The sequence below is a fragment of the Aeromicrobium sp. JP4 genome, assembly GCF_054957925.1.
The window spans coordinates 2,249,755-2,363,131 of record NZ_CM143290.1 but is presented as its reverse complement, the minus strand read 5'-3'; the positions used below and the strand labels follow the sequence as shown (position 1 = coordinate 2,363,131).

108 protein-coding genes and 1 tRNA gene (1 of these 109 cut by a window edge) are annotated in these 113,377 nt (G+C 71.6%); 42 read left to right on the top strand and 67 right to left on the bottom strand.

Features of this window, described 5'->3' with window-relative positions:
* Both ACY1JX_RS11545 and ACY1JX_RS11540 read right to left on the bottom strand, forming a co-directional pair.
* Positions 1-350, bottom strand: partial view of a hypothetical protein gene (locus ACY1JX_RS11545; RefSeq protein WP_462564056.1) — the start only. The gene continues 553 nt to the left of window position 1, outside the view; 350 of the gene's 903 nt are visible here — the first part of the coding sequence; the start codon lies at positions 348-350; its stop codon lies off the left edge, out of view.
* Complete coding sequence (locus ACY1JX_RS11540; protein ID WP_181753106.1) at positions 347-730, bottom strand: helix-turn-helix domain-containing protein; 384 nt, start codon at positions 728-730, stop codon at positions 347-349. Before ACY1JX_RS11540 ends, ACY1JX_RS11545 begins: the two co-directional genes overlap by 4 nt.
* 104 nt (positions 731-834) lie before the next feature.
* Between ACY1JX_RS11540 and ACY1JX_RS11535 the strand changes: the two genes are divergently transcribed.
* The 3 genes from ACY1JX_RS11535 to ACY1JX_RS11525 all read left to right on the top strand — a co-directional run bounded on the left by ACY1JX_RS11535 (position 835) and on the right by ACY1JX_RS11525 (position 5,216).
* Entirely contained in the window at positions 835-2,352 is a 1,518-nt protein-coding gene (locus ACY1JX_RS11535; RefSeq protein WP_286931022.1) for an exonuclease/endonuclease/phosphatase family protein, read from the top strand.
* A gap of 9 nt (positions 2,353-2,361) precedes the next feature.
* Positions 2,362-3,870: an endonuclease/exonuclease/phosphatase family protein gene (locus ACY1JX_RS11530; protein WP_462564055.1), complete on the top strand. Its 1,509-nt coding sequence runs from the start codon at positions 2,362-2,364 to the stop codon at positions 3,868-3,870.
* A 68-nt stretch (positions 3,871-3,938) separates the two neighbouring features.
* Entirely contained in the window at positions 3,939-5,216 is a 1,278-nt protein-coding gene (locus ACY1JX_RS11525; RefSeq protein ID WP_462564054.1) for an endonuclease/exonuclease/phosphatase family protein, read from the top strand.
* Between the two features lie 16 nt (positions 5,217-5,232).
* On the opposite strand, the gene ACY1JX_RS11520 is transcribed toward ACY1JX_RS11525, so the two are convergent.
* From ACY1JX_RS11520 to ACY1JX_RS11510, 3 genes are read right to left on the bottom strand one after another with little or no spacing between them, the layout of a single operon-like run.
* Complete coding sequence (locus ACY1JX_RS11520; protein WP_462564053.1) at positions 5,233-6,957, bottom strand: DEAD/DEAH box helicase; 1,725 nt, start codon at positions 6,955-6,957, stop codon at positions 5,233-5,235.
* Positions 6,957-7,883, bottom strand: a complete 927-nt coding sequence (gene ygfZ / locus ACY1JX_RS11515; RefSeq protein WP_462564052.1) for a CAF17-like 4Fe-4S cluster assembly/insertion protein YgfZ — start codon at positions 7,881-7,883, stop codon at positions 6,957-6,959. Before ygfZ ends, ACY1JX_RS11520 begins: the two co-directional genes overlap by 1 nt.
* Positions 7,876-8,370 (bottom strand): heme-binding beta-barrel domain-containing protein, encoded by a 495-nt coding sequence (locus ACY1JX_RS11510; protein ID WP_462564051.1) that lies wholly within the window; start codon positions 8,368-8,370, stop codon positions 7,876-7,878. The genes ygfZ and ACY1JX_RS11510 overlap by 8 nt, the downstream gene beginning before the upstream one ends.
* Positions 8,371-8,418: 48 nt before the next feature.
* Here ACY1JX_RS11510 and dtd point away from each other — a divergent pair, with 48 nt between their 5' ends.
* The gene (dtd, locus tag ACY1JX_RS11505) at positions 8,419-8,844 is read left to right on the top strand and encodes a D-aminoacyl-tRNA deacylase (RefSeq protein ID WP_462564050.1); all 426 of its coding nucleotides are present in this window, start codon (positions 8,419-8,421) and stop codon (positions 8,842-8,844) included.
* 61 nt (positions 8,845-8,905) lie between these two features.
* A complete protein-coding gene (locus ACY1JX_RS11500; RefSeq protein WP_462564049.1) occupies positions 8,906-10,009 on the top strand; it encodes an LCP family protein in 1,104 nt (367 codons plus the stop codon).
* A 1-nt stretch (position 10,010) separates the two neighbouring features.
* On the opposite strand, the gene ACY1JX_RS11495 is transcribed toward ACY1JX_RS11500, so the two are convergent.
* On the bottom strand, positions 10,011-10,424 hold the full coding sequence (locus ACY1JX_RS11495; RefSeq protein ID WP_462564048.1) for a CoA-binding protein: 414 nt from the start codon (positions 10,422-10,424) through the stop codon (positions 10,011-10,013).
* Between the two features lie 72 nt (positions 10,425-10,496).
* Between ACY1JX_RS11495 and ACY1JX_RS11490 the strand changes: the two genes are divergently transcribed.
* On the top strand, positions 10,497-10,964 hold the full coding sequence (locus ACY1JX_RS11490; RefSeq protein ID WP_181753125.1) for an adenylyltransferase/cytidyltransferase family protein: 468 nt from the start codon (positions 10,497-10,499) through the stop codon (positions 10,962-10,964).
* Here ACY1JX_RS11490 and ACY1JX_RS11485 read toward each other — a convergent pair.
* From ACY1JX_RS11485 to ACY1JX_RS11440, 10 genes are all read right to left on the bottom strand, one after another.
* Positions 10,929-12,200: an ATP-binding protein gene (locus ACY1JX_RS11485; RefSeq protein ID WP_462564047.1), complete on the bottom strand. Its 1,272-nt coding sequence runs from the start codon at positions 12,198-12,200 to the stop codon at positions 10,929-10,931. The two genes, ACY1JX_RS11490 and ACY1JX_RS11485, sit on opposite strands and share 36 nt — an antisense overlap.
* Positions 12,193-12,897, bottom strand: coding sequence for a response regulator transcription factor (locus ACY1JX_RS11480; protein ID WP_462564046.1), 705 nt, complete (start codon positions 12,895-12,897; stop codon positions 12,193-12,195). The genes ACY1JX_RS11485 and ACY1JX_RS11480 overlap by 8 nt, the downstream gene beginning before the upstream one ends.
* 2 nt (positions 12,898-12,899) lie before the next feature.
* Positions 12,900-13,292, bottom strand: coding sequence for a hypothetical protein (locus tag ACY1JX_RS11475; RefSeq protein WP_462564045.1), 393 nt, complete (start codon positions 13,290-13,292; stop codon positions 12,900-12,902).
* Positions 13,292-15,148 (bottom strand): Ig-like domain-containing protein, encoded by a 1,857-nt coding sequence (locus ACY1JX_RS11470; protein WP_462564044.1) that lies wholly within the window; start codon positions 15,146-15,148, stop codon positions 13,292-13,294. Before ACY1JX_RS11470 ends, ACY1JX_RS11475 begins: the two co-directional genes overlap by 1 nt.
* A 114-nt stretch (positions 15,149-15,262) precedes the next feature.
* Positions 15,263-15,901: a signal peptidase I gene (locus ACY1JX_RS11465; protein WP_462564043.1), complete on the bottom strand. Its 639-nt coding sequence runs from the start codon at positions 15,899-15,901 to the stop codon at positions 15,263-15,265.
* A gap of 107 nt (positions 15,902-16,008) precedes the next feature.
* Positions 16,009-16,545 (bottom strand): TasA family protein, encoded by a 537-nt coding sequence (locus ACY1JX_RS11460; protein ID WP_181753136.1) that lies wholly within the window; start codon positions 16,543-16,545, stop codon positions 16,009-16,011.
* Between the two features lie 212 nt (positions 16,546-16,757).
* Complete coding sequence (locus ACY1JX_RS11455; protein WP_154595992.1) at positions 16,758-17,054, bottom strand: DUF1416 domain-containing protein; 297 nt, start codon at positions 17,052-17,054, stop codon at positions 16,758-16,760.
* Between the two features lie 2 nt (positions 17,055-17,056).
* Positions 17,057-17,905, bottom strand: a complete 849-nt coding sequence (locus ACY1JX_RS11450) for a sulfurtransferase (RefSeq protein ID WP_462564041.1) — start codon at positions 17,903-17,905, stop codon at positions 17,057-17,059.
* Positions 17,906-17,957: 52 nt separating this feature from the next.
* Complete coding sequence (locus tag ACY1JX_RS11445) at positions 17,958-18,398, bottom strand: DUF4395 domain-containing protein (protein ID WP_462564040.1); 441 nt, start codon at positions 18,396-18,398, stop codon at positions 17,958-17,960.
* Between the two features lie 209 nt (positions 18,399-18,607).
* Positions 18,608-19,027, bottom strand: coding sequence for a TlpA family protein disulfide reductase (locus ACY1JX_RS11440; protein ID WP_462564039.1), 420 nt, complete (start codon positions 19,025-19,027; stop codon positions 18,608-18,610).
* 171 nt (positions 19,028-19,198) lie between these two features.
* Here ACY1JX_RS11440 and ACY1JX_RS11435 point away from each other — a divergent pair, with 171 nt between their 5' ends.
* Positions 19,199-19,954 carry a winged helix-turn-helix transcriptional regulator gene (locus tag ACY1JX_RS11435; protein WP_181753144.1) on the top strand — a complete coding sequence of 252 codons (756 nt, stop codon included), beginning with the start codon at positions 19,199-19,201 and terminating at the stop codon, positions 19,952-19,954.
* Between the two features lie 27 nt (positions 19,955-19,981).
* On the opposite strand, the gene ACY1JX_RS11430 is transcribed toward ACY1JX_RS11435, so the two are convergent.
* Positions 19,982-20,740, bottom strand: coding sequence for an HAD-IIB family hydrolase (locus ACY1JX_RS11430; RefSeq protein ID WP_462564038.1), 759 nt, complete (start codon positions 20,738-20,740; stop codon positions 19,982-19,984).
* A gap of 24 nt (positions 20,741-20,764) precedes the next feature.
* Here ACY1JX_RS11430 and manA point away from each other — a divergent pair, with 24 nt between their 5' ends.
* Positions 20,765-21,976, top strand: a complete 1,212-nt coding sequence (gene manA / locus ACY1JX_RS11425; protein ID WP_241732804.1) for a mannose-6-phosphate isomerase, class I — start codon at positions 20,765-20,767, stop codon at positions 21,974-21,976.
* A gap of 3 nt (positions 21,977-21,979) precedes the next feature.
* Here the strand turns inward: manA and ACY1JX_RS11420 are convergent, their stop codons facing one another.
* On the bottom strand, positions 21,980-23,032 hold the full coding sequence (locus ACY1JX_RS11420) for a mannose-1-phosphate guanylyltransferase (RefSeq protein ID WP_462564037.1): 1,053 nt from the start codon (positions 23,030-23,032) through the stop codon (positions 21,980-21,982).
* Positions 23,033-23,105: 73 nt separating this feature from the next.
* On the opposite strand from ACY1JX_RS11420, the gene ACY1JX_RS11415 reads away from it, so the two are divergent.
* Both ACY1JX_RS11415 and mshD read left to right on the top strand, forming a co-directional pair.
* Positions 23,106-24,533 (top strand): carboxyl transferase domain-containing protein, encoded by a 1,428-nt coding sequence (locus ACY1JX_RS11415; RefSeq protein ID WP_462564036.1) that lies wholly within the window; start codon positions 23,106-23,108, stop codon positions 24,531-24,533.
* Positions 24,530-25,324 carry a mycothiol synthase gene (gene mshD / locus ACY1JX_RS11410; RefSeq protein WP_462564035.1) on the top strand — a complete coding sequence of 265 codons (795 nt, stop codon included), beginning with the start codon at positions 24,530-24,532 and terminating at the stop codon, positions 25,322-25,324. Before ACY1JX_RS11415 ends, mshD begins: the two co-directional genes overlap by 4 nt.
* 1 nt (position 25,325) lies before the next feature.
* On the opposite strand, the gene ACY1JX_RS11405 is transcribed toward mshD, so the two are convergent.
* Complete coding sequence (locus ACY1JX_RS11405; RefSeq protein ID WP_462564034.1) at positions 25,326-26,357, bottom strand: alpha/beta hydrolase; 1,032 nt, start codon at positions 26,355-26,357, stop codon at positions 25,326-25,328.
* 131 nt (positions 26,358-26,488) lie between these two features.
* On the opposite strand from ACY1JX_RS11405, the gene ACY1JX_RS11400 reads away from it, so the two are divergent.
* From ACY1JX_RS11400 to pstB, 7 genes are all read left to right on the top strand, one after another.
* Positions 26,489-26,677, top strand: a complete 189-nt coding sequence (locus ACY1JX_RS11400; protein ID WP_181753158.1) for a hypothetical protein — start codon at positions 26,489-26,491, stop codon at positions 26,675-26,677.
* A gap of 39 nt (positions 26,678-26,716) precedes the next feature.
* Positions 26,717-28,849 (top strand): RNA degradosome polyphosphate kinase, encoded by a 2,133-nt coding sequence (locus ACY1JX_RS11395; protein ID WP_462564033.1) that lies wholly within the window; start codon positions 26,717-26,719, stop codon positions 28,847-28,849.
* Between the two features lie 17 nt (positions 28,850-28,866).
* On the top strand, positions 28,867-29,739 hold the full coding sequence (locus tag ACY1JX_RS11390) for an NUDIX hydrolase (protein WP_462564032.1): 873 nt from the start codon (positions 28,867-28,869) through the stop codon (positions 29,737-29,739).
* Positions 29,740-29,887: 148 nt separating this feature from the next.
* Positions 29,888-30,979: a phosphate ABC transporter substrate-binding protein PstS gene (gene pstS / locus ACY1JX_RS11385; protein ID WP_462564031.1), complete on the top strand. Its 1,092-nt coding sequence runs from the start codon at positions 29,888-29,890 to the stop codon at positions 30,977-30,979.
* 75 nt (positions 30,980-31,054) lie between these two features.
* Positions 31,055-31,987, top strand: coding sequence for a phosphate ABC transporter permease subunit PstC (gene pstC, locus ACY1JX_RS11380; RefSeq protein WP_462564030.1), 933 nt, complete (start codon positions 31,055-31,057; stop codon positions 31,985-31,987).
* A 1-nt stretch (position 31,988) separates the two neighbouring features.
* A complete protein-coding gene (gene pstA, locus ACY1JX_RS11375) occupies positions 31,989-33,056 on the top strand; it encodes a phosphate ABC transporter permease PstA (protein ID WP_181753165.1) in 1,068 nt (355 codons plus the stop codon).
* A 20-nt stretch (positions 33,057-33,076) separates the two neighbouring features.
* Positions 33,077-33,856 carry a phosphate ABC transporter ATP-binding protein PstB gene (pstB, locus tag ACY1JX_RS11370; protein ID WP_078699403.1) on the top strand — a complete coding sequence of 260 codons (780 nt, stop codon included), beginning with the start codon at positions 33,077-33,079 and terminating at the stop codon, positions 33,854-33,856.
* A 180-nt stretch (positions 33,857-34,036) separates the two neighbouring features.
* On the opposite strand, the gene ACY1JX_RS11365 is transcribed toward pstB, so the two are convergent.
* From ACY1JX_RS11365 to ACY1JX_RS11345, 5 genes are all read right to left on the bottom strand, one after another.
* The gene (locus tag ACY1JX_RS11365) at positions 34,037-35,053 is read right to left on the bottom strand and encodes an inorganic phosphate transporter (protein WP_276568744.1); all 1,017 of its coding nucleotides are present in this window, start codon (positions 35,051-35,053) and stop codon (positions 34,037-34,039) included.
* Between the two features lie 6 nt (positions 35,054-35,059).
* Positions 35,060-35,677, bottom strand: coding sequence for a DUF47 domain-containing protein (locus ACY1JX_RS11360; protein ID WP_181753167.1), 618 nt, complete (start codon positions 35,675-35,677; stop codon positions 35,060-35,062).
* A gap of 79 nt (positions 35,678-35,756) precedes the next feature.
* Positions 35,757-35,936: a hypothetical protein gene (locus ACY1JX_RS11355; RefSeq protein ID WP_181756300.1), complete on the bottom strand. Its 180-nt coding sequence runs from the start codon at positions 35,934-35,936 to the stop codon at positions 35,757-35,759.
* Between the two features lie 94 nt (positions 35,937-36,030).
* Positions 36,031-39,885 (bottom strand): phosphoribosylformylglycinamidine synthase, encoded by a 3,855-nt coding sequence (gene purL / locus ACY1JX_RS11350; protein WP_462564029.1) that lies wholly within the window; start codon positions 39,883-39,885, stop codon positions 36,031-36,033.
* Between the two features lie 140 nt (positions 39,886-40,025).
* Positions 40,026-40,649 carry a hypothetical protein gene (locus ACY1JX_RS11345; protein WP_462564028.1) on the bottom strand — a complete coding sequence of 208 codons (624 nt, stop codon included), beginning with the start codon at positions 40,647-40,649 and terminating at the stop codon, positions 40,026-40,028.
* Between the two features lie 188 nt (positions 40,650-40,837).
* Between ACY1JX_RS11345 and ACY1JX_RS11340 the strand changes: the two genes are divergently transcribed.
* Positions 40,838-41,734, top strand: a complete 897-nt coding sequence (locus tag ACY1JX_RS11340) for a DUF6801 domain-containing protein (RefSeq protein ID WP_181753171.1) — start codon at positions 40,838-40,840, stop codon at positions 41,732-41,734.
* Positions 41,735-41,800: 66 nt separating this feature from the next.
* Here the strand turns inward: ACY1JX_RS11340 and ACY1JX_RS11335 are convergent, their stop codons facing one another.
* Genes ACY1JX_RS11335 through ACY1JX_RS11325 form a run of 3 tightly spaced genes read right to left on the bottom strand, consistent with a single transcriptional unit; the run spans position 41,801 to position 44,169 of the window.
* Positions 41,801-42,658, bottom strand: coding sequence for an Fpg/Nei family DNA glycosylase (locus ACY1JX_RS11335; RefSeq protein ID WP_462564027.1), 858 nt, complete (start codon positions 42,656-42,658; stop codon positions 41,801-41,803).
* Between the two features lie 18 nt (positions 42,659-42,676).
* Positions 42,677-43,891, bottom strand: coding sequence for an Nramp family divalent metal transporter (locus ACY1JX_RS11330; protein ID WP_462564026.1), 1,215 nt, complete (start codon positions 43,889-43,891; stop codon positions 42,677-42,679).
* Positions 43,891-44,169, bottom strand: coding sequence for a GNAT family N-acetyltransferase (locus ACY1JX_RS11325; RefSeq protein WP_241732805.1), 279 nt, complete (start codon positions 44,167-44,169; stop codon positions 43,891-43,893). The genes ACY1JX_RS11330 and ACY1JX_RS11325 overlap by 1 nt, the downstream gene beginning before the upstream one ends.
* Positions 44,170-44,294: 125 nt before the next feature.
* On the opposite strand from ACY1JX_RS11325, the gene ACY1JX_RS11320 reads away from it, so the two are divergent.
* The gene (locus tag ACY1JX_RS11320) at positions 44,295-45,608 is read left to right on the top strand and encodes a UDP-glucose dehydrogenase family protein (RefSeq protein ID WP_462564025.1); all 1,314 of its coding nucleotides are present in this window, start codon (positions 44,295-44,297) and stop codon (positions 45,606-45,608) included.
* Positions 45,609-45,617: 9 nt separating this feature from the next.
* On the opposite strand, the gene ACY1JX_RS11315 is transcribed toward ACY1JX_RS11320, so the two are convergent.
* From ACY1JX_RS11315 to ACY1JX_RS11305, 3 genes are all read right to left on the bottom strand, one after another.
* Positions 45,618-46,577 (bottom strand): glycosyltransferase family 2 protein, encoded by a 960-nt coding sequence (locus tag ACY1JX_RS11315; RefSeq protein ID WP_462564024.1) that lies wholly within the window; start codon positions 46,575-46,577, stop codon positions 45,618-45,620.
* Between the two features lie 106 nt (positions 46,578-46,683).
* Positions 46,684-47,430 (bottom strand): class I SAM-dependent methyltransferase, encoded by a 747-nt coding sequence (locus tag ACY1JX_RS11310; RefSeq protein ID WP_286930974.1) that lies wholly within the window; start codon positions 47,428-47,430, stop codon positions 46,684-46,686.
* A gap of 2 nt (positions 47,431-47,432) precedes the next feature.
* Entirely contained in the window at positions 47,433-48,563 is a 1,131-nt protein-coding gene (locus ACY1JX_RS11305; RefSeq protein WP_286930972.1) for a glycosyltransferase family protein, read from the bottom strand.
* Between the two features lie 60 nt (positions 48,564-48,623).
* Between ACY1JX_RS11305 and ACY1JX_RS11300 the strand changes: the two genes are divergently transcribed.
* A complete protein-coding gene (locus ACY1JX_RS11300) occupies positions 48,624-49,565 on the top strand; it encodes a lysylphosphatidylglycerol synthase transmembrane domain-containing protein (protein WP_286930970.1) in 942 nt (313 codons plus the stop codon).
* On the opposite strand, the gene ACY1JX_RS11295 is transcribed toward ACY1JX_RS11300, so the two are convergent.
* On the bottom strand, positions 49,518-52,304 hold the full coding sequence (locus ACY1JX_RS11295) for a YfhO family protein (protein ID WP_462564023.1): 2,787 nt from the start codon (positions 52,302-52,304) through the stop codon (positions 49,518-49,520). The genes ACY1JX_RS11300 and ACY1JX_RS11295 overlap by 48 nt on opposite strands.
* Before the next feature lie 113 nt (positions 52,305-52,417).
* On the opposite strand from ACY1JX_RS11295, the gene ACY1JX_RS11290 reads away from it, so the two are divergent.
* The 4 genes from ACY1JX_RS11290 to ACY1JX_RS11275 are packed head-to-tail and all read left to right on the top strand — an operon-like array spanning position 52,418 to position 58,938.
* Positions 52,418-52,909: a hypothetical protein gene (locus tag ACY1JX_RS11290; protein ID WP_286930966.1), complete on the top strand. Its 492-nt coding sequence runs from the start codon at positions 52,418-52,420 to the stop codon at positions 52,907-52,909.
* Positions 52,906-55,371: a rhamnan synthesis F family protein gene (locus ACY1JX_RS11285; RefSeq protein WP_462564022.1), complete on the top strand. Its 2,466-nt coding sequence runs from the start codon at positions 52,906-52,908 to the stop codon at positions 55,369-55,371. The genes ACY1JX_RS11290 and ACY1JX_RS11285 overlap by 4 nt, the downstream gene beginning before the upstream one ends.
* Positions 55,368-57,923, top strand: a complete 2,556-nt coding sequence (locus ACY1JX_RS11280) for a CDP-glycerol glycerophosphotransferase family protein (protein ID WP_462564021.1) — start codon at positions 55,368-55,370, stop codon at positions 57,921-57,923. Before ACY1JX_RS11285 ends, ACY1JX_RS11280 begins: the two co-directional genes overlap by 4 nt.
* A gap of 34 nt (positions 57,924-57,957) precedes the next feature.
* A complete protein-coding gene (locus tag ACY1JX_RS11275) occupies positions 57,958-58,938 on the top strand; it encodes a class I SAM-dependent methyltransferase (RefSeq protein ID WP_462564020.1) in 981 nt (326 codons plus the stop codon).
* A 6-nt stretch (positions 58,939-58,944) separates the two neighbouring features.
* Here ACY1JX_RS11275 and ACY1JX_RS11270 read toward each other — a convergent pair whose 3' ends face one another.
* The 3 genes from ACY1JX_RS11270 to ACY1JX_RS11260 form a co-directional block, all read right to left on the bottom strand.
* Complete coding sequence (locus tag ACY1JX_RS11270) at positions 58,945-60,492, bottom strand: glycosyltransferase family 2 protein (RefSeq protein ID WP_462564019.1); 1,548 nt, start codon at positions 60,490-60,492, stop codon at positions 58,945-58,947.
* Positions 60,493-60,534: 42 nt separating this feature from the next.
* A complete protein-coding gene (locus ACY1JX_RS11265) occupies positions 60,535-62,097 on the bottom strand; it encodes a long-chain-fatty-acid--CoA ligase (RefSeq protein ID WP_462564018.1) in 1,563 nt (520 codons plus the stop codon).
* A gap of 85 nt (positions 62,098-62,182) precedes the next feature.
* The gene (locus ACY1JX_RS11260; protein ID WP_462564017.1) at positions 62,183-63,043 is read right to left on the bottom strand and encodes a phosphoribosylaminoimidazolesuccinocarboxamide synthase; all 861 of its coding nucleotides are present in this window, start codon (positions 63,041-63,043) and stop codon (positions 62,183-62,185) included.
* Positions 63,044-63,114: 71 nt separating this feature from the next.
* On the opposite strand from ACY1JX_RS11260, the gene ACY1JX_RS11255 reads away from it, so the two are divergent.
* Together ACY1JX_RS11255 and ACY1JX_RS11250 are read left to right on the top strand one after the other, a co-directional pair.
* A complete protein-coding gene (locus ACY1JX_RS11255) occupies positions 63,115-64,284 on the top strand; it encodes an MFS transporter (RefSeq protein ID WP_462564016.1) in 1,170 nt (389 codons plus the stop codon).
* Between the two features lie 4 nt (positions 64,285-64,288).
* Positions 64,289-64,837: a maltokinase N-terminal cap-like domain-containing protein gene (locus tag ACY1JX_RS11250; RefSeq protein WP_462564015.1), complete on the top strand. Its 549-nt coding sequence runs from the start codon at positions 64,289-64,291 to the stop codon at positions 64,835-64,837.
* Positions 64,838-65,009: 172 nt separating this feature from the next.
* Here ACY1JX_RS11250 and purB read toward each other — a convergent pair whose 3' ends face one another.
* The 8 genes from purB to ACY1JX_RS11210 all read right to left on the bottom strand — a co-directional run bounded on the left by purB (position 65,010) and on the right by ACY1JX_RS11210 (position 72,927).
* On the bottom strand, positions 65,010-66,431 hold the full coding sequence (purB, locus tag ACY1JX_RS11245) for an adenylosuccinate lyase (protein ID WP_286930950.1): 1,422 nt from the start codon (positions 66,429-66,431) through the stop codon (positions 65,010-65,012).
* Positions 66,432-66,448: 17 nt separating this feature from the next.
* Positions 66,449-67,456 (bottom strand): Lrp/AsnC family transcriptional regulator, encoded by a 1,008-nt coding sequence (locus ACY1JX_RS11240; protein ID WP_181753206.1) that lies wholly within the window; start codon positions 67,454-67,456, stop codon positions 66,449-66,451.
* 101 nt (positions 67,457-67,557) lie between these two features.
* A complete protein-coding gene (gene purD / locus ACY1JX_RS11235; protein WP_462564014.1) occupies positions 67,558-68,802 on the bottom strand; it encodes a phosphoribosylamine--glycine ligase in 1,245 nt (414 codons plus the stop codon).
* 35 nt (positions 68,803-68,837) lie between these two features.
* Positions 68,838-69,383 carry a hypothetical protein gene (locus tag ACY1JX_RS11230; RefSeq protein WP_181753212.1) on the bottom strand — a complete coding sequence of 182 codons (546 nt, stop codon included), beginning with the start codon at positions 69,381-69,383 and terminating at the stop codon, positions 68,838-68,840.
* Positions 69,376-70,122 carry a hypothetical protein gene (locus tag ACY1JX_RS11225; protein ID WP_181753213.1) on the bottom strand — a complete coding sequence of 249 codons (747 nt, stop codon included), beginning with the start codon at positions 70,120-70,122 and terminating at the stop codon, positions 69,376-69,378. The genes ACY1JX_RS11230 and ACY1JX_RS11225 overlap by 8 nt, the downstream gene beginning before the upstream one ends.
* A 7-nt stretch (positions 70,123-70,129) precedes the next feature.
* A complete protein-coding gene (locus ACY1JX_RS11220; protein ID WP_181753215.1) occupies positions 70,130-71,086 on the bottom strand; it encodes a hypothetical protein in 957 nt (318 codons plus the stop codon).
* Positions 71,083-71,613, bottom strand: coding sequence for a hypothetical protein (locus tag ACY1JX_RS11215; RefSeq protein WP_462564013.1), 531 nt, complete (start codon positions 71,611-71,613; stop codon positions 71,083-71,085). Before ACY1JX_RS11215 ends, ACY1JX_RS11220 begins: the two co-directional genes overlap by 4 nt.
* Before the next feature lie 30 nt (positions 71,614-71,643).
* Positions 71,644-72,927: an adenylosuccinate synthase gene (locus tag ACY1JX_RS11210; protein ID WP_286930941.1), complete on the bottom strand. Its 1,284-nt coding sequence runs from the start codon at positions 72,925-72,927 to the stop codon at positions 71,644-71,646.
* 258 nt (positions 72,928-73,185) lie between these two features.
* Here ACY1JX_RS11210 and ACY1JX_RS11205 point away from each other — a divergent pair, with 258 nt between their 5' ends.
* Genes ACY1JX_RS11205 through ACY1JX_RS11195 form a run of 3 tightly spaced genes read left to right on the top strand, consistent with a single transcriptional unit; the run spans position 73,186 to position 76,860 of the window.
* Positions 73,186-74,577, top strand: a complete 1,392-nt coding sequence (locus ACY1JX_RS11205; protein WP_462564012.1) for a condensation domain-containing protein — start codon at positions 73,186-73,188, stop codon at positions 74,575-74,577.
* A complete protein-coding gene (locus ACY1JX_RS11200) occupies positions 74,574-75,974 on the top strand; it encodes a condensation domain-containing protein (protein ID WP_462564011.1) in 1,401 nt (466 codons plus the stop codon). Before ACY1JX_RS11205 ends, ACY1JX_RS11200 begins: the two co-directional genes overlap by 4 nt.
* A 10-nt stretch (positions 75,975-75,984) precedes the next feature.
* The gene (locus ACY1JX_RS11195) at positions 75,985-76,860 is read left to right on the top strand and encodes a diacylglycerol/lipid kinase family protein (RefSeq protein WP_462564010.1); all 876 of its coding nucleotides are present in this window, start codon (positions 75,985-75,987) and stop codon (positions 76,858-76,860) included.
* Between the two features lies 1 nt (position 76,861).
* Here the strand turns inward: ACY1JX_RS11195 and ACY1JX_RS11190 are convergent, their stop codons facing one another.
* The 6 genes from ACY1JX_RS11190 to ACY1JX_RS11165 all read right to left on the bottom strand — a co-directional run bounded on the left by ACY1JX_RS11190 (position 76,862) and on the right by ACY1JX_RS11165 (position 80,861).
* Complete coding sequence (locus ACY1JX_RS11190) at positions 76,862-77,266, bottom strand: DUF3151 domain-containing protein (RefSeq protein WP_462564009.1); 405 nt, start codon at positions 77,264-77,266, stop codon at positions 76,862-76,864.
* A 28-nt stretch (positions 77,267-77,294) separates the two neighbouring features.
* Positions 77,295-77,732 carry a universal stress protein gene (locus ACY1JX_RS11185; protein ID WP_181753230.1) on the bottom strand — a complete coding sequence of 146 codons (438 nt, stop codon included), beginning with the start codon at positions 77,730-77,732 and terminating at the stop codon, positions 77,295-77,297.
* Between the two features lie 166 nt (positions 77,733-77,898).
* Entirely contained in the window at positions 77,899-78,915 is a 1,017-nt protein-coding gene (fbaA, locus tag ACY1JX_RS11180; protein ID WP_462564008.1) for a class II fructose-bisphosphate aldolase, read from the bottom strand.
* A gap of 30 nt (positions 78,916-78,945) precedes the next feature.
* A complete protein-coding gene (locus tag ACY1JX_RS11175) occupies positions 78,946-79,554 on the bottom strand; it encodes a TrmH family RNA methyltransferase (RefSeq protein WP_462564007.1) in 609 nt (202 codons plus the stop codon).
* On the bottom strand, positions 79,551-80,195 hold the full coding sequence (gene pyrE, locus ACY1JX_RS11170) for an orotate phosphoribosyltransferase (protein WP_462564006.1): 645 nt from the start codon (positions 80,193-80,195) through the stop codon (positions 79,551-79,553). Before pyrE ends, ACY1JX_RS11175 begins: the two co-directional genes overlap by 4 nt.
* Positions 80,196-80,213: 18 nt before the next feature.
* Positions 80,214-80,861 (bottom strand): sortase domain-containing protein, encoded by a 648-nt coding sequence (locus tag ACY1JX_RS11165; RefSeq protein WP_286930929.1) that lies wholly within the window; start codon positions 80,859-80,861, stop codon positions 80,214-80,216.
* A 242-nt stretch (positions 80,862-81,103) separates the two neighbouring features.
* Here ACY1JX_RS11165 and ACY1JX_RS11160 point away from each other — a divergent pair, with 242 nt between their 5' ends.
* Together ACY1JX_RS11160 and ACY1JX_RS11155 are read left to right on the top strand one after the other, a co-directional pair.
* The gene (locus ACY1JX_RS11160; protein WP_286930926.1) at positions 81,104-82,273 is read left to right on the top strand and encodes a pyridoxal phosphate-dependent aminotransferase; all 1,170 of its coding nucleotides are present in this window, start codon (positions 81,104-81,106) and stop codon (positions 82,271-82,273) included.
* Positions 82,274-82,353: 80 nt separating this feature from the next.
* Positions 82,354-84,402, top strand: coding sequence for a discoidin domain-containing protein (locus tag ACY1JX_RS11155; protein ID WP_286930925.1), 2,049 nt, complete (start codon positions 82,354-82,356; stop codon positions 84,400-84,402).
* A 257-nt stretch (positions 84,403-84,659) separates the two neighbouring features.
* Here the strand turns inward: ACY1JX_RS11155 and ACY1JX_RS11150 are convergent.
* Positions 84,660-84,735 (bottom strand) — tRNA-Thr (locus ACY1JX_RS11150).
* An 84-nt stretch (positions 84,736-84,819) separates the two neighbouring features.
* Here ACY1JX_RS11150 and ACY1JX_RS11145 point away from each other — a divergent pair.
* On the top strand, positions 84,820-85,119 hold the full coding sequence (locus ACY1JX_RS11145; protein ID WP_078699451.1) for a chorismate mutase: 300 nt from the start codon (positions 84,820-84,822) through the stop codon (positions 85,117-85,119).
* Positions 85,120-85,239: 120 nt separating this feature from the next.
* On the opposite strand, the gene ACY1JX_RS11140 is transcribed toward ACY1JX_RS11145, so the two are convergent.
* From ACY1JX_RS11140 to topA, 5 genes are all read right to left on the bottom strand, one after another.
* A complete protein-coding gene (locus ACY1JX_RS11140) occupies positions 85,240-86,757 on the bottom strand; it encodes an alpha/beta hydrolase (RefSeq protein WP_462564005.1) in 1,518 nt (505 codons plus the stop codon).
* The gene (locus tag ACY1JX_RS11135) at positions 86,754-87,884 is read right to left on the bottom strand and encodes a DNA polymerase III subunit delta' (protein ID WP_462564004.1); all 1,131 of its coding nucleotides are present in this window, start codon (positions 87,882-87,884) and stop codon (positions 86,754-86,756) included. Before ACY1JX_RS11135 ends, ACY1JX_RS11140 begins: the two co-directional genes overlap by 4 nt.
* Positions 87,881-88,543 (bottom strand): dTMP kinase, encoded by a 663-nt coding sequence (tmk, locus tag ACY1JX_RS11130; protein ID WP_462564003.1) that lies wholly within the window; start codon positions 88,541-88,543, stop codon positions 87,881-87,883. The genes ACY1JX_RS11135 and tmk overlap by 4 nt, the downstream gene beginning before the upstream one ends.
* A 56-nt stretch (positions 88,544-88,599) precedes the next feature.
* Positions 88,600-89,352, bottom strand: a complete 753-nt coding sequence (gene aqpZ / locus ACY1JX_RS11125) for an aquaporin Z (protein ID WP_462564002.1) — start codon at positions 89,350-89,352, stop codon at positions 88,600-88,602.
* Between the two features lie 80 nt (positions 89,353-89,432).
* Positions 89,433-92,129, bottom strand: a complete 2,697-nt coding sequence (topA, locus tag ACY1JX_RS11120; RefSeq protein ID WP_462564001.1) for a type I DNA topoisomerase — start codon at positions 92,127-92,129, stop codon at positions 89,433-89,435.
* Positions 92,130-92,241: 112 nt separating this feature from the next.
* Between topA and ACY1JX_RS11115 the strand changes: the two genes are divergently transcribed.
* Positions 92,242-93,417 (top strand): MFS transporter, encoded by a 1,176-nt coding sequence (locus ACY1JX_RS11115; protein ID WP_181753251.1) that lies wholly within the window; start codon positions 92,242-92,244, stop codon positions 93,415-93,417.
* A 3-nt stretch (positions 93,418-93,420) separates the two neighbouring features.
* Here ACY1JX_RS11115 and ACY1JX_RS11110 read toward each other — a convergent pair whose 3' ends face one another.
* Positions 93,421-94,875, bottom strand: coding sequence for a DUF7059 domain-containing protein (locus ACY1JX_RS11110; RefSeq protein ID WP_462564000.1), 1,455 nt, complete (start codon positions 94,873-94,875; stop codon positions 93,421-93,423).
* 2 nt (positions 94,876-94,877) lie between these two features.
* A complete protein-coding gene (locus ACY1JX_RS11105; RefSeq protein ID WP_181756133.1) occupies positions 94,878-95,210 on the bottom strand; it encodes an STAS domain-containing protein in 333 nt (110 codons plus the stop codon).
* Positions 95,211-95,295: 85 nt separating this feature from the next.
* On the opposite strand from ACY1JX_RS11105, the gene ACY1JX_RS11100 reads away from it, so the two are divergent.
* Both ACY1JX_RS11100 and ACY1JX_RS11095 read left to right on the top strand, forming a co-directional pair.
* A complete protein-coding gene (locus ACY1JX_RS11100; protein WP_462563999.1) occupies positions 95,296-97,587 on the top strand; it encodes a DEAD/DEAH box helicase in 2,292 nt (763 codons plus the stop codon).
* A gap of 90 nt (positions 97,588-97,677) precedes the next feature.
* Positions 97,678-99,417: a BCCT family transporter gene (locus ACY1JX_RS11095; RefSeq protein ID WP_462563998.1), complete on the top strand. Its 1,740-nt coding sequence runs from the start codon at positions 97,678-97,680 to the stop codon at positions 99,415-99,417.
* A gap of 23 nt (positions 99,418-99,440) precedes the next feature.
* Here ACY1JX_RS11095 and ACY1JX_RS11090 read toward each other — a convergent pair whose 3' ends face one another.
* The 8 genes from ACY1JX_RS11090 to ssd form a co-directional block, all read right to left on the bottom strand.
* Positions 99,441-99,791, bottom strand: coding sequence for an Rv3654c family TadE-like protein (locus ACY1JX_RS11090; protein ID WP_462563997.1), 351 nt, complete (start codon positions 99,789-99,791; stop codon positions 99,441-99,443).
* A complete protein-coding gene (locus ACY1JX_RS11085) occupies positions 99,788-100,123 on the bottom strand; it encodes a TadE family type IV pilus minor pilin (protein WP_462563996.1) in 336 nt (111 codons plus the stop codon). The genes ACY1JX_RS11090 and ACY1JX_RS11085 overlap by 4 nt, the downstream gene beginning before the upstream one ends.
* Complete coding sequence (locus ACY1JX_RS11080; protein ID WP_462563995.1) at positions 100,120-100,329, bottom strand: DUF4244 domain-containing protein; 210 nt, start codon at positions 100,327-100,329, stop codon at positions 100,120-100,122. Before ACY1JX_RS11080 ends, ACY1JX_RS11085 begins: the two co-directional genes overlap by 4 nt.
* A 58-nt stretch (positions 100,330-100,387) precedes the next feature.
* On the bottom strand, positions 100,388-100,582 hold the full coding sequence (locus ACY1JX_RS11075; protein ID WP_286930907.1) for a DUF4244 domain-containing protein: 195 nt from the start codon (positions 100,580-100,582) through the stop codon (positions 100,388-100,390).
* A gap of 117 nt (positions 100,583-100,699) precedes the next feature.
* Positions 100,700-101,389 carry a type II secretion system F family protein gene (locus ACY1JX_RS11070; RefSeq protein ID WP_462563994.1) on the bottom strand — a complete coding sequence of 230 codons (690 nt, stop codon included), beginning with the start codon at positions 101,387-101,389 and terminating at the stop codon, positions 100,700-100,702.
* On the bottom strand, positions 101,386-102,174 hold the full coding sequence (locus tag ACY1JX_RS11065) for a type II secretion system F family protein (protein ID WP_462563993.1): 789 nt from the start codon (positions 102,172-102,174) through the stop codon (positions 101,386-101,388). The genes ACY1JX_RS11070 and ACY1JX_RS11065 overlap by 4 nt, the downstream gene beginning before the upstream one ends.
* Positions 102,171-103,289, bottom strand: a complete 1,119-nt coding sequence (locus ACY1JX_RS11060) for a TadA family conjugal transfer-associated ATPase (RefSeq protein WP_462563992.1) — start codon at positions 103,287-103,289, stop codon at positions 102,171-102,173. Before ACY1JX_RS11060 ends, ACY1JX_RS11065 begins: the two co-directional genes overlap by 4 nt.
* Positions 103,286-104,323, bottom strand: coding sequence for a septum site-determining protein Ssd (ssd, locus tag ACY1JX_RS11055; RefSeq protein WP_462563991.1), 1,038 nt, complete (start codon positions 104,321-104,323; stop codon positions 103,286-103,288). The genes ACY1JX_RS11060 and ssd overlap by 4 nt, the downstream gene beginning before the upstream one ends.
* Before the next feature lie 131 nt (positions 104,324-104,454).
* On the opposite strand from ssd, the gene ACY1JX_RS11050 reads away from it, so the two are divergent.
* Complete coding sequence (locus ACY1JX_RS11050) at positions 104,455-105,270, top strand: HAD family hydrolase (protein WP_286930902.1); 816 nt, start codon at positions 104,455-104,457, stop codon at positions 105,268-105,270.
* Between the two features lie 266 nt (positions 105,271-105,536).
* Here the strand turns inward: ACY1JX_RS11050 and ACY1JX_RS11045 are convergent, their stop codons facing one another.
* Positions 105,537-106,253, bottom strand: coding sequence for a Fic family protein (locus ACY1JX_RS11045; RefSeq protein WP_181753273.1), 717 nt, complete (start codon positions 106,251-106,253; stop codon positions 105,537-105,539).
* Between the two features lie 60 nt (positions 106,254-106,313).
* Between ACY1JX_RS11045 and ACY1JX_RS11040 the strand changes: the two genes are divergently transcribed.
* Genes ACY1JX_RS11040 through ACY1JX_RS11030 form a run of 3 tightly spaced genes read left to right on the top strand, consistent with a single transcriptional unit; the run spans position 106,314 to position 109,627 of the window.
* Positions 106,314-106,994: a methyltransferase domain-containing protein gene (locus ACY1JX_RS11040; RefSeq protein ID WP_462563990.1), complete on the top strand. Its 681-nt coding sequence runs from the start codon at positions 106,314-106,316 to the stop codon at positions 106,992-106,994.
* A gap of 1 nt (position 106,995) precedes the next feature.
* A complete protein-coding gene (locus ACY1JX_RS11035; RefSeq protein WP_462563989.1) occupies positions 106,996-108,135 on the top strand; it encodes a sensor histidine kinase in 1,140 nt (379 codons plus the stop codon).
* Between the two features lie 19 nt (positions 108,136-108,154).
* Positions 108,155-109,627, top strand: coding sequence for a GuaB1 family IMP dehydrogenase-related protein (locus tag ACY1JX_RS11030; RefSeq protein WP_462563988.1), 1,473 nt, complete (start codon positions 108,155-108,157; stop codon positions 109,625-109,627).
* A 22-nt stretch (positions 109,628-109,649) separates the two neighbouring features.
* Here the strand turns inward: ACY1JX_RS11030 and ACY1JX_RS11025 are convergent, their stop codons facing one another.
* Together ACY1JX_RS11025 and ACY1JX_RS11020 are read right to left on the bottom strand one after the other, a co-directional pair.
* A complete protein-coding gene (locus tag ACY1JX_RS11025; protein WP_462563987.1) occupies positions 109,650-110,861 on the bottom strand; it encodes a hypothetical protein in 1,212 nt (403 codons plus the stop codon).
* An 84-nt stretch (positions 110,862-110,945) separates the two neighbouring features.
* A complete protein-coding gene (locus ACY1JX_RS11020) occupies positions 110,946-111,428 on the bottom strand; it encodes a TetR/AcrR family transcriptional regulator (protein ID WP_181753280.1) in 483 nt (160 codons plus the stop codon).
* A 59-nt stretch (positions 111,429-111,487) separates the two neighbouring features.
* On the opposite strand from ACY1JX_RS11020, the gene ACY1JX_RS11015 reads away from it, so the two are divergent.
* From ACY1JX_RS11015 to ACY1JX_RS11005, 3 genes are read left to right on the top strand one after another with little or no spacing between them, the layout of a single operon-like run.
* Positions 111,488-112,081 (top strand): biotin transporter BioY, encoded by a 594-nt coding sequence (locus ACY1JX_RS11015; protein WP_181753282.1) that lies wholly within the window; start codon positions 111,488-111,490, stop codon positions 112,079-112,081.
* Positions 112,078-112,740: an energy-coupling factor ABC transporter ATP-binding protein gene (locus tag ACY1JX_RS11010; protein WP_462563986.1), complete on the top strand. Its 663-nt coding sequence runs from the start codon at positions 112,078-112,080 to the stop codon at positions 112,738-112,740. The genes ACY1JX_RS11015 and ACY1JX_RS11010 overlap by 4 nt, the downstream gene beginning before the upstream one ends.
* Positions 112,737-113,342 carry an energy-coupling factor transporter transmembrane component T family protein gene (locus tag ACY1JX_RS11005; RefSeq protein WP_462563985.1) on the top strand — a complete coding sequence of 202 codons (606 nt, stop codon included), beginning with the start codon at positions 112,737-112,739 and terminating at the stop codon, positions 113,340-113,342. The genes ACY1JX_RS11010 and ACY1JX_RS11005 overlap by 4 nt, the downstream gene beginning before the upstream one ends.
* The last annotated feature ends 35 nt before the right edge of the window (positions 113,343-113,377 follow it).

Here is a 113,377-nt window from a genome sequence, read left to right as displayed (position 1 = left end):
TCGTCGGCCTTCTCGCGGAAGTCGTCGACGGCGCTCTTGAGGTCGTCGACCTTGACGTCCTCGACCTTGCCGCGCAGCTCGGCGACGAAGGCCTCGGCGCGGGCCGAGAAGTCCTCGGCAGCCGTGCGGACGTCGTCGACGGTCAGGCTCTTGGCCAGGACGCGGAAGTCGTCGCTCTTCTTCACGAGGTCGGAGTAGGCGGCCGTGGCCGAGCCGAGCGCGGTCTGCGCGAGGGTCTCGGCCTTCTTCTGCAGGGTGCTCACGTCGAAGCCCTTGACCGTGGACGGCAGGGCGGCGATGTCGTCCAGGATGGACTTGATCTGGGCGTTGATGGTGTCGGTGATGCTCATGGGTTCTCCTCGAGGTCTGCGGTTCCGACGAACGAACGGTAGATGTCCCGCAGCGCCGTCTTCTGGCGTGCGGTCAACCGCGGATCGCGGTCGATGGCGTCCTCGACCAGGGGCGCTCCCGACTGCTCGGCATCGAGGATGCCGGCGCGGACGTAGAGCGACTCGGCCGAGATCCTCAGTGCCTTCGCGATCTGCTGCAGCACCTCGGCGGACGGTTTGCGCAGACCTCGCTCGATCTGGCTGAGGTACGGATTCGAGACGTCCGCGAGCTCGGCCAGCTGTCGCAGCGACATCTGCGCCTGGGTGCGCTGGTCGCGCAGGTACTCGCCGAGCGACCCCACGGCCGACCCGACGCTTCCCGACACGTTCAGCTTTCCCATGTCTCCAGCGTGCTTGCAAAAGTTAGCATTTGCAAGCAAGTGTGATGCAACGGACACGACGGGGTGAAAAGACGTGAAACGGGTGGGGCTCGCGTTAGCCTGTGGTGGCCGATGTGCTCTCGGGCGGCCGCACCTTCGACCCAGCCCGCTTCTCCATGACCTCCTTGCTCCACCGGGCCCTGCTCGCGTTCGCCCTCACCGGCACCTTCCTCATCGCCCCCGCCGCCGCTGCGGACGCCGCCCCGAAGAAGCCCGCCAAGGTCACGAAGATCCGAGCGAAGACCAGCACGTCGACGCTCACGATCCACTGGGCGCGTCCTGCCCGCGCCAAGAAGGTCGCGATCTGCGTCAAGACGGCTCCACGCGCGAGGTCCTGCATCCGCAAGGTCAAGACGCGCCGGAACTCCATCACGTTCCGGGCGCTGCGGCCCAACTCCGGCACCGACTTCTACTACCGCCTCACCTCCTACCGCGGGAAGTACAAGGCCGCCACGCGCTGGAAGAAGGCGAACCTGCGCGTCGGCAAGGGCACCGCGAACCGCGTCGTGGGCGGCCGTGGGCACTACCTGTCGTACCACTGGTCGAAGGTCAGGAGCGCCTCGAGCTATGAGATCCAGCTGTCGACCAACCATCGCTTCAGCGGCCGGGTCGTCCAGGCGGGCCGCAAGGGCCTCGGCGCCAGAATCGACGACCTCAACGGCGGCATGACCTACCACGCCCGGGTCCGTGGCGTGAACGGGAAGGTCAAGGGCGCGTGGGGTCCCGTCACGCGCACCAAGCTGGCCGCCGTCCCCTCGCGGGTCACCGTCGCGACGTACAACCTGTGCGGCGAGGACAAGTGCCGCAGCGCCGACAGCGGCGCGTGGTTCCTGCGCAACGTGCCGACCTGGGCCGTGCGCAAGCCGCTGGCCGGCGCGGTCGTCCGGTCGGGCTCCCCCGACGTCGTGGTGACGCAGGAGTCGGCGACCCGGACCGCCTTCCACACGCAGCTGCCCGGCTTCACCCGCGGCGCCTACAAGAGCGCCAAGACGATCTACTTCCGGTCGTCGCGGTTCACCGCCCTCGGCGGTGGCGGCCTCACGCTGGACTCCGCCACCGGCCGGTACGCCACGTGGAACCTGCTGCGCGACCGGAAGACGGGGACCGCCTTCATCGTCACCAACGCCCACCTCGAGCCGCACAAGGGCGCCGCTCGTGACGAGCTACGCCTCAAGCAGACCGCGCGGCTGATCTCCAAGGTCAACGCCCTCAACCCGCACCGCCTCCCGGTGGTGTGGGGCGGGGACTTCAACTCGAACGAGTCGAACGCGAACCAGGACAACTACCCCGGTGGCTTCGACGCCCCCACCCAGCGCTTCGCGCGCCACGGCATCGTGAACTCGCTCGGCCTCGCCGGCTCGGCGATCAACGCCGAGCTGAACAGCGCGAACGCCGGTGTGCCGGTGCCGAAGTCGAACGGTCACCACGTCGACGCGATCTTCGTCCCGAGCTCGGGAATCACGGTGGAGGCTTGGTCGATGCCGGCGAACTTCATCCAGACCGAGACCGGCCGCGAGTACTCCACGCCGTTCCCGTCCGACCACAATCCCGTCGTCGCGAGGCTGGTCGTCGCGACCCCGTAGGATGCCCACGTGGCCGGTCTTTTTCGCTCAGTGTGCCTGGTGGGCGCGGGCGTCGCGCTGACCGGGTTCGCCGGCCTGCTGGCCGCCACCACCGACTCCGAGGGCCGCGGCCCGGTCGTCGAGCTGGCGGGGCTCGAGGAGCCCTATCTCAAGGTCACCTCGGTCGACGTCGATCCCCGCGAGGTGTCGCTCGCGTGGGCGGGCAACGGCAGCGAGTACCGGGTCAGCCTCGGCGAGGACCTGACCAAGCCCACGCGCACCCTCATCACCACCCAGCCGCAGGCGGTCCTGCCCGCGCCGGACGCCGCCGACCCCAAGGGCCGCGTGAGCTACCGCGTCGAGGCCGTCGACGAGGGAGACACCGAGATGGCGGTCGAGGGCACCGTCACGCTGCTGCCCCACGTGCCGGCGAAGCCTAAGGTGAAGCTCACGGCGCCCGACGGCGCGGTGCTGAAGTGGAAGCGCGCCGCCTACGCCACCACCTACGACGTCGCGGTGTCCCACTCCAAGCGCGAGCTGCCGCGCAAGGTCCGGCGCCTGAAGGAGGGCGGCACCGCCTTCGCCACCACCTCGCTCAAGCCCGAGAAGACCTACTACGTGCGCGTCCGGGCCGTCGGCGAGGCCGGCGTCAGTGAGTTCGGGCCGCCGATCAAGCTCACCACTCCCCCGGAGGCGTCGGAGTTCACGATCGGCTCGTGGAACATCTGCGCCGAGGCGTGCTCCGGCTTCGGCGGCCGCCGCGGCCCGCAGGCCGCGCAGGTCCACGCGGCCGAGGTCGACATCATGGCCGTCCAGGAGGCGGGCGGGAAGCGGGTCGGCCCCACCACGAACGCCGCCTTCAGCGGAGGCCCGCGGGGCCTCGTGATGGCCCAGGGCGGCGGCAACTCGCGCTACCTCTTCTACTCACCGGAGAAGTTCGAGCAGCTCGCCGGCGGGCGCTGGTCGCTGGGCCACGGCCGCTGGGCCACGTGGGCGCGCCTGGAGGACAAGGAGACCGAGCGACCGTTCGTCGTCGTCAGCGTCCATCTGCTCAGCGGCCACAACAAGACCGGTCAGCGCGCCTCCGAGATGCGCACCCTGATGGGTGGCCTCGCCTCGGTCAATCCCGCGGGCGATCCCGTCGTGCTGGCCGGCGACTTCAACTCGGGAACGCACCGCAACGGCGACACCGTCGGCCCGATCGTGCGCGCGAACGGGTACCGCGACACCGTCGAGGTCGCCGAGGAGACCGAGAACGCCCAGGTCAACACCGGCAGCCGCCGCGGCGACTCGGCGATCATGTCCGCCGACCACGTCGACCACATCTACGTGTCCGACCAGTGGGCCGTCCCGGCCTGGAAGCAGTGGGCGAGCCTGAGCGGCACCACCTACGTCGGACCGTGGCTGTCCGACCACAACATGATCGGCGCCACCGTGGCCCTCGAGCGCGACGACGAGGAGCTCGTGAAGGAGCCCAGCGAGGTCGTCACCGTGCCCGCGGAGATCGACGAGGACGTCGCACCGGGCACGCTCAACTGACGTCCGGCCCTGTCCTCATGCTGAAAACGATGTGACTGAAGTGACATCCGGCGGTTAGGCTCTCGACCATGCGTCTTCGCCTGCTCGCCTGTTCCGTGATCGCCGTCCTCACCGCGGCCACGCTCGGCACTCCCGCGGAGGCGGCCTCCAAGAAGCCCGGCGGGGTCGGCCTGGTGTCGGTCACCGGCGCCGCCACCTACGAGTCCGGGGGCAAGAAGTACGCCAAGGTCTCGATCACCTGGCCGAAGGCCACGCGAGCCAAGAAGTACCAGGTCTTCGCCGCGGGCTCCCGCGCCGGAGTCCTGAAGGCCAAGAAGGCGCGCGTCACCACGAAGTCCCGGCGCGCGACGATCACGAAGCTGCGCCGCAACCGCACCGTCTGGATCCAGGTGCGCGCCGTGAACGGCTCCAAGGCCGGCAAGCGGTCGGCCCGCATCGCCCGCGTGACGCCCGCCGCGACGAAGTCCCTCAGCACCAAGCGGTACCCCGCGTACAAGCTGATGAGCTACAACGTCTGCTCGAACGCGTGCAGCGGCTGGAGCTCGCGGATGCCCCTCGTGATCCGGGAGGTCCAGCGGATCAGGCCCGACGTCCTGGCCGTCCAGGAGGCCAGCCAGTGGAAGGGCGCCCAGATCCCCGGCTACACCGAGACCCTCGGCGGCAAGGACAACCGGATCTTCTACCGCACCGCCGCCTTCGAGCAGGTGACGCAGCAGCTGTCAGCCACCCAGCAGTCTGCCGAGTGCGAGACCACGTGGGACCCGGTCGCGAGGAAGGACGTGCGGGTCGAGCCGTGCATCCTGCCGCTCGACGGCGTCGCCGAGCCCGAGGGCAAGGACGCGCCCTGGACGGTCCTGCGCCACCGGGCCAGCGGCCAGGCCGCCGTCTTCGTGGGCGTCCACCTCAAGGTCGACGAGGCCCGCTCCAACGCCGGCGTCCGCGCCTCCCAGACCTCGAAGATCTTCGCCGACCTGAACAGCCAGCTCGCCTGGTGGGGCAAGCGGATGCACAACCTCCCGGTCGTCCTGATCGGCGACTTCAACACCAACCGCAGCCGTGCCGGCAACAGCCGGCTCGAGTCCGTGATGCACGCGAACGGCTTCTACGACGCCTACGAGCAGGCCCGCTCGGTGTCACGCCAGCACTTCAACACCGCCAACCCGCGCTGGTCCACCCAGCCCGTCGTCGGTGTGACGTGGGGCGACCACGTGGACAAGGTCTGGGTGCGCCCCGGGCGGTCGCGCGTGGTGCAGTGGGCCAACGTCGGCCTGATGTCCGGCGGCCGCTTCGTGGCCCCGCTGCCCTCGGACCACCACCCGCTGCTGGTGCGCGCCCAGATCTCCTGACCCGGGCGCGCCCGCCTCAGCCCTTCTTGTGGCGGGGCTTCTTGTCCTTCGCGTCGGGCTTGGAGTACGGCTTTCCCGCGCCCTTGGCATAGGGCTTCGACGGCGGCCGCTTGCGCTCGCCGCCGGGACGGCCCGCGTCGGGCTGGATGTCGATCTTCCGGCCCGAGATGCGGGTGCCGGCCAGCTGGTCGAACACCGCGTCGGGCAGGTCGGCCGGCAGCTCCACGATCGTGTGCTCGAGCCCGATCGTGATCTTGCCGAAGTCCGAGCGCTTCAGGCCGCCCTCGTTGGCGAGCGCGCCGACGACCATCGCGGGCCGGATCTTGTGGCGCTTGCCGACCGCCAGCCGGTAGGTGGCCATGCCGTCGGAGGTGGGACGCGGGGCGCGCTCACTGCGCTCGCGCGGGGCCCGCTTCTCCTGCGGCGGGTCGGGACGCAGGAAGAACTCCTTGTCGTCCTGGCCCATCACGGCGAGCGCGGCCGCGATGTCGGTCATGTCGACGTCGTGCTCCTGCGCGTACTGCTCCACGAGGCCGCGGTAGACGCTGAACTGTGGGTCGCCCATGGCGTTGGTGATCGAGCTGGCGAACCGGTCGGCGCGGCGGGCGTTGACCTCGTCGGGCGTCGGCACCGGCATCTGCTCCACCGGCCGGCCCGAGACCCGCTCGAGGGACTCGAGCATCCGGCGCTCGCGCGGGGTGACGAACACGATGGCGTCGCCCGAGCGGCCGGCGCGACCCGTGCGGCCGATGCGGTGCACGTACGCCTCGGGGTCGTGCGGGATGTCGTAGTTGACCACGTGGGTGATGCGGTCGACGTCGAGGCCGCGGGCGGCCACGTCCGTGGCCACGACGATGTCGATCGCGCCGCTCTTGAGCTGGCCGACGGTGCGCTCGCGCTGGGCCTGGGCGAGGTCGCCGTTGAGCGCGGCCACGGTGTAGCCGCGGCTGCGGAGCTTCTCGGCGAGCTCCTCGGTGGCCGACTTCGTGCGCACGAAGATCAGCATCGCGTCGCCCTGCTCGACCTCGAGCACGCGCGTCAGCGCGTCGAGCTTGTTGTGGTGCGAGACCGGCATCCAGCGCTGGCGCACGCTGGTGGTGCTGCGCTTCGCCTCCGGCGTCGAGATGTCCTGCGGGTCGTGCAGGTACCGCTTCGCGAGCCGGCGGATGCCCGGGGGCATCGTCGCGGAGAACAGCGCGACCTGCTTGTACTCGGGGGTGTCGGCCAGGATGCGCTCGACGTCCTCGGCGAAGCCCATGTTGAGCATCTCGTCGGCCTCGTCGAGGACGAGCATCTCCAGGTGCGACAGGTCGAGCGAGCCGCGGTCGAGGTGGTCGATCACGCGACCGGGCGTGCCGACGACGACCTGCGCACCGCGCTTGAGGCCCTGCAGCTGGGCGCCGTAGCTCTGGCCGCCGTAGACCGGCAGCACCTTCAGACCCGTGCCCGCGGAGTAGCTCTGGATCGCCTCGCTGACCTGGAGCGCGAGCTCGCGCGTGGGCGCCAGGACGAGCGCCTGCGTGCGCGGCGAGCCGGGGTCCAGGCGCTGGACCATCGGCAGCGCGAACGCGGCGGTCTTGCCGGTGCCGGTCTGGGCCAGGCCCACGACGTCGCCGCCCTTGAGCAGCGCGGGGATCGCCTGCGCCTGGATCGGGCTGGGCGTCTCGTAGCCGAGCCCGCGCACCACGGCGACGAGCGAGTCGTCCAGGCCGAGGTCGTCGAAAGAGGTCTCTTCGGTCATCACAGGTTCAATCCGGCCCGCACGTGCAGGCCTGCGTCGGGGTCGACGATCGGTTCCTGCGCGGCGGCGACGCCGTCGGCGAGGAGCGTGGCGTCGACCGGGGTGTTCCGCTTGATCAGCGCGAGCGCGATGGGCCCGAGCTCGTGGTGGCGTGCGGCACTGCCGACCTGCCCGACGACCTTGTCGCCGAGGAGGACGTCGGCACCGTGCGCCGGGAGGTGGTCGACGGAGCCGTCGACGTGGAGCAGGGTCAGCCGGCGGGGCGGGCGGCCGAGGTTGTAGACGCGGGCCACCGTCTCCTGGCCCCGGTAGCAGCCCTTGTCGAGGTGAACGGCCGAGCCGAGCAGCCCGACCTCGTTGGGGATCGTGCGCTCGTCGGTGTCGAGGCCGAAGCGGGGCCGCCCCGCCTCGATCCGCAGCGCCTCCCAGGCCAGCACGCCCACGGGCGTGCCCGGCACGGAGGTCAGGTCGTCCGTGAGCTCGGTGACGAGGCCACCGGCGTACCGGCCGACCACGAAGCGGTCGTCGACCGCCGCGACCTCGACGCGCGACATGAAGCGCATCCGGTCGAGGAACTGCACCAGCGCCGCGCCCGCGCCGGGCTCGGTGTGGGCCCAGAAGGTCTCGCCGTCGTCGACGCCGCTGAAGTCGTGCTCGATCCGGCCCTGCGGCGAGAGCAGCAGCACGTCGGTCCAGCGACCGGCGGCCAGGCCCTCGAGGTACTGCGTGGTGAGCGAGTGCAACCACGTCAGCCGGTCGGGACCGGTGATCCGCAGGACGTCGCGGTTCGAGAGGTCGACGAAGCCCTCGCCCGACAGCAGCGTGCGCTGCTCGGCGGCGAAGGTGGAGCCGTAGTGCGCCGCGACGCCCGCGTCGAGACCCTCGGAGTCGACGGCGCCCTGGCGGTCCAGCAGCGGGCTACGCACGCTCGAGCTTTCCCCAGAGGTGCGACTGCATGGGCTGACCCTCGGCGGCCATGTCGTAGGCGTACATCAGCGCGCCCTCGACGAGTCCGTACATCCGCTGTCCCGCGGTGTACTCCTTGGCGGTCACGGTGCGGGCCACGACGTCGGTGGCCAGGGTGATCCGGGCGCCGTCCCCCTCGCCGTACCAGATCTCGGCGTAACCGGTGGGGTGCGCCAGGACCAGCTCGACCCTGCCCTCCTCCGAGGGACGCAGGAAGCCGGTCTCGAGGGCGCCGGGGCGAACGCGCTCCCCCGCCTCGTCGGTGATCCAGGTGCGGCTGAAGTAGTGCAGGAACGGCCGGCCGTCATGGGCGAAGGCCACCTCCTGCTCGTAGCCGAACGCCTCGATGGTGGGGTAGTCGCCGCGGCCGTTGCCGTGCCAGGTCCCGAGGAGCCACGCCACGGGCATCAGCTCGGGGTGCAGGTCGGTGGGAATCTGGAAGGCCATGGGTTCCATGCTATCGGCCGCCGGAGAAGGCGCCGCTACGCTCCTGCCATGCGTGCGGTGGTGCAGCGGGTGAGCCGGGCCGAAGTCCGTGTCGACGGCGAGGCCGTGGGCCGCCTCGACGGGCCGGGGCTCGTGGTGCTGCTGGGCGTCACCCACGAGGACACCGCCGAGGACGCACGGCAGCTGGCCGCCAAGATCGCCCGGCTCCGCATCATGGCCGGAGAGCGGTCGGTGGACGAGATCGGTGGCGGGGTCCTGGCGATCAGCCAGTTCACGCTGTACGCCGACACCCGCAAGGGACGCCGGCCCTCGTGGGGCGCAGCGGCTCCCGGCTCCGTGGCCGAGCCGCTCTACGACGCGTTCTGTGCCGCCGTCGAGAGCGCCGGCGTGCCCGTGGAGCGCGGCGTCTTCGGCGCCGACATGGCGGTCGAGCTGGTCAATGACGGCCCCGTGACGATCGTGTTGGATTCCTGAAAGCTCCTCTCAGCAACGGCCGTCATACTGGAAAGGTTGTGACAACCATGAGGAGTGAGCGGTGACAGACGCACCCGAAGCGGTCCGGCGACCCGGATCGCGCGCGTCGAACCGTCGTTCCTTCCGCCAGCGCCACCCTGCCATCGTCTGGGCGGCCGTGCTGATCGTGCTGCTGCCGCTCGTGGGAGGTTCGGCCTACGCCTGGAACCTCAAGCGCAAGCTCGACGACGTCGACAAGGTGAAGGTCATCGAGGAGCAGCCCGACCCCGACGAGGGCCGCGCGCTCAACATCCTGCTGCTGGGCTCTGACAAGGGCGAGCCCCAGGAGGGCCAGTCCAAGAAGACCACCATCGCCGAGGACGCCGCCTCGGGCGACTGGCCCACCGGCAAGTACCGCAGCGACACGCTCATGGTGGTGCACATCCCGGCGGACCGGAAGAAGGTCTACCTCGTCTCGCTGCCCCGCGACTCGTTCGTCCCGATCTACGACGAGAAGGGCGAGACCGACCACTCCGAGAAGATCAACGCCGCGTTCAGCGCCGGCGGCCCGCGCGCGGCGATCAACACGGTGGAGAACCTCACCGGCCTGAAGATGGACCACCTGACGATCATCGACTGGGAGGGCTTCAAGGACCTGTCGTCCGCCGTCGGCGGCGTCGAGGTGACGATCCCGGAGTCGTTCTACGACCCCCAGCAGAAGATCCAGTGGGACGCGGGCACGCAGACGCTGGAGGGCAAGAAGGCGCTCGACTACGTCCGCACGCGGTACGGACTCGCCGGTGGCGACCTCGACCGGATCAAGCGCCAGCAGAACTTCATGCGCTCCCTCATGGGCAAGATGCTCAGCTCGGGCGTCACCACGAGCCCGACGAAGCTCACCAAGACGGTCTCGGCGCTGACCAAGAACCTCACGGTCGACGAGGGCTGGTCGGGCACGGCGATGGCCAAGCTGGCCCTGTCGCTGCGCGGCATCCGCACTGATGACGTCACCTTCATGACGGCCCCGGTGCAGGGCACCCAGACCGACCCCACCTACGGCAGCGTCGTGGTGCTCCAGCCGGACAAGATGGAGGAGCTGTTCACCGCGCTGAGCAAGGACCGCATGGCGGAGTACCTGCAGAAGTACCCCGACGACGTCCTGCCCGACCCCGAAGAGGTCTCCTGACCTAGGCGCCCCGGCGGTTCCACTCGATCGCCGGGCACGTGTCCATCACCATGGCCAGACCGGCGTCGATCGTGCGCTCGAAGGCGGCCTCGTCGATGACCCCCAGCTGGAACCAGACCGCCTGCGCGCCGATATCCACGGCCTGGTCGGCGAAGGGCCCGGCCTCCTCGGAGCGGCGGAACACGTCGACGACGTCGATCGGGAACGGCACGTCGGCCAGCGTCGCGTAGCCCTGCTCCCCCAGCACCACCGGCGCGTCGGGATGGATGGGCACGATGCGCTTGCCGCGCCGCTGGAGCAGCTGCGCGATCGAGTAGGCGGTGCGCGAGGTGTTGTTCGACAACCCCACGACGGCCCACGTGTCGAGGTCGTCGAGCATGAGGGAAACGGCGGCGGGATCCTGCCAGTCGGTCATGCTCCGACCGTAACCTCGACCGCCCGTGCGCGCCGGTCGGGAGGGCCCCTGCTCCGTCCGTATCCTGAACGCGTGACGACCGTCCTGACCTACGGAACCTTCGACCTCTTCCACATCGGCCACCTGCGCCTGCTGGAGCGCCTGTCCTCGATGGGCGACCGGCTCGTCGTCGGGGTCTCCACCGACGACTTCAACGCCGGGAAGGGCAAGAGCACGGTGGTCCCCTACGCCGATCGCGCCGCCATCGTGGGCGCGATCAAGGGCGTCGACCTGGTCCTGCCGGAGGAGTCGTGGGAGCAGAAGCGCCGCGACATCGTCGAGCAGGAGGTCGACGTGTTCGTCATGGGAGACGACTGGACGGGCAAGTTCGACGACCTGTCCGACCTGTGCCGCGTCGAGTACCTCCCCCGCACGAAGGGCATCTCCACCACGGGACTCAAGGAGATGCTGCGGGTGCTGGACCCCGCGCACATCGAGGAGATGCAGGACGCGCTGGGCGTCCTCTCACGCCTCCTCGACCACTACCGCGACCTCACCTGAGTCGCCGAGGCCCGGCAGCAGCAGCCGGAAGGTGGTGTGCTCGGTTCCGACGAGCTCGAGGTAGCCGCCCATCGTGCTCGCGAGGTCGGCGGCAATCGTCAGTCCGAGACCGCCCACGTCGCCCTGCTTGCGGCTGGCCCCGCGGTTGAAGATCTCGTTCCCGAACGTGCGGCGCCCGCGGTCGGCCACCACGATCTCCACGTAGGAGCCAGTGTCCTTCGCCTCGACGGTGACCGGGCTGACGCCGTGGCTCGACGCGTTCTCGATGAGCACGTCGAGGATCTGCACCACCGGCCCCGGGACGACGCGAGCGAAGACCTGGCCCCGCTCGATCTGGTGCACCATGTAGTTGTCGGGCGCGACGATGGGCTTCCAGCGAGCGACCACGTCGCTCACCAGCTCGCTCAGGTCGACGTCGGAGGCGTCGCCGAGTCGTTGACCCCGGGCCAGGCCCAGCAGCTCGTCGATCGCGCTGCTCAGCCGGTCGAGCTCAGGCAGGTAGCGATTGAGCTCCTCGGCGACCTCGGGCGGCGTCTGCGGCCACATCGAGAGGTCCTCCAGCTCGAGGCGCAGCGCCGTGATCGGCGTTCGCAGCTGGTGCGAGGCGTTGGCCGCGAACTCGCGCTCCCGTCGCACGAGCTCGCCCAGCCGGGCGGAGCTCGTCCGCAGAGCGGCGCCGATCGCCTCGGCCTCGGGGATCGAGTAGTGCGGGGGATCCACGTCGAAGCGTCCGAGGCCCAACCGGTCGGCCGCCTCGGCGAGCTCGTCGAAGGGCCGCGACAGCCGCCGCGCCAGGACGTAGCCGAAGGCCGCGGCGATCGCCACGAGGCTGAGGCCGATGAGGATCAGCGGCACGAGCGCGTCGGAGATCCGCTCCTCGATGAGGTCGCGCGACCGCGACAGCGTGAGTGTCCCGCCGTCCTCCAGGTCGCGCGTCTCCACGATGTCGTCCGCGGGGTCGGGCTCGGGCCCGGCGACGACGGAAGCCCCGGTCTCGGGCTCGTAGGTCAGTGTCTCGGCCTCGCTGAGGAAGCCGCTGAGGAACTCCACGTCCACCGCGGAGTCGTTCTTGCGCCGCTCGTCGACGACGGCGGCCAGCTGGTCGGCGGCCCGCTCGATCTTGCGCTCCTCGTACGAGGTGACGAGGTCGGCGAGCATGTAGGCGCGCGGGATGCCGTAGAGGGCGAGCATCGCCGCGGTCATGCCCACGAGGGCCACGACCAGCCGCTCACGCATCGGCCTGGTCTTCCAGCCGGAAGCCCACGCCGCGGACGTTCGCGATCTGCACCGGCGCCCCGGCGTCGTCGAGCTTCTGACGCAGGCGGCCCACCGTGGCGTCGACCATCTTGGTCGGGCCGAACCAGTTCTCGTCCCAGACCTCGTTGGTGAGGCGCTCCCGGGTGACCACGGCGCCGCGCACCTCGTCGAGCAGGACGAGGACGTCGAACTCCTTCGACGTCACGGCCACCTCCGTGATGCCCACCCAGATCCGGCGCGACGCCGGGTCCACGCGCAGGCCGGAGGAGGCGGGTGCCGCGGCCACCGCGGGCTCGACGGGCTCGACCGCCGCGCTGCGGCGCAGCAGCGCCCGTGCCCGCGCGAGGAGCTCGGCCAGGGCGAAGGGCTTGGAGAGATAGTCGTCGGCCCCCACGTCGAGGCCGACCACGCGATCGAGCTCACCGCCGCGCGCCGTCAGGATGATGATGCCGCCGAGGTAGCCGCCCTCGCGGACCTGGCGGCAGACCTCGAGCCCGTCGATGTCCGGCAGGCCCAGGTCGAGCAGCACGAGGTCGACACCTCCGGCCCTGATCCGCTCGACGGCCGTGAGGCCCTCCGCCACCCGCTCGACGGTGTAGCCCTCACGCTCGAGCGTGCGGACCAGGGGCGGGGCGATCTTGTCGTCGTCCTCGACGACGAGCACGTGAGTGGCCACGGTCACCGAGCATAGGGCCGGCGGGTGCGGAGAGCGTGCTCCCGTCTCACTCGCCCGTCCTGCACCAGCAGCACCACGACCGCCGCGCTGAGCGCGATCAGCGCCAGGCGGGTGGCCGAGAAGTCTCCCCCACCGTCGCCGGGGAGGCCCACCGTCATGGCCAGCAGGCTGCTGCCCGCCGACGCGGCCACGAGCGCGCCGGCGCCCAGGTGCGACTCGAAGCAGTTGTGCATCCACATCTTCACGGCGGTGAGACCGGCGACCACGGCGATCACGATCTCCATCACGACATAGACGCGCGACGGCGCCGCCGGGATCAGCGTCAGGTAGACCAGGCCGATCGCGAGGCAGGCAGCCGCGGCCCAGCGGGAGGCCTTCGTGCGCAGTCGTCGCATCAGAAGTCCCGGTCCAGGGCGCCGGACTCGGTGACGTTGGCGGTGGACGAGCGGATGCCCGACAGATCGGTGGCCGCACTGCTCGGCGTCCACACCATCGCGGCGGCGGTGGTGTTCGTCCGCAGGTCGCTGGCCTTGCCGCTGGCGAAGGTGCCGAGCTTGAGCGTGACGACGGTGCGCTCCAGGCCGTTCACCGTGGTGGTGCTGGCGGTCATCGTCGCGTTCAGGCTGACGGTGCGCAGCAGGCGGACGTAGTCGCCCTTGAGGTTGACCGAGCCCAGGCCCAGCACGGTGCTGCCGTTGAGGACGTCGAGCGTGTCGCCCTTGCTGCCGCGGAGCAGCGTCGGCAGGTTGCCGTCGCGGAGCCGGACCTGCACGTTCGTGGCCGAACCGTTCCAGCCCGCCATGATCGAGGCCGGGTTGACCTGCGCGGTGTAGGTGAAGGTGATCGTGTCGTTCGCACCCGGCAGGCCGGCGGTGCTGCCCGAGCCGTTCGTGGTCTGGACGTCGGCTCCGGCAAGGGGGCTGTTGTCCACCGGTACCGTCTCGAGCGCGGAGATCGTGGAGCGGCCGGAGCCGTCGAGCAGGACCGCGCGCAGGTCGTACACGGCGCTGGCGACCTTCGTCGTGTCCCACGCGCAGGTGTAGGGCGACGTGGTGTCGGTGCAGACGTCGGTCCAGGTGGTGCCGCCGGTCGGGGCGTACTGGATGCGCACCGACGTGACGCCGGCGGTGGAGCTGGCGACGGCGGTGAGGGTGGCCGTGCGGCTCAGCAGGGCGCCGGGGTCGTCGAGAGACACCGAGGACACCGTGTTGTCGACGACGCGGTTCGCCACGGTGGCCGAGGTCGTCGTATTGCCGGCCTCGTCGGTGGCGACCGCACGGAACGAGTACGTGCCGTTCGCCAGGGCCGAGGTGCCGGCGCGGCAGGACCACGGCTCGGCCTCGATCGTGCACAGCGACTTCCAGGTGGAGGTGCCGGAAGCCGCGTACTGGAGCTCCACGGTGGCGACGCCGGAGTGGGCGTCGGCGGCCGTGGCGGCGAAGGTGCGCGTGCCGCTCAGCGGCGTGCCGGGGTCGATCATCGTGACGGTCGGGGCGACGTTGTCGACGGTGACGTCGGTGACGACCTCCGACGTGGTGGTGGTCGAGCCGGCCGTGAGCTGGGCGCGGAACTCGTAGTCACCCGACGCGACGGCGGCCGAGTTCCACGAGCACGTGTAGGGCGAGACCAGGTTCGAGCAGGCGGTCGACCAAGTGGAGGCGCCCACCAGGCGGTACTGCAGGCGCACCGTGTGGCTGAGCGTGCCCGTGTTGAAGGCGCCCGCGGAGAGCTGCACCGTGCCGCGGACCGTGTCGCCCGGGTCGTTCATCACGACGAGCAGCTTGTTCGCGACGGCCGTGCGGACGGGGTCGGACGTGGTCTCGTACCCGGCGAGGTCGGTCGCGCGGGCCCGGAGGTCGTAGCGGCCGTCGGCCAGTGCGGTGGTGGTCCACGCGCAGGAGTACGGGGCGGTCGCGTCAGTGCACAGCGCGGTCCAGGTGCCGGATCCGGCGAGGCTGTACTCGATCGTGACGTCCTTGACGCCGAGCCCGGAGTCCGAGGCCTGCGCCTCGATCGTCACCGTGCCCTGGACCGCCGTGCCGGGGGACGTCACGGCGACGGTCGGAGGCGTCCAGTCCGCGGCGGCGCGCACGGTGGCGGTGCCCTGCGTGGTGGAGGTGAAGGTCGCGGACGAGAAGCCCGGGGAGACGAAGGCGGCCACCGCGAGCAGGGCCAGAACGGCCAGCAGGGTCAGGGAACGACGCGCGGAGTCGATGCGCACGGGTCCACCTGCCTTCTGGTTCCGGTTCATGTGCTCAACGCTACGGAGCAGCGCTCCACGGGCGATCCACACGAGATCCTCGGGAGTTCCACACTTGGCGGCGGGTCGCGGCGACGGCTCAGGTGAGCGGGTCGCGGTGACGGCTCAGGTGAGCGCGTGGCGGCCGGCCACGGCCACGGGGATGGCCCGGGCGCCGGCCTTCTTCGCCGGGGCGCCGGCGGTGGGCGTCAGCGGCGCGGGAGCGTCGTCGTCCTCGGGGCGACGCAAGGCGCGGCCGAGATCGACCAGGGCGATCAGGGCGATGAGTCCGGCCGGCACGCCGATGACGAGCATGCGGGTCTCGCGGTCGGCCAGGGCCATGAAGGCGTACCCGACGTACGGGACGGTCTGCTCCACGACCGGCTGGGTGCCCGAGAGGAGGCTGAACTCCCACGGGTCTGGGTCGGGGTTGGCGTCGCCCTGGGTCGTGAAGAGGCGGGCGCCGCTCTCGCCGGGCTCGATCTGCGTGATGCGGTGCGTGACGAGCGTCGAGACGCCGCTGTCGGCCGGGGGGAGGTAGGTGATGACGTCGCCGACGGCGAGGTCGGCCACGGGCACGGGGCGCTCGAAGGCGATCGAGCCCTTCTCGAACGTGCCGGACATCGAGCCGCCGGTGATCACGTAGCGCTCGAAGCCGAAGAGGCTGGGGGCGATGTAGGCCACGCTGGCGACGGTGACGACGAGGAGGAGCAGCGTGGTGACGCCACGGCCGAGGAGGCGGGCTGCTCGCGTGAGGTGCTTCATCGGGGTCTCCCTCGTCGGTCGGTACTGGTGGGTCGGTGTGCTCCGGGCTGGGTGGCAGGGCGCCCGAACGACGCCCTGCCGTCAACCCAGTTCCCCGGAGCGGGGCGTCACTGGTTCGTGGTGGTCCCGTCCAGCTGGACGGCGTCCCAGGTGTACGTGGCGGTCGCGGCCTTGCCCTGCTGCGTGTTGGACGCGGCCTGGTCGAGGGTGACCGTGAAGGTGTAGTCGTTCGCCTCGCCGGCGGCCCACGTGCCGAGCGTGTTCTTGGTGCCGTCGGCCAGACCGCCGAAGGTGCCCGAGTAGACGGTCGTGTTCTTCGTCGTGTTCTTGATGACGAGCTTGAGGTTCTCGCCGTCGAAGCCGTTGGTGGAGGCCACCTCGGTCAGCGAGAAGTTCGCGGGCAGCGTGCCGGTGTTGGTCAGCTTGAGCGAACCGTTGAGGACGTCGCCCGGCTTGAGGTTGTCGAGGTTGAAGACCGCCTGGCCGGCCTTGGAGTTGCTCTGCGTCAGCGTGCCGGAGGTGGCGGCGCTGATGGTGTTGCCCGTGGTCGAGCTGAAGGTCGCGCCCGAGCCCACGGCGATGACGCCGGCGGCCAGCAGCGTGGCGAGGGGGACGAGGACCTTGGTGGAACGGCTGGTGCGCATGTGCTTCTCCTGTGTTCGGGTGCCGGCCGCACTCTGCGGTCTGGCTGGGTTGACAAGAAGAACGCTACGGAGGCCAGATCCACACGATGTCCACGTGGAATCCACCGCCGGTCCCCACTTCGGCACCGTTTGTCCACCGCTGCGCCACCAGGTCCACACGCATGACGAAGGGCCCCGGGAGATCACTCCCGGGGCCCTTCGGTGCTGCTGGGTCAGATGGCGACGGCCACGTCCGCGACCGAGCCCTTGGCGGCGACCACCTGCGAGTCGACCACCTCCGCTCGCGGCGCCAGCGTGCGCAGCGTCCAGGTGCCGGGCGCGGCGAAGAACCGGAACTGGCCGGTCGCCGACGTCGGCACCTCGGCGGTGAACTCACCGTTGCGGTCGAGCAGGCGCACGTAGGCGTTGCCCACCGGCTGCTCGTCGCGCAGCACGACTCCCTGGATCACGGCCTGGTTCGTCACGTCGACGCCCTCGAGGCTCGGTCCGCCCTTGATCGCTCCACACATGGTCAGGCCTTTCCGGGCTCGTCGCCGAGGGCGACCGGCACGCCGCGCAGCGAGCCGTACTCGCTCCACGAGCCGTCGTAGTTCTTGACGTTGGGGTAGCCGAGGATCTCGCTCAACACGAACCACGTGTGCGAGCTGCGCTCGCCGATGCGGCAGTACGCGATGGTGTCCTTGCCCTCGTCGAGGCCGGCGCCTGCGTACAGCGCGGAGAGCTCCTCGTCCTTGCGGAAGGTGCCGTCGTCGTTCGCGGCCTTGCTCCACGGCACGTTGCCGGCGGTGGGGATGTGGCCACCGATCTGCGCGGCCTCCTGGGGCAGGTGCGCCGGGGCGAGCAGGCGACCGGCGAACTCGTCGGGGCTGCGCACGTCGATGAGGTTCTTGGTGCCGATGGCCTCGACGACCTCCTCGCGGTAGGCGCGGATGTCCTCGTTGGGCTCCTGCGCCGAGTAGGTGGTGGCCGGGCGCGTGGTGACCTCGTCGGTCAGCTCACGGCTGTCGAGCTCCCACTTCTTGCGGCCGCCGTCGAGCAGGCGCAGGTCGGTGTGGCCGTAGTACTTGAGGTACCAGTAGGCGTAGGCCGCGAACCAGTTGTTGTTGCCGCCGTAGAAGACGACCGTGTCGTCGTTCGACACGCCCTTCTCGCTCAGCAGGGCCTCGAGGCGGTCCTTGCTGATGAAGTCGTGGCGGACGCCGTCCTGCAGGTCCTTCTTCCAGTCCAGCTTGATGGCGCCGGGGATGTGGCCCTTGTCGTAGGCCTCGACGTCCTCGTCGACCTCGATGAGGACGACGTTCTCGTCGTTCAGGTGTTCCTCGACCCAGTCGGCGGTGACGAGTGCGGTCTCGCGGCTCATGGTGGTTCCTTTTCCTCTGCGGAGTGGTGGTTGCGACGTGTGGTTCAGGCGCTCATGCCAGTGGCCTGGCGAGGCGGCGGGTGGTCAGGTAGAGCTCGCAGCCCAGGCAGAAGCCCGTGGTGGCGTTGAGGAGGGCGGCGACGAGGGCGAAGCCCACGGCGACGAGTCCGACGGTGGTCAGGCCGGTCGCGAGGGCGACGAGGCCGATCAGGGTGAAGGCCAGGCCGACCGCCTGCGCGAAGCGCGGGGGGCGGGAGTCCTCGGTCCGGGCAGGAGCCCCGATCCGCGGCCGGACGGCGGTGCGGAACAGCCACGCCCAGGGCGACGCCGACAGCGACACGAACACACCGAGGGCGAAGACGCCGGTCTGGACGGCCAGCAGCACCTCGCGCCACGGCGACGGCAGCACGAGCACCAGCGCCAGGACGGCGGCGGTGATCGCGGCGGTGAAGCGGAGCGCGCGCGGATCGACGACGGAGGTGTCGTGAGGCATGGAGGTTCTCCGAACAGGAGGGAGGGCTGACGAACGTACGGGCGGAGGTGTCAGCGCAGACGACACAGCGCCGAACGCGTGCGGCAGTTGTCCACTGCGCGGCGTCGGGTGAGATGTGTCGTGAACATGCGCCCACAGTAGGCGGTAGGGCACACCCGACCTCCGTTGAATCTCATTCAGCGAGACGAGCGTCCGCTAAGTGAGACGACTCAGGCGAGAGCGCGGTCCAGCGCCACCAGCACCTGGTCGCGCGTCGGGGCCCCCGACGCGCGTTCCACGATGCGGCCCGACGCGTCGAGCACCAACACCGTGGGCGTCCGCAGCACGCCCACCCGCCGGACGAGATCGAGCTCGGACTCGGCGTCGATCTCCACCGCGGAGACGCCCGGGACGAGGGCGGTCACCTGACCCAGGACCTGCCGGGTGGCACGGCACGGGGCGCAGAAGGCACTGGAGAACTGGACCAGCGTGGCCCGCTCCCCCAGCGGCACACCGAGGTCGTGCGGGCTCAGCCGCCCGTCCTCCTCGTCGCCCGCCGATCCGGCGAACCGGCCGTTCTTCCACTGCATCGCGGCGGCCAGCACGACCGCCACGACGACGGCCACCAGGAGCACCTCGACTCCGTCCACCGGCTCTCCTCCTCGGTTCGTTCCGCGTGTGACATCGGTGTGACGTGGTTCTCACTGATGGAGCGCCGCTCGTCACAGCCCCGTGACATGAAGTATGGTCGACGAGGCAATGAGGCTTCGATGAACACGGTGCGTTCGTCGGGGCCTCGACGTGTATAGGAGGCCAACCACGTGTCCCACCTGTTGCTGCTGACCAAGAGCTCGCAGTCCTCGGTCGAGGTCCTGCCCTCACTCGCGCTGCTCCCCCACCACGTCAAGATCCTGCCCGCGGAGGCCAGCGCCCTCATCGACGCGCCCCCGTGCGACGCCGTCCTGGTCGACGGCCGCCACGACCTGGCGCAGGTCCGCAGCCTCACCCGCGTGATCCGCACGACCGGCATCGAGTGCCCGCTCGTCCTCATCCTCACCGAGGGCGGCCTCACCGTCGCCGCCGCCGACTGGGGCATGGACGACGTCATCCTCACCACCGCCGGCCCGGCCGAGCTGGAGGCCCGTCTGCGCCTGGCCATGGGCCGCGTCGCCGCCGACGGCGACAAGTCCGAGGACGACAGCCACATCATCAGCGCCAGCGGCCTCGTGGTCGACGACGTCACCTACACCGCCAAGCTCGACGGCCGGGTCCTGGACCTGACGTTCAAGGAGTTCGAGCTCCTCAAGTTCCTGGCCCAGCACCCGGGCCGCGTGTTCACCCGCCAGCAGCTGCTGCAGGAGGTGTGGGGCTACGACTACTTCGGTGGCACCCGCACCGTCGACGTCCACGTCCGCCGCCTGCGCGCCAAGCTGGGCCCCGAGAACGAGACGCTCATCGGCACCGTCCGCAACGTGGGCTACCGGTTCGTCTCGCGCCGCGAGTCCGGCGAGGTCGCGGCCGAGCGTGCCGCCGAGCGCCAGGAGTCCGCGCGCCGTCAGGTCGCCGGCCGCGCCTGATCCGCGCCCCCGGCGCGTGAGCGTGGCTCAGTCCAGCGTGGGGATGAGCTCGTCGAGGTACTCGACCGTGTCGGGCCAGCCCTCGACCGCGTGGCACGGGACGCCGAGCGCCAGCACCGGGTAGTCGTTGCCCTCCGGGTCGAGCCGGTCGCCGACGAACAGCATGTCGTCGAGGCTGATGCCGGTGGCGTCCGCCAGCTGCTTCATCCCGTACGCCTTGTCGATCCCGCGGTGGGTGATGTCGACCGACGTGGAGCCGCCCGAGCGCACCTCCAGATCGGGCAGCACGGCGGCGACGGCGTCGCGCAGCGCGCCCTTCTTCCTCCCGTCGGGGTCCCACGCCATCTTCGCCTCGATCGGCGCCCTTTGGCCGAGCGCGGAGAAGGTGATCTGCGAGCCGCGGTCCTCCAGGATGTCGCCCCAGGTCTGCGACTCCCACAGGCCGAGGCGCTTCGCCTCCTGCTCGACCGCGGCGAGCGCGCGATCGCGCTCGTCCTCGGTCAGGGCGTGCGCGTAGACCGTGACGATCTCGTCGCCGCGCAGCCGGTAGTACTGGGTGCCGCACGTGGGCAGCAGGTGGATCCGCTCCAGGACCTCGGCCGGAGCGGGCGGCAGCTGCTCCACGACCTGCTTGCGGAACTGCTCCAGCTGGCCACCGGAGATGATCGCCACCTCGACGCGTTCGGCGAGCCGGACGAGCTGGTCGCCGATGGCCTCGGGGATCGCGCACTTCGACGGGGCGAGCGTGTCGTCGAGATCGAAGGCGACGAGTCGGGGTCCGGACACGCGAGGGAGTCTACTGTTGAGTACATGCGCCGTCTGCACAACATGACCCAGGCGTACGACTGGGGCTCCACGAGTGACATTCCTCGATTCCTGGGGCGCACGGGATCGGGGGAACCGGTCGCCGAGATGTGGCTGGGCACCCATCCCCTGGCCCCCTCGCAGGTCGAGACGCCCGAGGGTCTGCGCCCGCTGTCCGACGTGGCCGGCGAGATCCCCTTCATGCTCAAGATCCTCGCGGCCGAGCAGCCGCTGTCGATCCAGGTGCACCCCGGCCAGGCCGAGGCGAGGGAGGGATTCGCGCGCGAGGAGGCGGCCGGCGTACCGCTGGACTCGCCGCAGCGCGTGTTCAAGGACCCGAACCACAAGCCCGAGATGGTCTACGCGCTCAGCACTTTCGACACCCTCGTGGGCTTCCGCCCCACCGCCGAGATCCTGCGCGTCTTCTCCCAGCTCGACACCCCCACGATCAACGCCGCGTCCGCCACCCTGCGCGCGAAGACGGGCTTCAAGGGCATCGTCCGCGTCCTGGAGAACCTGCTGATCGCGCCCCCGCCGCCGGCCGAGATCGCCCAGGTCGTCATCCAGTGCAAGGCGCTCGTGCACGACGGCGTCGACATCAAGCGCGCCTACAGCACCGCGGCGATGATCGCCCGGCACCATCCCGACGACGTGGGCATCGTGGTCTCGCTGCTGCTCAACCGCTTCACGCTCCAGCCGGGCGAGGCGATGTTCCTGGGCACGGGCGTCATCCACGCGCACCTGTCGGGCCTGTGCCTGGAGGCCATGGTCAACTCCGACAACGTCATGCGCGCCGGACTCACCCGCAAGGCGCTCGACCCCGAGGGCCTGATCCGCTGCCTCGAGGCCGGCATGGCCCGCGTCGCTCGGGTCGAGCCGGGGTACCCCTCGTTCTCCACGGAGGTCTACCACCCGGAGGTCGAGGAGTTCGCGCTCGCGGTCACCCAGGTGTCCCCCGCCGACCCCGACGGCGTCTCGATCATCGCCGCCGCGCACTCGATCGTCATGTGCATCGGCGGTGCCGTGCAGCTGCTGAACTCGCGCGGCGAGAAGGTCCCGCTGAGCCGCGGCGAGACGGTCTACACCGACGCCGAGGACGGCGACCTCACCCTCGTGGGCACGGGCGAGATCGCCCAGATCTACCTGCCCGGTCCCGGCACGCCCGACTCCGAGCTCAAGGACCTGGTGGGCCACCGGCCGGTGCGCGCGATCCCCTGAGGATCAGAGCAGGTCGGCGCGGTCGAGCCCGGGCAGCTGCGCCACGATCTCCTTGACCCGCTGCGACTGGGCGAGGTCGAGCACCAGCACGGCGTCGTCGGTCTGCACGACGGCCACGTTGCGCAGGCCCAGCACGGCGATCTGCACGCCCTCCTGACCGCGGGCCACGCCGTCGGCGTCCACCCAGAGCACGTCGGGCGACGAGCCGAGCGTCGCGATGGAGGCGAAGTCGCCGAGGTCGTCCCACCCGAAGGTGGCCGGGACGACCGCCATGCCGCCCTCCGCGGCCACCGGCTCGGCGACGGCGTGGTCGATGGCGATCTTCTCCAGCGACGGCCAGGTGCGACCGAGCTCGGCCACGAAGCCCGGGGTGCCCCACGCGGCGGCGACCGCCCGCAGGCCGGCGGCGAGCTCGGGCCGGAAGCGCGCGAGCGAGTCGAGCAGGACCGACGCGCGGGCCACGAACATCCCGGCGTTCCACACGTGGTCGCCCGAGGCCAGGTAGCCGCGCGCGGTCGCCTCGTCGGGCTTCTCCACGAAGCTGCGCACCGCCCGGGCCGAGCCGAACCCCTCGAGCGGGTCGCCCGACGCGATGTAGCCGAACGCGGTGGACGGCTCGGTGGGCTCGATCCCGATCGTGACGATGTAGCCCTGCTCGGCCACGGCGATCGCCTCGCGCACGGCATCGGCGAAGCGGTCGGGGTCGGGGATGCGGTGGTCGGCGGCGAACGAGCCCACGACGGCGTCGGGGTCGGCGCGCTCGATGATCGCGGCGGCGAGGCCGATCGCCGGCATCGACTCGCGCGGCGACGGCTCGAGCAGGAGGTTCACGAGCTCGGGCAGCTGCGCGGCGATCGCGCTGCCGTGCGCAGCGCCGGAGACCACGTGGATGTGCTCGACCGACGCGAGCGGCAGCATCCGGTCCCACGTCTGCTGGATCAGCGTGCGGCCGGTGCCCTCGAGGTCGAGCAGGAACTTCGGCCGGGCCTTCCGCGACAGCGGCCACAGGCGGGTTCCGGCGCCGCCGGCCGGGATGATGGCGTGGAACGTGGACACGGCGGTCACTGTAGTGGTCCACGAGGGACGGCGTAACGGGTCGACGGCGCGCGGGCCAGCCATACTGGGTGCCGTGTCCCGCCTCACCGCCCGTGAACTGATCGACCTCGTCCTCGACCCCGGATCCTGGGAGTCGTGGGACGAGCCGGTCGACCACACCGTGCACCCCGAGCCCTACCGCACCGACCTGCTGGCCGCGGCCGAGCGCGCGGGCACCGACGAGTCGATCATCACCGGTCGCGCCCTGATGCGAGGCCGGCCGGTGGCCGTCCTGGTGAACGAGTTCAAGTTCCTCGCCGGATCGATCGGCCAGGTGGCGGCCGAGCGCATCGTGCGCGCCGTGCGACGCGCCACCGCCGAGGGAATCCCCGTGCTGGCGACCACCGCCTCGGGCGGCACCCGCATGCAGGAGGGCACGCCCGCGTTCGTCCGCATGGTCGACATCTCCCGCGCGCTGATGGACCACAAGGCGGCCGGTCTGCCCTACCTCATCTACCTGCGCCACCCCACCACCGGCGGCGTCTTCGCCTCGTGGGGCTCGCTTGGCCACATCACGATCGCCGAGCCCGGGGCCCTCATCGGCTTCCTCGGCCCGAAGGTCTACGAGCTGCTCAACGGCGCCCCCTTCCCGCCCGGCATCCAGACCTCGGACAACCTCGCGAACCGCGGGATCATCGACGCCGTCGTGATGCCCGAGGAGCTGCCCTTCATGGTGGACACGGCGCTGTCGATCCTCATCGACCCGCCGAAGGAGTCCACCCGGGCCCGACGTCCGGGCGCAACGGAGCGCCGTCACGAGACGTGGGACTCGGTGCTGCTCACCCGCACCCCCGACCGCCCCGGCGTCCGCGAGGTGCTGCGCTGGGGCAGCGACGAGATCATCCGCCTGCAGGGCACCGAGCGCGGCGAGCGCGACGCCGCGATGATCGTCGCCCTGGCCCGGATCGACGGCGAGCCCTGCGTCGTGATCGGCCAGGACCGCACGACCCAGAGCCGGATCAAGCCGATGGGCCCCGCGGCCCTGCGTGAGGCCCGACGCGGCATGAAGCTCGCGAACGAGCTGGGCCTGCCGCTCGTGTCGTTCATCGACACCCCGGGCGCCGAGCTGTCCCCCGATGCCGAGCAGGGCGCCATCGCGGGCGAGATCGCCCGCTGCATCAGCTCGATGTCGACGATGCGCGTCCCCTCCGTCTCGGTGCTGCTGGGCCAGGGCTGCGGCGGCGGCGCGCTGGCGCTGCTGCCGGCCTCGCGCACGATCGCGGCCGAGAACTCGTGGCTGTCGCCGCTGCCGCCCGAGGGCGCGAGCGCCATCGTGTTCGGCGACGTCGACCACGCCGCCCAGCTGTCCGCCGAGCAGCGCATCAGCGCCTTCGACCTCCACGAGTCCGGCGCGGTGCACCACCTCGTGCCCGAGCCGGACGACGACGACCCCGAGTCCTTCGCCCGGGCGATGGCGGCCGAGGTGGCCCATCACCTGCGTGAGCTGAGGGGGCAGGCATGACGCTCCTCGACCTGGCCGAGGCCGTCCTCGAGGCCGACGGCGTCGCTCCCTTCAACGAGGCCACCGCGATCGCGCTGCGCGACGGCACTGCCCTGCGCCTGGAGCGGTACGACGAGGTCGTGGGTGCCGTCGCGGTCGGTGACGCTCCCGTCGAGCTCGTCGTCCACCCGCGCTACCGCCGCCAGGGCCGTGGCCGGGCGCTCGTCGACGACCTGGTCGCCCGCGGCGAGACCCGGTTCTGGGCCCACGGCGACCTGCCGGGTGCCCAGGCCCTCGCCGCGGCCGCCGGGCTGCGCGCCGTGCGCACGCTGCTCGTGCTGACCACCTCCGACCGCGAGGTCGAGGAGCCGCGCCTGCCCACGGGTGTCTCGATCCGGCCCTTCGAGGAAACCGACGCCGACGCCGTCGTCGCTGTGAACGCCCGCGCGTTCGCGCACCACCCGGAGCAGGGTGCGATGGATCGCGCCGACTTCGACCGGCGCCGCGCCCAGGCGTGGTTCGACCCCGCCGGCCTCTTCGTCGCCGAGCGCGACGGCACGGTGGTCGGCTTCCACTGGACCAAGGTCGAGGACGGCGTCGGCGAGGTCTACGTGGTCGGCGTCGATCCGTCCGCCCACGGCGGCGGGCTGGGCACCGCCCTCACGGCCGTCGGGCTGCGCCACCTCTGGTCGCAGGACGTCGCAGCGATCGACCTTTACGTCGAGGGGGACAACGACCCGGCGCTGGCGGTGTACCGGCGCCTCGGGTTCACCGAGAAGGCGCGCGACGTCCTCTACGCCACGCAGGACTGAGTCAGACCACGCCGCGCTGCAGCTCCGCGGCGATCCTGCGCACGGCGGCCGGCGCGGCGGTGCCGAACCCGACCATCGTCGCGAAGCCGTGGATCAGCCCTTCCTCACGGTGGGCGGTCACCGGGACCCCGGCCTCGCGCAGCGCCTCGGCGTAGGCCTCGCCCTCGTCGCGCAGCGGGTCGAAGGCCGCGGTGACGACGTGCGCGGGCGGCAGGTCGTGCAGGTCGCCCCGGATCGGGGAGATCCGTGGGTCGGAGCGGTCCTCGCCGCGGGCGAGGTACGCACCGGAGAACTCGTCCATGAGGTCCTCCGTGAGGAAGTACCCGTGGCCGAACTCGCGCCGGCTGCGCGTGATCGTGGTGAAGTCCGTGACCGGGTAGACGAGCAGCTGGAAGCGCGGCACCGGCCCGCCGGAGCGGACCATCTCCTGAGCCACGACGGTCGCCAGGTTGCCCCCGGCGCTGTCACCGCCGACCGCGATCCGGTCGGGGTCGAGCGCCAGGCCCGACGCGTTCTCGCAGACCCAGCTCCACGCCGCGAGGCAGTCGTCCACGGCTGCGGGGAACGGGTGCTCGGGAGCGAGCCGGTAGTCCACCGCGACGACGCGCACCATCGCCTGCTCCGCCAGGTAGCGGCACACCGCGTCGTGGCTGTCCAGGTCGCCGAGGGTGAACCCGCCGCCGTGGAACCACACCAGGGCGGGCGAGGGCCCACGCAGGTCCCGCGGCGTGTAGAACCGGAGCCGGAGCGGGCCCGCCGGACCGGCGATCTGGCGCTCGGTGACGGCGCCGATGGGCTGGGCGCCGCCGAGCAGTCGATCGGCGCGGACCAGGTCGCGTCGCTGACGGCTGATCGGGGTGGCGGCGGGGTCGGGATTCTCGAGTCGCAGGAGCGCCAGCAGGGCCTGCATGTCGGGGTGCAGCACCTGGTCGCCGTGCCGGACCGGCCGCCCGAAGGCGACCCGTTTCAGCGGCCTGGGAGCCGCGCCGACGGCGGCGACAGCGGCCCTCCGGGCCCGTCCTGAGACGCTCATGGGGGCGAACGTAGCAGCCCCATCCGTCACGTCAGTCACGCCGATCCGACCATTGACGCGCTTTTTCTTGGGACATGGCGCATCATGAAGGGGACGACACCACGTCTCGTAGGCGACGAGAGGACAAGTCGATGGGCACTGCCAAAGCACTCAAGGTCGACCAGAGGGACCCGCAGCCCAGCCTGGCCGCGCCTTTGGGCGAGACGCCGGTGGCCCGCCCCGGCTTCCGCCGGTCCATGCTCTTCCTCGTCCTGCTCTCGGTCCCGCTGTGGGCCGCGATCGCCGGCGGCGCCTACCTCATGGTCCAGGCGCTCGGCTGAGTTCACCGTCCCGTCACCTTCCCGTGTCATCGTGAGCCCATGGAGACCACCGACCTGACGGTCCCCGAGCCGCTCGCGTCCTCCCCCGACGAGTTCGACGTCGATCCGCCCTACGACGCGCACGACGGCGGGCTGCCCGACGACCGCTTCCTCGACCGCGAGCTGTCGTGGATCGCGTTCAACGCACGCGTGCTGGAGCTGGCCGAGCTCGAGTCCCTCCCGCTGCTGGAGCGCACGCGCTTCCTGGCGATCTTCGGCAGCAACCTCGACGAGTTCTTCATGGTGCGGATCGCCGGCCTCAAGCGGCGCATCGCCGCCGGCGTGGCCGTCCCCTCCGCGAGCGGACTGAACCCCCGCGACGTCCTGTCGTCCAGCCTCCAGGCCAGCCGGGTGCTGATGGAGCGCCAGGCGCGCCTGCTGCACGACTCGATCATGCCGGCGCTCGCCGAGGAGCAGATCCACCTGCTGCGCTGGCACGAGCTCACCGACGAGGAGCGCGCCCGGATCACGGAGTTCTACCACCACCGTGTCTTCCCGGTGCTGACGCCGCTGGCGGTCGACCCGGCCCACCCGTTCCCCTACATCTCGGGCCTGTCGCTCAACATCGCGCTCGTGATGCGCAACCCCCGCACCGGCAAGGAGCACTTCGCGAGGGTCAAGGTCCCCCCGGTGATCCAGCGGTGGACCAAGGCCTCCGACGGCCGCTACGTCGCTCTCGAGGACGTCATCGCCGCCAACCTCGACAGCCTCTTCCCGGGCATGGAGATCATCGACCACCACACGTTCCGCGTCACGCGCAACGAGGACCTGGAGGTCGAGGAGGACGACGCGGAGAACCTGCTGAAGGCGCTCGAGAAGGAGCTGCTGCGCCGTCGCTTCGGCCCGCCGGTGCGGCTCGAGGTCGACGAGAACATGTCCGACGCCGTCCTGGAGCTGCTCGTCAGCGAGCTGGGCGTCTCGGACGAGGAGGTCTTCCGCCTGAGCGGCCCGCTCGACCTGCGCAGCCTCAACGAGATCGCCGACAACGACCGTCCCGACCTGAAGTTCCCGCCGTTCGTGCCGGGCACGCACGAGCACCTCGCCGAGGTGGAGACCTCGAGCCCGGCCGACATGTTCAGCGCGCTGCGCAAGCGCGACGTGCTGGTGCACCACCCCTACGACTCGTTCGCCACGAGCGTGCAGCGGTTCATCGAGCAGGCCGCCGCCGACCCGCACGTGCTGGCGATCAAGCAGACGCTCTACCGCACCTCGGGCGACTCCCCGATCATCGACTCGCTGGTCGACGCCGCCCGCTCGGGCAAGCAGGTGCTGGTGCTCGTGGAGATCAAGGCGCGGTTCGACGAGCAGGCCAACATCCGCTGGGCCCGCAAGCTGGAGCGCGCCGGCTGCCACGTCGTCTACGGGCTCGTCGGCCTCAAGACGCACTGCAAGCTCGCCCTGGTGATCCGCGACGAGCCCGACGGGCTGCGCCGCTACGCCCACATCGGCACCGGCAACTACAACCCCAAGACCGCCCGCCACTACGAGGACTTCGGCCTGCTGACCTCGAACCGCGAGATCACCCACGACCTCACCGAGCTGTTCAACAGCCTCTCCGGCTTCGCCATGACCAGCGACTACGACTCCCTGCTCGTCGCCCCGCGTGAGCTGCGATCGGGCCTGGTCGACCGGATCGACCGCGAGATCCGGCGGCACCGCGAGGGCAAGCCCGCGCACATCGCGTTCAAGCTCAACTCCCTCGTCGACGAGGCGATCATCGACAAGCTCTACGAGGCGTCCCGCGCCGGCGTCGGCGTCGATCTCATCATCCGCGGGATCTGTGCCCTGCGCCCCGGCGTGCCGGGCCTGTCCGAGCGCATCCGCGTGCGCAGCGTCCTGGGGCGCTTCCTCGAGCACAGCCGCGTGTTCGTCTTCGGCGTGGGCGACGACCGCGAGGTGTGGATCGGCTCGTCCGACCTCATGCACCGCAACCTCGACCGCCGCGTCGAGGTGCTCGTGCGGGTGCCGTCGCAGGCCCACGTCGACCAGCTGGCCGGCCTGCTGGAGACGATGGTGTCGGACGAGACCCTCGCGTGGCACCTCGGCCCGGACGGGGCCTGGACCCGCGTCGCGGGCGCGAACGTCCAGGAGCTCCTCATCGAGCGGGCACGGTCTCGCCGGTCCCGGGTCTGAGAGCGCACACTGTCACCATGGCGAGCAAGGTCATCCCCGCCGCGGGCGGCATCGTCTGGCGCAAGGCCGGTCCGAGCGGGTCCGGCGGCATCGAGGTGCTGCTCGTGCACCGGCCGGGATACGACGACTGGACCTTCCCCAAGGGCAAGGCCGACCCCGACGAGCCACTGCCCGTCACGGCGGTCCGCGAGATCCTCGAGGAGACCGGCTACCGCGTCCGGCTGGTGCATCCCCTGCCCGAGGTGACCTACCGCGTCCGCGGCGGCCTCAAGCAGGTCGCCTACTGGGTCGCCCGCCCGCTGGACGACCAGAGCGACTTCCGCCCCAACCGCGAGGTCGACGAGGTGAGGTGGTTCGCGCCCCGCGCGGCCCGCAAGAAGCTCACCTACGAGCACGACCGCCGGCTGTTGGAGGCCTTCGAGGACCTCGTGGCGAGGAAGTCGCACAAGGCGCGCACGCTCGTGGTCCTACGGCACGCCAAGGCCGTGTCGCGCGACGCGTTCGACGGCGGCGACCGCGACCGCCCCCTCGCCGCGGAGGGTCACGACCGAGCCAAGGAGCTCGTGCCGCTGTTGAGCGCCTTCGGCGTGCGGCGCATCGTCAGCAGCCCGGCCACCCGCACGGTGCAGACCGTGGACCCCTACGTCGCCCTCACCGACGAGCTGCTCGAGCTCGACGACCGACTGGTCGAGGGCGCCTCTGCGGCCAAGGTCGAGCGGGCCGTCGAGGCCCTCCTCGGCACCAAGCGACCCACCGTGGCCTGCACGCACCGGCCCACGCTGCGCGACGTCTACGCCGCGCTCGGCGTCAGCGGACCCGTGCTCGCCCCCGGCCACGCCCTGGTGATCCACCACCGCAAGGGCAAGGTGCTGGCCTCCGAACTGGTCTGATCTGCCCGGATTCCCGGCATCGATCTCCCAGCCTTCCGCCAGGGTTCACCTTCCGTTCACCCTCGTCGCGAGTTCCCTACACCTGCGGTTCCTAGCGTGGCGGTGTTCGAGGCAGTCGCCTCACACACGCTCCAGAGAGGGAACACACGTGAACCGCAAGTCCATGCGCACCCTGGCCGCCACCGCGGCGGGTTCCGCGCTGCTGTTCGGCCTGTCGGCCTGTGGTGCCGCCAACGAGTCCGCCGACGCGGACGATTCCTCCGACAGCTCGCTCAGCGGCACGCTCAACGGTGCCGGCGCCAGCTCGCAGCAGTCGGCAGTCGACGCCTGGAAGCAGGGCTTCCAGACCGCCAACGCCGATGTCACGGTCAACTACGACGCCATCGGCTCCGGCGGCGGTCGTGAGCAGTTCATCGCCGGTGGCGTCTCGTTCGCCGGCTCCGACGCCTACCTCGACGACGCGGAGGTCACGTCCGCGAAGGAGCGCTGCGGCTCCGACGTCGTGACCGTGCCCGTCTACGTCAGCCCCGTCGCCGTCGTCTACAACCTCGACGGTGTCGACGGCCTCCAGCTCTCGCCGGAGACCATCGGCGCGATCTTCGCCGGCAACGTCACGAAGTGGAACGACGACGCGATCGCCGAGGACAACCCGGACGCCGAGCTGCCCGACTCCGCGATCACGCCCGTCCACCGCGGCGACGCCTCGGGCACCACCGAGAACTTCACCGCCTACCTCGATGCCGCCTCCGGTGGCTCGTGGACGCACGGTGAGGTCGAGGAGTGGCCGGTCAAGGGTGGCGAGGCCGCCCAGCAGACCTCCGGCGTGATCCAGGCCGTCTCCGGCGGCCAGGGCACGATCGGCTACGCCGACGCCAGCCAGGCCGGCGAGCTGAGCACCGTCGCGGTCAAGGTCGGCGAGGAGTTCGTCGCGCCGACCCCCGAGGCCGCCGCCAAGGTCCTCGACGCCGCCACGCAGGTGGAGGGTCGCGCCGAGACCGACCTGGCCCTGGAGATCGACCGCAAGACCGAGGCCGCGGGTGTCTACCCGATCGTCCTGGTCTCGTACCAGATCGCCTGCCAGAAGTACGAGGACGCCGCCGAGGCCGAGCTCGTCAAGGAGTGGCTGACCTACGTCGCCGGCAGCGAGGGCCAGGACGCCTCCGCCGAGGCCGCCGGCTCCGCGCCCCTGTCGGAGGACTTCTCCGCCAAGGCGCAGGCCGCGATCGACACCATCAGCTGATGCCTTCGGTCCGGGCGAGGGGCTGACCCCTCGCCCGGGTCATGGGCACCAGACGAACTCCATCAAGGACACCATGTGAGCACCTCCACCGAACCGCGCACGGCGACCCGCCCGGGAGATCGCGTCTTCCGCGGCATCTCGCTGGGCGCGGCCGTCGTCATCCTGGCGACGCTCGCCGGCGTCGGCATCTTCCTGACCGCCGAGGGGATCCCGGGCATCACCGCGTCGCCCGACGAGGTCAAGAGCGGCGAGTCGTTCCTGCAGTACGTCGGTCCGCTGGTCTTCGGCACGCTGTGGGCCGCGGCCATCGCGCTGCTGATCGCCACGCCGGTCGCCATCGGCGTCGCGCTGTTCATCTCGCACTACGCGCCGCGCCGCCTGGCGCAGCCGATCGGCTACCTCATCGACCTGCTCGCCGCCGTGCCGAGCGTCGTCTACGGCACGTGGGGCATCATCACGCTCTCGTCGGCGATCCAGCCGCTGTACGTGTGGCTCGAGGAGAACCTCGGCTTCATCCCGCTGTTCGCCGGACCGGCCTCGGCCACCGGGCGCACGCTGCTGACCGCCGCCCTCGTGCTCGCGATCATGGTGCTGCCGATCATGACCGCGATCTGCCGCGAGATCTTCCTGCAGACGCCGCGCCTGCACGAGGAGGCCGCCCTGGCGCTCGGCGCCACCCGCTGGGAGATGACGAAGATGGCCGTCTTCCCGTACGCCCGCTCCGGCATGGTGTCGGCGGCGATGCTCGCCCTGGGCCGGGCCCTGGGCGAGACCATGGCCGTCGCCATGGTGCTGAGCGCCTCGGGCGTCGTCAGCTTCAACGTCATCAGCTCGAGCAACCCCAACACGATCGCGGCGAACATCGCGCAGTCGTTCCCCGAGGCCAGCGGCCTGAACGTGAACGTGCTGATCGCCACCGGACTGGTGCTGTTCGTCATCACCTTCGCCGTGAACTTCGCCGCCCGCGCCATCGTCGAGCGCAACAAGGAATTCTCCGGAGCGAACTGACATGACCACGACTCTCTCCCCCGCCCCGCCGTCCGGCGACCTCGCCGACTCGCTGCGCACGCACGCGCTGCCGACCGCGGCACCCCGGGTGATCCACGCTGCCGCGCTCCTGCTGGTCCTCGCGGGCATCTTCGGCCTCGTGGACCTGCGCCTGGCCTTCGTCGGCTACGCCCTCGCGTGGATCGTCCCGATCTGGTCGTGGCTCGTCGAGGGCCGCCGCAAGGCCACCGACCGGCTCGTGACCCTGCTGGTCACCTCCGCGTTCGGGCTCGCGCTGATCCCGCTCGGCAGCATCATGTGGAGCGTCCTCGAGCGTGGCCTGCCCGTGCTGAGCAGCGAGTTCTTCACCTACTCGATGCGCAACGTCGTGGGCGAGGGCGGCGGCATCTACCACGCGATCGTCGGCACCCTGCTGATCACGGCGGCCGCCACCGTCATCTCGGTCCCGATCGGCCTGTTCACCGCGATCTACCTCATCGAGTACGGCGAGGACGGCCGGCTCTCGAGCTCGATCCGGTTCCTCGTGGACGTCATGACCGGCATCCCCTCGATCGTCGCCGGCCTGTTCGCCTACGCGCTGTTCGTGGTGTTCTTCGGCGACGGCGTCCGGATGGGCATCGGCGGCGCCGTGGCGCTCTCGGTACTGATGGTCCCGGTCGTGGTGCGCTCCTGCGAGGAGATGCTCAAGCTCGTCCCGAACGAGCTGCGCGAGGCCTCCTACGCGCTCGGGGTGCCGAAGTGGCGCACCATCGTGAAGGTCGTGCTGCCCACCGCGCTGGCCGGCATCGTCACCGGCATCACCCTGGCGATCGCCCGCGTCATCGGCGAGACCGCTCCTCTGCTGGTGATCGCCGGAGCCACCGACTCGGTGAACTTCAACCTGTTCGACGGCCGCATGGCGACCCTGCCGGTCTTCACCTACTCCTCCATCATGCAGCCCGGCGTCCCGCCGGAGCCGAGCATCGAGCGGGCCTGGGGCGCGGCACTCGTGCTGCTGCTCATCGTGATGCTGCTGAACCTCGTCGCCCGCCTCGTCTCCCACTTCTTCTCGCCCCAGGGCGAGCGCTGACCTCCCGGAAGGAAACCCCCATGGCCAAGAGCATCGACGTCTCGGACCTGAACATCTACTACGGCGACTTCCTCGCCGTCGAAGGCGTGAACATCGCCGTCCCCGCCCGCGCCGTGACGGCCTTCATCGGCCCGTCGGGCTGCGGCAAGTCCACGTTCCTGCGGTCGCTGAACCGCATGCACGAGGTGATCCGCGGCGCCCGCGTCGAGGGCAAGGTGCTGGTCGACGGCCAGGATCTCTACGCCTCCGACATGGACCCGGTGAACGTTCGCCGCAAGATCGGCATGGTCTTCCAGCGCCCCAACCCGTTCCCGACGATGTCGATCGCCGAGAACGTCCTCGCGGGCCAGCGCCTCAACAGCAAGCGCATGAAGAAGTCCGAGGCCGACGACGTGGTGGAGCGCTCGCTGCGCCGCGCTGGCCTGTGGGCCGAGGTCAAGGACCGCCTCGAGCGTCCCGGCTCGAGCCTGTCCGGCGGGCAGCAGCAGCGTCTGTGCATCGCGCGTGCCGTGGCCGTGGAGCCCGAGGTGCTGCTGATGGACGAGCCGTGCTCGGCGCTGGACCCGATCTCGACGAGCGTCATCGAGGACCTGATCCACGAGCTCAAGAACGACTACACGATCGTGATCGTCACCCACAACATGCAGCAGGCCGCGCGCGTCTCGGACCAGACGGCGTTCTTCAACCTCGCCGGCGTGGGTCAGCCCGGACGCCTCGTCGAGCTCGGTCCCACCGAGAAGATGTTCGCCAACCCCGAGGACCCGGCCACCGAGGCCTACATCCAGGGCCGGTTTGGGTGAGCCCGAGCTCGCTCTGCGAGCGAGGTGCGAACCCAGGTCGAGTAGGGAGGCCGCTCAGCGGCCGACCGTATCGAGACCCGGTGAGTTGACGGGCCGCCCAAGCCACGGGCCGCCCCAGCCACCTGATCTCGATACACCGTCTCGCAAGCTCGCCGGCACTCGATCACCGGCCGTGACCACTCAGGGCAGGAACGGGCGGGCGACGAAGTAGAAGGCCGCGGCGACGGCGGCGGCCGCCGGCATCGTGATGATCCACGCGATGACGATGCCCTTCGCGACGCCCCAGCGCACGGCGCTGAAGCGCTTCGTGGCGCCGGCGCCCATGATCGCCGAGGTGATCGTGTGGGTGGTCGAGACCGGCGCGTGCAGGCCGATCGCCATGACGTAGAGGACGCTGGCCGCGGTGGCCTCGGCGGCGAAGCCCTTCGGCGGATCGAGCTCGATGATGCGGCGCCCGAGGGTGCGCATGATCCGGAAGCCGCCGGAGTACGTGCCCGCCGCGATCGCGCTGGCGGAGGCGACGATGACCCACAGGGGGACGTCGTCGGTGGTGTGCAGGCCGCCGGCCGTGAGCGCCAGGACGATGATGCCCATCGTCTTCTGCGCGTCCTGCAGGCCGTGGCCCAGCGCCATGGCGGCCGCCGAGACGGTCTGCGACGCACGGAAGCCGCGCTGCACGCGGGCCGGCTTGGCGCGGCGGAAGATCCACATGATGGCCGTCATCAACCCGAACGCGAGGAAGAAGCCCAACGCCGGGCTCAGCACCATCGGGATCGCGACCTTGTCGACGAGCGTGCTCCACTCGACCGTGGTGGCCGAGGCGATGCCGGCACCGACGATGCCGCCGATCAGGGCGTGCGACGACGACGACGGGATGCCGAAGTACCACGTGATGAGGTTCCAGGTGATCGCGCCGACGAGGGCCGCCAGCACGATCGTCAACGCATGGGCCCGGTCGGCCGCACTGGATCCGGTGGCCCCGTCAATGTCGATGATGCCCTGGATGGTCTTGGCGACCTCGACGCCCAGCCACGCGCCCACGAAGTTCAGGATCGCGGCCATCGCGAGAGCGACGCGAGGTGTGAGGGCGCGCGTCGACACCGAGGTGGCGATGGCGTTGGCGGCGTCGTGGAAGCCGTTCGTGTAGTCGAAGACGAGGGCGATCACGACGACCGTGACCACCATGACCATCACCAAGTCCACTCAGGACTCCTTGACGGCGATCTGCTCGACGGTGTTCGCCACCGACTCCAGCGCGTCGATGGCCGACTCGACGGCCTCGACGATGTCCTTGAGCTTCAGCACCTGCATCGCCTTGTAGTTGCCGTCGAACAGGTCGGCGAGCAGGCGGCGGTGGTTGCGGTCGCCCTCGTTCTCGAGGCGGTTGATCTCGATCCAGAAGTCGTCGAGGTCCTTCATCGTGCGCAGCCGCGGCATGGCCTCGGCGGTGAGGTTCGACGCGCGCTGCAGCACCTGCACCTGGGCGGCGAAGTCCTCGGGGAACTCGGTGATGCCGTAGAGGGCCGCGCAGTCGACGACCTCCTCCATGTAGTCCATGACGTCGTCGAGGCTGCTGGCCAGCGCGTAGATGTCCTCACGGTCGAACGGCGTGATGAACGTGCTGTTCACCAGCTTGATGATCGCGTGGGTCGTGTCGTCGGCCGCGTGCTCGGCGTCGCTCATCTGGTCGGCGAGAGCAGCCTTGTCCGCCTCGGGGTCCAGCAGCCGGGCGACGATGCCCGACCCGATGACCAGGTGGTTGGCCATCTCGGTGAAGAGGTCGTAGAACGAAGCCTCGACCGGTCGGATGCGAAAACGCACGCGGGTACTCCTCGGCATGGGGCGGGCAGACTCTGCCCATGGTAGGTGTTGGGCGAGCGCAGCCGCCAACCGAGGCCGTTCAGGCGTCGGGGGCGATGCCCAGGAGTCCGTCGATCTCCTCCTGGGAGAGTGGCTCGGCGGCTCCCGAGGCGGCGATCATCAGCCGAGAGGTCAACTCGATCTCGGCCAGCGCGGCATCGTCGCGCAGCCGATCGTCGAGCGGCTCGCTCGTGCGTTCGCCGGGGGGGTACAGGGCCACATACCGAGAGTACGCGGGTGAGGGGCCCCTCACCCAAGCCCGGAAGCGAAAACCGTCCGTTGTGACTAGACGCCGATGGCCGCTGCGGGTCTTGTCAGCCGACCCAGACCCGGGCGTTGCGGAACATCCGCAGCCACGGGCTCTCCACCGACGGGTCGGCCGAGGTCCACGACAGCTGCGCGTTGCGCTGCACCCGCTCGGCGTGCGGCATCATCGCGGTGAACCGGCCGTCGGTCGTCGTGACGGCGGTGAGGCCGTCGGGTGAGCCGTTGGGGTTCGCCGGGTAATCCGTGGCCACCTGACCGCTCACGTCCACGAAGCGCGCCGCCCGCTGCACGGTGGCCGCGTCGCCGCGCACCGAGAAGTTCGCGAAGCCTTCACCGTGGGCCACCGCGATCGGCACCTTCGAGCCGGCCATGCCGGAGAAGAAGACCGAGGGTGAGTCGAGCACCTCGACGAGGGACAGGCGCGCCTCGTACTGCTCCGAGGCGTTGCGCGTGAACCGCGGCCACGCCTCGGCGCCCGGGATGATGTCGGCCAGGGACGCGAACATCTGACAGCCGTTGCAGATGCCGATGCCGAACGTGTCGGGGCGGGAGAAGAACCCGGCGAACGCCTCGGTGAGCGCGGGGTTGAACAGCACCGATCGCGCCCAGCCCTCGCCTGCGCCCAGCGTGTCGCCGTAGGAGAACCCACCGCACGCCGCCAGGCCCACCACGTCGGCGAGGTCGAAGCGGCCCGACTGCAGGTCGGTCATGTGGACGTCGTACGTGTCGAAGCCGGCGCGGTCGAAGCCGAAGGCGGTCTCGACGTGGGAGTTGACGCCCTGCTCGCGCAGGATCGCCACCTTCGGCCGGGCGCGACCCACGAGGTACGGCGCGGCGACGTCGTCGGTGGGGTCGAAGGTGGGCTCCACCGTGAGCGTCGGGACGGCGGCGCCGATCGCGGCGTGCTCGGCGTCGGCGCACTCAGGGTTGTCGCGCAGGCGCGAGATCCGCCACGAGACCTCGTCCCACGTCTGGGCCAGGCCCTCGATCGGCTCGTCGAGCCCGAGGCCGGGCACCCGGACGTGACGGTCCGGAGTGGCCGCTCCCACGCGGTGCACGAGGTCGGCCAGGCCGTGCTGCCGCAGCAGCGCCAGGGCGTCGTCGGCCTGCTCGGCGGGCACGGCCAGGACGGCGCCGAGCTCCTCGGTGAACAGGGCGGCCAGGTCGTCGACGTCGAGGTCGACGCCCACGCCCCCGGCGAACGCCATCTCGCACACCGCGGCCCACAGGCCACCGTCGGAGCGATCGTGGTACCCCAGCAGCAGGCCGGCGTCGCGCAGCGCGTTGACGCCGTCGACCAGGGCGACGAGGCGCGCCGGGTCGTCGAGGTCGGGCACCGTGCCACCGAACTCCCCGCGCACCTGGGCCAGCATCGAGCCGCCGAGGCGGTTGCGGCCGGCACCGAGGTCGGCCAGCAGCAGCGCCGCTCCGGCGGGCAGCTCGGGAGTGGCCGTGCCGCGCACGTCGGGCAGCGAGGCGAACGCCGTGACGACGAGCGAGACGGGCGCGGTCACCTGCTTCTCGGTGCCGTCCTCCTCGGTCCAGCGCGTGCGCATCGACAGCGAGTCCTTGCCCACCGGGACCGAGATCCCGAGCGCGGGGCACAGCTCCATCGCGACGGCGTGCACGGTGTCGTAGAGCGCGGCGTCCTCGCCGTCCTCCCCGCACGCGGCCATCCAGTTGCATGAGAGCTTGACGCCCGGCAGGTGGATCGGCGCGGCCAGCAGGTTCGTGATCGCCTCGCCCACGGCCATCCGGCCGGAGGCCGGGCCGTCGACCGCGGCCAACGGGGTGCGCTCGCCGCTGGCCATCGCCTGACCGGCGAATCCCACGTGGTCCGAGAGCGTCACGGCGACGTCGGCCACCGGCACCTGCCACGGACCGACCATCTGGTCGCGGTGGGTGAGGCCACCCACCGTGCGGTCGCCGATCGTGACGAGGAAGCGCTTCGAGGCCACCGAGGGGTGACGCAGGACGTCGTGGGCCACCTCGACCACGTCGACGTCCGCGAGGTCGAGCTCGCTCGTCGAGCGGGCCACGCGGGTGGCGTCGCGGGTCATCTTCGGCGGCTTGCCGAGCAGAACCTCCAGCGGCATGTCGATCGGCGTCTCGGCGGCGGGGTCGACCGGCTCGAGGACGAGCTGCGCGTCGTCACGGGCCACGCCCACGACGGCGAACGGGCAGCGCTCGCGGTCGGCCAGCGCGGCGAACCGCTCCAGCGACTCCGGCGCGATCGCCAGGACGTAGCGCTCCTGGCTCTCGTTGCACCACGCCTCCTTGGGCGCCAGGCCGCTCTCCTCGAGCGGCACCGCACCCAGCTCGAACGTGGCACCGACCCCGGCGTCGTCGACGAGCTCGGGGAACGCGTTCGAGAGTCCGCCCGCTCCTACGTCGTGGATCGACAGGATCGGGTTCTCCTCGCCGAGGGACCAGCAGTGGTTGATGACCTCCTGCGCGCGCCGTTCGATCTCGGGGTTGCCGCGCTGCACCGAGTCGAAGTCGAGCTCGGCGGCGTTGGCGCCGGCCGCCTGCGACGAGGCCGCACTGCCGCCCATGCCGATGCGCATGCCGGGACCGCCCAGCTGCACCAGCAGGCTGCCGGCGGGGAAGGCGATCTTCTCGGTCATCTCGGCGCTGATCGAGCCCAGGCCGCCCGCGCTCATGATCGGCTTGTGGTAGCCGCGCCGGACGCCGTCGACGGTCTGCTCGTAGACGCGGAAGAAGCCACCGAGGCCCGGACGCCCGAACTCGTTGTTGAACGCCGCGGCGCCGATCGGGCCCTCGGTCATGATGTCCAGCGGACTGGCGATGTGGGCGGGGCGGCCGTACTGCTCGGTCTCCCACGGCTCGTCCGTGCCGGGCAGGTGGAGGTTCGACACGACGAAGCCCGTCAGGCCGGCCTTGGGCTGCGAGCCGCGGCCCGTGGCGCCCTCGTCGCGGATCTCGCCACCGGCGCCGGTGGCGGCGCCCGGGAACGGCGAGATCGCCGTGGGGTGGTTGTGCGTCTCGACCTTCATCAAGACGTGTACCTCGCCGTCGCGGGGGGCGTAGCGGCTGGGGCCGTCGGCCGCCTCGGGCAGCCAGCGCGTGGCCGGGCCGCCCTCCATGATCGAGGCGTTGTCCTTGTAGGCCACGACGGTGCCGTGGCCCGCGATCGCCTCGGTGTGGCGGATCATCGCGAACAGCGACCGGTCCTGCGGCTCGCCGTCGACCACGAAGTCGGCGTTGAAGATCTTGTGGCGACAGTGCTCGGAGTTCGCCTGGGCGAACATCATCAGCTCGACGTCGGTGGGGTTGCGGTCCAGGTCCGTGAACGCGTCGACGAGGTAGTCGATCTCGTCCGGCGACAGCGCCAGGCCGAACTCGGTGTCGGCCGCGACGAGCGCCTCGCGGCCACCGCCGAGGACGTCGATCCGCTGCATCGGCTCGGCCTCGCGCTCGTCGAAGAGGTCGGCGGCCGCTTCACGGGAGTAGAGCGCGGCCTCGGTCATGCGGTCGTGCAGCACGTCGGCGCAGGCGGCCAGCTGCTCGGGGGTGGGCTCGGCGCCGACGAGGGTGTACTCGGTGACCCGCTCGACCCGGCGCACGTCGAGGCCGCAGTTGTGGACGATGTCGGTGGCCTTGCTCGACCACGGCGAGATGGTGCCGAGCCGCGGCCCGACCACGACGAGCGCTCCGTCCGGCCCGTCCTGGGCCGGGTCGCCGTAGTCGAGGATCCGGGTCACCGTGTCGGTCGTGGCGGGATCGAGGGGTCGCTCGCTGGCGACCCAGTGCACGTGCCGCGCACGGACGTCGGTCAGCCCGGGGGCCACCTCCTGGAGGCGGGCCAGCAGGGCTCGGGAGCGGAAGGCCGAGAGGGCGTTGCCGCCCTCGACCACGGTGAGTTCGACGTCGCGCGACACGCGCCCCAGCCTAACGACCCGTCCGGCCCGGTCTTCCGGGCGGATCAGCCCTGAGACCGCACCCGGGACCGCACGGCGCCGCGGTGGGCACCTCCGCGGTCGTCGAGTGGCGCATCCCGGGGTCGCGAGTGGCGGGCGGGTCAGCGGGCGGCGAGGGCGATCGCCAGGAGCAGGCAGCTGACGAACGAGATCGGCACGAGCCACAGCACGCCGAGGAACAGGGTGACGGTGGTGCCGACCGTCGGCGGGAAGAACCAGCGCGCCCGCGGCAGGTCGGCGGCGTCCTGGAGCACACCGGGGCCGAGACCGAAGCCGCGCCACAGGCCCTTGAGCCGCGAGAACACGCGGACGCCGCCCGTGGCTCCGGCCAGCTGGCCCAGCACGAGGCGGGCCTCGCCCACGTCATCGCTCATCGCGACCGCGATCCCCAGCTCGGTCGCGAGCTGCTGCTCGTCCTCCACCGCGGCGAGGATCCGCTGCCGGCGCCAGGCGAACGCGCCGGACAGCAGGGCGCCGACGACGGCGATCAGCCCGGCGAGCACGCTGAGCCAGACGTCGTCCGCCAGCACGCTGACGATCGCCAGGCCGGCGAGGAACGGCCACGACACGACCATCACGCCCAGCGAGGGCCAGCGCAGCAGCCGCACCGCGAGGCGCAGCGCCTGGGCCGCGCGCGCGGCGGCGAGCTCGGTCTGACCGTCCACCCGCGTCGTGAACCCGCCGACCGCGGCGTTGACGCGCCGCCCCGTCTTCCCGATGCCCATGTCACCAGCCTAGGAGGGCGGTCGATGACCCACCCGTGGACGACCGACGGGCCATTCCGGCGGGCCCCACGAACACGCGTTGTATCTTGTGTTGTAACTCACAGTTTCGCGTGCTAGGTTCCCCGCACGCCCGTTCTTGCGCGCCGAGATCCCACCCCGGCGAGCACCGTCCCAGAGAGGTGTCCCTCGTGACCCGTTCTTCCCTCATGGCGCGCCGTGTCGCGCTCCCCGTCACCGCCGCACTCGTCGGCGGTACCTTCGCCGCGATCGGCTTCTCCGCCCCCGCCCAGGCCGCCGGAAGCCAGCCCGTCGACAAGTCGTTCACCTACCAGTGCCAGGTCTTCGCCGGCCCGCTCGACCTCGGCCTGCGCGAGGTCGGCGTCAGGACCGTGACCAGGATCCCCGCCACCGTGTTCCGCGGTGAGCGCATCGCTCCGACGCCCGTCGCGATCACGCTGGCCATGCCCGACGTGCTGCGTGACGGCACGCGCCTGCTGGGCACCGAGGCCTCGGGCCAGTCGACGAACGCGGCCGTGACCCTGAGCTCCGCCGGCCGCTCGATGAACGTCCGCATTCCCTCGCTCTCGGCGGCGCGGGCTCCCATCCCCGCCGACTCCGCCTGGACGATCGCGGCAAAGGGCACCGTCCCGGCCATCACCGCGCCGGCCTACACCGCGGGCGCGGCCACGCTGAGCATGCCCGCGAAGTTCTACGTCACCGCGACCATCTACGGTTCCGGCGGCAACGTCCCCGCGACGATGGACTGCTCGACGACGCAGGCCCGGACGCTCGCCTCGATCCGGCAGGTGAACGCCGCGCCCAAGGCGCCGCGCACGGTCAAGGTCGTCACGAAGAAGAACAAGGCCAAGAAGTTCGTCATCCGTGCGACGGACGCCGACCGCAACCGTCTGACCTACAAGGCCGGCAAGGTCTCCAAGAAGGCCGGCAAGGTCTCGGTCCGGGGCTCCAAGCTCACCTTCAAGCCGCGGAAGAACTTCAAGGGCAAGGCCGCCTTCTACGTCAGCATCCGCGACGGCAAGGGCGGATCGGCCAAGACGAAGGTCGTCGTCACCGTCAAGAAGTGACCACACCACAGGTGTGAAGGAGGGGCGAGGGCCGCGAGGCTCTCGCCCCTTCGTCTGCCCGCAGGGCTACTTCAGGAACTTCGACGTGCTGCGGTCCTTGAGCAGCGTGCCGCCGGTCTGGCAGGTCGGGCAGTACTGCAGCGAGGAGTCGGCGAACACCACCTCGGCCACGGTGTCGCCGCAGACGTCGCACTTCTGGCCCGCGCGGCCGTGCACGCGCATGCGCTCGCGCTTGGCGTCCTTGAGGTCGGCGGCGGGCTTGCCGTCGGCCGCGGCGACCGCCTCGGTGAGCACCGAGGTCACGGCGGTCTCCAGCCGCACCACCTCGTCCTCGTCGAGCTTCTCGGCGATCGCGAACGGCGACAGCCGCGCCGCGTGCAGGATCTCGTCGCTGTAGGCGTTGCCGATGCCCGCCACGACGGTCTGGTCGCGCAGCAGCCGCTTGACCTGCATCCGGCGCTGCAGCAGCGGCCGCAGATCGAAGCCCGGCGCGAGCGGGTCGGGGCCGAGCCGCTCGATCCCCGCGACCTCCTGGGGATCGCGCACGGCGTAGACCGCCAGGCCCTTGCGGGTGCCCGCCTCGGTGAGGTCGAACCCCTCGTGCGGGCCGTCCCCGCGGTCCACGCGGAAGCGCAGGGCGAGCGGGCCGCCCATCTTGACCCGGCTGTCCCCGAAGTGGTCCGACCACCGCAGCCAGCCGGCCTTGGCCAGGTGGATCACCAGGTGCAGCCCGTCCACGTCGATGTCGATGAACTTGCCGTGCCGACGGACACCGGAGACGGTCAGGCCCGCGAACGCCGAGACAGGCGGGTCGTAGGTCTTGAGCACGGCGAACGACGCGGGCTCGATCTCGGCCACCACGGCACCGTCGAGCTTGTCGCCCAGCCAGTGGACGAGCGCCTCGACCTCGGGCATCTCGGGCATGGGGTCAGCCTACGAGGCTCAACCGGCGAACGTCAGCCACAACAGCACGACGTTCAGCGCCACGATCGCGGCGGCGGCCAGCGAGGCGAGCGCCGTGGTGAGGCGCCGGTTGGCGTACTCGCCCATCACGGCGCGCGACGCGGTCAGCCACACCAGCGGGACCACAGCGAACGGGATGCCCATCGACAGCACGACCTGCGAGACCACGAGGGCGCGCGTCGGGTCGATGCCCAGCAGCAGCACGACCAGCGCGGGCACCAGCGTGATCAGGCGACGGGTCACCGGCTTGAGCGACCACGGCGTCAGGGCGCGCATCACCTCCGCGCCCGCCGCGCTGCCCACGGAGGTGGAGGAGATGCCCGAGCCCAGCAGCGCCACCGCGAACAGCAGGGCCACGCCCACGCCGATCTCACTGCTGATCAGCTCGTGGGCGCCGGCGATCGTGTCGGTGCCGGGCAGGCCCTGGAGGTTCGCGGCGGCCATCAGCAGGAGGCCGAGGTTCAGCATGCCGGCCAGGATGAGCGCCAGCACGACGTCGATCCGGGTGGCGGCCAGCAGGTCGCGGACGGACGAGTGCTCACCGCGCGCGCCCAGCCGGTCGGCGGTGAGACTCGAGTGCAGGTAGACCGCGTGCGGCATCACCGTGGCGCCGACGATGCCCGAGGCCAGCAGGACGCTCTCGGCGCCGTCGAAGCGGGGCACCAGCCCCTGCGCGACCTCACCGGCCGGCGGCGGGCCGACGACGAGTCCTGCGAGGAAGCCCACGGCGATCAGCAGCAGGAACCCGAGGATGATCCGCTCCAGCACACCCTGGCCCCAGCGGTCGCCGACGGCGAGCACGATCATCGCCACCGCAGCCGTCAGCAGGGCACCCAGCGGCAGCGGCACGCCGAAGAGCAGGTGGAACGCGATAGCGCCGCCGATGACCTCGGCCAGGTCGGTGGCGATGGCGATCCCCTCGGCCTGCAGCCAGTAGAGGAAGCGGGCGCGCACCGAGACGCGGCCGCCGACCTGCGCCGCCAGTGACCGACGCGTGACCAGCCCGAGCTTGGCCGAGAGGTACTGGATCAGCACCGCCATGAGGTTGGCCAGCACGATGACCCAGACCAGGGTGTACCCGAACCGCGCCCCCGCGGTCAGGTTGGTCGCGACGTTGCCCGGGTCCACGTACGCGACGGCAGCGATGAACGCCGGCCCCAGCAGCGTGAGCCGGCGTCGCAGGACCTGCGTCACTAGGCCAGCAGGTCCTGGTACTGCGGGCGCTTCTCGACGAAGCGCTTGATGTAGCTGCAGTGGACCTTGGCCTTCTTGCCGCGGGCGCGCACGTCGTCGAGCGCGAAGGTGACGAGCTGGCTCGCCAGGCCCTGACCCTCGAACCGCTCGTCGATCACGGTGTGCGGGAAGACGACGACGTCGCCCTCCTCACGCGCCTCGGTGAAGCCGGCGCGCTCACCGTCGACCGCGATCTCGTACTGCTGCTCCGCTTCGTTGTGCGTGATGTCGACCGTCATGGACCGACCCTCCCACATCGGCTTTCCCCTGTGCACGACGAGCGGGGCACCACGAGCGGGCAGGCGGGCTGGGACGGTTGGTCCCTTCGACCCCGGGGCCCGGGTGCACTCGCTACGGTGGCTCCATGAAGATCAGTGTCATCGGCTGCGGATACCTCGGCGCCGTCCACGCCGCCAGCATGGCGGAGCTCGGCCACGAGGTCGTCGGGGTCGACACCGACCTGGCCAAGATCGAGAGCCTGGCCGCCGGCCGCGCCCCGTTCTTCGAGCCCAACCTGCCCGAGCTGCTCGAGCGCACGCTGGCGAGCGGACGGCTCTCGTTCACCTCCGACTTCGCCGACGCGGCCGACGCCCAGGTGCACTTTCTGTGCGTGGGCACCCCGCAGAAGCAGGGCGAGTACGCGGCCGACCTGCGCTACGTCGACGGCGCCTTCGCGAGCCTGCTCGACGTCGTCGCGCCGGGCGCCCTGATCGCCGGCAAGTCCACCGTGCCCGTCGGCACCGCCGAGCGGCTCGCGGCCCGGCTGGCCGACGTCCAGCCCGACGCGATGCTCGTGTGGAACCCCGAGTTCCTGCGCGAGGGCTTCGCCGTGCAGGACACGCTGCACCCCGACCGCCTCGTCTACGGCGTGCCCGACGGCGAGGCCGGCGAGCGCGCCACCGCGCTGCTCGACGAGGTCTACGCCACGATCCTGGCCGAGGACACGCCGCGCCTGGTGATGGATCCCGCGACCGCGCAGCTGGTCAAGGTCGCCGCGAACTCCTTCCTGGCCACGAAGATCTCCTTCATCAACGCGATGGCCGAGCTGTGCGAGCGCACCGACGCCGACGTCACGGCGCTCGCCGACGCCATCGGCCTCGACGACCGCATCGGCCGCAAGTTCCTCAACGCCGGCCTCGGCTTCGGCGGCGGCTGCCTGCCCAAGGACATCCGCGCGTTCATGGCGCGCGCCGGCGAGCTCGGCGCCGACCAGACGCTGAGCTTCCTGGCGGAGGTCGACGCCATCAACACCCGTCGCCGGGTCCGGATGGTCGACCTCGCCCGCGAGGAGTGCGGCGGCTCGCTGCTGGGCCGCAGCGTCACCGTGCTGGGCGCGTCGTTCAAGCCCGACTCGGACGACATCCGCGACTCCCCCGCGCTGAACGTGGCCGAGCAGCTGCGGCTGCAGGGCGCCACGGTGCGGGTCACCGACCCCGCCGCACTGGGCAACGCGAAGTCGTCGTACCCGAACCTGCTCTACGTGGAGGACACCGAGGAGGCCCTCGCCGGGGCCGACCTCGTGCTGCTGCTCACGGAGTGGCGCGAGTACCGCGACCTCGACCCGGCCGTGGCCGGCGCGAAGGTGCGCCAGCGACGGATCCTGGACGGCCGCAACGCGCTCGACCCCGAGCAGTGGCGAGCCGCCGGGTGGACCTACCGGGCGCTCGGCAGGCCCTGACCCCTCAGGTCAGGACGGCGAGGACTCGACGCGCTCGTAGGTGACCTTCGAGAGGCCGTGGCGCACCAGCGACTCCTCGGCCGAGTCGCCGAACCGCAGTCGCTTCGTGTGCTCGAGGTTGTCCTCGATCAGCACGCGGTTGGTGCGGATGAGGTCGGCCACGACGCCGAGCATCACGCACAGCATCGCCATCGTCAGCAGCAGCACGCCGAGCAGCAGCGACTGCAGGTGGCCGCCCTGCTCGCCCTGCGTCCACAGCACGCCGTAGCGCAGGAACGGGATCATCCCGACCACGCCGAAGAACAGCGTGAGCCAGCTGAAGATCACGTACGGCTTGTACATGATGAACGACCGGATGATCGCCATGGCGGATTTGGCGATGTGCTCGGGCGTGGTCTTGAACAGGCGCGACTCGCGGGTCTTGGCGTTCGTGACGACCGGGATGCTGGCGATCTTCAGGTTCTTGTTGCCCGCCTGGATGATCGTCTCCATGCAGTAGCTGAACCGCGTGATCGTGTTCAGCAGGATCAGGCTCTCGCGCGAGTAGGCGCGGAAGCCGCTCGCGGCGTCGGGCAGCTTCGTGCCAGCAGCCCGGTTCACCACGGCGCTGCCGACCTTCTGCAGCTGCTTCTTGGCCCAGGAGAAGTGCTCGACGAGGTGCACCTGCCGGTCGGCGATGACGATGTCGGCCTTCCCGGCGACGATCGGCTGGACGAGGTCGGTGATCCGCTCCTGCGGGTACTGGTTGTCGCCGTCGGTGTTCACCACCACGTCGGCGCCGAGCTCGAGCGCCCGGATGACGCCGTCGTGGAACGAGCGGCCGAGACCCTGGTTCCGCACGTGGTGGACGAACTCGGTCACACCGTGCTCGCGCGCCACCTCGACCGTGCGGTCGGTGCAGCCGTCGTCGATGACCAGCACGACGATCTCGTCGACGCCGGGGATCTCTCGCGGGATGGACGCCAGCACCAGAGGGAGCGTCTCCTCCTCATTCAGGCACGGGATCTGAACGACTAGTTTCACGGTTTCCTCAAGATCGGGTACGGGCGCTCGCGAGCCATTCTACGGGGCGGAATCAGGCGGGCTTGCGTGCGGAGACGACCAGGCCGATGCCCCGGTCGGGCCGCAGGCGCTGCAGCAGGCAGAACGGGCGCACGAGCACGGCGACCGCCAGGCCCACGAGCCGGTTGGGCGGCTGGAACGTGCGGCCGCTCGCGAAGGTCAGGTCCTCCATCGACGCCTCGCGCCGCGCGAGCTTGCGGGCGTCGACACGGTTGCGCACGGCCTCGAGCGCGTAGCCCAGCGGCCAGCCGTAGACCGTCGTCTCGACGTCCACGAGGCCCGCGCGCTCCAGCTGCGCGCGCAGCTCCTGCGGCTCGTACCGGCGGAAGTGGCCGGCGTTCGTGTCCATCGGGCCGAACCGGCGCTGGAACGCGGGCACGGACATCACGAGGTGCCCACCGGGGCGGATCGACGCCACCCAGTCCTCGAGGGCCTGGTCGTCGTGCTCGAGGTGCTCGAGCACCTCGAAGGCGCACACCACGTCGAACGTGGAGGCGGCCGGCACGTCGGCGTGCACGCCGTGGATCACCGTGCCGCCGGAGGGCTCGATCCGGGAGGCGGCCACGGCATAGGAGCTGTCGTCGGGCTCGACCGCGAGGTACTCGCTGTGCTGGGCCAGCCGCGCCCCGATGGCGCCCTGGCCGCAGCCGACCTCAAGCACGGTGCGCGGCGCGATCCGCTCGAAGACCCGCTGGACCACGACGTAACGCAGCCAGGCCCGGATCGCCAGCGGCGGCAGTCCTGCGCTTGTCTTCGACACGCTCACTCCTCCTCGACCGGCGTGATTCCGCCGATCTCGCTCATCATCGGTCGTACGGCTTCCGCCGCGGTGAACTCGCGGGCCGCCCGCTCCCCCATGCGCTCGCGCAGGGAGTCCAGCCGGCCGCGGTCCACGGACAACTCTCGCAGCACCGCAGCCAGGGCCTCGGCATCGCCCGGGGGAACGTAGGCCGCGTCGTCGCCCAGCACGCCGCGCTGGGAGGCCGTGTCGGAGGTGACGACGGCACAGCCGGCCGCCGCGCCCTGGAACACCTTCGTGGGCACGACCTCGCGCGCCTTGGCGGTCGTCCCGAAGATCCCCAGGCACACGTCCTGGGTCGCGACGAGGCGGATGAGGTCGGCGGGCTCGAGCCACTCGATCCAGCGCACCGCCGGGTGGTCGCCGACGATCCGCCGGGCCTCGTCCCAGTCCTGGCCGCGCCCGACCAGGGTGATCTCGACGCGGTCGTCGGGCTCGAGCAGCGCGGCCGCCCGGGCGATCGTCGTGGCGCCCTGGAGCGGCGTGAAAAGGCCGAAGAAGATCGCGCGCAGCGGCTCGTCGACGCCGCGGTCAGCGGCGGCCCCGCTCGCGGCGAACCACTCGTCGGAAGCCCCCACGGGACACACGACGACGTCGCGGCGGCCGCCCTCGGCGAGGGCCGGCACCCGCTCGGCGGTGTCGACGACGACCACGTCGGCGCAGGCCAGGGCCAACCGATCGATCGCCACCATCACGCGTCCGCGCAGGGACCGGCGGGAGGCCAGGCCCCGGTCGAGGACCGTGCCCGAGGCCGAGACGAGGTGGTCGAGCACGATCGGGACGCGGCCGAAGACCAGCCGGGCGAGCACGACGTCGAAGTGACCGAGGTAGCCCACGAGCACGGCGTCGGGACGTCCGCGCCTGCGCTCCTTGAGGCCGAGGCGCACGAGGGACGCCCAGCGGCGCAGCAGGCGCAGCCCGAAGCCGGGGAGCCGCCACGGCTCCTGCACGAGCGTGACGCGCTCGGCCGTCGAGTAGCCCAGGGGCCGGTTGAGCTCGACGACGTCCTGGTTCCACGCCCGCAGGCCGGCGATCAGCACCGCGACGCGGGGGTGGACGGCGGAGTCGTAGGTTCCGAAGGCCACGATGCGCACGCCCGACACTGTAGCCGCTGGGCTCGGTCCGCCCTGTCGAGCGGTTGCTAGCCTCAGCACGTGGACGCGCAGCCGGTGGGGCCTGCCCCGACGGGCGAGAAGCGCAGCGGCGCCCGTGCGTGGGCCCGACGGGCGGCGCTCGTCGTGATGCTGGCCCTGGCCGCCGTGGCCATCACCCGCAACTACCAGGCGATCGCCGACGACCTCGAGCGCATCCCGCCATGGACCGTGGCCGCGGCGTCGGTGTTCGCGGTGCTGGGCATGCTGGCGTCCCTGCAGGTCTGGCGCGAGCTCCTTGCGGGTCTGGGATCGCGCCTGGGCCTGAGGATCTCGGCGCACATCTTCTTCGTGAGCCAGCTCGGCAAGTACGTCCCGGGCAGCCTCTGGTCGATCGTGGCCCAGATGGAGATGGGGCGCGAGCACCGGGTCCCGCGGCGGTCCGCCGCCGTGCTGGGCGTGCTGGCGCTGGTCATCTCCGGCGTCGCCGGGATCACGGTCGCCGTGGCGTTGATGCCGTGGGTCACCCCCGAGCTGCGCCACCGGTTCTGGTGGCTCGTCCTCGTCCTGCCCCTGCTCTACGTCGCGATCCACCCACGGCTGCTGGACCGCGTGCTCAACCGGCTGCTGCGCCTCGCGCGCCGCGAGCCCCTCCCTGAGGCGATCGGCTGGAGGTCCCTGCTCAAGGCCACCGCGTGGCAGTGCCTCACCTGGCTGCTGCTGGGGCTGCAGGTGTGGTTCATCGTCATCGGCCTCGACGGTGACCCGGTGGAGACCCTGGCGCCCTCGATCGTCGGCTATGCCCTGGCGTACACGCTGGGCATGGCCGCGTTCTTCCTGCCGGCCGGCGCGGGCGTCCGCGACGCCGTGCTGGTGCTGGCGCTCGCCGGATCGATGCCGACGTCCACGGCGCTCGTCGTGGCGCTGGTCGTGCGCTGCCTCGCGACGCTGGTCGACCTACTCCTCGCGGGCATCCAGCTGGTCATCCACCGCGTCGCCGCCTGACCTCGTCCGGCGCCGGACCAGCGGGACGACGAACACACCGGCCGTGAGCAGCGCGGCTCCCGCGCTGATGGCCAGTCCCGGCGCGAGTCCGGGCGCCCGGTACGCCAGCTCCACCGTGTGGCGGCCGTCGGGCACCGGCACGGCCGCGAAGGCGTGGTTCGCGGCCACGAGGTCGACCGGCTCGCCGTCGACGGTGGCCTCCCAGCCCTCGCGGAGGATCGAATCGCCCACGACGAGGTAGCCGTCACCGTCGGCGTCGACCTCGACCTCGATCGATCCCGCGTCATCGCGGACCGTGTCGACGCGGGCGCTCGAGCCCTCGGCCTCGAACGGACCGGTCTCGTCCAGCAGCACGCGGTCGGCGGGCACGCCCTTCCCCAGCAGCTCGAGCCGCTCGTCGGCGGACTCCACCACGCGGCTCTCGCCCGCCCAGCGGATTCTCGGCAGCGAGGTCGACCGCTCGTAGACCAGCGAGCCGGCGTCGACGTGCACGAGCTTGAGGCCGTCATCGTCCGGGCGCAGGGCGCGGCACGAGAGTCCGTCGGCGGTCGCGTCGAGCTCGACCGCGCGGGGCGCGCCGGAGAACCACACCTCGACCTCGGCGTCATCCGAGGAGGGCAGGTCCTCACCGGCCACACCGATGCGCAGCTGGCCGTCCTCCATCGTCGTGTTGAAGGCGCGAGCGCCCTCCACCACCTCGCCCCCGGCCGTGACCCGGACGTGCGCCTGGACCCGGTCGTCGTCCTCCAGCGGAACGGTCCGGTCGAGGGACAGGACGACACCGCGCAGTGGTCCCGCCGGCAGCTCGCAGGACGCCCGTTCCTCGTCGCCGAGGGTCACGGTCCCCGAGCGCTCGCCGGACGGATCGTCGGCCCTGCCGACGATCTGGCTGGGCCGGACGGCCCAGTACTTCACGGAGAACTGGTCCAGGAGCGGGTCGTCGCCGATCTCGGGGGTGGGGAGGTCGGCGAAGCGGGTGTAGGTCCGCGTCACCTGGGTGTCGGGCGACACCGCCTGGAGCAACTGCATCCAGGCCGGCGCGGTGAACTCGTGTCCCACCGGCGTCCGGAGCTTGTAGTAGTCGGACGTGGCCGGGTAGCCCCACATGCCACCGCTGGCGTAGCGATCGGCGCCGATGTTCGCCTGGAGGAACTCGTGGGCCTCCGTCACGGGGTACAGGTTGCTGCGGTCGCTGAGTGGCCAGACGTGCCGCGCGAACACGACGGCCTGGACGATGACGATCACGACCAGGGCGAGCGGGACGAACGGACGCACCCGGCGGCTGAGGAGTCCCGCGGCCAGGACTGCGACGCCGGCGAGGGCCCAGATCGCGGGCGCGACGAGCTGGTCCCTGACGAGGCCCGTGGCGCCCGTGATGGCGGCGACCTCGTGCACCCGCCACCCGACGTAGAGGGCACCGAGCGCGAGGACGGCGCCCACCGCGAGGCGGCCCACGAGGGGAAGACGCCGGCGCTCGGGACGGGGACCCGGTCCGTCGTCGTCCGACATCAGCCGGTCGAGGCCGAAGGCAGCCGCGAGGGCCACCAGGAACCCGACGATGGAGGTCGCGCGGCCGATCTTGTTCGTGTCGAATCCCGGCAGCTGCTGCAGCAGGTCCAGCGGCGCCCCGCCGAACCACGTCAGCCAGACCCAGGCGGCCAGGAGCACCGAGATGAGCGCCACGACCCCCGGGCGGACGCGGGCGCTGCGCCCCAGCACGAGGAGCGTCAGCACGAGGAGCACGGCGCCGACGCCGACGTAGGCGATGCCCTCGATCGGGTTGGTGCTGCTCCAGCGCGCGTTGTCGACGCACGTGCCCCACGCCCGTGGTGCCACGCTCGTCACGAGCAGCTCACTCGGGGACGCCTCGCGCGGCTCCCGTCCGGCCAGCACGGTCTGGAGGTTCATCACGAAGGGCAGGATCTGGACCGCCGCCAGCGCCACGCCCAGCACCACGCCACCCGCCGCGCCGGCGTACGCGAGGACCGTCGCGCGGGTGCCCTGCTGGCGCCATCCCACCACCAGCACGTAGACGGCGCCGGTCGTCAGTGCGAAGAGCGTCACCGCCGGGAAGCCACCCAGCAGCATGCTCGCCACGACGAGGCCGACCCAGGCGACGTCGCGCGCGCGACGCTCCACCACGACCCGGTCCAGCGCCCAGAGCAGCAGCGGGATGAACACGGCGACGCGCGTGTGGGGCCAGTTCGTCCACATCAGCATGAAGCCGCACGTGAAGAACACGAAGGCAGCGAGCAGGCCCGCGCTGCGACGGACACCCCAGCGGCCCAGCAGGGCCAACATCCCCACGACGACGATGACGAGCTCGGTGAGCTTCACCCACGCCGGCGCCACGTGGCTCGGCAGCACCCAGAACGGCCAGGTGACGGGGCTGAGCACCGTGTGGTTCGGCAACGACGCCATGGGTGCCCCGCCGACCTCGTAGGGCGTCCACGTCGGCCACACCCCGCTCCGGGCGGACTCGACGGTGTTGACGATCGCGGGGTACAGGGCGTCGAACGTGTCGCCGCGGCACCACATCGCTCCCGCCGGAACAGCGCCGGTCGCGGTGAACGGCCAGTACGCCCGGAGGAAGTCGACGTCGAGGAAGACCCCGAAGCCGAACAGCGCCGGACCGAACGTCAGCGCGACGAGCAGGACGAAGCCGAGCACGACGACGGCGCGCGTGACGCGCTCGACCGGGGTGGCCCCGGTCCGCTCTCGCGACGTCGTGTCCGTCATGTGTGCTCCCCTGGCCTGGTCGGGCGGACATCTCCTGCGCGGAGATGACGGAGGACGGGCGGTGTCCCCCAGCAGTTATGATGACGGGGCCGACACGACAGGGGGACGCGCGGGTGTATTCAGACGTCGACGAGGACGCCGAACTCCGGTCCGAGCTCGAGCGGTGCCGTCGCGAACTCGCCTCCCTGCGCGAGCAGCACGAGGTCTGCGCCGAGCGCGAGGCCGAGCACGATCGCGGCCGGGAGCAGTCCTTGGAGATCTCCCGTGTCCTCGACGCCCGGTTGACGGCCGAGGAGCGGCAGACCAGCGGCCCGAAGGGCTGGCTGAAGCGTCGCGTGATGCCCAACGCGGCCACGGGCGAGGAGATCGAGGACGTCACGGAGCTGCGCGCCTCCGCCCTGTTCGACGGGGCCTGGTACCTGCGGGCCTACCCCGAGGTCGTGACCACCGGCCTGAGCCCGGCGCTGCACTACCTGCGGCACGGCGCCGCCGAGGGCAAGGACCCGGGACCCGACTTCAGCACCAGGCGCTACCTCGCGAAGCACCCGCTCGTCGCGCGCAAGAAGGCCAATCCCCTCCTCAACCACCTCCGCACGCACCAGTGACCGCCGACGACCTGGCCGCGCTCGAGACGATGTCCGAACGCGGCAGACTCCAGGCCGAGACGGCCGCCGTCGCCCCGTTCTTCGACGAGGCGTACTACGCGCTCTCCCTGCCCGAGCTGCCCGACACCGTCACCGACCTGCTCGAGCACTTCTGCACCACGGGATGGAAGCAGCTGCGCAAGCCGAACGCCGACTTCGACGTGTGGTGGTACTGGGCCAACCACCTCGACCCGGCCGAGGAGACGATCAACCCCCTCGTCCACTACGCGCTCGTCGGTCGTGACGCGGGACTGTCCACCCGTCCGGCCACCACCGCCGCGGGCCCGGGTGCGGTGCTGCCCACCGACCGGCCGGTGCGCCGCGCGACCCTCTTCGCCGGCTTCGACACCGAGGGGGTCGTCGACGAGGCGGCCCTGCTCCTGCTCCGCGAGCTGGCCCGGTTCAGCGACGTCTTCTGCCTCTTCGACGGGTACCTGCCCGACACCGAGCTGGCCAAGCTGCGCGAGGTCGCGCACGACGCCTGGGCGATCCGCCACGGCGCCTACGACTTCGGCTCCTACGCGATGCTCGCCAGCGAGCTCGTCGGGTGGGAGCGGCTCGAGCAGTACGACGAGGTCCTGTTCGTCAACGACTCGTCCTACCTCGTGCGTCCGCTCGACGTGGTGTTCGAGCGCATGGACGCCCAGGCGTGCGACTGGTGGGGTCTGCAGGCCACGAAGGGCATCGCGATGACGCGCGACGTCCCCGAGAACGGGTTCCCCGACCCGATCCCGCTCGACACGGTGCGCGAGGAGCTGCTCGACCGGTTCGAGGAATCGGTGACCTACGACTTCCTCGTCGGCTCCTACTTCCTGGCCTTCCGGCGTCCCGTGCTCGACAGCCCCGTCTTCCGCAAGGTCGTCGAGAGCGTCACCGCACAGCGCTCGAAGCGCCTGGTGATCCAGAAGTACGAGATCGGGCTGACCCACCTGCTGATCGGCCACGGCCACCGCTTCTCGACGTTCATGCCGCACCTGTATCCGTTCCACCCGATCTTCACGCCCTGGGCGTTCCACATGATCGGTGAGGGGTTCCCCGTCCTGAAGCGGTTCCTGCTGTACCAGAACCACTACGACGTGCCCGAGATCTCGCGGTGGAAGGAGCGGCTCCTGGAGGTCGCGCCCGACGCTCCCGTGGAGGTGTTCGAGGAGAACCTGCTCCGCACGGCTCCCGACGACCTCCTGCAGCGCAGCTTCTCGATCCACACCGGCCCCGACGGCGAGGTCGTCGTGCCCACGCCGATGACTTCCCGCCAGTTCAAGAAGGCCGACACCGCGGCGCCGCGCCGGCCCGACCGCTGGGTGTTCGTCGTCGACCCCGCCACGGGCGAGCTGCCCGACAACAGCCGCGCGATCCTCGACCTCGTCGGCGACGACCCCGAGATCGAGAAGATCGTCCTCACGCGATCGGCGCGCCTCGACGTGCCCGGTCGCAACGTGACCCGGCTCCCCCAGCGCAGCCCGCAGGGACGCGAGGCGTTGCTGGGCGCCGGCGTCATCCTGGTGAAGGAGCGGCCCTACCGCACGCTCGGCCTCGCGGGACTGCCCGAGCGCCACGTCGTCGTCGCGGTGCGCGAGGGACTGACGCTCTCGGCCACCGCCCGGATGCTCAAGCCGGCCGACCACCCGGGCGACGTCCACCCCTCCGACACCGGACCGCTCGAGATGCTGCACCAGATCCCGCGCCAGGCGATCAGCGGAGTGCTGACCGCGTCGGCCGTCGACCGGTCGGCCACGCTCGCGGCCCACTGGCCCGCGCGGTTCACCGAGGCCTGGCTGACCGGCATCCCGGCCCACGACCATCTCGTCGCCGAGGTGCCTCCGGCCGAGGTCGCCGCCCAGGAGCAGGGCGTCCGTGACCTCCTGCGCGGACGCCGCCTCGTGCTGCTGGCCACGACGCGTCGGTCCTCCACGGGCTCGGCGAAGCCGTACCCGTACTCCCCGCGCGAGATCGACGCGCTCGTCACGTGGGCGGACGCGAACGACGCCGTGTGGGGGATCCGCGACCCCCGGGGCGACCTCGAGCGCGCCTACCTGCGGAGGTTCGCCGGATCGGCGCTCGACCTGTCGGCGCAGCGGTTCCCCCGCACCCAGGCCGTGCTGCGCGCCACCGACCTCCTCGTCACCGACCACGACGGCATCGGGCTCGACTTCATGGCCACCGGCCGTCCCGTCGTCAGCTTCGCCCACGACCTCGACGACGTGACCGACTCTCTGTTGTTCGACCTCGAGCACCTGTTCCCCGGACCGGTCTGCCGCGACTTCGACTCCTTCCACGCGGCGCTCTCGCACGCCCTCGACTCGACCGAGCCCTCCAGGCGCTACCGGCGCACCCGCGACCTGCTGATCGACCACCTCGACGGACGCAGCACGGAGCGGGCCGTCGAGCGCGTGCGCCTCGAACTCGAGGGGGGTGCCGCATGACGCACGACGAGTTCGCCCTGGCCTGGGTCGCCTTCGCCGCGCGGTGGGACGCGGCCCGGAGCGAGTCCGCCGAGGCCGCGCAGGCGCTGCTCGACGAGGTGCTGTCCTCGGGACTGTCGCCGGCCCCGGACACGGCCGCGCCCGCCCCGGAGCCGGTCGTGCTGGCGTGCGAGATCGCCCTCGTCAAGCGCGCGAACGCGCTCGACGTCAAGGCCTACCGGCGCTCGCAGTCAGTGGTGCGGGCCGCCCAGACCGGACCGTACAAGCACTACTGCGGCACCGGCTGGAAGCAGCTGGTCAACCCGCGGATCGACTTCGACCTGTGGTGGTACTGGAACGAGCACCTCGACCCGACGCGCGAGGACGTCAACCCGCTGGTGCACCACCTGGTCTCGGGGCGGCACCAGGGCGTCCCCACGCTGCCGCCCGCCCACGACGTGCGACCGCCCACGACGTTCGAGCCCGGCCAGGCGGTCCGGCGGGTCTGCCTCTTTGTGGGCTACGACCCCGACGGCATCGTCGACGACCACGTGGTCGCCTACGTCACCGAGCTGTCGCGACATGCCGACGTCTACTACCTGGCCGACTCCACGATGGCGCCCGGCGAGCTGGAGAAGCTGGCCGACGTGACCCGTGGGGCCTGGGCCATCCGGCACGGCCGCTACGACTTCGGCTCGTGGTCGATGCTCGCCCAGGACCTCGTCGGCTGGGACGTCCTCGAGACGTACGACGAGGTCGTGTTCGCGAACGACAGCGCCTACCTGCTGCGGCCCCTCGACGAGGTGTTCGCGCGGATGGACGCCACCCCCGGCGACTGGTGGGGCCTGCACGCCACGAAGCGGCCCTACTCCCGCGACCACGGCGACGACACTCCCCTGCCGCTGGCGGAGGCGAAGGAGCGCTGGCGCGTCGCCAACGAGATCGACCCGCTCGACCACCTGCACCTGAGCTCGTACTTCCTCGTCTTCCGCCGCCCGGTCGTCGCCGACCCGGGGTTCCGCGCGCGGATCGACTCGGTCCGGCGCCAGGCGAAGAAGCCGCTGGTCATCCTCAAGTACGAGATCGGCCTGAGCCGGTACCTGCTGACCCACGGCTTCGACTTCGCGACGATCGTCGACGGCCTCTACCCCTACCTGCCGGCCTACACGACCGACTACTGGGACGTCGTCGCCCAGGGGTTCCCGCTGCTCAAGCGCAACCTGATCTCGGAGAACCCGCGGCGCACGCCCGATCTCGCCGACTGGAAGGAGCGGATCCTCGAGCTCGTTCCGGGCGCCGACGTCGAGTCCTTCGAGCGCAACCTGCTCCGGGTCAGCGCGGACGACCAGCTGCGGCACAGCCTCTCGATCACGACCCGCCCCGACGGCACCGTCGACTACCACGAGCCCTGGGCGTGGGCGCGCTTCCGCACCGAGGACCGCTGGGCGCCCAAGTTCGACCACTGGTGGGCGTTCCCCGTGTGCGCGTACTCCCACACGCTCTCGGGCAACGAGCGGGCCTTGTTCGACGAGGTCGCCGACGACCCGTCGATCAAGAAGATCATCCTGACCCGCTCGCGCCGGATCGACCTGCCCGGCGAGAACGTCGTTACCGTCCCGCTGATGAGCCGCGAGGGCCAGCACCACCTCGTCAGGTCGCGCCAGATCTTCGTCAAGCACGGACCCCGGATCAACGGGCACTGGCCGGTCTCCCCGATCACCCACAACTTCGTGAACCTGTGGCACGGGATCCCGCTCAAGCGCTTCGGCTCGGCGATGATCGACCCGCCGCCCGAGCTGGAGCGGGCGGAGGGCCGCGAGCACGCGGCCACCCGCGCCGTGGTCACCTCCAGCCGGCTCGACTCCCTCACGATGCGGTCGGCCTTCTGGCCCCTGGCCCACGCCGACATGTGGCCCACCGGGCTGCCGCGCAACGACTACATCCGGTGCGAGCCCGAACGCCTCCCGGCCGACCTCGGCGAGTCCGTGCGCCGGCTCGAGGAGGACACGCAGGGGCGCAGGCTGGTGCTGTTCCTGCCGACCTTCAAGGACGCGCAGGACGAGGCGTACTACCGGTTCAGCCCCGAGGAGCTCGCGTGGCTCCAGGACTGGATGTACCGCCACGACGCCGTGCTCGGCGTCCGCGAGCACATGGCCGACTCGGCCAAGACCTACTGGCACCAGCTGGCGCCCCTCGGGGCCATCGACGTGTCCAGCCGGCGCTACCCCGACCTCGAGGTGCTCTACCGCAGCGCCGCCGGCCTCGTCAGCGACTACTCCAGCTGCCTCGTCGACTTCATGCTGACCGGCCGGCCCATGGCCAGCTTCGCGTACGACCTGGATCGCTACGCCCAGCAGGAGCGCGGGCTGTTCTATGATCTGAGCCAGGTTCTTCCCGGGCCCGTGTGCGAGACCTTCGACGACCTCGCCGCAGCGCTCGACGGTTTCTTCGATCCGCTGACGCCCGACCAGGAGGAGGACTACGCCTGGCGGCGTCGGCTCTTCTTCGACCACGTCGACGACCGGGCCTCCGCCCGTGTCGTGGCCCGGGTGAAGTCCCTTTACGGCAGCTGACCCCCCGCCTGTCGAACAGAGAGTTGGCCCGCACATGTCGCACTACGCCGTCGAGATCGACCCGACGAACCTGAACACGAGCCACGCTCAGGTGATCGATCTGCTCGGCGACGCCCACCGCGTGCTGGACGTGGGCTGCTGGGCCGGCGACCTCGGCCGCGTCCTGATCGAGCGCGGCTGCCGGGTGAGCGGTTTCGAGCTCGACGCCGAGGCCGCCGCGATCGCCGCGGAGCACCTGGAGTCGGTCGTCGTGGGTGACCTCGACGCGGCGCCCCTGAGCGGGCACTTCGAGGCAGGCTCCTTCGACGCGATCATCTTCGCCGACGTGCTCGAGCACGTCATGGACCCCGTCGGCGTGCTCGCCGACAGCGCGCGCCTGCTGGCTCCCGGCGGCCGCATCGTCATCTCGATCCCGAACGTCACCCACGGCTCGCTGCGGCTGGCCCTGCTGCAGGGCCGCTGGCGCACGACCGAAACCGGCCTGCTCGACCACACCCACATCCGGTTCTTCTCCCGCGAGGGCCTGCTGCAGATGGTCGCCGACGCGGGCCTGGTGACCGACGAGCTGCGTGGCACCACGGCGGACCCGCTGGGGGTCGAGGTGGACGTGGACCCCCACGCCCTGCCGGCCGGCGTGCTGGCGTGGATCCGGACCCAGCCCGATGCGATGGTCTACCAGTTCCAGCTCGCCGTCCGGCCGCCGCGCGCCGGCGAGGTGGCCACGACGCCGGAGCTCGTCGTCGGCAAGGACCCGCGCTGGGTGCGTCCGGGCCCCGACGCCGAGCACGTGATGACCGCCGCCTGGCGCGCGCAGCTGGTCGAGCGCGATCGCATCATCGGGCTCGAGACCACGGCCGCCGTGGCTGCGGCGGAGACTCGGCGGCTGCAGGGGATGGTCAAGCGCCTGCGCGCCCAGGTGCGCGAGCTGGAGAAGCCCGCGGCCCCGTCGGCACCCACCTCCGGTGCGCTACGGCGCACGGCAGGTCGTGTCCGGCGCCGGCTCCGCCGTCGCTGAGGCCGGTCAGCGCACGTTGTTGGAGTAGCGCTCGCGCACGGCCTTGCGCCGTCCCCAGCGGTTCTCGAGCCGCGCGAACTCCCACGGGCGGACGGCGTTGTCGCGCGTGACGGACTCGAAGTGCCACAGGCGGACCTCGTGCAGCCACAGCGACCGCAGTCCCGCGCGGCTCGTCTTGAGCCCGAAGTCGACGTCGTTGAAGTTCATCGGGAACCGCTCGCTGAAGCCGCCCACCGCCTCGAACACGTCGCGCCGCACCGCCACGCAGGCACCCGTCAGCGCCGTGACCTCGCGGTTGACCTGCAGCTCGCCCAGCTCGCCGGGGGCGTCCTCGGCGGCGGTGCGGTACGGATCGGACAGGAAGCCGCTGCCGAAGCGGACCCCGCCGTGCTGCACGGTGCCGTCCTCGAAGAAGAGCTTGGCGCCGGTCGCGCCCACGCCGGGCTCGCGCAGTGGGGCGATGAGCGTCTCGATGACCTCGTCGCTGCGCGCCGCCATGTCGTCGTTGAGGAAGACGAGGACGTCACCGGCCGCGTAGGCCGCCCCGACGTTGCACTTGGCGCTGAAGTTGAACTTCTCGGTGAAGACGACGAGCCGGATCCGCAGCCCGTGGCTCTCGCGGAGCGCGCGCAGCTCCTCGAGCACCTCCTCCGGCGTGGGCCGGTCGTAGACGATCACGAACTCGAGGTCGGTGTGGCGCGTGTGCTCGGCCACCGTGCGCACGGTCTCGGTGACGAGGTTGCGGTGCGCGCCCCAGACCTCCCCTGACGTGCCGATCGTCGGGATGATGACCGAGGTGGGCGTCGTGACGTCGGGACGTCGGACGATGCGCAGCAGCCCCGGCATCTCCGACACCGTGACGGTGGCCTCGATCCCCACGCGGTCGAGGTGGGCCTGCACGACGGGGACGGCGTCCGCGGCCTCGTGCTCGGGTCCCCCGTTCCGGCGGTAGAGGACGCGCTGCACGTGTCGCACGTCGCCGCCGCGCTTGCTGACCCGCAGGAGCGCGTCGAGCCCGGCGGCCGGTCCGCTGCCGGGCGGGAAGCCGCCCGCGGCGAGGAGGGAGCTGCGACGCAGGACGCTGAGACGTCCCACGTAGGCGTGGTGCAGCAGCCGCTCCGGTGACCAGTCGGGCTTGAAGTACGGCCGGCGCCCGGAACCGTCGGGCGCGGGCTCGTCGTGGTCGCTGTAGACCACGTCGAGCTCGTCGCCGGCGGCGTCGACAGCCTTCGCCACGACCACGAGGGCCTGGGCCGTCAGCTCGTCGCCGAGGTCGACCAGGCCGACGAAGTCACCGGTCGCGGCGTCCAGGCCGGCGGACGGGCCCGCGGCGGACTCCACCGTGACGATCCTCGGCTCGGACGCGGCCGCCTCGCGCAGGGCGTCGACGACCTCGGGCGGCGAAGCGGGACCGTGGACCACCACCCACTGCCAGTCCCGCAGGCGCTGCCCGCGCACGGACGCCGCCGTCAGGTCGAACGCCTCACGGCTCGCGCCCTCGACGGTGGTCAGAAGTGAGAACCGCGGCGTCGTCACGCCATCGCCTGCATGCACGCCGCGAGCCTACTGGGACGATGCCGCGGTTTCACGGGGCGATCAGTCGATCTCGCGCTTGAGGATCTTGCCCGTCGCGGTCATCGGCAGCCCGTCGCGGAACTCCACGATGCGCGGGTACTTGTACTGGGCGAACTGGCCCTTGGCCCACTCGCGCAGCTCGGCCTCGGTGGTGGGATCGTCGGCGTTCTTCACCACGACCGCCTTGATCTCCTCGCCGTGCGACTCGTGCGGGACGCCGATGACGGCGACCAGCGAGACCGCCGGGTGCGTCATCAGCACCTCCTCCAGCTCGCGCGGGTACACGTTGTAGCCGCCGCGGATGATCATGTCCTTGCTGCGGTCGACGATGTAGAAGTAGTCGTCGTCGTCCTTGCGCGCGAGGTCGCCCGTGCGGAACCACTCGCCGTGGATCGCCTCGGCGGTGGCGGCGGGGCGGTTGTAGTAGCCCTTCATGATGCCGTGGCCCTTGATGGCGATCTCGCCGATCGCCTCGGGGTCGTGGGTCAGGTCGGACCAGTCGTCGTTGATGAGCTTGAGCTCGACGCCCTCGACGGCGCGGCCGATCGAGCCGACGCGCACGGGCTCGCCACGGACACCGAACGAGGCGACCGGCGACGTCTCGGACAGGCCGTAGCCCTCCTGGATGACGATGCCGAACCTCTCCTCGAACTGGCGGTGGATGTCGACGGGCAGCGCCGCGCCACCGGACGCGGCGACGCGCAGGTTCGCCGCGATCGCCTCGACGTCGACGCCGCCGTCGGACTGCGCCAGGGCCTGCAGCAGGCCCCAGTACATCGTCGGGACGCCCGCGAAGAAGGTGATCTTCTCCTTGAGCAGCAGCGCGAGCGCGGCGTCGGGCTCGAACCGCGGCAGGTAGACGATCGTTCCGCCGAACAGGATCGCGGTGTTCTGGATGACGCTCTGGCCGAAGATGTGGAACAGCGGCAGCACGGCGAGGTAGGTGTCGGGGTCGCTCTCGTCGGCGCCGAACAGCGACGGCCCGAGGCCGGCGTTCGCGCGCAGGTTGCGGTGCATCAGCTCGGCGCCCTTGGGCTGGCCGGTGGTGCCCGACGTGTAGAGGATGACGGCGGTGTCGTCGTCGTCGCGCTCGACGGTGGTGAACTCGGGCGACTGCTTCGCCACGAGCGGGCCGTAGAACTCCGGCGCCTCCATGGGCTCGGGCGCGGCCGAGTCGAGCTTGATGAGGAAGAACTCCTTGCAGCCCTCGACCTGGTTGAAGCCGGCCCAGGCGCGGTCGCCGATCGGCAGGTCGGGCGTGCCCTCGAACGCGAAGAAGGCCACCGCGTCGGAGTCGTCGAGGTGGTACGCGACCTCACGCTCGGACAGCAGCACGTTGAGCGGGACGACCGTGGCGCCGGCCTTGAGGATGCCGAAGTAGACGATCGTGAAGTAGGGCAGGTTCGGGATCGAGATCGCGACCTTGTCGCCGGGCTTGATCCCCCGCTCGACCAGCAGGTTCGCGACCTGGTTGGCCGCACCGTTGACCTGCGCGTAGTTCAGCCGCGTGTCACCGAAGACAATGGCGGTGCGCTCGGGGTACTTGGCGGTCGTGTCGTCGAGGATCGCGGCGAGATTGGTCACGGTGCCTTCTTTCGGGGGGTGTGTCCTCAGTTACATCGACACTGTAATCGAGCCCCGGCCCGCCACCGACACCCTGTCCATCACCTCACCAGCTCAGCCCGGTGAGCCTCTCGTACGCCTCGATGTAGCGCTCGCGGGTGCGCTCGACGATCTCGTCGGGCAGTCGCGGCGGCGGAGTGTCCGACGCCCGGTCCCAGCCCGACTCGGCCGACGTCAGCCAGTCGCGGACGAACTGCTTGTCGTAACTGGGCTGGGCCTGCCCGGGCACGTACCGGTCGGCGGGCCAGAAGCGCGACGAGTCGGGCGTCAGCACCTCGTCGGCCAGGACGATGGTGCCGTCCGGGCGGGCGCCGAACTCGAGCTTCGTGTCGGCCAGGATGATCCCCCGCTCCCGGGCGATCTCCTCGGCGCGGCCGTAGACCGCCAGGGTGAGGTCGCGCAGGCGCTCGGCCATCTCGGCGCCGACGGTCTCCACGATCGCCTCGAACGAGACGTTCTCGTCGTGCTCGCCCAGGTCGGCCTTCGTGGCGGGGGTGAAGATGGGCTCGTCCAGCCGCGAGCCGTCGACGAGGCCGTCGGGCAGCGGGATGCCGCACACGGCGCCCGTCTCGCGGTAGTCGATCAGCCCGGAGCCGGTGAGGTAGCCGCGGGCGACGCACTCCACCGGGAACATGTCGAGCCGCTCGACGACCAGCGCCCGCCCCGCGACCTCGGGCGGCACGTCGGTGCTGACGACGTGGTGCGGCACGAGGTCGGCCAGCTGGTCGAACCACCACAGGCTCATCCGGGTGAGGATCTCGCCCTTGTCGGGGATCCCTGGCTCGAGGATGAAGTCGTAGGCGCTCACCCGGTCGGAGGCGACCATCAGCAGGTGGTCGCCGTACGTGTACAGGTCGCGCACCTTGCCCGAGTGCAGGTGGGTGGCTCCGGGGATCTCCAGCGGCATGGCATCAGGCTAGTGGCCTGCCCAGCCGCGCGTTTCCGTGGCAGGCTGTGCCGGTGCCATCGACCCGGACCATGACCACGACCCTGCTGGTGTCGGCCCTCGTCGTCTACAGCGCGCAGGGGATGCTCGTCCCGGTCCTGGCGCCCGTCACACGACTCGTCGGCCTCGGCGAGGTCGATCTCGGCGCCGTCATGACGCTGTCGGCGGCGATGCTCGTGATCGCCGGGCCGTGGTGGGGCCGCGAGGTCGATCGCATCGGCGTGCACGCCGTGCTGGTCCGCGGGCTGCTGATCGCCACCGTGGGTGCCACCGGGTTCGCCGTGATGACCGAGATCTCGGCACGGGAGGAGCTGCCCCGCTGGGTCGTCCTCGGGGCGTTCGCGCTGACGCGGGGGGTGCTCTACGGGCTGGGCTTCGCGGCCGTGCCGGTGGCGGCGCTGACGTACCTCGCCTCCACGAGCCAGGGCGCGATCGAGCGCACGAAGGCGATGGGCGCGTTCGGCGGGGTCCAGGGCATCTCCCTGGTGGTCGGGCCCGCGCTCGGCGGCCTCGCGGCGATCGGCGGACTGCTGCTGCCGGTGTACCTCGCGCCGGTGCTGGTCGGTGCCACGCTCGTCGCCGTCTGGCTCCTGCCGGTGCCCGAGCGGCAGGAGCGACCGGAGCGCGAGCGACTCGGGTTCCGCGATCCTCGCGTGCTGCCGTTCCTCCTGGCCGGTGGCGCGCTGTTCCTGGGCCTGGCGCTCGTGGAGATCATCCTGGGCTTCCTCGTGCAGGACCGGCTCGGACTGTCGGACACCGCCACCGCGCAGGTAGTCGCCGTCGCCGGCGTGCTGATCGGCATCGGGTTCGCGGTGACGCAGGCCTTCGTGGCACCGCGGGTGCCCGGCGGGCCGCGGGCGCTCATCGTGGTCGGCAGCCTGGTCGCGGCGGTCGGCTACGCCGGCGCCGTGTTCGCCTCCAGCACGGCCACCCTGCTCCCGGCGATGGTCGTCGTCGCGGCGGGGCTGGGGCTCGCGGTGCCCGGCTACAACGCCGGTGCCACCCTCGCGGTCGAGCCGAGCGAGCACGCCGCCGTCGCGGGGCAGCTCTCCGCCACCGTCGGCCTCACCTACGTGGCGGGTCCGGTCATGGGCGCCGGGCTCTACGGCCTCAACGACGTGGCGCCGATCGTGGGCGCCGCGCTGCTGTCGGTCGTGGCAGCCGGATTGGCCTTCGCGCGGCTGCGACCCGTGGCACGATGACGCCATGGGCGTCGTTCATCCGGGTTCCGAGCTGAACCCCACCAAGGCCGAGCTGCTCGAGGCATGGCTGCCCCGCCAGCCGTGGTGGCCGGCCGGCGCGTCGGTCCCGCCGTTCCAGTCGAACTTCCGCTTCGACGATCCCGAGGGCGAGGTGGGGATCGAGTCGTTCCTGCTTCCGGTCGGCGACGAGGTCGTGCACGTCCCGCTGACCTACCGCTCGGCCCCGCTCGAGGGCGCTGACCTCGTGGGCGAGATGGACCACTCGGTGCTCGGTCGCCGGTGGGTCTACGACGGCGCGACCGATCCCGTCTACGTCGCCGAGACGTCCGCCGTGATCCGCGAGGGCCGCGGCGAGGTCACGATGCTGATGCCCGACGGCAGTCGCATCTCGCGTCGCTCGGTCACCGCGTCGGTGCACGGCAGCGGCTCGGGCGACGGCACGCTCCACGTGGAGCGGATCGTCGACGCGCATGCGCCTGCAGAGGCCACCGGCCTCCTCACCGCGACGTGGGCGGAGCACCCCGGTCCTGTCGTGCTGGCCTGGCTCGCCTGATCTCGATACACCTGCTCGTTCCTCGCAGGCACTCGATCACCGGCTCCGGTGATCGAGTAGCTGGCGAGCGCAGCGAGCCGCGTATCGAGATCACGTGTACCCGGCCGCGGTGATCGAGTAGCTGGCGAGCGCAGCGAGCCGCGTATCGAGATCAGGTGATCCCGGCGGAACGTCAGAGGATGGCGCCCGGCGCGTAGGCGGCGGCCTCGGGGTGGCGCTTCAGCACGGCGTCGACCTGCGACAGCACCGCGGAGACCTGGGAGACGGCGGCGCCCGTGAAGGCCAGCGGCTCGGCCACGAGGCGCTGGAGGTCCTCGGCCGTGAGGCCGAGACGGTCGTCGGCGGCCAGCCGGTCGAGCAGGTCGTTGTCGGCGGTGCCCTGCTCGCGCATCTCGAGCGCGACCGCGACGGCGTGCTCCTTGATGGCCTCGTGGGCGGTCTCGCGACCGACGCCGTGCCGCACCGCCGCCATCAGGACCTTCGTGGTGGCCAGGAACGGCAGGTAGCGGTCGAGCTCGCGCTGGACCACGGCCGGGAACACCCCGAACTCGTCCAGCACGGTCAGGAACGTCTCGAACAGGCCGTCGGCGGCGTAGAACGCGTCCGGCAGAGCCACGCGGCGCACGACCGAGCACGACACGTCGCCCTCGTTCCACTGGTCGCCGGAGAGCTCGCCCACCATGGACGCGTAGCCCCGCAGCACCACCGCGAGACCGTTGACGCGCTCGCACGAGCGGGTGTTCATCTTGTGGGGCATCGCCGACGAGCCGACCTGGCCGGGCTTGAAGCCCTCCGTGACCAGCTCGTTGCCCGCCATGAGGCGCACCGTGAGCGCCAGGCTCGACGGCGCGGCGACCAGCTGGACCAGCGCGCTGACGGCGTCGAAGTCGAGGGACCGAGGGTAGACCTGGCCGACGCTCGTGAACGTGCGCTCGAAGCCCAGGTGCGCCGCGACGCGCTGCTCGAGGTCGGCGAGCTTCGCCTCGTCGCCACCGAGGAGGTCGAGCATGTCCTGGCCGGTGCCGACCGGGCCCTTGATCCCGCGCAGCGGGTACCGGGCGATCAGCTGCTCGACGCGCTCGATGCCGACGAGCAGCTCGTCGGCGGTGGTCGCGAAGCGCTTGCCCATCGTGGTGGCCTGCGCGGCGACGTTGTGGCTGCGTCCGGCCATCACCAGTTCGGCGTGCTCACCGGCCAGCCGGCCCAGGCGCGCCAGCGCGGCGACGGCCCGGTCGCGCACCAGCGCCAGCGAGGCGCGGACCTGGAGCTGCTCCACGTTCTCGGTCAGGTCGCGCGAGGTCATGCCCTTGTGGATGTGCTCGCTGCCGGCGAGGGCGGCGAACTCCTCGATGCGGGCCTTGACGTCGTGGCGGGTCACGCGCTCGCGCGCGGCGATCGACTCGAGGTCGACCTGGTCGACGACCGCCTCGTGCGCCTCGATGACGCCGTCGGGGGTCTCGACGCCGAGGTCGCGCTGGGCCTTCAGGACCGCGATCCACAGCTGGCGCTCGAGGACGATCTTGTGCTCGGGCGACCAGATGCGTGCCAGCTCGGCGGACGCGTAACGGGAGGCGAGGACGTTCGGAGTGGTCACCCGCCCATTGTCGCAGTTCAGCCTGCGGCGCCGGAGAGCAGGACGCGGCCGTCGTCGTCCAGGACCCGCCCCTGGCGCTTGACGCTGCGGACGATCGTGGCCCGGTCGAGCACCTGCCACCCCGGCACCTGCGCTGCGGCGGCGGCCTCGAAGTCGACGAGGTCCCCGAGGGCGCCGAACCGCGCGACGAGGGCGAGGTTGCCCGGGGCCACCACGGCGGCGCAGCGCACGACGCACGGGAACTCGCTCATCACGGGGCCGACGGCCCGCGGATCGTCGGCCCGGACCTCCAGCATCACGGCGCGGCCCGCGCCACCGGCCGAGGCCACCACGTCGCAGCCGAGGCGGATCGCGCGCGAGCGCAGCGCCCGGTCGAGCAGGCGGCGTGCCGTCGGCTCGGGCCGGTCGAGCCGGCGGGCGATGTCCGCGACGCTCATCCGCGGCTCCTCGACCAGGGCCTCGGTGAGCTGCTGGAGGACGTCGTCGTCCGGAGCGGACACGGGGCCGTCGCTGCGCCGGTCGAGCGCGAGCTCCTGATCGGCGTCCAGTGCGCCGAGGCGCCACTGCGCGTCCTCACGGTGAACCGTGGCGATGAAGAAGACGCGCGTCATGAAGACGTCGGGATCCGAGCCCACGAGGGTGTCGACGCGCTCACGCATGGCGCCGAGTCCGCGGCCGACCAGCACCACGGCGATGTCGTCCTCGCCGGCCAGCAGGTCGACCGCGTAGACCTCCTCCTCGGCGGCGATCCTCTCGGCGACCCGCACCTCCGAGCCGGGACGGACCTTCAGCTTCAGGACGACGGCGTCGCGGTCGGCCGCCAGCTGCTCCGCGCTCGGGCGGACCACGAACCAGGCGAGACGCTCGGCGACCAGGCGGTCCCACCGGCGGGCAGCAGTGGCCGGGTCGACGCCGATCGTGCGACCGATCGCGCTCCACGGCGCGCGCGGCGCCACCTGGAGGGCATGGACCAGGGCGAGGTCGATCTCGGGCAGCTCGGGAAGGCCCTGCCACGACGCGTACATGACTCCAGAATATGGGTTGCCGGTTTCACGTCGCATCTCGGTGGCGGATCGTCGCCATGATCAACATCACGCTGACGGAACCGGGCAATGCGTGCGTCCCGTCATTCCGGGAGATGCGCCGCGATGTCCCGCCGGTGGTGGGCCCCGCGGATCCGGACCAGATCGACCCCGGCGTACGCGCGACGTCGCGCCTCGTCGAGATCGTCACCCACGGCGGTGACCGACAGGACGCGTCCACCCGCCGTCACGAGGTTGCCGTCCTCGTCGATCTTGGTCCCCGCGTGGATCACGTCGACGCCCTCGAGCGCGTCGGCCTCGTCGACGCCGTCGATGCGGTCGCCCGTGACCGGCGACTCCGGGTAGTGCTCCGACGCGATGACCACCGTGACTGCCGAGCCGTCGTGCCACTGCGGCAGGCCGACCTCGGCGAGCGTGCCGGTGGCCGCGCCGTGCAGCAGCGCCGACAGGGGCGTCCTGAGCAGCGACAGCAGGGCCTGGGTCTCGGGGTCGCCGAAGCGCGCGTTGAACTCGACCACGCGCGTGCCCCGGCTGGTGAGGGCGAGGCCCGCGTACAGCAGACCCTGGAAGGGGGTGCCGCGCGCGGCCATCTCCTTGACGGTGGGCAGCAGGACGCGCTGGGTCACGTCGCTCACGAGGTCGTCGGGCGCCCATGCGAGCGGCGTGTACGCCCCCATGCCACCGGTGTTGGGCCCTTCGTCGCCGTCGAGGGCGCGCTTGAAGTCCTGGGCCGGCTGCAGCGGCAGCACCGTCGAGCCGTCGGTGATCGCGAACAGCGAGACCTCCGGACCGTCGAGGTACTCCTCGATCACGACGCGGGCGCACGAGACGCCGTGGTCGAACGCGACCTGGCGGTCCTCGGTGACGACGACGCCCTTGCCGGCGGCGAGCGCGTCGTCCTTGACGACGTAGGGCGGGCCGAAGGTGTCGAGCGCGTCGGCCACCTGCTCAGGGGTCTCGCAGACCCGGGCCATGGCGGTGGGGACGTCGGCGGCGGCCATGACCTGCTTCGCGAATGCCTTCGAGCCCTCGAGCTGGGCCGCCTCGGCAGTGGGGCCGAAGCAGGCGATGCCGGCCTCCCGAACGGCGTCGGCGACGCCGGCCACCAGGGGCGCCTCGGGGCCGACGACGACCAGGCCGGCACCGATCCTCGTGGCGAGGTCGGCCACGGCCGCTCCGTCGAGTGGGTCGACGGGGTGCAGCGTGGCGACGGCCGCCATGCCCGGGTTGCCCGGGGCGGCGTGGACCTCGGTGACCTGGGAGTCACGGGAGAGGGCCAGGGACAGGGCGTGCTCGCGGCCGCCGGTGCCGATGACGAGAACCTTCACCCGTCGAGCCTAGCGGCGCCCGGCGCCGGGACCGATCACGACGGGGCGTCGGCGGAGCCGGCGGCGACCTCGCGAGCGAGCGCCACGAGGCCGTCCCACGGACGCGGCCCGTCGGTGCCGGTCAGGAACGAGGCCCACGTGAGGGGCTGCTCGACCGGGAGCGTGAGCTCGTCGAAGGCGCGGGTCCAGCCGGCCAGCAGCCGCTCGTCGTAGCGGCCGGAGGCCAGCAGGAACGAGGTGACCGCCGAGACGGTGCCGCGACGGTCCTCGTCGTCCTCGCGCAGCAGCTCGGCGAGGTCGGCGCCGAAACCCTCGGCGTCGAACTCGGGCCACGAGGCGGCCGCGTGCAGCCCGTCGCGCAGCAGGTCGGGCAGGCGGTCCCAGTCGGTGAGGTCCTCGCGGTGGGGTCCGAACGCGATCGTGGCCAGCGCCGCGACGACGCCGTGGGCCCCGATGGCCGCGAAGAAGCCCGCCATCGCCTCGGGGCGCCGGTGCTGCCGCTCCAGCACCCGCATGAGGCGGGTGAAGCGCGCCGCCTGCTGCCGCGAGACGAGATCGGAGGGCGGGAGGACGTCAGTCATCGGCCACCTGGGACCTGCGACCCGTGACGACGTCGCCCAGCGCCGCGACGACCTCCTCGAGGGTGAGCGGGACGAGCGAGACCTCGACCTCCTCGTTGCCGGTGCGGGGCGCGTGCTCGACGCGGTACCAGCCCTGGGCGCCCGCGTCGACGACGGTGACGGAGGCGTCGACGTCGCGCTCGGCCCAGTTGCCCGTCGCGCGCCAGGCCAGGCGCCACCCCTCGAGGATCGGATCGAGCGCCGCGTCACCGCTCGGGTCGACGCCGTCGAGCGTCATGGCCGCGTCGATGACCGTGGTGTTCGTGCCCACGGTGTCGCGGTCGTCGACGACCTCGCGGTCGAAGATCGCCAGCCACTGGCGCAGCTGGTCACGCAGCAGGCCGAGCTCGGTGGCCGTCACGACGACCGCGCCCTCGGCGTCGGGCGTGCTGGTGGTGGCGCGGCCGTCGGGCATCCAGCCGATGAACAGGGGCTTCAGGGTGGCGCCGTCGAAGCGCTCGACGACGATGCTGCGTGCCGGGCCCACCGCGACCTCGACCAGGCTCGCGGCCGTGGGATGGACGCCCGTGGAGGTCACGAGTCCCTCCTGGCGCAGGCGGGTGGGCGCGTCGCCCGGGCTGATCCGGCCCGCATGGACCTCGGCGAGCTTGATCAGGTCGTCGTAGCCGACGGTCAGCTGCAGGAAGGTCTCGTCGAGTTTCGGCACGGTGGCTCCAGCGTTCGCAGGGGTGTCGTTCATGTCGTGATCAGTCCCAGAAGGTGAGCGTGTCGCCGACGTCGGACCAGGTGTCGCCGTCGGTGACGGTGTCCCAGGCGTTCGAGGCCGTCTCGCTGATCTCGTCCCAGTGGTCGACGACCTCGGCCCCCGCCCAGACCAGGCCGGTGGTCACGGCGATGGCGCCGGTGACCGGGTTCGGTGCGATCAGGAACGCGGTGGTGGAGGCGCTGAAGGCGGTCTCGGCGACGTCGGCGACGTAACCCGCGCCCTCGCGCTCGAACGCGTCGATCGGGTTGCCCTGCTGGATGAGGTTGTTGACCCCGACGGCGGTGCTGTAGACGCCGCCGACGATGCCCAGGCCGCGCATGAGGCCCAGTCCGCCGGGATTGCGCGCGAGCGGGTCGGCCCAGCCCGCGGTGGGGAACCGAGTGCCCGGTCCGGCCCACTTCGGCAGCTTGTTGAGCAGCGCGGTGGGCGGCGCGGCGTGCCGGCCGCCACCGGAGAGCATCCAGCGGGCCCACTCGCCGGTGCGCCCGCCGGCGTTCGCCATGCGGGTCAGCATCTGGCGGCCGACGAGGCCGGTCTGGAAGATCGGCGCGACGCCCGTGGCCATCTTCTTCATCTTGCCCAGCGCCGCGGCGATCGAGATGAGCGGGAAGTCGTCGTCGTTGCCGAAGATGTTGCCGAACTCGGCTCCGAGGTACTCGCCCAGCAGGTCGTTGAGGGTGTCGTTGATGGCGCCGAGCGACATCGAGACCTTGCCCTCACCCGACTCGTCGAGCAGCAGCGCGATGTCGGCGAGCCCGTTGAGCTTCTCGGCGGCGTCGTCCAGGAACGTCGCCTTGGCCTCGATGTTCTCCAGGCTCGGCAGCGCCACGGGGCTGGCCGACCTCGCCGAGGCGGCGTTCGAGCGGATCTTGCTGGCGAGCTCCTCGGCGCGCGTGGCCGAGAGCGTCAGCTGGTCGTAGTCCATCTCCACGGTCATGAGCGCTGACTCTCCTTCAGTGCGGCCCACAGGGCGATGTGCTCGGGCGCCGCGAGCTTCGTCACGCGCGGCGCGATGAGGTCATACTCCCTGACGATCGACCACTCCGTCACCGCCACGTTGATCGGCGAGGCCCACCGGCGCGACGCCACGAGGACGCCGGCGTCGCAGCGCAGCGTCACCAGGTCGGGCAGCGAGCGACCGGTGTACTCCATCCCGGGCAGGACGAACCCCGCGTCGCCCGTGATGGTGTGCCGCTTCCGGCGGACCAGGCCGCCGGGACTGCCCTGCGCTGTGGTCACCGTGGCGACCCGCGCGCCGTTCAGGCTGACCGGGACGCCGTCGTCGAAGACGCTGCGCCACTGGTTCGCCTCCCGCTCGGCCGCGGACCGGCGGTCCGTCACGTCGAGCTCGACGACCGCGTCCTCGACCGTGGCCTCGATCAGGCCGTCGCGCACCACGACGCGCACCGGACCCCACCGGGCCCGGCGGAACGCCTGCCACTCGAACCGCTTCTCCTCGTTCACACGTGCCCCCGTATGTGCCAGGTGTTCAGGTCAGAGCAGGTCGTGCAGGACGACCGTCTCCTCGCGGTCGGGACCCACGCCGACGGCGCTGATCCGCGAGCCGCTGATCGCCTCGATCTCGCGCACGTACGACTGCGCGTTCGCGGGCAGGTCGGAGAGCTCCCGGGCGCCGCTGATGTCCTCGGACCAGCCCGGGAAGTACTCGAAGATCGGCTTCGCGTGGTGGAAGCCCGTCTGGGTCATCGGCATCTCGTCGACGCGCTCGCCGTCGACGTCGTACGCGACGCACACCGGGATCTGCTCCCAGCCGGTCAGGACGTCGAGCTTGGTCATCACGAAGTCGGTGACGCCGTTGATGCGGGCCGCGTAGCGGGCCACGGGCGCGTCGTACCAGCCGCAGCGGCGCGGGCGGCCCGTCGTCGTACCGAACTCGCCGCCGTTCTCGCGCAGGCGGTCGCCGTCGGCGTCGAACAGCTCGGTGGGGAACGGGCCCTCGCCGACGCGGGTGGCGTAGGCCTTGACGATGCCGATCACGCGGGTGATCTCGGTGGGCGCGATGCCCGAGCCCGTGCACGCGCCGCCGGTGGTGGCCGACGAGCTGGTGACGAACGGGTAGGTGCCGTGGTCGACGTCGAGCAGCGTGGCCTGGCCGGCCTCGAGCAGCACCGTCTTGTCCTCGCGCAGGGCGTCGTGCAGCACGAGGGCGGTGTCGGCGACGAACGGCCGCAGGCGCTCGACGTGACCGAGCAGGGACTCCACGATCTCCTCGGCCGACACGGCGCGTCGGTTGTAGACCTTGGTGAGGATCTGGTTCTTGAGGTCGAGCGCGCCCTCCACCTTCGCGCGGAGGATCTTCTCGTCGAAGAGGTCCTGCACGCGGATGCCGAGGCGGTTCATCTTGTCGGCGTAGGTCGGGCCGATGCCGCGGCCGGTGGTGCCGATCTTGCGGCTGCCGAGGAAGCGCTCGTTGACCTTGTCCAGCGTGCGGTTGTAGTCGGCGATGATGTGCGCGTTGGCGCTGACGAGCAGGCGCGAGGTGTCGATCCCACGCGCGTTCAGGCCGTCGATCTCCTGGAAGAGCACGTCGAGGTCGATGACGACGCCGTTGCCGATCACCGGCACGCAGCCCGGGGTGAGGATGCCGCTCGGGAGCAGGTGCAGTGCGTACTTCTCGTCACCGATGACGACGGTGTGGCCGGCGTTGTTGCCGCCGTTGAACTTCACGACGTAGTCGACGCGGCTGCCCAGGAGATCGGTCGCCTTGCCCTTGCCCTCGTCACCCCACTGGGCTCCGACGATCACGACTGCGGGCATGCGAGCCACCCCTCCACCAGACGGAAAGCCCCGCTACGGGGGCTCTTACTCGTCGATCCTACCGAGAAGCGAGCGTCGCGGGGGCACAGGCCCGCGACCCGGGGGGCCATGAGCGCCTGCCAAATGAGACATCCGCACGAGTTCGTTCCGAGTGATGGACGTCACGGATTCCTGCAGTAGCCTTCCTGTAACTGCTCGTGTAACGGTGAGTTGCAGTGGGACTCCCCCGGGCCCAACGGCACTCGAAGGAGGACTCCCTTGCATCCCCATCGCCTGACGCTCGTCCCGGCGGGAGACATCCACCTCTGGGTGCCCCGCTCCTCGACGCTGCGCGCCTTCGCCACCGCTCCGCCGGACCCGCGCCCCGTCACCCCCGACCAGCAGCGCCGCCTCGACATCGCCAGCCTCCCGCGCCACGTCGACGACGAGGTCAACCCGTGGATCGGCCTGCGCGCCACGCTGCACGGCGCCGACTTCGTCTCGCTCGCCGGCACGCTGCGCCGGTTCTGCGCCCGCCACGAGAGCCTGCGGTGCATGTTCGTCCGCCGCGACGACGGCAGCTACGAGCGCCGCATCGTCGACGCCGAGCTGATCGGCTTCCAGCCGCGCCACGTGGGGCACTTCGCCGATCCCGGCGAGGCGTTCGACGCGGTGATGGCCGAGCTGGACGACCTCACCGGGCCGCTGTCGTGGCCCGCCGCCACGGTGATCACCGTGACCGACGAGAACGGCGACATCACCGTCTTCGCCGCCTTCGACCACGTGACCTTCGACGGCTACAGCGCCTATCTGACGATGGGCGAGCTCAAGCTGCACCTCGAGGCCGAGCTGAACCACGCGCCGCTGCCGACCCCCGTGGGCAGCTACGTGGACTTCGCCGTCGAGCAGCGCGCCATCCAGGACGCCATCACGGTCGACAGCCCCGCCCTCGAGCCCTGGCGGCGCGCCGCCGACGCCACCGGCAACCTGCCGGGCCTGCCCCGGGGCACGGGTGTCCGTCGTGGTGACCTGATCCAGCACCGGATGCGGTACCCGACCTTCGCCGGTCCCCGCCTGAGCCGGGCCTTCCACCGGTGGTGCGAGCGCAACGACGTCCCGCCCGCGCTGGCCTTCACGGCGGTGCTGCTGCGCGCCATGGTCGCCGAGGAGTCCGACGATCGCCTCACCGTGCTGATGTCGACGCACAACCGCAACCGGCAGGAGTGGCACCAGGCCATCGGCTGGTTCTCCGGGATCGTGCCGATGACGGTCGACATGGGCCGCGACCTGCCCCTCACCGAACTGGCCCGGCGCACGGCGGAGGCGTGGCAGTTCGCCCGCACCGCCGAGACGATCCCGCTGCCGCTGGCCAACCAGCTGCTCGGCACCACGATGCGGCCCGCCGCGGTCGTGTCGTTCCTGGACTCGCGCCACTGCCCCGGGCGCGACGGCTGGGAGGAGATGGACTCCACCGTCTTCCTGGGCGAGGTCGAGCCCAGCGACGAGATGCACCTGTGGGTCAACTCGATGCCCTACGGCACCGAGCTGGTCCACCGCACCCCCGACACCCCGCCCTGCATCGAGTGGCTCGACCGCGTGATGAACCGGATGCGGGAGCAGATGGTGGCGGTCACGCGTGAGGTCAACGATCCGACGGAGGCACTGGCATGAGGATGACCCGCATCGAGGAGCTCGACACCATCGACGGTGACGTGTTCCTGCTCCGCCCGTCCGAGGAGTCCTACGCGGCCCTCGCGGTCGCGCCCGCGAACGAGCACCGGCCCTCCTACATGCAGGACCAGCACCTGCGGCTGCGTCGGGCGATGGAGCGAGTCGGGTCGGCCGACGCCAACTGGCTCGGCCTGTGCTTCGACGTCCCGGGCCCGCTCGACGTCGATGCCCTGCAGCGCGCGGCGACGACGTGGGTCCGCCGGCACGAGGTCCTCTGGGGCACCTTCCGGGACAACCCCGACGACCCCGACGGCGAGATGACCCGCCATGCGGTCTCTCCCGAAGACATGACGCTCACCGTCACGCCGCTCGGCTCGCACCCCGGACCGGAGGTCAACAACGTCCTGCTCAAGCACTTCAGCGACGCCGTCGACCCGATCGACAACTTCGGCTACGCCATCGCGGGCGTCTCCGGCGACGACACGTCCACCGTCTTCTGCGGCTTCGACCACTGCTACGGCGACGGCTTCAGCGTCCTGCTGGGCTACATGGAGCTCTCCCAGCTGTACGCCAACGAGACCGGCGCCGAGCACGTCGACCTGCCCCCGGTGAAGGGCTACATGACGTATGCGCAGGAGGAGCGCGCCGCCGCGCAGCAGTACGACATCGAGCACCCGTCGATGCAGTTCTGGGCCGACTACGCGATGGACGGCGTGGTCGCCAAGGACGGATTCCCCATGGACCTCGGGATCGCCGAGGGCGAGCGGTTCTGGCTGATCCCCATGGACTACGACATCCTCAGCGCCGAGGAGTGCGACCGGCTCGAGGCCATCGCCAAGGAGGAGGAGGCCACGTTCCCGTCGGTCGTCTACGCCTCGTTCGCGCTGGCGGCGCGTGACCTGGCCGGCCGGAGCGCGTACCGGTTCTTCAACCCCGTCGCGACGCGCGACACCGCCGAGACGCTCGTGACGATGGGCTGGATGATCAACGTCCTGCCCATCCACATCCCGGTCGGACCCGAGGACACGCTCTTCGAGGTCGCTCGCGACGTGCGCCAGAAGTTCCGCGAGGCCCGCGTGTGCGAGCCGGTGCCGGCGCTGCGGGTCATGGAGGTCGTCCAGGAGGTCTTCGGCTTCTCGCTCGAGGACACCCACCGGCCGGCGATCGTGTCCTACCTCGACGGCCGGATGATCCCCGGCCAGGAGAAGTGGGCGCAGGACCGCTTCCACGGGACCACCGGCCAGGGCTACGACGACAACGTGAACGTGTGGATCAACCGCACGCCCACCGAGCTCTACGTCATGTGCAGCGTCCCGCAGACGCCCACGGCCGTCGAGAACGTCAACGCGTTCTTCACGTACGCCTCGAACCTCCTGCGAGGCGCGCTCACCCGCTAACGTCAGAGGGGTGAACTCCTGGCTGGCGGTCAGCAACGCGAATGCGGGCACCTCCGACGAGGAGGTCATCGCCCGGGCGCTCTCGGCCCTGCGCGAGGTCGCCGACGTCGACCACGTGGCGACCGAGGACCCCGACGACCTGTCCGCGGCCCTGGCGAAGCACCCCGACGTCGACCTGGTGATCTCCATGGGCGGGGACGGCAGCCTGCACGCGGTCGTCCAGGCGCTGCACGACGCCGGCCGGCTGCCGGGCACCCCGGTGGGTCTCGTCCCACTGGGCACGGGCAACGACTTCGCCCGGACCCTCGACCTGTCCACCGATCCCGTGGTGGCCGCCCGCGACCTGGCCAACGGCTCGGTCCGGCCGATCGACCTGATCCTGGACTCCACGGGGCGGGTCGTGGTGAACGCGGCGCACGTGGGCATCGGCGCCGAGGCCGCCGCGCGCGCCGAGCCCGTCAAGCCGGCGCTCGGTCCGATCGCCTACGTGCTCGGGGCGATCTCGACCCTGTTCAGCCGCAGCGCCGACGTGCACGTGACGATCGACGACCGCACGCTCAGCGGCCGCGTGGCCCAGGTCGCGGTCGGCAACGGGCGCTTCGTGGGCGGCGGCGGCGAGCTGCTGCCGCACGCCATCGTCGACGACGGGGCGATGGACGTGGCCGTCGCGTTCGCGGCCCGGCTGCCCCAGCGGATCGCCTACGCCCTGCACCTGCGCCGCGGCACCCACCCGGGCGCCGACTTCGTGCACTACACGCGGGCCCAGTCGGTGCGGGTGGAGGGCGAGCCCGTGCGCTGTACGACCGACGGCGAGCTCTCCGACCCGCGCCGGGAGCACGGGTGGGAGCTGCACGCCGGCGGCCTCGCGATGCGCCTTCCCGACTGAGTCAGCCCACGAGCGCGTCGTAGCCCTCGCGGCTCGACTCGCGCAGGAACTCGCGGCAGCGGTGCGCCTCCTCGACGTCGCCGAGTCGCTCGCTGGCGGTGGCCAAGACGGCGAGGGCGTGGAGGAATCCACGGTTGGCCTCGTGCGACCACGGCACCGGGCCGTGCCCGCGCCAGCCGTTGCGGCGCAGCGAGTCCAGGGAGCGGTGGTAGGCCGTGCGCGCGAACGCGTAGCCCTCGAGCTGACGATCCTCGGCGAGCGCGGCGTCGGCCAGGCGTGCCCAGGCGGCCACCGAGTCGGGGTGACGCTCGGCGACCTCCTCGGGGGGCGCTCCCTCGGCCAGCAGGGCCGCGCCCGGGTCCTCGGGCAGCAGGGTCTCGGGCGGTTCTCCCAGAAGGTTGGTCATGGTGAGCCAGCCTAGACGGGCGACCCCATCAGGACCGCTGGTGCGTGTGCGCGATGTAGACGTCGCACGGTGCGTGCGCGGCCACGTCGCGGGCGATGCTGCCCAAGATCCGGGCCAGGCCCTGCACGCGCTTGTTGCCCACGACGATGACGTCGACGTCGAGCTCCTCGGCCGCACGGACCAGCGCGTCGGCGGGGTTGCCCTCGGCGGCGCCGTACGTGACCTCGAGCTCGGGGAACTCGCGGCGGATCCCGGCGAAGACGTCGCTGGCCACACCCTGGGCCGCCTGCTCGCTCGTGATCAGCAGCTCCTCGGAGCCGACGTCGATCCGCTCGGCCTCGAAGCTGCCGTACGCCGAGAGCACGTGCAGTCGGGCGCCCATCGCGGCCGCGAGCTCGGCCGCCTTGCGCGCCGCGGCGGCCGCGGGCTCGGTGTTGTCGACGCCGGTGAGGACGATCTTCGCCATGGTTTCCCCTTCATCACGCCGAGCTCGGACGCCCGGATGCCACTTCGGATCCTAGTCGCCGGCGGGGGCCCCGGCCCGGCCCGGGGCCGCGCGGTCCCGGCCACCGAGACCCGATCCGGACGCGACGACGGCGGGGACGAAGCCGTCCCCGCCGTCGTTCGGTGCGTCAGTGCGTGCCGGCGCTGCGCAGGTTCTCGCAGGCCTCGACGACCCGCGCCGCCATGCCGGCCTCGGCGGCCTTGCCCCACGCGCGGGGGTCGTAGGCCTTCTTGTTGCCGACCTCGCCGTCGACCTTCAGGACGCCGTCGTAGTTCTGGAACATGTGACCGACGACCGGGCGCGTGAACGCGTACTGGGTGTCGGTGTCCACGTTCATCTTCACGACGCCGTAGTCGACCGCGGCGCTGATCTCCTCGGGCAGCGAGCCCGATCCGCCGTGGAAGACGAAGTCGAAGGGGCGGTCCTTGCCGAACTTCGCGGCGACGGCGTCCTGCGCGGCCTTGAGCACCTCGGGACGCAGCTTCACGTTGCCCGGCTTGTAGACACCGTGCACGTTGCCGAACGTCAGCGCGGTGAGGTACCGGCCGTTCTCGCCGAGGCCGAGCGCCTCGACCAGCGCGATGGCGTCATCGGGGGATGTGTAGAGCTTGTCGTTGATCTCCGCCTCGACGCCGTCCTCCTCGCCGCCGACGACGCCGATCTCGACCTCGAGGATGATGTTCGCGGCGTGCGCCTTGGCCAGCAGCTCCTGCGCGATCTCGAGGTTCTCGGCCAGCGGCACCGCCGAGCCGTCCCACATGTGCGACTGGAAGTACGGCAGCTCGCCGCCCTTGACGCGCTCGGCCGAGGCCTCGAGCAGCGGGCGGACGAAGCCGTCGAGCTTGTCCTTGGGGCAGTGGTCGGTGTGCAGCGCCACGTTGATCGGGTACTTCTTGGCGACCTCCTGCGCGAACGCGGCGAACGCCAGCGAGCCGGAGACCATGTTCTTGACGGTGGGGCCGGAGAAGTAGTCGGCGCCGCCGGTGGAGACCTGGATGATCCCGTCGCTGCCGGCCTCGGCGAAGCCGGCCAGGGCGGCGTTCAGCGTCTGCGAGGACGAGACGTTGATCGCGGGGTAGGCGAAGGAGTTGTTCTTCGCCTTGTCCAGCATCTCTGCGTAGACCTCGGGAGTGGCGACGGGCATGGGTCCTCCTGTGGGAACTCGTGTTGCGGGTCAGTATTCCACCGACGCGAGGTCGGCATGCTCACGGATCCAGGCGTGCATCGTGATCGCCGCGGCGGCACCCGCGTTGATCGATCGGGTGGAGCCGAACTGGGCGATCGCGACCAGGCGCTCGCACACGGCGGCGGCCTCGGGCGTGAGCCCCGGACCCTCCTGGCCGAACACCAGGACGGCGTCGCGCGGCAGGGTCGTCGTCTCCAGCGGGACGGCGCCGGGGAGGTTGTCGACGCCGACCACGGTGAGCCCGGACTCGCCCGCCCACGCGGCGAACGCGGCGACGTCCTCGTGGTGGTGCACGTGGACGTAGCGGTCGGTGACCATCGCCCCGCGGCGGTTCCAGCGGCGCTTGCCGATGATGTGCGCGCCGCCGACGTTGAACGCGTTCGCGGTGCGCACGATCGAGCCGATGTTGAAGTCGTGCTGCCAGTTCTCGATCGCGACGTGCAGGCGGTGGCGCTGGAGGTCGAGGTCGGCGACGATCGCGTCCACCGTCCAGTAGCGGTAGCGGTCGACGACGTTGCGGGTGTCGCCCTCGCGCAGCAGCTCGGGATCCAGGCGTGGGTCGTCGGGCCAGGGGCCCTGCCACGGGCCGACGGTCACGACACCCCGTACTGCTCGCGGTACGCGCGGACGGCCGGCAGGTGCTCGGCGAACCGGCCGGTCTCCTCGAGGTACTCGATGATGTCGTCGAAGGTGACGATGGAGGTCACCGCGATCCCGTGGTCGCGCTCGACCTCCTGGATCGCGGAGAGGTCGCCCGTGCCGCGCTCGCGGCGATCGACGGCCACGACGACGCCCGCCACCTCGGCGTCGAGGGGCTCGACCAGCGCGATGACCTCGCGGATGGCGGTGCCGGCGGTGATGACGTCGTCGATCACGAGCAGCCGGCCGCGCGGGGCGGCACCGACGAAGAGGCCGCCCTCCCCGTGGTCCTTGGCCTCCTTGCGGTTGAAGCACCACGGCACGTCCCGGTCGTGGTCCTGGGCCAGCCGCACCGCCGTGGCCGCGGCGAGCGGGATGCCCTTGTAGGCGGGACCGAGCAGGACGTCGAACTCGGGTCCGGCGCCCGCGATCGCGTCGGCGTAGAACCCGCCGAGCGCCGACAGCCGCGCGCCGGTGTCGAACGCGCCCGCGTTGAAGAAGTAGGGCGACGTGCGCCCCGACTTCAGCGTGAACTCGCCGAAGCACAGGACCTCGTGCTCGAGGGCGAACTCGATGAAGCGGCGCTGGTAGTCGTGCACCCCGCCAGCGTAGGGGGCCTAGGTGCCCGGCTTCCGCTCGGAGGAGGCGAGGTCGCCCACGACGACGCTGCGGTCGTCGGTGTGGAACAGCTCGGAGCAGGTGACGAGGGTGATGACGCGCTCGGTGGCCGGCTCCCCTTCCGCGTCGGGGTCGGGGACGGGCCACAGCGGCCAGGACGTCGTGAACGGCACGCGGATCTCGTCGCCGTCCTGGCGCAGGACGTAGGTGTGGACGTGCGTGCGGGTCTCCACGACGACCTCGTCGCCCGCGCGCAGGTCGAGGAACTTGCGGAACGGCTCGCCGTGCGTGACCCGGTGGCCCGAGAGCACGAGGTTGCCCACGCGGCCCGGCTGGGCGCTCTCCTCGTGCCGGCCCACGCCCTTCGCGAGGGTGGCGTCGTCGTCGCCGTCGAGGATCGGCACCTCGAAGTCGGATCCGAAGCGCTTGATCCGCAGCAGGCCGACCCCGGCGATGGGATCCTCCTGGGCCTTCCAGGCCTCGGAGATCTCGCCGCGGATGCGCTCGTGGTCGCGCTGGGCGACGACGTTCGTGCCCCAGTACTGCCAGCCCACCCAGCCCAGGATCCCCACACCGGTCAGCACCAGCACGAGGCCGAGCACCAGCACGACGCGGGAGCCGACGGAGCGCGTGGAGGCGGAGGACACGTCACCATTGTCCCGGGGCCGGCCACGCACGCGAACCGGACTCCGCGATCTCTTCGGCGAAGTTCGCGATTTCGCTCCGGCGGTTGGGGGCCCCATGTATTCTGGAGGAGCAGGTTCGGGGAGCTCTTGAGCCGTCGTTCCTGCCGTCGGCCCGCCGTTTCACCCCCCGAGAACGGCGGGCCGACCTATGTCCTCCCCCTGCTACCTCCGAAGATCCGATGGGCCCCGCTATCGTCGATCAGGTGAGCAGGCGCAGCGCTCGACTCGATGGAATCGGCACCACGATCTTCGCGGAGATGAGTGCCCTGGCCACGCAGACCGGCGCGATCAACCTCGGTCAGGGCTTCCCCGACGAGGACGGCCCCGAGGTGATCCGGCAGGCGGCGCGCGACGCCATCACCGCGGGCCACAACCAGTACGCACCCGGCACCGGCATGGCACCCCTGCGCGAGTCGATCGCCCGGCACCAGCACCGCTTCCACGGCATCGAGCTCGACCCGGCGCGAGAGGTGGTGGTGACCACCGGCGCGACCGAGGCCGTCGCGGCCGCGCTGCTCGGGCTGGTGAATCCCGGCGACGACGTGCTCGTGCTGGAGCCCTACTACGACTCCTACCGCGCCGTGATCCAGATGGCCGGCGCCCGCCACGTCGCGGTGACCGTGCGCGCTCCCGACTTCCGGCTGCCGGTGGACGAGCTGCGCGCCGCGGTCACGCCGCGCACCACCGCGATCGTCCTCAACACACCGCACAACCCGACCGGGACGGTGCTGACGCCGCAGGAGCTGGCCGCCGTCGCCGAGGTGGCCATCGAGCACGACCTGGTCGTCGTGTCCGACGAGGTCTACGAGCATCTCGCGTTCGCGCGGCCGCACGTGCCGATCGCGACACTGCCGGGCATGGCCGAGCGGACGCTCACCGTCAGCAGCGCCGGGAAGACCTTCTCCTTCACCGGTTGGAAGATCGGCTGGGCGACCGGACCGGCCGACCTCGTGGACGCCCTCATGGGTGCGAAGCAGTTCCTCACCTACACCTCCGGCGCGCCGTTCCAGCCGGCGATCGCCACGGCACTCGACCTGCCCGACGAGTTCTTCACCGACCTGCGCGACGGGCTGCGCAAGCGTCGCGACCTTCTCTGCACCGGGCTGTCCGACGCGGGCTTCGACGTCTTCATCCCCGAGGGGACCTACTTCGCGACGACCGACGTGGCGCCCCTCGGCTTCTCCGACGGCCTCGAGTTCTGCCGCACGCTGCCCCGTCTCGCCGGCGTCGTCGCCGTCCCGCACCAGGTGTTCCACGACGACCGGCCCGACGGCTCGAACCCCGGACGCACCCTCGTCCGCTGGGCGTTCTGCAAGCGCACCGAGGTGCTCGAGGAGGCGGTCGCGCGCCTGCGCGCGCTGCGCTCGAACTGAGACGATCGTGCAACTCCCGTTTGCATGTGGCCTGCCTCACACCTAGAGTCACGCCAACGGCATCTCGTAGGGGGACTCTCGTGTCACGACGGCTCAAGGCATTCCTGGTGGCGGCGCTCGGCGCCCTGGTCCTGGTCACCGGAGGGACCGGAGCCTCTGCCGAGTCGGGCTGGTGGGTCGCGACCAGCACCCCCTCCCCCGAGTCCGAGGTCAACGCGACCGGCGAGCCGATGCGCGGCACGGGGCCCGGCGGCGAGGTGAGCGGCTTCATCGACGCCCACACCCACATGTTCATGGACCTCGGCATGGGTGGGAACGCGGTCTGCGGCTCCACCTGGAGTGAGAAGGGCATCGCGGACGCGCTCAAGGACTGCGACCGTCACGGCGTCTCGATCCTGGAGAACCTGACGAACTCCGGTGCCGGCCGCGGCCCCCTCGACGCGCACGACACGGTCGGCTGGCCCACGTTCAAGGACTGGCCGACCTACTCCTCCTTCACGCACCAGCAGATGTACTACAAGTGGGTCGAGCGCGCGTGGCGCGGCGGCCAGCGGATCATGGTGAACGACATGGTCTCCAACCCGGGACTGTGCCCGATCCTCGGTGTCATCGCCGGCCCCAACAAGTACAGCTGCGACGACATGGACACCGTCCGTCGCCAGATCAAGGCCACGTACGACCTGCAGGCGTTCGTCGACCGGCAGTTCGGCGGCGCCGGCAAGGGCTGGTACCGCGTCGTCACCACGCCGGAGCAGGCCCGTGCGGTCGTGGCCGACGGCAAGCTGGCCGTCGTCCTCGGCGTCGAGGTGTCCGAGCCGTTCGGCTGCAAGCAGGTGCTCGGCGCGCCGCAGTGCACGAAGGCCGACATCGACCGGGGCCTCGACGAGCTCCAGGGCAAGGGCGTCTCGAGCATGTTCCTGTGCCACAAGTTCGACAACGCGCTGTGCGGCGTGCGCTACGACGAGGGCACGGCCGGGCTGCTGGTGAACGCCGGTCAGTTCCTGACCACGGGCACCTGGTGGAACCCCGCGACGTGCCGCGAGGGCGAGGTCGCCGACAACACCGTGATCGGCGGTGTGCTGCCCAGCGAGATCGCGAGCGTCCCGGGCCTGCCCGCGGTGCTGCCGGTCTACCCGAAGGGGCCGCACTGCAACCCGCGCGGCCTCACCGAGCTCGGCGAGTACGCCCTGCGCGGGATGATCAAGCGCAACATGATGGTCGAGCTGGACCACATGAGCGCCAAGGCCGCCGGCCGCGCCCTCGACATCCTCGAGGCCGAGGCCTACCCCGGCGCCCTCTCGACCCACGACTGGCTGTCGACGGCGTACATGGACCGGCTCTACGGCCTCGGCGGCTTCGCGACGCAGTACGGGCACACGGCCACCGAGTTCGCGACGCAGTGGCGCGAGACGAAGCCGATGCGCGACAAGTACGGCGTCGCCTACGGCTACGGCACCGACATGAACGGCTTCGGCGGCACCGCCGCGCCGCCCGAGGACGGCGCGAAGATCTCCTACCCGTTCACCGGCGTCGACGGCACGGTCTTCGACCGGCAGGTCACCGGTGAGCGCACGTGGGACTACAACGCCGAGGGCGTCCCGCACTACGGTCTCGTCCCCGACTGGATCGAGAGCCTGCGCACCCTGGCCGGGTCCGCGATCGTCGACGACCTCGCCGCCGGGTCGGAGTCCTACCTGCAGACGTGGGGCGCCACCTCCGACTTCCAGCCGGGCGCCAACCTCGCGCGCGAGGCGATCGCGTCGGCCAGCTCCACCGAGTGGAACCTGCTGACGGACCTGAAGCCCGGTCGCGCGATCGACGGCAAGCTCTCGACCCGCTGGGCCAGCAAGTACGGCCAGGACGACGCCTGGTTCCAGGTGGAGCTGCTGTCGGTGCGCCCGGTCAGCAAGGTCACGATCGAGTGGGAGAGCGCGTACGCGCGCCAGTACCGCGTGCAGACCTCCCTCGACGGGAAGCAGTGGCGCGACGTGGCCGTCGTCGGCTCCGGCAACGGCGGGCTCGACACCGTGAAGTTCGCGCCGAGCTCGGCGCGGTTCGTGCGGATGCAGGGCGTCGAGCGGGCGACGCGCTACGGCTACTCGATCAAGGAGTTCGGCGCGTTCAGCTGAGATCGCTGAGGGCAGAGGACCGCCCCAACCTCCCGATGGTGGTTGGGGCGGCGAGAGGCCGGTGCTGCTCCGGCCACCACCCGGGCCGAAGCACCTGGGCAGTGCCATCAACCTACAGGCGGCGTTCAAACCAACCTGAGGCGGGGCTCATGTTCGGGGACGTGCGCGCTCGGGCCGACGGCGAGCCCAACCGGCGCGGAATGACGAAGGCGCGGACTCTGCCAGTGCAGAAACCCGCGCCATTCCAATGATTCTGGTGGAGCCGCCTGTCAGAATCGAACTGACGACCTTCTCATTACGAGTGAGATGCTCTACCGACTGAGCTAAGGCGGCGCGATCCGGCGAGGATCACCCGCCGAACCAAGTGTGGACTATACCGCCTCGGCCCAGCGGGACGGAAACCCGGGTTCTGTCCGTATGATCGGCCGCGTGGACGCACCGACCCAGGCCGAGCTCGACGACATCCGTGCCAGCATCGACAACATCGACGCGGCCCTCGTGCACCTCCTGGCGGAGCGGTTCAAGTGCACCAAGCGCGTGGGGAGGCTGAAGGCCGAGCACGACCTCCCGCCGGCCGATCCCGAGCGTGAGTCGCGCCAGATCGAGCGGCTCCGCTCGAAGGCGCTGGAGGCCGACCTCGACCCCGCGTTCGCGGAGAAGTTCCTCAACTTCATCATCAGCGAGGTCATTCGGCACCACGAGGCGATCCGCGACTGAGCCGGCCGATGGACGCCTGATCTCGATACGACGTCTCGCTTCGCTCGCCGTCACTCGATCACCGGTGGCGCCGGGTCGCTCCTCGGACCGCACCGTCACCCGATCACCGGTGGCGCAGGGTCACTCCTTGCAGACCGTGCCGTCCTTGGGGACGGTGCCGCCGAAGTAGGCGTCGACCGCCTCGCGGATGCAGGAGTTCCCCGAGGTGTAGGCCGTGTGGCCGTCACCCTCACGGGTGAGCAGGACGCCTGAGTCGAGCTGGTCGGCCATCGCCTCGGACCACTCGTACGGGGTGGCCGGGTCGCGCGTGGTGCCGACGACCAGGATCGGCGGGGCGCCCTCGGCGGTGACCGCCTGCTGCGGGTGCTCGCCCTTGATCGGCCAGTCGTGGCAGGCCATGACACCCCAGCCCAGCGACGCCCCGAACACCGGGGACACGTCGCGGAACTGCGGGATGAGGGCCTTCGTCCGCGCGGCGTCGGGCGCGTCGTCGGAGTCGAGGCAGTTGATCGCGTAGATGACCTGCCCGGAGTTCGAGCCGAAGGACCCGTCGGGCTTGCGGTCGAAGTAGGTGTCGCTCAGCACGAGCATCACCGTGGGGTCGCCCTTGACGAGTCCACGCAGCGCGCTGGTGAGGTACGGCCACGACTCCTGGGAGTACAGCGCCATGGCGATGCCGTAGAAGGCGCGGCCCTCGGTCAGCAGCCGGCCTCCCGGCGCCTCGAGGGGATCCTTGCTGAGCTGGCCCATCAGCGTGGTGATCGTGGACATGCCCTCGCTCACCGAGTCGCCGACCGGGCACTCGTCCTCGTCGAGGCAGGAGGCGAGGTAGGCCTCGAGCGCGGCCTGGAAGCCGGTGGCCTGCCCCAGTCCCTGACCCGCCGCGTCGAGGGTGACGTCGACGGCCCCGTCGAGGACCATCTTGTCGACCTTCTCGGGGAACAGGTCGGCGTACGTGGCACCCAGCTGGGTGCCGTAGGAGAAGCCGAACCAGCGCATCGTCTCCTGGCCCAGCACGGCGCGGGCGATGTCGTGGTCGCGGGCGGCCTCGTCGGTGGAGACGTGGGCGGAGAGCTCGCCGGACTTCTCGCGGCAGGCGGTGCCCATCTCCTCGACCGAGCGCGTGAGCGCGGCGACGCCCGCCTCGTCGTCGGGGTCGGGATCGGTGTCGATGAAGGCGTCGAACCGCTCGTCGGAGAGGCACTCCAGGGGCGTGCTCTCGCCGACGCCGCGCGGGTCGACGCCGATCACGTCGTTGGTGCGGCGCAGGTCGTCGGGCAGCTCGCTCGCGAGGTAGCCGACGAAGTCGAGGGCCGAGCCGCCCGGACCGCCGGGGTTCGTGAAGATCGCGGACTCGCGGTCGCCGGTGGCCGGGACGCGGCGCACGGCCAGCCGCAGCGTCTCGCCGTCGGGACGGGCGTAGTCGACCGGGACCTCGATCGTGGTGCAGCGGTCGTCACGGCAGTCGCGCCACGTGGGCTCCTGGGCGTAGAACCGCTCGAGGCCGGCCGGTGCCGCCTCGCCCGTGGGCTTGGGGTCGGGAGCCGGTCGGTCGACGAGGAACAGCGCGCTGACCGCGCCCGCCACCAGTGCGACCACGAGCACGGAGACCAGCGCGATCACGGTGAAGCGCCTCATCCGAGGAACCTCGACATCATGTGCTCCAGCGCCAGCTGGGGCGCCGCGTTGGCCTGGAGCGCGTCGCGGCAGGCCACGATCGCGTCGATCGACGCCAGCGTGCCCTCGGGGGTGGTGCGCGCCGCCATGGTGGCGATGTCGTCGGCGACGTCGGCGTTGATCGCCTCGGCACCCGTGCCGAGCTGCAGCGTCAGCACGTCGCGCTGGAAGGAGAGCAGATCGAGCAGCACGCCGTCGATGGCGTCGCGCGCCATCCGCTTGCGGCGCCGCTCCTGCTCCTTCGTGAGGGAGGACAGGGCGCCCGCGTACCCGGGGGGACGGCGGCCCCGCTCCTCGACGCCCCACGACTCCTGGAGGTTCGACAGCTCGCGGGCGTCGAGCACGTCGCAGCGCTCCTTGGCCCGGGCGTTGGCCTCCTGGTCGATCCGCTGGGCGGCGCGGAAGCAGTCGCCGAGACCGCGCAGCCCGACCGGCAGCGACAGGATCTCGGCCCGCCGGCGACGCGCCTCGGGGTCACGCGCGAGTCCGCGTGCCCGGCCGATGTGTCCCTGCGCGGCGGCGGCCGCCCGCCGGGCGACCTCCAGCTCGATGCCGTCGCGCTCGTGCAGCAGCCGGGCGATCGCCGAGGCCGGAGGGGTGCGCAGGAGCACGGGACGACACCGCGAGCGGATCGTCATGATGACGTCCTCCACGGCGGGGGCGCACAGCAGCCACACCGTGCCCGACGCGGGCTCCTCGATCGCCTTGAGCAGCGCGTTGGCGGCCTGGTCGGTGAGCCGGTCGGCGTCCTCCACCACGAGGATCTGGTAGCGACCCTGCGAGGGGTGCAGCGCCGCGCGCCGAACCGCGTCGCGAGCCGCGTCGACGCCGATGCTCAGTCCGTCGGTGTTGATGACGGCGATGTCGGGATGGCTGCCGGCCGCGGCGGTGACGCACGACCGGCACGTGCCGCAGCCGCCGTTCTCGCACTGGAGCGCGGCAGCGAAGGCGATCGCGGCGTTGGAGCGCCCGGATCCGGGCGGTCCGGTGAACAGCCAGGCATGGGTCATCTGCCCGGCCACCGCGGAGCCCAGCGTGGCGACGACGTCGTCCTGCCCGACGAGCTCGGCCCAGACGGGAGCGGTCACGCCTCGGCTCCTCGGGCCTGGGCCAGCCACGGCCCCACGGCGGCGACGACCCGGTCGTGGATCGCCTCGGGCGACTCGCTCGCGTCGAGCACGACGTAGTGCTCGGGATCGGACGCGGCGAGGTCGAGGAAGTGCTGGCGCACGCGCTCGTGGAACTCCACCGGTTCGCCCTCGATCCGGTCGGGCTCGCCGGCCCGGCCCAGGCCGGTCCGCGGGTCGACGTCGAGCACGACCGTGAGGTGCGGACGGAGATCGGCCGTGGCCCACCGGGCCAGCGACTCGAGCTCGCCGACGTGCAGCGCCCGCCCGGCCCCTTGATAGGCGAGGGTGGAGTCGACGTAGCGGTCGGTGATGACGACGGTGCCGTCGGCCAGGGCCGGCAGGATCAGGGTGTCGACGTGCTCGGCCTTGTCGGCGGCGTAGATCAGGGCCTCGGTGCGGGGCGAGAGGTCGCCGGTGGCCGGGTCGAGCACGATCGAGCGCAGCATCGCGCCGACTCCGGTGCCCCCGGGCTCACGCGTGAGCAGCGCGGTCTTGCCCTGGGACTCGACCCACGTGGCGAGCAGGCGCGACTGGGTGGACTTGCCCGATCCCTCGCCGCCCTCGAAGGCGACGAAGACGCCGACCTCGGTGACGAGGGGGTCGTCCGTTGGCTGCATGGGGCGAGCCTAGTCGGCGCTGCCGACACCCGGACCGATGGTGGGCGGGACCTGCGCTACCGGTCGGTCTCGAGGTCGGGGCCGAGTAGGAAGCTGTGCGTGAAGCCGGCGATCGCCGCGCCCAGCACCGGCGCGAGGATGAAGATCCACACCTGCATGAGGGCGTCGCTGCCGGCGAACCAGGCCACGCCCAGCGACCGTGCGGGGTTCACCGAGGTGTTGGAGACCGGGATGCTGATGAGGTGGATCAGCGTCAGCGACAGGCCGATCGACAGACCCGCGAAGCCGACGGCCGCGCGCTTCGCCGTGGCGCCGAGGATCACGTAGAGGAAGACCGCCGTCAGCACGACCTCGATGAGCGCGACCGACATCAGGTTGTAGCCCATCGGCGAGCGGTCGTCGTAGCCGTTCGTGGCGAAGCCCGACTCGACCGCGTCGAACCCGCCGTCGATGCCCTGCGCGATCACGAGCAGGACCGCGCCGGCCACGGTGGCACCCGCCACCTGCGCGACGACGTAGCCCGGCAGGTCCTTCCAGTCGAAGCGCTTGGCCATCGCGAGTCCGACGGAGACCGCGGGGTTGAAGTGGCCGCCGGAGACGTGTCCGAAGGCGTAGGCGCCCGTGAGCACGGTGAGGCCGAAGGCGAAGGCGACGCCCAGCCAGCCCACCCCGACCGCCATCTGCGCATCGACCGGGATGGCGGTGGCGGCGAAGATCGCCGTGCCACAGCCGCCGAAGACCAGCCAGAAGGTGCCGAGTGCCTCGGCGCCCAGCCGTTGAGCCATCGTGTACGTCGGGATCTCGGTCATGACCTGCTCCGATCGGCGAAGATTGCCTTCACCGTAGGGCACGAGCGAGGTCGCGGGCGAGACCTTGGCCCGCGCCCGGGTCAGGACTTCTTCGCGGCCGGCTTCTTCGTGGTCTTCTTCGCGGCCGTCTTCTTGGCCGTGGTCTTCTTCGCGGCCGGCTTCTTCGTGGCCTTCTTCGTCGTCTTCTTGCCGCCCTTCTTGGCGGGCCCCTTCGCGCGACGCTCGGCCAGCAGCTCCACCGCACGCTCGTGCGTCAGGGTGGCGATGTCGTCGTCCTTGCGCAGCGTGGCGTTGTACTCGCCGTCGGTGACGTAGGCGCCGAAGCGGCCGTCCTTCGCCACGATCGGCTGGCCGCTCGTCGGGTCCTCGCCCAGCTCCTTGAGCGGAGCGGCGGCAGCGCGGCGTCCGTAGGTCTTGGGCTGCGCGTAGATCGCGAGGGCCTCCTCCTCGGTGATCGTGAGCAGCTGCTCCTCGCTCTCCAGCGAACGCGAGTCGGTGCCCTTCTTCAGGTAGGGCCCGTAGCGACCGTTCTGCGCCGTGATCTCCTGGCCGTCGGCGTCGGTGCCGACCACGCGCGGGAGCGTCAGCAGGCGCACCGCGTCCTCGAGGGTGACCGAGTCGAGGTCCATCGACTTGAACAGGCTCGCCGTGCGCGGCTTCGCGCTCTTCTTCGCGTCCTCGGGCAGCGCCTCGGTGACGTAGGGGCCGTAGCGGCCGTTCTTGGCGACGACCTCCAGGCCGGTCTCGGGGTGGGTGCCCAGCACCTTCTCCATGCCGGCCGGGGTGGCCAGCAGCTCCTTGGCCTTCTCGAGCGTGAGCTCGTCCGGCGGCAGGTCCTCGGGCACGTTGGCGCGCGTGGGCTGCTCGCCGCCGTCCTTCGCCGCGACCATCGGCGGGCCCTCGACGTACGGGCCGTAGCGGCCGACGCGCACGGCGATGCCCTCGCCGAGGTCGAACGTGGCCAGGCCACGCGCGTCGATCTCGGGGAGGTTGTCCACCAGCCGCTTCAGGCCGGTGTCGTTCTCGTTCTCGCCGGCCCAGAAGGCCTCGAGGACGGACACGCGGTTCTCGCGGCCGTGCGAGATCTCGTCGAGCACGCCCTCGAGCTCGGCGGTGAACTCGTACTGCACGAGGCGCGGGAAGTGCTGCTCCATCAGCCGGATCACGCTGAACGCGACCCAGGCCGGCACCAGCGCCGTGCCCTTCTTGTAGACGTAGCCGCGGTTCTGGATCGTGTTGACGATCGAGGCGTAGGTGGAGGGACGGCCGATCTCACGGTCCTCCAGCTCCTTGATGAGGCTGGCCTCGGTGTAGCGCGCCGGCGGCTTCGTCTGGTGGCCCGCGGCCGCCAGCTCGACCGCGGTGACGCGGTCGCCCTCGGAGAGGTTGGGCACCTTGGTCTGCTGGTCGTCGCCCTCGGCGTCGGGGTCCTCGGTGGACTCGACATACGCCTTGAGGAAGCCGTGGAAGGTGATGGTGCGGCCCGACGCGCCGAACTCGACGTCGCGGCCGTCCTCGGTGGCCGCGCCGATGCGGATCGAGACCGAGTTGCCCTTCGCGTCGGCCATCTGCGAGGCGATCGTGCGCTTCCAGATCAGCTCGTACAGCTTGAGCTCGTCGCCGGAGAGTCCGGTCTCCTTCGGGGTGCGGAAGCTCTCGCCCGCGGGACGGATCGCCTCGTGCGCCTCCTGGGCGTTCTTGACCTTGGAGGTGTAAACGCGGGGGCTGTCGGGCAGGTAGTCGGCTCCGTAGAGCTCCTTGACCTGGGCACGGGCGGCCTTGAGCGCCGTCTGCGAGAGCGTGACCGAGTCGGTGCGCATGTAGGTGATGTAGCCGCCCTCGTACAGCTTCTGGGCGATCGACATCGTGCGCTGGGCGCCGAAGCCGTGCTTGCGCGAGCCCTCCTGCTGCAGCGTGGTGGTGCGGAACGGCGCGTAGGGCCGGCGCGTGTAGGGCTTGGACTCCACCGAGCGGACCGCGAACTCACGACCCTCCAGGGCGGTGGCCAGGCCGGCGGCCGTGGGCTCGTCGAGGTGGACGACGTCGCCCTTCAGGGTGCCGGTGCTGTCGAAGTTCGAACCCGAGGCGACGCGCTTGCCGTCGACCGTGGCCAGCTTCGCCGGGAAGCGCGAGGGCTCCAGGTCGCAGCCGAAGGTGGCCTCGAGATCCCAGTAGGAGGCGGTGCGGAAGGCCATCCGGTCGCGCTCGCGCTCGACGACGAGACGGGTGGCGACGGACTGCACGCGGCCGGCGGACAGGCCGCTCATGACCTTCTTCCACAGGACCGGGCTGATCTCGTAGCCGTAGAGACGGTCGAGAATGCGGCGGGTCTCCTGCGCGTCGACGAGGTCCTGGTCGATGTCGCGGGGGTTGGCGATCGCGCGGTCGATCGCCTCCTTCGTGATCTCGTTGAAGGCGATGCGCTTCACCGGGACCTTCGGCTTGAGCTCGTCGAAGAGGTGCCACGCGATGGCCTCGCCCTCGCGGTCCTCATCCGTCGCCAGGACGAGCTCGTCGGCGTCCTTCAGCAGCCGCTTCAACTCGGTGATCTGCTTCTTCTTCTCGGCGGGGACGACGTAGACCGGCTCGAACCGGTTGTCGACGTCGACGCCCAGCCGGGCCCAGGCCTCACCCTTGTACTTGGCGGGGATCTGGTCGGCTCCCTGCGGCAGGTCGCGGATGTGACCGACCGAGGAGGAGACGACGTAGCCGTCGCCCAGGTAGGCAGCGATGCTGCGCACCTTGTTGGGCGACTCGACGATCACCAGTGATGTCACGTTGGGTTCCTCCGAGCAGGCCTGATGGGGATGTGGGGCCGTGGGAGGCCCACCGTAGCGCCTCCTGTCAACCATTTTTCTCACCGCCCTCAGGCGTGGAAGAATCCCGCAAGTGGAGAAGGTGACCTACGGGGACGTGCTCAGGTCACCCGGAACCGTACCTCTGTACGTCGCGGCGTTCCTCGCGCGAATCCCCCTGATGGCGCTGCCGCTCGTCCTGACGCTGCTCGTCGTCGAGGGTCTGGGCGGCAGCTACGGACAGGCCGGTCTGATCGCCGCCGCCGAGACCGTCGGAGCGGCCGTCGGCGCCCCGTGGCGCGGTCGCCTGATCGACCGGCTGGGCCTGCGCCGGGCACTGCTCCCGTCGATCGCGGTGCTGTTCGTCGTCTACCCGCTGGCGGCGGTCTCCACCTACCTGTGGCTGCTGCCGCTGGCGTTCGCCGCCGGGCTGTTCATCGCTCCGGTGCACTCGATCGTGCGGATCTCGCTCGCCGCGCGGCTGCCCTCGAGCCATCACCGGAGCGCGTTCGCGCTGGACTCGGTGTGCGCGGAGGCCTCCTTCATCATCGGTCCCGCCGCCGCGGGCGCCCTCGTCGTGGCCGCGTCGCCGCAGGTCGCTCTGGTGGCGGTCGCGGGCACCGTCGCGATCGGGCTGGGCATCCTGTGGCGGCTCGACCCGCCCACCCGCAGCGCCGACTCGGTGACCGTGGCCCGCGAGCCCGGCACCCGCTGGCTCACCACCGACCTGGTGTTCCTCTTCCTCATCTCCGGCGGCGCGATGATCGCGCTGATGGCCACCGACCTGGGCATCATCGCCGTCCTGCGCGAGCTCGACGCGGTCGGGCTGGTCGGCGTGGTCTACCTGGGCTGGGGACTCTCCTCCCTCGTGGGCGGACTGATCTACGGAGCCCGGCCCGCCTCGATCCGTCCTTCCTATCTGTTGCTGGCGATGGGTGTCCTGACGATCCCGATCGGCATCGCCCACACGCCGTGGGTCCTGGCGATCGCGTGCATCCCGGCGGGCCTGCTCTGCGCGCCGATCATGACCGCGTGCAGCGAGTGGATCGCGAAGCTCACCGACGAGGCGTGGCGCGGCGAGGCGATGGGCTACCAGGCCACGGCGTTCACGGTCGGCGGAGCGGTCGCGGCACCGCTCATCGGCCTGGCCATCGACCACGAGGGAGCGGCGGCCGGCTTCGCCGTCGGCGGAGGCGCGGCGCTGCTGATCGCGATGGGGTCGCTGGCGGCCCAGCGCTCGCGCCGCCCGGCCGAGGTCAGCGACGTCTGAGCGTCAGGCCGTCAGGAAGCCGTCGGCGACGAGGTCCGTCACGATCGGGGCGTAGGTGCTCCTGACCTGCGCGGCGTCCTGGTCGAGCAGCTGGGAGATCGCGTCGAGGATCCGCCCCGCGGTGAGGTCGCCGTCACTGGCCGACAGCAGACCCGCCTCGATCGTGTCGAGCTGGCGCGAGGTGCGCAGGCCCGACATCCGCACGGCGCGGATCACGGCGGGGTCCGGCGCACCGACCGGGCCGGCCGTCTCCTGCACCACGTCGGCGCCCACGCGCCAGCGCCGGTCGAGCACATCGCCGGCGTCGAGCGCGTCGGCGCGCTCGGCCCAGGCGGCGAACTCGGGGCCGACGGGCTGGGCGACCGGGCCCGTGTACTCCTCGATCCGCACCTGGGGCACGGCGCGGCCGGCCCTGCGCAGCGTGATCCAGCCGAAGCCCATCGCCTCGATCCGCTGCTCGGCGAACCACGTGAGCCACCGGTCGTAGCGCTCGCGGTGGCCCGCGCCGTGGCGCAGGCCCGCGTCGGCCAGCCACATCTCGGCGTACTCGGGCAGGTCGACGCGCTCGCGCTGCACGACCCAGGCGTCGAGGCCGGTGGGCTCGATCCAGGCGCCGAGCCGCTCCTGCCACGGGACGCCGTCCTCGTGGATCCACGCCGCGAGCACTTGGCACCAGCCGCCGTCGTTCAGATGGGCGTCGGCCTGCGTGACGATGCGCCGCACGACCTCGTCACCGGGGAACCCGGTCTCGCGGTAGACCAGCCGGTCGCCCTCGGGCGGCGAGACCACGAACGGCGGGTTGGTGCTGATCAGGTCGAAGCGCTCACCCTCGACCGGGTCGAACAGGCTGCCGTCGCGCACGTCGACGTCGATCCCGTTCAGCGCCGCGGTGAGTCGTGCAAGCCGGACGGCGCGAGCATTCACGTCGGTGGCGACGACCTCGCGCGCATGGGTCGCCAGGTGCAGCGCCTGCACCCCGCACCCCGTGCCGAGGTCGAGCGCACGGCCGACGTCCGGCCGCACGGTCAGCTGCGCCAGCGACGAGGAGGCCTCGCTGATGCCCAGCACGTAGGAGGGGTCGCGCGGGTTCTCGCGACCGTCGAGTCCGGGCGTCAGGTCGCAGACGACCCACCAGTCGTGCTCCTCGTCGCCGTACGGACGCAGGTCGAGCAGCGCGCGGGCGTCGTCGCCGTCGACCTCGACGAGGCCGAGCGAGCGCGCCGACTCCCACGCTGCACCGAAGGCCGCCTCGGCGTGCGTCCGCGGGACGACGGCCTGGAGCTGGAACAGGCGGATCAGCGTGGACAGGGCCGAGCCGTCGGTGGTCGCGCGGAGTCCGGGCGTGGTCTCGTTGCGGGCGAGGGCACGCCAGGCGGCCTCGCCGAGCACGCCGTAGACGGCGTCGACGGTGAACCCGGCGATCGCGTCGCGGAGCCTGCCGACGTCGGGATCCGTCACGGTCAGGAGACCAGCTCGTCCATCGAGGTGTGCAGACCGAAGACCTTGTCCAGGCCGGTGATCGCGAAGATGCGCAGCAGTCGCTCGCTGGTGCAGATGATGTCGAGCGAGCCATGGTCGGCGCGCACGCGCTTCAGCGCTCCGACGAGCACGCCGAGGCCGGTCGAGTCGAGGAACGCGACGTTCTCGATGTCGATGACCAACCGGGTGTGTCCGTCGTCGATCGCTCCGACGACGACTTCGCGGAGGCGCGGCGCGGTGTAGACATCGATCTCCCCCGCGACCTCGACCACGTGGAACGGAGGCGACTCCCGTTCGGTGAGAGTGAGATCCATGTCCGAATTCAATCATCCGGACCCGCTTCTCCCCAGTCGAATGCACGCGCCGGGCCTGTCAGGTGCGTGCGGGAGACTTCTTCCCATGCCCCTGCACCCCGTTCTCGCCCGCCATGCGGAGCGGCTCGTGCACGTGCAGCACCACCCCGCGGTGGAGCCCGTCGTCGAGCCGTGGCCCGACTGGATCGACCCCGAGGTGCGCGAGCTGTTCGCCGCAGAGGGGGCCGACGTGCTGTGGGGGCACCAGGCCGAGGCCCTCGCGGCACTGCACGACCGGCGCCACGTCGTGGTCTCCACCGGCACGGCCTCGGGCAAGTCGCTCGTCTACCAGGCGGCGGCGCTGCAGGCGCTGCGCGAGGGACGTGGCGGCTCCGGGCTCGCTGGCGCCCGGCGGCCGTCGGTGCTCTACCTCGCGCCCACCAAGGCGCTCGCGGCCGACCAGCTGCGCCGACTGCCCACGGGCGTGCCGGGCCTGCGGCCCGCCACGGTGGACGGCGACAACAGCCGCGAGGAGCGTGTCTGGGCGCGCGACCACGCGAACTGGGTGCTGGCCAATCCCGACATCCTGCACCGGACGATCCTGCCCCAGCACGACCGCTGGGCACGCCTGCTGGCCGGTCTGCGGGTGGTCGTGATCGACGAGTGCCACCACTACCGCGGGGTCTTCGGAGCGCACGTCGCCCTGATCCTGCGCCGCCTCCGACGGATCTGCCGGCACTACGGCGCCGACCCTTTGTTCGTGCTGTCCTCCGCCACGGTGGCCGAGCCGGCGGCGTCGGCCGAGCGGCTCATCGGCGCTCCGGTCACCGCCGTCACCGAGGACGCCTCGCCCCACGCCGCGCGCACCGTGGCGTTCTGGCAGCCGCCGCTGCAGGCGGCGCGCGACGACGGCGTGGAGGTGCGCCGGTCCGCGGGCTCGGAGGCCGCCGACCTGCTGACCGACTTCGTCGTCGGGGGCACCCGCACGCTGGTGTTCGTGCGCTCGCGCCGCGGTGCCGAGCAGCTGGCGATGACCACGTCGCGCGCGCTGGCCGAGGTCGAGCCCGAGCTCGCGGGACGGGTGGCCACCTACCGCGGCGGCTACCTCCCGGAGGAGCGGCGCGAGCTGGAGGGCCGCCTCCGCTCGGGCGATCTGCTCGGCCTGGCCAGCACCAACGCCCTCGAGCTGGGCATCGACATCGCCGGGCTCGACGCCGTCGTCACGGTCGGCTTCCCCGGCACCCGGGCGGCCCTGTGGCAGCAGTGGGGCCGCGCCGGTCGCGCCGGCGTCGACTCCGTAGGCGTGATGATCGCCCGCGACGACCCGCTCGACTCCTTCCTCGTGCACCATCCCGAGGCAGTCCTGGGCGCGCCGGTCGAGGCCACGGTGTTCGACCCCGAGAACCCCTACGTGCTCGGCCCGCACCTCGCCGCGGCCGCCCAGGAGCTGCCGCTCACCGAGGCCGACTTCGGCCCGTTCGGCCCGCGCGCCGCCGAGGGCGTCGCCGCGCTCGAGGCCGCCGGGATGCTGCGCCGCCGCGCCGCCGGCTGGTTCTGGACCAGCCGCGAACGGGCTGCCGACCTGGCCGACATTCGCTCCGCAGGTGGGCACCCCGTGCAGATCGTCGAAGGCAGCACAGGGCGCCTCGTCGGCACCGTTGACGCCGGTTCCGCCGACGCCGAGGTGCACGAGGGGGCGATCTACGTGCACCGCGGCGAGGACCACCTCGTGGAGTCCTACGACCCCGACCAGGGAGCCGCCGTCGTCCGGCGCGCCGACGTCCACCACACCACGAGCGCCCGCAGCTCGACGGCCGTGACGGTCATCGAGGAGCGCCGCCGGGTCGAGTGGGGCCCGGCCACCGTGGCCTTCGGCGACGTCGAGGTCGCCAGCCAGGTGATCGGCTACCAGATCCGCGACCGCAGCACGGGCCGCGTGATCGGCGAGGAGCCCCTCGACCTGCCCGAGCGGACGCTGCCCACCGCGGCCGTGTGGTGGACGCTCGACCCCGACGTGGCCGGCGAGCTGATGGATCCCGAGCTGCTGCCCGGTGCGGCGCACGCCGCGGAGCACGCCGCGATCGGCATCCTGCCCCTCTTGGCCACCTGCGACCGCTGGGACATCGGCGGGCTGTCGACGGCCTACCACCCCGACACGGGGCGGCTCACGGTGTTCGTCCACGACGGCCATCGCGGCGGTGCCGGGTTCGCCGAACGAGGGTACGAGCAGATGGCCGCGTGGCTGCGGATGACCCGTCAGACCATCGCCGACTGCCCCTGCCGCGACGGGTGTCCGTCGTGCGTCGTGTCACCCAAGTGCGGCAACGGGAACCACCCGTTGGACAAGGCCGGAGCGGTCCTGCTGCTCGACGCCGTGCTGTCGTCCGCACCCGCCTGAACGGCGAGCGCGATTGGCTCTTCTTGGCCTCGGATGCAAGGGTTGACAGGTTTGCACCCCATCCTTTCCGACCATGAGAGGTAGTTACTGATGCCCACCGGCAACGACCGAACATCCACCGACATCTTCGAGCCGGAGGTGGAACACCGACCAGAATCTTCGCTCGACCGCGTCGTCTTCGGCGTCGCTGCCGCACTCGCCCTGGTCGTCGTGCTGTGGGGCATCCTCGACCAGGCCGCACTCGGTGAACGTGCCTCGCAGGCCCAGTCCTGGGTGATCGAGTACACCGGTTGGCTGTTCGTCCTGTCGACCACCGGCTTCGTCGTGTTCGCGATCTGGCTCGCCGCCAGCCGCTACGGCAAGATCCCGCTCGGCCAGGACGGCGAGCGACCGGAGTTCCGGACCACCTCGTGGATCGCGATGATGTTCAGCGCGGGCATGGGCATCGGCCTGATGTTCTGGGGTGTCGCCGAGCCGCTGACGTTCTACCTCTCCCCGCCGCCGGACACGGCCGCGGCCGGCTCCGACGCCGCCGTCCAGGTGGCCATGTCGCAGACCCTGTTCCACTGGACCCTTCACCCGTGGGCCGTCTACGCGGTCGTGGGCCTGGCGATCGGCTACGGCACCTTCCGCCTCGGTCGCCCGCAGCTGATCTCCGCCGCGTTCACCCGCGTGCTGGGTCGCCGCCAGACCGAGGGCCCGATCGGCAAGGCCATCGACATCATGGCCATCTTCGCCACGCTGTTCGGCTCGGCCGCCTCGCTGGGCCTGGGCGCCCTGCAGATCGGAGCCGGCATCGAGCACAACGGCTGGGTCGAGTCCGTCGGCGAGACGCTCGTCGTCTCGATCATCGTGGTGCTGACGATCCTGTTCATCCTCTCGGCCGTCTCGGGCGTCGCCAAGGGGATCCAGTGGCTGTCGAACATCAACATGGTGCTCGCGCTCGTCCTGGCGGCCTTCGTCTTCATCGCCGGGCCCACGCTGACGATGCTCAACCTCATCCCGACGTCGATCGCCGACTACGTGGCCTTCCTGCCCGAGATGGCCGGTCGCACCAACGCCAGCGGTGGCGACGACGTGGCCGACTGGCTCGGCGCGTGGACGATCTTCTACTGGGCCTGGTGGGTCTCGTGGACGCCCTTCGTCGGCATGTTCATCGCTCGCATCAGCCGCGGCCGCACCATCCGCCAGTTCGTCACCGGCGTCCTGCTGGTGCCCAGCATGGTCAGCCTCATCTGGTTCGCCATCTTCGGCGGCGCGGGCATCAGCGAGGCCGACGCCATCTCCGGCGGCGAGTCGTCGGTGAACTCCAACTACGCGCTGTTCGACCTGCTGCAGCAGTACCCGATCCCGGCGATCACCACGGTGCTCGTGATGCTCCTCGTGGGCATCTTCTTCGTGTCGGGCGCTGACGCGGCGTCGCTGGTGATGGGCACCCTGTCGCAGCGCGGCTCGATCCACCCGTCGACGTGGACCGTCGTGTTCTGGGGTTCGCTGACCGGCGCCGTGGCGGCCATCATGCTGCTCATCGGCGATCCCGGCGACCCGGTGGCCCTGCAGGGCCTCCAGGCGCTGACCATCGTGGCGGCGCTGCCGTTCCTGCTGGTGATGGTCCTGCTGTGCGTGTCGCTCTACCGCGACCTGCGCCTCGACCCGATCATCCTGCGCGAGGATCTCGGCCAGACCCTCGTGGAGGACGCCGTCCTGGCCGGTGTCGAGCAGCACGGTGAGGACTTCGCCCTCGTGTTCGAGGAGACGACTCCCACGGAGGACGACGCCAACGAGCTCGACGCGGCAGAGCTCGACGCCACCGAGGACGCCCGGAAGTAGTCCTGTCTCCGCCCCCGCCGGCCTCACTCGAGGTACCAGGCGGGGGCGGCGCGGGCCCGCTGGTCGGACATCCAGCGCCCGATCGACCAGCGCGGGCCCTCGGCCCGTGCGGTGACCGTGGCGACGTCGGCGTCCATCCGGCACGCCCGCAACCGCGCGCCGTTCTCGGCCGCCACCGAGCTGGCGACCTCGCAGGGCTCCTCCCCCTCGACGCTGGCACGCGACGCGGCGAGTGCCGACAGGTCGGCGGCCGCCGCGGCTCGTTGCCGCAACGAGACGGCCAGCGCCACCTGCAGGCACGTGAACGCCACGAGGGTCAGCAGCGCGACGACGGCGAGGGCCTGCACCGTCGCCGAGCCGCGTTCGGGCCTCACTCGACGACCGCCACGGACCGGCCCTCCAGGTCGAGGCGGAGCCGCGGCACGAGCGGCAGGCGTGCCCGGTACCTCACGGTGACGCCGGCCCGGCCGTCGTCGACCTGGACCCGCACCCGCGAGCCGGGCACGGCCTGCTCGACCGCCCTGCGGGCCTCGTCGACGGGCTGACCTCGAGCGATGAGGCGCGCCGCCTCACGCGAGGCGTCGGACACCCGCATCTGCGTGACGCCCAGCGAGACGACCCACACGAGCACGAAGGCCACCAGCACGACGAACGGCATCACGACCACGGTCTCGGCCGTGACCATGCCGCGCTCGGTGCGCCTCACCACGGCCATCGGACGAGATCGGGCAGGGGCGAGGCGAGGGCTCGCGTGAGCTGCTCGGCGACGAACGAGCGCGCCCACCGGCCGACGACCGCCTCGGGGCCGCCCAGGATGACGCCCGCGATCGTGACGGCGCCGAGGGCGCCCACGGCGAACTCGGCCGTCACCTGGCCCTGCTCGTCCGTGGCGGTGCGGTGAAGACGGTGCATGTCCCTCCTCCGGGACGGGTGGCCGCGGCACCCGCGCGGGGTGCCGCGGCCACGGGGGTCAGAACGGCAGCAGGTCGGGGATCCGGCTGATGAGGTCCTGCACCAGCTCGCCGAACCACTCGGACTGGCCGACCTTCACCAGGACGCCACCGATCGTGCAGGCGCCCAGCGTTCCGACGGCGTACTCGGACGTGCTCATGCCCCGCTCGTCGGCTCGGTCGACGCGGCGGCGCAGGGCGGTGATCAACTTCATGGGTGTCCTTCCAACGGATGATGTGACACCCGAAGATGGGCTGCTGCTGCCCGAAAGTGCGGTGGCCGCTGCGGGCTGGGGACAAGCCCGACGGCGTGGGCTCCCCATGGGGACAACTCAGAAGCGAACCGAGCCGAGGACCGCGAGCACCGTCGGCGCGACGCCGACCAGGACGAACGCCGGCAGCAGGCAGAGCCCCATCGGCAGGGTGGTGCGGACCCCGACCCGTCCCACCGCCTCGCGCCGCTGCGCGCGATCGGCACGCCGGAGGTCCTCGGCGGCGTCGCGGATCAGCGGGACGACGGCGGCTCCGGACGCCTCCGCCCGCGCGAACGCGCGCCCGACCGGCTCGAGGACGTCGCCGTCGAGTGATCTCCACGCCGTGGCCGGGTCCGCCGCCAGCCGCACGCGGCGGGCGAGCACCGTCAGCTGGTGACCCACGGGACCGGGCGTCTGCGTCGCGACCGCGATGACGGCCTCGTGCGGCGACCGGCCCGCCGCGAGGACCGCCGCCACCAGATCGAGCGCGAGGGGCGCACCTCGGACGAGCAGGATCCTGCGTCGCGTCTCGCGTGCGGGCTCCCAGCGGCCCACGTGGCGGTGCACGAGGGGCGCGACGGCGACTCCGGCCAGCAGTCCGACGCCTCCGAAGACCATCCAGCCGGCCAGCGGGACGCAGACCGCGGCGAGCACGGCGCGGTCGATCCGCCGCGGGGGTGCGTCACGGCGCAGCCGTCGACGGCGCCGGCGCGCCGGCCCGGGCACCACGAGCAGCAGCGCGCACGCGACCAGCAGGCCCGCGATCACTCGCCGGCCTCGAGACGATCGGCGATCCGCTCGATCCACAGCACCCCGGCGACCGCGAACCCGACGCCGAGCGCGACGCAGAGTGCCCCGGCGGTCGTGGTGGTGACGACCCGCAACGGGTCGACCCCGAGTCCGGTGCCCAGGCCGAGCCCCAGGGGCGGCATCGCTATCACCAGCAGGGCGGTCGCGCGCGCCGGGGCGACGCCGGCGGCCAGCTCGCGGTCGAGCTCACGCTCCTCCCGTGCCGCCTCGCGCACGCGCTCGAGCGTGTCGGCGAGCGGCACACCGCACGTCTGCGACACCGCCCAGGCTTGGCCGAGCGACCCGAGCGAGCCAGCACCCGGGCGGCGGCCGACCTCCAGCAGGGCGGCCGCCACGTCACCACCGGTCATCGCCGCCATCGCGGCAGGACGCAAGATCGGCGCCTCGCTCTCGAGCCGCTGCACGGCCGTGGCCGGCGGGATCCCGCTGCGGAGCTCGCCGACGAGCCCGTCGATCGCCAGCTGGCACTCGTCCCGGACGGCGAGGCGGGCTCGGCGGGCCCGCGACCTGGCGTACCGGACGCCGGCGGCCACGGCCACGGCCGAGCCGGTCCAGGCCAGGATCGTGGGCGCAGGCGGCAGGATGGCCAGGCTGAGCGCCGAGCCGAGGCCCACCAGTGCGAGGAACGATCGCGGACCGGGCCGTCGTCGCGCGGGCCGTTCCGTCCGCAGCCGCACCCAGGACCACGGCGGCCGCCAGACCAGCACCGCCGCGATCGCCAGCAGCGCACCGACCTCCCTCACGGGTCGACGGGCCGGCCGCGGTGGACCCGCAGCCGGGGTCGCACGAGCAACCGGCCGCGCTGGTCGGTGCCGAGGTCGGCCAGCGCGGCGACCTCGCGCATCCCGTCGGCGTGGCGGGCGACGTGGACGACGGCGTCGAGGCCGGCGGCGACCTGGGCGTGGACCGCGTCGCGACTGAGCCCGGCCGCGATGCCGAGCGCCTCCATTCGGGCCGGGACGTCGTCGGGTGCGTTCGCGTGCACCGTGCCGCAGCCACCCTCGTGACCGGTGTTGAGCGCCGCCAGGAGGTCGACGACCTCGGCGCCGCGCACCTCGCCCACCACGATCCGGTCCGGGCGCATCCGCAGGGCCTGGCGGACGAGATCGCGGAGCCCGACGGTGCCCGCGCCCTCGACGTTCGGCGGCCGGGCGACGAGCCCGACGACGTGCGGGTGGCGCGGCCGCAGCTCGTCGGAGTCCTCGACCACCACGATCCGATGCTCGACCGGAACGAGCCCGAGGAGGGCCGCCAGGACGGTGGTCTTCCCGGTCCCCGTGCCGCCCGTGACGAGGAAGCTGCGGCGGGTGGCGACCAGGTCCCGCAGGGCGTCGGCCATCGGCGGCGCGACGGAACCGCCCGCCTCCAGCTCGGCGAGGGTCATCGCTCGGCGGGGTGGCACGCGCAGTGAGATCACGGTGCCCGTGCGCGCCACCGGCGACAGCACGGCGTGCAACCGGGTGCCGTCACCGAGACGGCCGTCGACCCACGGCGAGGCGTCGTCGAGCCGGCGTCCCGCGGTGGCCGCGAGCCGCTGGGCCAGTCGGCGCACCGTGGGCTCGTCGGCGAAGGTGACGTCGGGCCGCAGCACCAGCCCTTCACCCGCATCGACGTAGACCCCGCCAGCCCCGTTCACGAGGACGTCGGTGACGCCCGGCAGGTCGAGCAGCGGCTGCAGCACCCCGGCACCCAGCACCTCGCTGCGGAGCTGCTCGACGATCGCGAGCACCGTGGTGGTCCCCCACAGTTGGTCCTCCACGCGCAACGCCTCGGCCACCGAGTGCGGCGTGGGCTCGGCCCCCGACGCGGCCAGCCGTCGGCGGACGCGCTCGACCACCTCGGGACGGACGCCGCTCACCGCAGCCCGACCGTGTCGAGCACCCGCCGTGCCGCACCCACCACGGTGCGGGCGTGCATCGGACCGATGCCGTGCTCGAGGTCGGCCGCCAGTCTTCGTGAGGTGCCGAGGTCGGCCAGCACGGGCAAGCCCAACTCCTTGCCGACGGCAGCCGCCGGCATCCCCGAGGGCGCCGGTCGGGTGACGATCGCGACCGCACCCGACCATGACGCGAGCCGGTCGACCAGCGCGCGCGCCGCCACCAGGCCCCGGAGCCGTCGTGGCACGACGACCACCGTGAGCACCGAGCGCGACACCAGCTCGCGACCGAGGTCGTCCAGGTGCCGGGGCACGTCGGCGACCACGACATCGAACCCCCGCATCGCGGCGCTGATCACCGGTGCGCTGCCGTGGACCGGTCGACCGGCCCGGCCGAACGACACGAGCGCGAGGCCTCGGTGGACGGGCAGGTTCTCGACGAGCTCGGCCGCGCCCACGTGGCCCACCGCCCCGTCGAGGTCGTTCCAGCGCGACCCGTCGACGGCCTCGGCACCCGTGACGAGATCGAGCCCGCCTCCCATCGGATCGCCGTCGACGAGCACCGGCCTCAGGTCGCGCCGCGCCGCCAGACCGGCGGTCGCCGCGGCCAGCGTGGACGCGCCGACCCCACCGCAGGCCCCGACGACCGCGATCGCGCACGCCTCCCCCGAGCCGTCGAGCGCGCGTACCAGGGCACCCACGATGGCGGCGTCCTCGTCGTCGGCCAGCACGTCGCGCGCGCCCAGGTCGAGGGCGGGACGCCAGGCCTCGCGCGGGTCCCCGGCGACGACCACCACCTCGTCACGTCGTGGCAGGTCCACGGCCAGCAACGACTCGAGACTGCGCGCGTCGACGAGCACGGCGGAGGCAGACCGCCACGCGCGGCGGACGTCCTGCGCCGCTGCCATGGTCTCGGGCTCGCGCCCGGCGGCAGCGCACCATCGCCGCGCACTCTCCGCGAAGGACTCGTCATGGGTGACCACCAAGGGTGCGGCGGCGGGTTCGCGTACGTCCATCGCCCCACCCTCGTGGGCCGCCGGGCCGAGTGGGAGGGGTCGAGCCGGGCCTGTGGACGGCGCGACGAGTGTGACGCAGCCTGTGGAGGAATGTCCGCATCCTGCGGGTGCGACCGCCTACGCTGGGGCACATGGCGACTCCCGCGGGACGTCCCGCCGCGTTCTTCGACCTCGACAAGACCATCATCGCGAGGTCCAGCACGCTTGCCTTCAGCAAGTCCCTCTTCGCCGAGGGGCTGCTCAGCCGGCGCGCCGTCCTGCGCAGCGCCTACGCCCAGCTCGTGTTCAGCACCGGCGGAGCCGACCACGACATGCTGGAGCGGATGCGCGACGAGATCAGCGCGATGGTCACCGGCTGGGACGCCGTCACGGTGCGCCAGATCGTCCGCGAGGCCCTGCACGACGTGATCGAGCCGCTGGTCTACTCCGAGGCGCTCGACCTCATCGAGGAGCACCGCGAGGCGGGCCACGACGTCATCATCGTGTCGGCGTCAGGATCCGAGATGGTCGAGCCGATCGCCGAGATGCTGGGCGCCACGCACGCGATCGCCACCCGCCTCGAGGAGGTCGACGGCCGCTACTCGGGGAAGGTCCTGCACTACTCGTACGGTCCCAACAAGGTCACCGCGATGCGCGAGCTCGCCGCCTCCCAGGGCTACGACCTCGACCACAGCTTCGGCTACTCCGATTCCGAGACCGACATCCCGATGCTGGAGGCGGTCGGCCACCCCTTCGCCGTGAATCCGGACAAGGGACTGCGCCGCCGCGCCGTCGAGGAGGGCTGGCCGATCCTGACCTTCGAGCGGCCCACGGCGCTGCGCTCGCGCCTCGTCCCCGAGACCACCACGGGCAAGGCGATGGCACTCGGCGGGATCGCGGCCTCCGCCTCGCTGCTGGCCCTCGGGATCACGGCGGCGATCCGTCGCCGCCCGCGCGAAGCCCTGTGATCCGCACTCACCGTGCCCCGAAGTCCCTTGTGATTCGGGTCACAGTGAGGCACGCTGGAGACAGAATTCCAGAGCAGTCCGCAGCAAGGTACCCACGCGGCGATCTCCCTTCCACAGGGCAATCGCAGACGGGACACCCGCCGTCGTTCGCGATGCCGGCCCCGAGGCGATGATTGACGAAGGCACGCTTGGTAGCCGAGATGCGGACTTTCACGACGGCGTCGGGCCAGCCCCGACGCCGTCGTCCTGTGCCCGGCTCCTGAGCCTCAGCGCGAGGCGAGCGGAGAGGCCTCGGCACCGCGCGTGAACGCCTCCGCGGCGTAGAGCAGCCAGCGGTGGACGCCCGCCTCCTCGGCCCCGTAGGCCTCCAGCGCCGCGAAGTAGTCGGGGGCCGCAGCCACGTGACCGGCCTCCGGCACGGTGACCGACGCGGGATCCACCCCGCGCGCGAGCATCACGAGCCGCTCTGCCGCACGCGCCACCACGCCGTTGTGCGAGACGAACGCGCCCGCGGAGGCGATCTCGGCGTGCACGAGCGCGGCCACCACGAGGGCCGGCGCCTCGGTCTTCGCGCCCAGCAACGAGGCCAGCTGGGTCAGCCGCGCCGTCCCGGCCGGGTTCACCGGACGGCCGAGGTCGTCGTCGGGCACCGAGCCGGCGGCCGCGAGGGCGTGCATCCGGGCCATCGCCTGCACCGGCGAGCGCTGCCACGTGGGCAGCAGGCCGAGCAGCTCGGTGGACAGCCGCACCGCCGCTCGGGCCGTGGCGTCGCCCCCGCCGGAGGCGAGCTCGTCGAGCTCGCACTCGCTGCCCTCCAGCGTGGCCGTGGCCCAGGCGCCGATCAGCAGCGATCGCGCCGTGTCGTCGGGCGTGCTGCGGCGCAGGCCACGGTCGCGCAGGACGGCGTCCATCCCGTCGCGGGCGGCGCGGAACGCCGACGGAACGCCCTCGAGGGACGCGGCTGCGATGAACGGATCTGACACGCAGGCAGCGTACCCAGCACGCCTCCGGGCGCCGGGCGTGACCGGCGGTAGCCTCGGAACGTGGACGTCATCCCCGCAGCGCGCGCGGCCAAGTGGATGGTGGGCGACCGCCTCTCCACGGTGCTGCACCTCGGCGACGGCGGCCTGGCCTACGAGCTCGCCGAGCAGGGCCACGACGTCACCGTCCTGGGCGACGACGTCGAGCAGGTCCGCAACCCCGACCTGTCGTACATCCGCTCCGGCGGCGACCGGCTGCCCCTGCGCTCGAACACCTTCGACGTCGTGATCACCCCGTTCTTCGAGGAGTCGCCCTCCGCGCTGGCCGAGTACGCGCGGGTGCTGGTCCCCGGTGGGCTGCTCTCGAGCATGAGCCGGCGCTACGACGACTCCATCCCCTGGATGCGCCGCCTGCGGGCGATCACGGGCGACCGCGACGCCCCCGAGCCGGCCGTCGACACGTTCTCGGCGTCGGGGCTGTTCGGTCCTCCCGAGGTCGAGGTCTTCAACGCCTGGGAGGAGCTCGACCTGGCCCACCTGCTGCGCTTCGCCGAGCAGACCCGGCGCGCGACCGTGCCCGAGTCGGCCCTCGGCGCGGTGCACGACCTGTGGCGCGAGTACGCGTCGGGCGCCGCCAAGCTGCGCCTGCGGCACGAGACCCGGTGCGTCCGCGCCGTCGTGGACAAGTCCGCGCTGGCCGGCGAGCCGGATCCGCCGGACGCGATCCTGCTCTCCCTGGACTGACGTGAGCCCCCTCGACCTCGCGATCGCGGTGGCGGTCGTCGCCGTGCTGGCCGGTCTGGCCCTGCTCACGCGGTGGGTGCTGCTGAGCCGTCGCCGCAGCCTCGGGTCGGCGGAGGACCGAGCCACCTACGAGACCCTCCACACGGCGGCCCTCGCCGCGCCCGCACTGCGATCGGGGCTCGACGCCGAGAGCGTCGGCCGGGCCCTGCCGCACCTGCGCCAGCTGATCGGCTCGCCGACGGTGGGCATCACCGACACCCACGGACCCCTCGGCTGGGCCGGACGCGACGAGACCGAGCACACCGCCCACCTCGTCGCCGTGGCGCTGGAGCACGGGCGCACGCAGGCGTCGAACCGCGTCATCGTCGCTCCGCTGTCGGTGGAGGGCAGGGTCGTCGGCAGCATCGTGGTGGTCGACGACAGCGCCTCGGCGGGCCTCGCCCGCACCACCACCGAGGTGGCCGGCTGGGTCTCCAGCCAGCTGGAGCTGGCCGAGCTGTCCGCCTCGCGCACGGCGCTGATGGAGGCCGAGCTGCGGGCGCTCCGGGCGCAGATCTCGCCCCACTTCATCTACAACTCGCTCGGCGCGATCGCCTCCTTCGTGCGCACCGATCCCGAGCGGGCCCGCGAGCTGCTGCTGGAGTTCGCCGACTTCACCCGGTACTCGTTCCGCCAGCACGGCGACTACACGACCCTCGCCGAGGAGCTGCGGTCGATCGAGCGCTACCTCGTGCTGGAGAAGGCCCGGTTCGGCGACCGCCTGCGCGTGATCACCCGCGTGGCTCCCGAGGTGCTCAGCCTCACCGTCCCCTTCCTCACCGTCCAGCCCCTCGTGGAGAACGCGGTGCGCCACGGGCTCGAGCGCAAGCCGGGTCCCGGGACGCTGACCGTCATCGCCGAGGACGCCGGCACGGAGTGCGTCATCTCGATCGAGGACGACGGCGTGGGCTCGGACCCCGAGACGGTGCGTGCCGCCCTGGCGGGACGCACGAGCTCGCCGTCGGTGGGACTGGCGAACGTGGACGAGCGGCTGCGCACGGTCTACGGGAACGACCACGGGCTCGTGGTGGAGACGGCGCCCGGGATGGGCACGAAGGTCACGCTGCGGATTCCGAAGTTCACCCCGACCACGGTGGACTGACGGTCCGTAGACTTGACCGGTGAGGTTTCTCAACGATCTGCAGCCCAGCCACGACCTGACGTACAACGACGTCTTCATGGTCCCCGGACGGTCCGACGTGGCATCGCGCTTCGACGTCGACCTGTCCACCGCCGACGGCACCGGCGCCACCCTGCCGCTCGTGGTGGCCAACATGACCGCCGTCTCCGGCCGACGCATGGCCGAGACCGTCGCCCGCCGCGGCGGCATCGCGATCCTGCCGCAGGACATCCCGCTCGACATCGTGGCCGACACGGTCGCCCGCGTGAAGGCGGCCCACACCGTCTTCGACACCCCCGTCGTGCTGACCCCGAACATGACCGTCGGCGAGGCGCTGAGCCTCGTGCCGAAGCGCGCCCACGGCGGCGCCGTCGTGGTCGAGTCGCTGAGCGGTCCCGAGCTGAAGGTCGTCGGCGTCTTCACGCCGCACCAGGCCCACGAGATCGACCGCTTCGCGCAGGTGCGCGAGGTCATGCTGACCGACCCGTTCGTGCTGCAGTCCGACGGCGACGTGCGCGAGATGTTCAACCTGCTGTCCGAGCAGCACGTCCCGTTCGCCCCCGTGGTCGATGGTGGTGCGCTCGTGGGCGTGCTCACGCGCAAGGGCGCGCTGCGCTCGACGATCTACACCCCGGCCACCGACCCCGACGGCCGTCTGGTCGTCGGCGGGGCGATCGGAATCAACGGCGACGTGCGCGGCAAGGCGCAGGCGCTCGTCGAGGTGGGCATCGACGTGCTCGTCGTCGACACCGCCCACGGCCACCAGGCCAAGATGTTCGACGCGCTGCCGCTCGTGCGCGAGGTCCGCGACGCCCACGAGGCAGCCACGGGCCGCCGCCTGCCGATCGCGGCGGGCAACGTGGTCTCGGCCGAGGGCGCACGCGACCTCGTCGCCGCCGGCGCCGACATCGTCAAGGTCGGCGTGGGTCCCGGCGCGATGTGCACGACGAGGATGGCCACCGGCGTCGGCCGGCCCCAGTTCTCGGCCGTGCTCGAGTGCGCCGCAGCGGCCACCGAGCTCGGCGCGCACGTGTGGGCCGACGGCGGCGTCCGCTGGCCGCGCGACGTCGCGCTGGCGCTCGCAGCCGGCGCGGCCAGCGTCATGATCGGCTCGTGGTTCGCCGGCACGCACGAGAGCCCCGGCGACCTGAAGTTCGGGGCCGACGGCCGCGAGTACAAGGAGTCCTTCGGCATGGCCTCGTCGCGCGCGGTGGCGAACCGCACGCGCGACGCCGCCGGCTTCGAGCGCGCCCGGATGGCGCTGTTCGAGGAGGGCATCTCGACCTCGCGGATGTTCCTCGATCCCGAGGCACCCGGCGTCGAGGACCTGATCGACCAGATCACCGCGGGCGTGCGCTCGTCGTTCACCTACGCCGGTGCCCGGACCCTGCCCGAGTTCGCCGACCGCGCCATCGTCGGCCTGCAGTCCAGCGCCGGCTACGACGAGGGCCGCCCCCTGCACGCCTCCTGGTGAGGATGCAGGGGCGCGGCCCCGGTCAGTGCGCGCCGGCCGAGACGATCTCGTTCGGCACGCCCGGCAGCTCCACGCTCCGTGCCACCCGGCCCGCGGCGAGGTCGATCTCGTGCACCGTCGAGGCGCCCGGCTCGGTCACCCACGCGGTGTCCCCGTCGACGGCGAGCGTCGGGAGGGGACGCTGCCAGTCGAGCGGCTCCTTCCACGGGTCGATCACCACGATCCGGTCGGTGACCTTCCCCGACTCGGGATCGATCACGTGCAGGGCGCCGTCCGTGCCGAGCACGAGCGCCTCCCCCGCCGGGCCACGGCCGAGCGACCGGAAGGTGTAGCTCGTGCCCAGGTCGACCAGGCGCAGCTTGCGGCTCTCCGTGTCGATCAGGCTGATCCGCTCGGGACGCTCGAGCTCGGCGTCCGCGTCCACCTTGTAGTCGCCGAGGACCACGGGCGAGGCGGGGCTGCCGGCCTGGTTGCCGATCCGGCCGTACGCGTCGGGGCTGGAGATCTTGGTGATCGTTCCGTGGTCGACCACGACCACGCCGTCCTCGCAGCCGACCACGGCACGGCCCTCCGCGGCGGTCGCCTCGCCGTGGACGCCCGGGCAGTCGTCGGTGCGCGCCAGCTCACTGCCGTCGATTCCCTCGCGCAGGACGACCGTCGAGCGGCTGTCCGCCGTGCCCTCGGTGTGCATGAGGTCGCCGCCCAGATTCACGGCGACACCGTGGTGCGGCTCGGGCGTCTCGCTGGTCTCGAGGACCTTGGTCGGATCCTCGGAGTCGAGCACCCGGATCGAGCCGTCGCCGTCCCCGAAGAGCACCGTCCGGCCGTCGCTGACCGTGACGTGGCCGGGCTCGGCGGCGTCGAACGTCTCGCCGAACTCCGGATCCCCCGTCACGCGGTGGTGCGCGTGGTCGCCGTGCGCCTCGGCCTCGACTCCCGTGTCGAGCAGGCGGAACCCGTCCTCGGTCGAGACGAACACGTGCTGCCCGTCACCGGCCGCGTTCACGCGGGTGAAGCCCTCTGCCGGGAGCGCTGCCACGGACTCGAGACTGTCGCGCTCGAGCACGAGCACCTCGTCCTCGGTCGTCACCACGAGGCGCGGTCCGGAGACCTCCCGGCCCTCGTGCTCGTCCGCCTCCTCCGGGCTGCCGGATCCGGACTCACCGCACGCGGCCAGCACCGAGCCCGCCACCAGCACCGCCAGGGCGAGGCGCCCCTGTCGCCATCTCGTCATCGTCGCTCCTTGTTGGGAATGAATGTCATTCCCATTAGAACACGACGGCACGGCCCGCCACCGAGAGGGCAGCGGGACGAGAGGTCAGCGCAGGATGAGGTCAAGCCCGCGGGCGAACGAGGCGTCCAGGTCGGGATCCTCGGCGAGGATGCCGATCTGCGCGGCCTGGCGGTGCATCTGGGTCGCCTGGGTGTGCCCGAACACGTAGAGCAGCAGGGTGCGCGCGAGGTCGGGTGTCGTGAGCTCCGCCAGCTCGTTCTCGATGCGCGAGTCGCCGAGCCGGAAGGCCGAGGCGGTGGCCACCACGTCGGCACCGTCGCGCACGGCCAGCATCGCCTCGCGGAGGGCGTGGGCCGCCTTCGCGGCATCGTCGCCGACCTCGACCCCGGCGACGATCCGGTCGGCCATCAGGGCCAGCAGCGTCTGCTTGTCCGGGACGTGGTGGTAGAGCGCACTGGGCTGCACCCCGAGCTCGCTCGCGACGCGTCGCATCGAGCAGAACTCGAGGCCGTAGGCGTCGAGCACGCGCAGGGCGCCGGAGACCACGTCGTCACGGGTGTTGGCCATGACGCCACTCTATCGGCTAGCCTGAACACCGTTCAGGTGAACACCGTTCAGGAGACGACATGACCACGACCACCAGCACCCGCCGCCGCCTCACCGGCACCGACCTCGCGCTCATCGCGGCCTTCGCGGCACTCATCGCCGCCTGCGCGCTGCTCCCGGCGATCAACGTGGGCGCCGGCATCGTGCCGATCACCCTGCAGACGTTCGCCGTCCTGCTCTCCGGCGCCGTGCTGGGCGCCAAGCGCGGCTTCCTCGCGGTGCTGCTCTACCTGGCCATGGGTGCGGCCGGCCTCCCGGTCTTCTCGGGCGGCGCCGCGGGCCTGGCCGTGTTCGCCGGCCCCACGATGGGCTACCTGATCGGCTTCCCCTTCGCCGCCGCGCTGTGCGGCTTCATCGTCGAGCGGCTGCCCCGCGACAAGGTCGCGACGAGCATCCCGCTGATCTTCCTCGCGGGCCTCTTCTCCAGCGCCGTCCTGATCCACACCCTGGGCATCCTGGGCCTGGTCTGGCGCGCCGACATGAGCCTGGCCGCCGCGGTCAAGGTCGACATCGTGTTCTGGCCCGGCGACGTCATCAAGAACCTCGCCATGGCCACGGTCGCGACCGCCGTGCACCGCGCGTTCCCCGACCTGCTCCCCGCACGCCGTAAGTGATCGAGCTCGTCGAGGCAGCCGTCGAGGGGCGGCTGGAGCCGACCTCGGTCCGGCTGACGGAGCGACGGGTCGCGATCATCGGCTCGAACGGCTCCGGCAAGTCCACCCTCGCCCGGCTCGTCAACGGGCTCGTCGAGCCGACGAGCGGGCGCGTGGTGCTCGACGGCCTCGACACCCGGCGCGACGGGCGCGAGGTCCGCCGGCGCGTCGGCTTCGTCTTCACCGACCCGGCCGCCCAACTGGTCATGCCCACCGTGGCCGAGGACGTGGCGCTCTCCCTGCGCAAGCACCATCGCGACAAGACCGAGCGGGAGCGGGCCGTCACGGCGGTGCTCCAGCGCTTCGGACTGGGCGACCTCGCGCTGCGCAGCGTGCACGCGCTCTCGGGCGGCCAGCGCCAGCTGCTCGCGATCGCCACCGTCCTGGCGACCGACCCCGACGTCCTGGTGGCGGACGAGCCGACCACCCTCCTCGACCTGGCGAACACCCGCCGCGTCGGCGAGGTGCTGCTCGGCCTGTCACAGCAGCTCGTGCTGGTGACCCACGACCTCGACCTCGCCGCTCAGTGCGATCGGGCGCTCGTCGTGCACGAGGGTCGGGTGGCGTTCGACGGCCCGGCCCCGACGGCGGTCGACCACTACCGGGCGCTAGTGTCGTGAGCACGCCACTGGGGATGTACCAGCCGGGGACCTCTCCCCTGCACCGCCTGTCCCCCGGGCCCAAGCTGGTCGGGCTGTTCCTGCTCGCGATCGCCGTGCTGGTCGCCAAGGGGCCGTGGACGGGCGTGGGGTTCGTCGTGCTGGTGATCACGCTGGCAGCCCTCGGGAGCCTCTCGCCGGGCTCTGTCCTGCGGGCACTGCGCCCCTTCGTCATCGTGGCGGTCCTGCTGCTGGGCTTCAACGCCTGGCAGAACGGGTGGCCGCGCGCCGTCGAGGTCGTCGCCGACCTGACGGCGCTGATCCTGGCCGCCACGGTGCTGACCGCCACCACGGCCGTCAACGACCTGTTGGACACCATCGTGCGCTCGTTGGGGCCCTTCCGGCGCTTCGGCGTCGACCCCGACCGCGTGGGCCTCACGTTCTCCCTCATGCTGCGCGCGCTCCCCGGCACGATCGAGCTGGCGGCCGAGACCCGCGACGCGGCCCGGGCCCGCGGCCTCGAACGGAGCATCCGGGCCCGCACCATCCCTCTCGTCCTGCGCGTGGTCGCGCGTGCTCGCGACACCGGGGACGCCCTGCACGCCCGCGGTGTGCTCGACTGACCTCCGGCCTCCCGGCGCGGCGTCGAGCAGACTGA

What these genes read in the sequence shown, in the direction of transcription:
- ACY1JX_RS11540 (WP_181753106.1), bottom strand. Translation starts at nt 730, where the DNA reads ATGGGAAAGCTGAACGTGTCGGGAAGCGTCGGGTCGGCCGTGGGGTCG.
- ACY1JX_RS11525 (WP_462564054.1), top strand. Translation starts at nt 3,939, where the DNA reads ATGCGTCTTCGCCTGCTCGCCTGTTCCGTGATCGCCGTCCTCACCGCG.
- ACY1JX_RS11520 (WP_462564053.1), bottom strand. Translation starts at nt 6,957, where the DNA reads ATGACCGAAGAGACCTCTTTCGACGACCTCGGCCTGGACGACTCGCTC.
- ACY1JX_RS11510 (WP_462564051.1), bottom strand. Translation starts at nt 8,370, where the DNA reads ATGGCCTTCCAGATTCCCACCGACCTGCACCCCGAGCTGATGCCCGTG.
- dtd (WP_462564050.1), top strand. Translation starts at nt 8,419, where the DNA reads ATGCGTGCGGTGGTGCAGCGGGTGAGCCGGGCCGAAGTCCGTGTCGAC.
- ACY1JX_RS11495 (WP_462564048.1), bottom strand. Translation starts at nt 10,424, where the DNA reads ATGACCGACTGGCAGGATCCCGCCGCCGTTTCCCTCATGCTCGACGAC.
- ACY1JX_RS11485 (WP_462564047.1), bottom strand. Translation starts at nt 12,200, where the DNA reads ATGCGTGAGCGGCTGGTCGTGGCCCTCGTGGGCATGACCGCGGCGATG.
- ACY1JX_RS11475 (WP_462564045.1), bottom strand. Translation starts at nt 13,292, where the DNA reads ATGCGACGACTGCGCACGAAGGCCTCCCGCTGGGCCGCGGCTGCCTGC.
- ACY1JX_RS11470 (WP_462564044.1), bottom strand. Translation starts at nt 15,148, where the DNA reads ATGAACCGGAACCAGAAGGCAGGTGGACCCGTGCGCATCGACTCCGCG.
- ACY1JX_RS11465 (WP_462564043.1), bottom strand. Translation starts at nt 15,901, where the DNA reads ATGAAGCACCTCACGCGAGCAGCCCGCCTCCTCGGCCGTGGCGTCACC.
- ACY1JX_RS11460 (WP_181753136.1), bottom strand. Translation starts at nt 16,545, where the DNA reads ATGCGCACCAGCCGTTCCACCAAGGTCCTCGTCCCCCTCGCCACGCTG.
- ACY1JX_RS11455 (WP_154595992.1), bottom strand. Translation starts at nt 17,054, where the DNA reads ATGTGTGGAGCGATCAAGGGCGGACCGAGCCTCGAGGGCGTCGACGTG.
- ACY1JX_RS11450 (WP_462564041.1), bottom strand. Translation starts at nt 17,905, where the DNA reads ATGAGCCGCGAGACCGCACTCGTCACCGCCGACTGGGTCGAGGAACAC.
- ACY1JX_RS11445 (WP_462564040.1), bottom strand. Translation starts at nt 18,398, where the DNA reads ATGCCTCACGACACCTCCGTCGTCGATCCGCGCGCGCTCCGCTTCACC.
- manA (WP_241732804.1), top strand. Translation starts at nt 20,765, where the DNA reads ATGCGCCGTCTGCACAACATGACCCAGGCGTACGACTGGGGCTCCACG.
- mshD (WP_462564035.1), top strand. Translation starts at nt 24,530, where the DNA reads ATGACGCTCCTCGACCTGGCCGAGGCCGTCCTCGAGGCCGACGGCGTC.
- ACY1JX_RS11405 (WP_462564034.1), bottom strand. Translation starts at nt 26,357, where the DNA reads ATGAGCGTCTCAGGACGGGCCCGGAGGGCCGCTGTCGCCGCCGTCGGC.
- ACY1JX_RS11400 (WP_181753158.1), top strand. Translation starts at nt 26,489, where the DNA reads ATGGGCACTGCCAAAGCACTCAAGGTCGACCAGAGGGACCCGCAGCCC.
- ACY1JX_RS11395 (WP_462564033.1), top strand. Translation starts at nt 26,717, where the DNA reads ATGGAGACCACCGACCTGACGGTCCCCGAGCCGCTCGCGTCCTCCCCC.
- ACY1JX_RS11390 (WP_462564032.1), top strand. Translation starts at nt 28,867, where the DNA reads ATGGCGAGCAAGGTCATCCCCGCCGCGGGCGGCATCGTCTGGCGCAAG.
- pstA (WP_181753165.1), top strand. Translation starts at nt 31,989, where the DNA reads ATGACCACGACTCTCTCCCCCGCCCCGCCGTCCGGCGACCTCGCCGAC.
- pstB (WP_078699403.1), top strand. Translation starts at nt 33,077, where the DNA reads ATGGCCAAGAGCATCGACGTCTCGGACCTGAACATCTACTACGGCGAC.
- ACY1JX_RS11345 (WP_462564028.1), bottom strand. Translation starts at nt 40,649, where the DNA reads ATGGGCATCGGGAAGACGGGGCGGCGCGTCAACGCCGCGGTCGGCGGG.
- ACY1JX_RS11335 (WP_462564027.1), bottom strand. Translation starts at nt 42,658, where the DNA reads ATGCCCGAGATGCCCGAGGTCGAGGCGCTCGTCCACTGGCTGGGCGAC.
- ACY1JX_RS11325 (WP_241732805.1), bottom strand. Translation starts at nt 44,169, where the DNA reads ATGACGGTCGACATCACGCACAACGAAGCGGAGCAGCAGTACGAGATC.
- ACY1JX_RS11320 (WP_462564025.1), top strand. Translation starts at nt 44,295, where the DNA reads ATGAAGATCAGTGTCATCGGCTGCGGATACCTCGGCGCCGTCCACGCC.
- ACY1JX_RS11295 (WP_462564023.1), bottom strand. Translation starts at nt 52,304, where the DNA reads ATGACGGACACGACGTCGCGAGAGCGGACCGGGGCCACCCCGGTCGAG.
- ACY1JX_RS11280 (WP_462564021.1), top strand. Translation starts at nt 55,368, where the DNA reads ATGACGCACGACGAGTTCGCCCTGGCCTGGGTCGCCTTCGCCGCGCGG.
- ACY1JX_RS11275 (WP_462564020.1), top strand. Translation starts at nt 57,958, where the DNA reads ATGTCGCACTACGCCGTCGAGATCGACCCGACGAACCTGAACACGAGC.
- ACY1JX_RS11260 (WP_462564017.1), bottom strand. Translation starts at nt 63,043, where the DNA reads ATGCCGCTGGAGATCCCCGGAGCCACCCACCTGCACTCGGGCAAGGTG.
- ACY1JX_RS11255 (WP_462564016.1), top strand. Translation starts at nt 63,115, where the DNA reads ATGACCACGACCCTGCTGGTGTCGGCCCTCGTCGTCTACAGCGCGCAG.
- ACY1JX_RS11250 (WP_462564015.1), top strand. Translation starts at nt 64,289, where the DNA reads ATGGGCGTCGTTCATCCGGGTTCCGAGCTGAACCCCACCAAGGCCGAG.
- ACY1JX_RS11240 (WP_181753206.1), bottom strand. Translation starts at nt 67,456, where the DNA reads ATGTACGCGTCGTGGCAGGGCCTTCCCGAGCTGCCCGAGATCGACCTC.
- ACY1JX_RS11230 (WP_181753212.1), bottom strand. Translation starts at nt 69,383, where the DNA reads ATGACTGACGTCCTCCCGCCCTCCGATCTCGTCTCGCGGCAGCAGGCG.
- ACY1JX_RS11225 (WP_181753213.1), bottom strand. Translation starts at nt 70,122, where the DNA reads ATGAACGACACCCCTGCGAACGCTGGAGCCACCGTGCCGAAACTCGAC.
- ACY1JX_RS11220 (WP_181753215.1), bottom strand. Translation starts at nt 71,086, where the DNA reads ATGACCGTGGAGATGGACTACGACCAGCTGACGCTCTCGGCCACGCGC.
- ACY1JX_RS11210 (WP_286930941.1), bottom strand. Translation starts at nt 72,927, where the DNA reads ATGCCCGCAGTCGTGATCGTCGGAGCCCAGTGGGGTGACGAGGGCAAG.
- ACY1JX_RS11200 (WP_462564011.1), top strand. Translation starts at nt 74,574, where the DNA reads ATGAGGATGACCCGCATCGAGGAGCTCGACACCATCGACGGTGACGTG.
- ACY1JX_RS11190 (WP_462564009.1), bottom strand. Translation starts at nt 77,266, where the DNA reads ATGACCAACCTTCTGGGAGAACCGCCCGAGACCCTGCTGCCCGAGGAC.
- ACY1JX_RS11185 (WP_181753230.1), bottom strand. Translation starts at nt 77,732, where the DNA reads ATGGCGAAGATCGTCCTCACCGGCGTCGACAACACCGAGCCCGCGGCC.
- fbaA (WP_462564008.1), bottom strand. Translation starts at nt 78,915, where the DNA reads ATGCCCGTCGCCACTCCCGAGGTCTACGCAGAGATGCTGGACAAGGCG.
- ACY1JX_RS11145 (WP_078699451.1), top strand. Translation starts at nt 84,820, where the DNA reads ATGATCGGCCGCGTGGACGCACCGACCCAGGCCGAGCTCGACGACATC.
- ACY1JX_RS11140 (WP_462564005.1), bottom strand. Translation starts at nt 86,757, where the DNA reads ATGAGGCGCTTCACCGTGATCGCGCTGGTCTCCGTGCTCGTGGTCGCA.
- tmk (WP_462564003.1), bottom strand. Translation starts at nt 88,543, where the DNA reads ATGCAGCCAACGGACGACCCCCTCGTCACCGAGGTCGGCGTCTTCGTC.
- aqpZ (WP_462564002.1), bottom strand. Translation starts at nt 89,352, where the DNA reads ATGACCGAGATCCCGACGTACACGATGGCTCAACGGCTGGGCGCCGAG.
- ACY1JX_RS11105 (WP_181756133.1), bottom strand. Translation starts at nt 95,210, where the DNA reads ATGGATCTCACTCTCACCGAACGGGAGTCGCCTCCGTTCCACGTGGTC.
- ACY1JX_RS11100 (WP_462563999.1), top strand. Translation starts at nt 95,296, where the DNA reads ATGCCCCTGCACCCCGTTCTCGCCCGCCATGCGGAGCGGCTCGTGCAC.
- ACY1JX_RS11095 (WP_462563998.1), top strand. Translation starts at nt 97,678, where the DNA reads ATGCCCACCGGCAACGACCGAACATCCACCGACATCTTCGAGCCGGAG.
- ACY1JX_RS11080 (WP_462563995.1), bottom strand. Translation starts at nt 100,329, where the DNA reads ATGCACCGTCTTCACCGCACCGCCACGGACGAGCAGGGCCAGGTGACG.
- ACY1JX_RS11075 (WP_286930907.1), bottom strand. Translation starts at nt 100,582, where the DNA reads ATGAAGTTGATCACCGCCCTGCGCCGCCGCGTCGACCGAGCCGACGAG.
- ssd (WP_462563991.1), bottom strand. Translation starts at nt 104,323, where the DNA reads ATGGACGTACGCGAACCCGCCGCCGCACCCTTGGTGGTCACCCATGAC.
- ACY1JX_RS11050 (WP_286930902.1), top strand. Translation starts at nt 104,455, where the DNA reads ATGGCGACTCCCGCGGGACGTCCCGCCGCGTTCTTCGACCTCGACAAG.
- ACY1JX_RS11025 (WP_462563987.1), bottom strand. Translation starts at nt 110,861, where the DNA reads ATGACGAGATGGCGACAGGGGCGCCTCGCCCTGGCGGTGCTGGTGGCG.
- ACY1JX_RS11020 (WP_181753280.1), bottom strand. Translation starts at nt 111,428, where the DNA reads ATGGCCAACACCCGTGACGACGTGGTCTCCGGCGCCCTGCGCGTGCTC.
- ACY1JX_RS11015 (WP_181753282.1), top strand. Translation starts at nt 111,488, where the DNA reads ATGACCACGACCACCAGCACCCGCCGCCGCCTCACCGGCACCGACCTC.